This window comes from Bacillus sp. HSf4 (genome assembly GCF_029537375.1).
Taxonomy (GTDB): Bacteria; Bacillota; Bacilli; order Bacillales; family Bacillaceae; genus Bacillus; species Bacillus sonorensis_A.
This window is the reverse complement of sequence record NZ_CP120679.1, coordinates 1492499-1604526: the sequence shown is the minus strand read 5'-3', so window position 1 is coordinate 1604526 and position 112028 is coordinate 1492499. Positions and strand designations below refer to the sequence as shown.

Below are 112028 nucleotides of genomic sequence, written 5' to 3'. Positions count from 1 at the left end.
GAAGGAGGCTCGATTACACCGGCAAGCACAGCCCCGGCTCCGATGTGGCAGTTTTTGCCGACAGTGGCTCGTCCCCCGAGCACGACGTTCATATCGATCATCGTGCCTTCGCCGATCACAGATCCGATATTGATGGAAGCGCCCATCATGATCACGGCATTGTCGCCGATTTCCACTTGATCGCGGATGATCGCGCCGGGCTCGATGCGCGCTTTGATGTTTTTCAAATCAAGCATCGGAATCGCTGAATTGCGGCGGTCGTTTTCGACGACATGGTCTTCGATTTTGCTTTTGTTCGCTTCAAGCGCAGCTTGAATCTCGTCCCATTCTCCGAAAACAACGCCCGTGTTTCCCGTAATAAAAGTTTGTGCGGAAGCACCGAAATCGATTCCTTCAAGATCGCCTTTCACATACACTTTGACAGGTGTTGATTTCTTACTATTTTGAATAAATGAGATAATCTCATTTGCATCCATCATTTTCATTATGTAAGTCCTCCTTCTTTTTTTCTCTCATTACTGTATCAAAGGAAAGGTGTAAAAACAAGAAAAAAAGGAACCGGCGGCTCCGTTTCCTTTTTGCCTCTTATCAAGCCGGCACCTCGCACTTTTTTGCAAATTCCCTGCCGAAATCCAGCAGCTGATTTTCTTCTTCGCCCTCCGGGTTCATCTCGATTTTGACAGACGGAATCACGATTTCTCCGCCAAGCTCCTTGATTTTTTCTTCAAGGATGTCGACCGCCCCGCAAAAATGTTCGTAGGATGTATCACCCGACCCGAACACGGCAAACGTCTTGCCGCTGAAGTCCAGGCCTTCCATATCTTCATATATATCCAAAAACTCATCTGGGAGCTCTCCGTCCCCCCAAGTATAGGCGCCGAAAATCATATGCTCATAGTCATTAAAAAGCGCCGCGTCAATATCCATTGCTTCATGGCGGTCAACATCGGCCTTTCCTTCCAAAAGGCCTTTCTCAATTAAATCCGCCATCGCTTCCGTGTTTCCGGACATGCTTGCATAAACAAGTAAAACTTTCCCCATGGTGATGATTCCTCCTAAACACAATGTAAGTTCAGTGAGCTGCTTGAGGCTCCTCATACGGTCTGACAAATTTGCATTCATAGAGTCCCGCGCAAAAGAAATTTTCCTTCTGATTGGCCACTCTGAAGCCGTGCCCTTTAATGGTGTCAAACCATTTCAGCTCTTTTTCAAAAAAGTCAAGCTGATAGATTCTTGAGAATCCGTCCCGATCCTGGGCTGATGTGACATAAATGATCCCGTTGTCCTCCGATACATCAAGAAAGGTTTCTTCTTTATCATCGATGTCCGGTCTGATGCGTATCTCCTCATGTGTGTGGATATTGAGCATGTCGACAGCTCCATGCTTTCCTTTTTTTGATCCCATCGCACAAACCAGCCATTTTCCGCCGATGGCGATCATGGATGCAGTCATCCGCTCCGCTTCCTTTTTCACTAGAAAAGCGGTGTCTTGATTGAAATCATAGGCCCATACACCGCCGTGAAGCTCATGGATTCTCGTGCCGATGAACAGACGGTTTTCATGGAGACAAAGCGAACGGATCACCGGCGGATTATACAATTCTGAAAACGGCTTGACGATCTTCCAGGACACTCCGAAATCATCGGATATGTAGATGCAATGTTTGCCGTGAGCACACACAAATCCGTCATTCCGCCCTGTAATGGACCATATCGTTGCGTTTGTCGGAAAACTCGACAAAGACCATGTCAGCCCCTGGTCAGACGATCTGATAATAGTGCCGGATTCCCCAACACCAAACAAATAATCGCCGATATAGGTGATCGAACAGATTTTGCGTTTCAAAGGAAAAAGCTTTTTCCAGCCGTGTTCAAAAGAATAATGAAAAATCCCTTCCCGTTTAATGGCGACAAAATAGCCCGAATGTTTTGCGGATGCGACGGCTGTAGCCCCTTTATGAAACATGTGGCTCAGCCTGCCGCTTTTGATGTTCCGCCCATCTGATAAAGCCTGCTGCAAATTCTCTGCAGCACTCTTTGTCTTCAGCTGTTTCAGGGGCCAGCTCACATTTTAAGGTTTCGGCAAAAAGGTCGGCTCCCGTCTGTTCAAGCATGCTGTAAAATGTGTTTACCGCCTCGCAGAACTGCGGATATGCATAGTCCCCTGAACCAAAGCAGGCCGCTTTTTTCCCTTTTAAGTCCATGGCTGAGACCTCTTCATAAAACGCTTCGGCCTCATAAGGAAGATCACCGTCCCCCCATGTGTATGAGCCGATTAAAATGTAATCAAATTCAGGCAGTGAATCGATGTCGACATCATCCATCTCCTGACAGGAGACGTCAAGGGAATGCTCTGTGAACACATCCCGGATGATCATCGCGATATCTTCTGTATTGCCAGACATACTGGCGAATGCAATCAATGCTTTAGACAACTGAACCACCTCAGAGTAATTGATAATGATTTTCATTATTATATAGATACACTTTAAATGATAATGATTATCAATGTCAACAAAAGATATCAAAAAGGCAGCCTTCCTTAAGGAAGCACTGCCTTTTTGATGGTTTATTCCATTGATGAACAAGCTTTGACAACCTCTAAAAACGCCTGAACTTGTTTAAGCTGAAATGCCGGTTCATATCCCAACAGCCACGTATCCCTTCCGATAGCCTGTCCCTTCGAGTCAAGCAATGGCATTTTATGAACATGGCTTCCGCTGCCAACAAGTGTTACGGAAGGAAGGATCGCATAGCCGATTCCGTGAAAAGCCATTTGTTTACAGGTTTCAATTTGATCGACAATGATCGTCTGCTTCGGTGATGTTTTAAATTTTTGATGCCACCAATGCTGAATTTCCTGGTAGTAGGTGCTGTCGCTTTTAAACTGAATAAAGGGCCGCTCGGTTTTGGCGATATCCTCAATGTTTTGGATTTCCGTGTCAACGAGGTACAATTCGTCTCTCATCACATAATGCTTCGGTCCTTTCCACTCGGGATTCCCTCTGATAATCCCGATGTGAACGTGGTCTTCATAAAGGCTTTTCAGCATTTCGCTGCTCCAGCCTGTGATAAGCGAAATTTTAACGTTCGGATATTGTTTGACATACGTTTTTAAGACTTTGGGAAGCCAGTGCTGGCCGATAATAGAAGCGGCTGCCAGCTTCAGTGTGCCATGAATTTCCCCTTCCAGCTCATCAATATTTTCCTTGACCTTTTCCTGTTCCAGTGTCACGTCTCTGGCAAACTGGATGATTTTTTCTCCTGCGCTTGTGACGGTGAGGCCTTTTTGCGATCTTAAAAAGATTTTCGTCCCCCATGACTTCTCGATCGTCTGCAGCCGCTGTGAGAGAGCAGGCTGGGAAACAAACAAACGTTCAGCCGCCTTTCTCATGTTTAATTCCTCCGCCAGTACGACAAGCATATAAAGTTCCTGAAGCTGCATTGACACTCCTCTTTTCAATAAGTTTTTCTTATCATTCATTTTACGCAAATGGCTGTTTCTTCATCAAGCAGGAAAAAACACTTTGGAAATATTTGCGGGGGAAATGGTGGGGAGTGAAAAAAACCTTGCAAATGAAAAATAGGCTGCTTTTCGCGCCTATTTATTAAATGTCCGAAGGTGTTTGTTCAACTGTTTTAAAACGACCCGCCGCGTAAATATGCCTTCAAAAACCTGATCCTCATTTTCAACACAAACAAACGCATGGTTGATCACCAATCCGAACCCTTTTAAGATCGGATCATCTGTCTTCAGGCGGGGAATGTCTGTCAGCATCACATCTTCGACATGCATTTGATCAAGCTTTTCAAATTCGATTCTTTCGAGTCCAAAAATTTTATCCATGATCATGTTGGTCCCGATTAATCCATGGAGACGGAAAGACGCATCAAGTACAGGGATGGCTGTATAACCGGTTTTCGTCAGAACGAGGAGGGCGTGTTCCAGGTTGTTTCCGACTTGAACATGGGCTACTTTATCAGCATCAATCATATATTGACCCACTGTCGCTTCAAGAAGCTCATCTGATTGCAAACTAATCATGATTTTTCGACTCCCTTTCAACTGTAATCCATCAACGCATGTTTTCCCTATACTACTATAATATAAACATTATCAGTTTTTGTCGAAAACTTTCCTTTTTTCAAAGATCAGTTTCCCACTTAAAAACGCGCTATGAAACAAAAAAGATACTCAGATGAGTATCAATTGATATAATTTGGCCTAATTGTCAGACCGGACACGGTCATATAAGGTTACCAGCTGTTTATATGTGTGGCTATCCACGTTTTTTGTACCCGTCTCTATATCATTGATCTCACTGCTTAACAGCTCTACGGCGTATTCATGGTTCAACAGTACGTTCAGCAACAGTTTTCTCTCTTCTTCTGAAAAGCGTTCCATTCTTAACCAGCCCCCTAATTGATTTAGCTAGAGTCAGAAGCTATATCTTCTCTCTAGTTTCTATAGGGCTAGAATATGAAATAAAAATTTAATCGTCAACCGCACATTTCGACATCTGTGCGATTTTCTTGCAAACAATTATTTTGTATATCGGTTTGCATAACTGGAAGCTGTATAGGAGTCGGGTTTGATTTTGGCGCAGATCCCCATCGAGGTGATCCGCCCTGTCATTTCCTGAATTAAATCCTTCGTCATCCCTTTTTTTCCGATATCCAAATGAACTTCAAGGGTCAAATCTGCTCCCTCGTCTGTAAACGGAAGAAGCAGATCCGTGATTTCGGTGAAATAGTCATTCAGAAGATATGCGGCAATTTCCTGACTGTAAGCCGTTTCCAGCGATATTTTCTCTCTGAGGCTATGTATCGGTCTTTTCACAATGGTGTTTTTTAAACAGCCCCATGCACCTTTGCCTTTGCGGTGCAAATGAATGGCAGTGATGAACTTCGTATAGTCCTGATGGATCTGAGAGTCCGTTCCGACCGACAGCAGATAGATTGAGCGCGGGTCATGAAGAATGAACGTCTTGAGCTTTTCGATCACTTCAGGAAAAGTCATTTGATCTTCAGAAAGATTGTAAAAAAGAAAAGAATCCGCCATTGGAATGCCCCTTTTCAATTATGATCTGAACCGAAGATGAACGTTAAAGCCTGCTACCCTTTTTTCGTCGGTATATTTTTCAAGCTGAATCCGCAGCTGTCACATTTGTATATGAGATTTTGATTGGACTGTGCTGTCAGGACCTGATCCATATGCTGCACGCTGTGGCAATGCGGACAAATAACGCCTGGAAATTTCATTCATATCCTCCTTATGCTTGAAGCAGTTCGAAGATCTCGATTGAAATCATATCGATATTGTCGAACGGAAACGTTGTAGGCTTATCTCCTTGTTGGTAAACTGTCAGCTCAAACGTTTGGTTTTTTTCAAAGTATTTTACACTGCATATTTTTTCCCCGTTTACTTCGAAATAGCGCTGCGTCGGTTCGCCGGCAGCCTCCGCAGTCTCTTGAAGGCTCTGCAGTCTCGTGATGATACCCATTAATTGTGACATTCTAAAAAAGACTCCTTTCAAAAAAACAACTTCAGGATCAACAAGTATTAATTATAATACAAGTTCTACACGCATCATACCACAAAGTATCAGGCGATGGCATTTTTCCTTTTCCTATCAGAAAAAGAAAACCGCTTTTTATAGTTTGAGTTTTCCTTTGAATGTCATACATAAAAAAATTTTGCAGACGAATCAGGCAGCATATTTCCGTTTTCGGGTGTCATCATTTATTTATTGACCATGCGGGTTGTTTTATTCCAAACCCAGAATTTTTCGCGCAAATAAAAAACTTGGCGGGGGCAGCGCCAAGTTTTTTAAATCTTGATCTGATAGAGGGGTTGGGGAACAGAGAGGTTTATCTCTCTATGGTTAAATGATAATGATTATCACTATCATTGTCAACTGTTTTCTGCAAATTTTTTTAAAAATGTGAAAGTCCAGCACTCCTCACGCGGACTCTCAAGCACAGAGTGCAAAAAAAGCGGCTCTCTCGGCCGCTTTTTAAATTAAACCATCCTGTTCATATAAATAGGAGTAAGGCAGATCAATAAACAGATACAGCTCTTCATCCATCGGATAGGAAAACGTTCTGATCATTTCTCCCGTTTCGATGTCGCTGTACAAATCACTGAAAAACCCTTTCCTCATCGTCCGCATTCTCATAATGTTCTCAAGAAAATACGGACGCCAGCTCCAGTTCTTGCCGATGTACTCCGGCTGAAACAGCCATGTTCCATCACGTTTATACACGTTTTTTGTCAGCTGAAAGCCGTCTTCATTGCACATGTAGATTCTGAAGCTGCAGTCGGTCAGCTCTTTTCCAAGGTGCAAGAGAAAGTCATCATCTGTTTGACTCGTTTTTTTCAACGATGTCACAAGCTGATGCACCCTTTTATAAAATTGTTCCGAGTGGTCATACAACACTTCGAGCTTCTTTTTCTCATGGGCGATGAATTGATGAAATTCAGCCTGAAGCCGGTCCTTCAATAAATCCCGTTCAACAAACTGCGGCCTCGGCAACTGTAAATACTGCCCCTGAAAATAGCGGCCTCCGTTTCGCCATGCGTACTGAAGCTGAAAGTTCGCTTCGATATCTTCGTACAGCAAGGCTGCGCCGATTTTTCTCGCTAAGAGCGATATGCTGTAAAGTACATATTCATAGGAAGGCGAAGGCGAGGACATCTTGAGCGGCTGAAGGTCAATCTTTAACAAATCCGGGGAAAGCAGGGCGATTCTGTCGAGATTGCTGCTTTCTTTTCCGATGTTGTCAACAGCGACTTTAATGCCGTATGTACGGTAATACGTCAGCAAATGGTGCAGCTGCTCAATATCCCCTTCAAAATGCTGCTCCGTGATTTCAATGACGAAGCGGTTCAGTTCGAGCCCTTTATCGCGATACTCCATCAAAAGCTCGAGGAACGATTCTCCGTGATCCATCATCAGCACATTGGCGTCTTGATTGATAAAGATCAAAAGGTCCGGGTCGCTGTCTAAAAAATGGTCAAGCGCCTGGCGGATCACTCTGAAATCAACCTCTGTTTTATATTCTTCAGGAATTGATGGATCAGAGAAAAAAGGCCCGAGGCTCTGAACATCGGATTCAACCTCGATTCGCCCCAGCACTTCATAGCCGATGACCTTCTGCTCTTCAGCGCTGAAGATTGGCTGATAATAAGGAATGACATTTTCAATGTTTGTTAAAATGTCGAGTGGATCCAACATGGCATATCACCTGCTTCTCATCTTTGTATGATTATACCATACCGCATCACACCTTGACATCGTTAAAACGGACGGGGGTTGAGCCATTGACCGCCGTCCATTGTCACACACTCTCCGTTTATATATGCGGCATGTTCGGACAGCAAAAATGATGCAAGCCCCGCGATTTCCTCAGGCGTTCCCAGCCTTCCAAGCGGAACGCTTTTGATCGTTGAAAGCGCCGCTTCTTCTGATTCAAACAGTTTTTCCGCACCGCCCGTCCTTTCAATCGGCCCCGGAGCGATCGCATTAACCCTGATCCCGTAGGTTCTCCCCCATTCGACGGCAAGCGTTCTTGTCAATGAGAGGACACCCGCTTTGGCCGCAGCGGAATGTACGACACCCGCCCCGGCTCCCCATGCATAGGTCGCCACCATGTTTAAAATCTGGCCTTCTTTTTTATGTTTCATCCAATATCTCCCGACCGCCTGACTGCAATAGAATGTCCCGTTCAACACGATGTCAATGACAGCCTTCCAGCCGTTGACGGACAGCTTTTCTGCCGGACAAATAAAATTGCCGGCCGCATTGTTCACGAGAGCATCTATCGTCCCAAAGCGGGCCGCCGTTTCATCAATCATGTGTTCCACATGTTCAACCGACCTGACATCCATCTGACATATCGCTACCTGCCCGGCGAATGTTTCGATCTCTTCTTTGGCCGCCAGAAGCGTTTCTTTTGTTCTCCCGGTAATCATCACATTCCAGCCCTGTTCGGCCTGCTTTCTGGCAATTGCTTTCCCCATTCCGCTTGATCCGCCGGTCACGATCACAACTTTTCTGTCCATTTTCCATCCCCCTTTTTCGTGAATGAGCATTCATTCAATAGACAGTTTACCATATCCGTTAAAAAAAATTAACAAAACTCGCAGATTGTCCTGATTTCCTTGGACGGATGATATAATGTAAGGATTCCTAAAAAAGGTTGGTTGATCATGAAAAAGCTTTCCAGAAGACAATTTTTAAAAGGGGTGTTGGGTCTTGCCGCGGCTGGTGTTTCAACAGCGGCGGGAGGCTACGGGTATGCCCGCTACCTTGAACCGCACAGCTTAGAAACAAATTTCATTCCGATCAGACATGCCCTTATCCCTAAAGGATTTGACAAATTTCGGATCGTCCAGTTCAGCGACACCCATTTGAGCGAGTACTTTACTGCAGACGAGCTTTTACATATCGTCGGACAAGTGAATCACCTCTCGCCTGATTTGATCGTATTCAGCGGAGATCTCATTGATAAACCTCATCTTTACAAAGATCATAACCGGGTTGTTTCAGCCTTGAAAAAGCTTAGCGCCCCTTACGGAAAGATTGCCATCTACGGCAACCATGATCATGGGGGCTACGGAACAAAAGTCTATCAGACGCTTATGGCTTCAGCCGGATTTAACGTGTTTCGAAACCGTTTTATGAACCTTGAGCTGATCGACGGCAGCAGGATTGAACTGGCTTCTCTCGACGACTTAATGCTCGGCCGTCCCAACTATGAAGCCGTCCTCTCCAACCTCAGCGAAAAGGCCTTTTCGATTTTGCTGGTCCATGAACCGGATGCCGCGTTAACGGCACAGAATTATCCCGTCAACCTGCAAATCTCGGGACACACCCACGGAGGCCAGGTTCAGCTCCCGATATTCGGCCCTCTGATCACCCCTCCGTACGGTGAAATTTATACGGAAGGAATGTACGAGCTGAACGGGATGAAAATTTACGTCAATCGCGGCATCGGGACAACAAGGCTGCCGCTCCGTTTTTTGTCGAAACCTGAAATCACCGTATTTCAATTGGAATCAAGATAAATCGCTCCGGTCTTTTGGCTCAAAAAAGGAAACATTTGCATACATTAAGACAAATAGAAAAAACGCCCGCTCCTTTTCACCTCATTCCAAACTCAGGAAAACGAAACTTCCACAGCCTCTTTCCGTCTAATATAAAGCAGCGGAAAAGGCTCCTTTTTCGTTTTAAAAAGGAGATGTTCATAAGACATTGCTGATGTATCAAGTAAAGCCGGGAGAAACATGGGAAAGCATCGCCCGCGATTTTAGAACGTCGCGCACGGCGCTGGTTCAGGCAAATCCAGGTTTGAACGGCGGCCCGCTTTATGCTGGTCAGACCATCGTGATCCCGGGAATCAGAAATCCGGACACAATCCCTTACCGGATTGTCGTGTCGCTTAGCGCCAAAACCCTGCAGTTGTTTGATCGGGGACGATTGATCAAAACCTATCCGGTTGCAGTCGGTAAAATCCTCTCACAGACGCCGAGAGGCGAATTCTATATTGTCAATCGGCAGCCGAACCCGGGCGGGCCGTTCGGTGCCTATTGGTTAAGCCTGTCAAAAATACACTACGGCATCCACGGAACGAATAACCCTGCCTCAATTGGCAAAGCTGTTTCAAAGGGATGTATCCGCATGCACAACCGGGATGTTCTGGAACTAGCTTCGATCGTGCCAAACGGAACCCGAGTGTCCATTACGCCATAAACAGTACATTCCAGACAAAACAAATTTGAACAATATACCGTATTATATTAAGATATAGTAGGACCTTTAGGGTAAGGAGCGTATATATGGATCTTTTTAAAAATCGTAACTTCGTCCGACTTTTTTTCGCAGCTTTCGCTTCTCAAATGGGAACGACAGTTGGAAATATGGCTTTCGCTTTTTTCTTGCTCGACCGGTTCAGCAGCCAGCCGGCTTATACGACGATCGCCGAGCTCATGTACTCGTTGCCGACGGTCTTTGTGTTCTTTATCGTCGGTGTGGTCGCTGACCGTTTTGACCGCAAGAAAGTGGCCGAAAACTGTGATTGGATCAGGGCGGGACTGACCGTCGTTCTCTTTTTTGTTTTATATCTGAAAATCATACCGCTTGTGTTTTTCGTTCTGTTTATCAGAAGCGCGGTGACAAAATTTTTCTATCCTGCCGAAGCAAGCTTGGTTCAGGCGATATTAAGAAAGGACCAATATGCCAAAGCGGCCGGGCTCAATCAAATGCTGTTCAGCCTGTTTCTCTTATTCGGCGTAGGACTGGGAGCTTTTATGTATAAGACGATCGGCCTGCATGGAGCGATCGCTCTCGATTTTATCAGCTTTATCATTTCAGCCCTTTTAATCCGTTCCTGTGATATTTCCCTCGAAGCGAGGAAACCAAACGGTGAAAAAGGCTGGAAAAACGTCACGGTCAAAAATTCATTGCACGATTTTAAAGAAGGGATCGTGTACATTTTAAAAAACAAATTGCTCGCTTCCCTCGTATTCGGATATTTTGCGTTTGGACTTGTAAGCGGCGGACTGAGTGTTCTGCCGATGTTTAAAATGAAGTATGAACTGTCCCCCGACAGTTACGAGTGGCACACATCGCTCTTTACAGTCGTTCTCGGCATCGGACTTTTGACAGGGATCGCCGTCGGCGCTCTGCTTGAAAAAAAAGTGAAGCCGGAATACCTGATGTCCGTACCGATCTTTATTGCAGGAGTGTTTATCATTCTGCTCGGGTTTACGGACCAATTGCCTGTATATTATGCGGCTGCTTTTTTGGCCGGGATTTGTCTCGGCCCAGTCAATACCGCTCTTGGAGGCTGGATTCCTAAAATCGTCCATCCAAGGCTGATGGGAAGGGTCAGCGGCTGGACGGATCCGCTCACAATGCTCGCCCAATCCTCGGCGCTCGGGATGATCGCTGTTTTATTTCCAGCATTTATTGCCAAGGTTGATTATATATATTACGGTTTGGCGGGAGTTATTCTGGTGACCGCCCTGTATTACTTTATCGCCTTGCCTAAATTCAGCGCCCAGACGGCTGAAATCGACGTCCAAGCGGAATTGAGAAGACAAAAAAATACAAAAGCGAAAATAAACTCTGTTTTATAAAGGTGAAAACGCGCGATTGATTAAAAATTCGCGCGTTTTTTCTATGATATATTTGCATTTTCTCTTCTATTTCGTATAATTTAGACATAAGCCTTACATCCTTAGGAGGTGGTAAGGAAAGAATGAATAGGAGAGAAAAAATGGACGACCATAATCATACGAAAGACATAAAACCAACGATCGAGAACCTGTCAAAAGCGATTTATACAGTGAATCGCCACGCGAAGACCGCGACTAATCCCAAATACCTGTATCTCCTGAAAAAGAAAGCTTTGCAAAAGCTCGTCAATGAAGGAAAGGGTAAAAAGATAGGACTTCATTTTTCAAAAAATCCAAGATTCAGCCAGCAGCAGTCAGATGTGCTCATTTCTCTTGGAGACTACTTTTTTCACATGCCTCCAACTAAAGAAGACTTCGTCAACCTTCCGCACTTAGGTACATTAAATCATACGTATCGGAACCCTAAAGCTCATATGTCTTTGAATATAGCCAAGCAGCTTCTGCAAAACTACACGGGGCTGAAAGAAAAGCCGCTTGTCACAAACAAAAAGCGCCCTTCTCAAAAACCCGTATTCAAAAAGCTTGGTGAAAGCTATTTCTGATCAGACAAAATAAAAAAAGCCTCATAAAGGGGCTTTTTTTATTTTTGGAAAATATACTTGTCCAGCTTTTCAATCAGTTCGTTAAGCTCAGGTTTGCTGATTTGTTCGTCCGCGCCGACCCTTTCCCCTTTATGGCGAAGGTCATCTGTAATCAGCGAAGAGAAAATCAATATCGGCAGATCAGAGCTTAACGGGTTGTCTTTCAGGAGCTTTGTCAGGCGATGCCCGTCCATCTGCGGCATCTCGATGTCTGTGATCATCAGGTCGACTTTTTCGCGAAGAGCGGTGCCGTCTTCCATCAGCTGAAGCATGTGGTCATACGCATCTTTTCCATTTTCAAACGAATCGATGTTATTGTAGCCCGCTTCATTCAGCTTTTCGACCAGAAGGCGGAGCAGCAGAGGAGAATCTTCAACGATGACAAGCTTTTTGTCGGTGCGCCTCTCGTCAAACTTCTCATTTTTCATCTGAAAAGGATCGATGCCTGATGCCGATTCAAGATCAAAAATAATTTTTTCGTAGTCAGGCAGGAATATCATTAGGCCGTTAAGCTTAATGATCCCGGTCATATGCCTTTCCATCCCTTGATTCAAAGCTGTCGGCTTTTCAATCTCCTCCCATGACACCCGGTGGATCTGTGAAACCGGGCCTGTATGGAACACGATTTTCCGCTTATTGAATTCAGTGACAATGTATTTCTCCTGGTTTTTTTCTTCTCCATGCTCCACTCCAAAGAAAGAGAAAAGATCAATAACGGGAAGAATCTCCCCGCGCAGCGTGATCATTCCTTCCATATGCTGATGGGAATGAGGCACTTTCGTAATCTCGACCGGCTGAATAATTTCTCTGACCTTCATTACATTTATGCCGAAAATGTTGTGACCAACTTCGAACTTTACGATTTCTAATTCATTGGTTCCGGAACTTAATAAAATTTCCTGGTTTAAAGACACTGATATCCCTCTCTATCCTAGATGATATTGTATCTTTTATATCGGCGTCTTTCATGAAAAGTTGATGTTCTAAATCAAGCTTTTACTTTTACAAATCGGTGAATGATCAGTCCGATGACAGCCAGTATCATCAGCGATCCGAAGGCCATCCTGCTCGCGACATTTCCCATGTCTTTAAACACCAGTGTGATCGATCCGTAAAGGACCGGTCCGAAGATGGAAGAAATTTTTCCTGACAAAGCGAACAAGCCGAAAAACTCGCCTCTTTTATGCTCCGGTGTCAGTTCAATAATCAGTGTCCTTGACGCGACCCATGTTCCGCCAAGCGCGATTCCAAACAGGCTGCCCGCCACCCAAAACAATGCGGCTGATGTCGTAAACACAGCGATCGCAAGCGCGGTAATCAAAATGAGGGCCACAATGCTGACCGCTCTTTTGGCCCCGACCCGCTTTGTTACATAGCCGAGAATGAATGAACCGATGATGCTTGATAAGGTGGAGACAAGATAAAGGATAAGAAACTGCCCTTTCGTAAAACCGATAATGGCTGTTGAATAGACCGACATCATCGCCACCGTCGTCGAGATGGAATCATTGAGAAAAAAGTATGCGATCATAAATAAGAAAACCGGGCGGTACAAACGAATATCCTTAAACGTCTCGGCAATTTCCTTGTATCCGCTGAAAAACGATTTCTTCTCTATTGCCTCGGGTTTTCTGCGCTCTTTTGTGAAGATAAGGTAAGGAAGGGAAAAGATCAGAAACAACAGGGCGGACGGGATGAATGCTTTATGAAAATCATGATTACCAACCAGCAAATAGACGGTTAAACCGGCCAATGTGCCGATATACCCGACCGCAATGCCAAATCCGGAGAGCAGCGGGATTTCATCTTTTGTTCCTAAATCAGGCAAAATCGTATCGTAAAACACAAGGCTTGAATGATAGAAAAACTTTGCTGTCACAAATAAAACGACAACGAGAATCAATGATAAAGGAAGGCCGTAAACCTTTTGCTGAAAAGAAGCGCCCGCAAAAACCCCCATTAAAATGGTGCAAGCCACACAGATCATCGTAAACAGGCCGATATATCTCTTTTTCCTTCCTGTACGGTCGATCAAAACCCCGAATAATGGCGTAAAAATGACGAGCAAAAAACTTGCCGCAGCATTTGAGTATGAAATAAATGTGCTGGCCACCTGGTTCATAACATCGCTATCACCGACCGCCTCCTGTAAATAATAAGGAAAAAAGATCGTCACGATATTTGACGAAAAAATCGTATTGGCAAAATCGTATAAAGCCCAGGAAATGATCGGCAATGTCAAAAACAACTTGATTCCATTTCTCTGCGCCCGCTTTAAAGCTTGTTCCTGTTCCGGCTGAATATCCATATGGATGTGCCTCCTCATGTTTTTTGCACAAGACAGCACGCATTCAAGCTGAAAGCGTGCTGTCTTTGTCATCCGTTAATTTTTTACGACGATGGTACCGGCTAAGAGATCATGAAGCGCCTGCCGCTTCTCTGTGAAAAACGCCAAAATATAGCCGATCATTAATATCGGAGATAAGAAGCTTCTGGCAAAAAATCGTCCGGCTGCACGGCCGAATGAGATTCTTCCGCCCTCAGCTTCCGCTTCCATAACCTGAATGCCCATGATTTTCTTGCCCAGCGTCGCCTGCCATTTGGATGATTCCATCAGTGTGAAATACAGAAAATAAACGATAAATGAGAGGGCTGCCATAATCCCCGCGACTTTAAAAACCGAGGACAAAACAGTGAAGAATTCCTGGTTTGTGACCTTCTCGGGATCTCTTTCAATAATGCTCATGAATTCAACATCCCCCATGAACAATTGAATAGAAATCACAAGGGTGACGATATACATCGGAATACCAAGAATGATACTATCGATAAAAGAAGCCAAAAAACGCGAACCGATTCCGGCCAAGTTGCTCCCGGCTGCAGGAGCTGTTTCATGTTTGCTTAATTCCAAGGTATTTCCTCCTAACATCTGACTTCTATATACTACTAAGACATGCCGAATGTTATCAATATGAAATGCGCTTTTTTAAACTTAAATTAATGTACAGATCACAAGCTTTTCATTGACTTTCAGGTTTATCGTGTTACAATGGTCAAGGATTTTAGAAGAAAGGTGTTAACGATGGGAACGATTGTGCTGATCAAAAATCATGAATTGACCGTTTTAGAGGACGTAAGCAAAGCTGATTTTGAAGAAATGGAAAAGAACGTTTCAGATAGTGATCGCGTTTACATATCTTGGAAAGAACATCTTGATTCAGATTATGGATATTGAGCTGATCTTTCGATAAGGCAATCTGTGGGATTGTCTTATTTTTCTATTCAAAGAAAAGCCGGCAGCCTGTCTGCATGTCATTCCAGCCGGCCGCATATACTGGTTTTAGAATCAAAAAATTGATTGATTAAAAGATGACAATTCATCTGATGATGGTAAAATAAGATAAACCATAACATTTCTAAGGTGATGAAAACATGGAACATTTGCTTAATCCGAATGTGAAAGAAATTGAAATTTCAGGAATCCGCAAATTCTCAAATCTTGTCTCTCAGTATGAAAATGTAATCTCTTTAACAATCGGCCAGCCTGACTTTTTCACGCCTCATCATGTCAAACAAGCTGCCAAAAAAGCGATAGATGAAAATCATACAGCTTATACCCACAATGCAGGGTATCCGGAGCTGAGACAGGCAGTCCAGCTGTACATGAAAAAAAAGGCCGATTTAAATTATGATGCAGAAAGCGAGATCATTGTCACAACGGGAGCCAGCCAGGCGATTGACGCCGCTTTTCGGACGATTTTATCACCCGGTGACGAAGTGATTCTTCCAGGTCCCGTATATCCCGGATATGAACCGATCATCAAACTGTGCGGTGCATCGCCTTTAATCATCGATACGACGTCTCACGGCTTTAAGCTGACAGCAAAATTAATCGAAGAAGCCCTGACGCCAAAAACAAAGTGTGTCGTTCTCCCTTATCCGTCAAATCCGACGGGAATGACGCTTTCAGAGGACGAACTGAAGGAAATCGCTTCTCTTTTAAAAGGGCGAAATGTGTTTGTTCTTTCTGACGAAATATACAGCGAACTGACCTTTGACAGACCACACCATTCAATCGCATCCGTTTTAAGGGATCAGACGATTGTCATCGGCGGACTGTCCAAGTCCCACAGTATGACCGGCTGGCGAATCGGTTTCCTATTCGCTCCAAAGGAAATCGCCAAACATATTTTAAAAGTTCATCAGTACAACGTATCATGCGCTTCTTCCATCTCCCAAAAAGCGGCTTTGGAAGCCGTCACCAATGGGGTTGATGATGCGCTGATCATGAGAGAGCAATATAAAAAGCGGCTTGATTACGTATACGACAGGCTCGTGACAATGGGACTCGACGTCATTAAACCGTCGGGGGCATTCTACATCTTCCCTTCTATTAAATCGTTTGGAATGTCTTCCTTTGAATTTTGCACTCGCGCTTTAGAGGAAGAGGGACTGGCGATTGTTCCGGGCAGCTCGTTTTCTGAATATGGGGAAGGCTATGTGAGGATCTCTTACGCATATTCTCCCGATACACTGAGGGAGGGACTGGACCGGCTGGAGACGTTTGTGTTCAATAAGAGGCAGTCGGTTCAAACCACATAAACAACGGCTTTTACGCCGTTGTTTTTTATTTTATTTCGGAAAGGAAATGACAAATGTTGTGCCTTTTTCCATTTTGCTGTCCACCTCGATTGTTCCATTGTGATTTTCGATGATGTTAAAGGTGACCATCAAACCGAGACCCGTTCCTTTTTCTTTCGTCGTTAAAAAAGGCTCGCCGATTCGTTCGAGGACGTGTTCCGGTATTCCTTCTCCTTCATCTTGAACCTCGACTGTGACAGACTCATCCGTTTCCTTGACGCTCAAATGAACAGTGCCTCCATCAGGCATTGATTCGACAGCGTTTTTAATCAGGTTGATAAACACTTGTTTTAGTTGGTTCGGGTCCCCTTTGATATGAATTTTGTCATTTGGCAGATTGGTATGAATCATAATGCCGTTCAAATTGGCCTGTGTTTCTAGAAGAGCCGTGACTTCGCGAATCAGCCTGATCAGATCAAGCTGTTCACTCAGAGCGTTCTGCTGCGGCTTGGCGAGCATCAAAAGCTCGCTTAAAATCAATTCGATTCTGCTTAATTCGGAAAAAATAATATCAAAATAATGTTCATTTTCTTCCATCGTCGGCTTCATCAGCTGCAAAAACCCTTTAATGGCCGTCAGCGGATTGCGGATTTCGTGGGCGATTCCGGCTGCGAGCTGACCGGCAATCGACAGCTTTTCCGAACGCACCATCAGCTCTTCCGTCTGCTTGCGCTCCGAAATATCCCTCAAAATGACCTGTACAGCTGTCTCTCCGAAAAATGTCGTCGGAATGCAGACCATTTCCGTATAGATGAGCCGCTTTTCAAATGTGTACCACGTTTGTTTGATGATTTCTGAATCAGACTTGCGGTCGGTGATCCGTTTCAGCCTGGCTTTCACATTTTCATGATCACAATGATGGAGATGTTCATAAATATCCTTGCCGATGAGGTCTTCATATGTTTTCGCCTCAAACAGACGAATCCCTGATTCATTCATAAAAACCCATCTTCCGTTATGAATGACGGCGATGGTGTCGATAGAATTTTGAATCAGGAGCTGGTAGCGTTCTCTGCTTTTTTGCAAAATCGTCTGGAATTTTTTTCGCGAAGAAATATCAATAAGCAGCAGAAGTTCGGCTTTTTGGTTTTGATAGATGGTCGGCGCTGATTTCACCTCAAGATGGATTTGTGTGCCGTCCAGCTTTTTCCACGTCTGCTCAATCATCCCGACTTCAAGCCCCTGCTGCATTCTTTTAATGCGGTTCTTGACGATGTCATGGTATTCTTTCTCAATAAAATCATAGGAATACTTTCCGATAATTTGCTGTTTATGCTCTGCCCCGAGCAGGGTGACCATGGCATCATTCACATAAACGATTTCCCCTTGAACGCTGATACACAGAGGATTTGGCAAGCCTTCCACCATCGCTTTAAATTCCTCATTCGCCGGCGGCTCGGCCGCTTTTTTCAAATCGCTTTCCTCTTTTTTCGAGCTGCTCTTCTTAGAGGGACGGTCTTCAAAAACTTTCATTTTGAGTACAATTTCCCGTTCTTTTTCTCCAACATGGGTCGTAACAAAATCAATCGATGCCTCGACCCAGATCATTGTGTAATCCTTTTTCACAAATCTGAAGGTGCATGGCAGCAAATGATGTTCATTGTAAAAATAGCTTTCTACCAGAAAAAGATCGTCTTCGTGCAAATAGTCCTTCAAATACGTACCGATCAGCTCACTCTGCTGATAGCTCAACAGTTCTTTGCAGTTTGCAGATATGTATATAAAGCGGCCGTTTGCTGAAAGGACTGCCTGTAAATTCATATGAGGTTTATATTGCTCAAAACGCTTTGTTTTCTGTTCCATCATATCCCTCCTTTATACCCTATTCATCACCAGCATTCTTTAAAACGATTTTGTTTAAAAAGATTCGCTAAAATGCGAGGAATCTCCTTCAAAACATCTAGCATTCGTCAAATTTTGATAACAAAAAAAGAACGCGGAAAAAACCCGTGTTCTTTTTTGTCTAATCCTTGTTATATTTTTTTTGCAACTCGACGTAGGCTTTGACGATTTTGGCTGAGATGTTTTTGTTGATTCCTGTTTTATCGTTGATGACGGATGGAACGACAACGCTGAACGCGATTTCCGGTTTTTCTGAAGGATAGTAGCCCGCAAAGGTTAAGTTGTAGGTATCATTTCCCCACCAGCTTCTATTTGTGCCGTAATATTTCGTTTCAGCAGTTCCGGTTTTGCCCGATACGTCAAGCGAACCGAATGTCCCGGCGGCAGTTCCCGTCTGGGTTACTCTTTTTAATCCCCGCTTGACGATTTCGATGTCACTTTTCGAGTTGTTGATTTGATTCAGCACATTGGCGGATCGTTCCTCAATGACAGGTCCAAGCTTTTCGCTCTCAGGCTGGCGGATGCTTTTCACGACCCTTGGCTGAACCCTGTACCCGCCATTTGCAATCGCAGACATATATTGAGCGAGCTGCAAAGGTGTATACGTATCATATTGTCCGATGGCTTCATTGAGGATCAGCCCTCCGACTAAATCCGGGGTCGTCTGCATTCCGGCCGACTCCTGCGGTAGATCTATGCCTGTTTTCACGCCCAGCCCGAACTGGCTGTAGTAATTTCTCATTTTATTCAAGTCTTCCTGATCCGCCGGAAGGGCGCCATGCGGTTTATAGGTAACACCTGCAATATACATCGCAACATGGAACATATATACGTTCGAACTTTTTTCAAGAGCCCTGACTTCATCGGTCCAGCCAATGCTGTTCCCTCTGTAGGATCCTGTTTCAACACCGCCTGCAAAGTATAACTTTGTGTCTAAATAGTGTTGCCCGTGCGGCATGCCGCTTTGGTATCCGGCAAGCACTGTCGCGCCTTTGACCGCCGACCCCATTTCATACTGGGTCGTAAACGTACCGATGGCGTAATCGGTTATTTTGCCGTCGACGATCCGTTTGCCGGCCATTGACAGAATGTCTCCGTTATTCGGGTCCATCATGACGACGAACGCCCTGTCAAGCATGTAATTTGAACCGCGGAATGTGTTGAGTTCATCTTCAATGATCTTTTCGACTTTCTTTTGCAGCTCCATGTCAAAGGTCAACTGCAGGTCGTAGCCGCGCCTTCCTTCATCAATTGTTTCCTGGCTGATGACTTCGCCTGAGCGGTTTTCCGTATATTGAACCTTTGCTTTTTTCGGATTTAAATATTCTTCATATTGATACTCGAGGTAGCTTTTTCCGACTCTGTCATTCCGGGCATATCCCCTTGTCAGGTAGAAGTCCTCCCTATCCTTGATGAGTCCTTGTTCAGGCGTTGTGACGCCTCCGAAAATAGAGTAAAGCGTCTTTTCATAAGGGTATTTGCGGGTCCAGTCCATGATGACATCGACCCCTGGCAGCTCTTCCAAATGCTCGGATACCCGGGAGACTTCCTCATAGGTCAAATCGTTGGCAGGCAGCTGTTTTGAATCTTTTTCATCCAGCAGCTTCGCATCGTCTTTCGAAGCGGTTTTCGGATTCATGGCTTTAACGATTTGCGGCTCATAGGCATAGCCGCCGGAAAATCTTCTGAAAATAGCGGCGACTTCAAGCTCCTCTTTATCCCTTTCGAGCGCTTTAATCTCTTCTTCTGGAACACGGTCGACCTGAAGCTTGTATGTTTTGTCAGACTTCAAGGTTTTTTCTCCGTCTTTCAAGAGAGCAGCCGCCTTTTTCGGATGTTTGGCAAGCCAGTAATCTTTCAAATCTCTTTCTTTCAGAAATGATGTATCGATATTGATCAATTCTGCAAGCTTTTTGGCTGTTTTGATTTTGTCTTCCGTCTTGGTGCTCGTCATCACCGTATATGTGATCGCGGGTACGCTTTGGTTGTCGACAACCACCCGCCCGTATCTGTCATACATTTTGCCCCGCGGTGCAGGATAAGACGCGATTTTGGCTTCTGTTTTTGAAGCCTGCTGCTCATACTCTTCTCCTTTGACGATTTGCACGAGGCCCAGCTTGACAATCAGTGCCGCGAACAGGGTGAACACCGCAAAGAAATACAGGTTGATCCGCCACATCCGTGATCGTCTGCTTTTTTTCACTTCAGCCGGATCATGTCGAGATTCTGTCACTGAAACATTCTCTCCTCTCACAATATTCAATTTTCACATTAATTAACCGATCATATTGTAACACTTTTGTAATGGTTGTTACAATCTAAAGTTATATAAAAAGCTGTCAATCTCTTTTTATATTAAAATTTAACTAACATATTTAAAATTTGGTACGTTTATGACAAGACGTGTAAAATAGAGGTTTGGTTACACCTTGATAGCAAAGGTTTTTTATTTTTTTATGTCAAAATTAACAACAATCGCTTGTCAAAGGAAATTACTGGTTCAATTATTTCAAAAAAGCCGTGTTATGATGCTAGTGTACGAAACAAAATACAACATTTAGGAGGAAAACAGTTTATGAAAAAAGCTTTTCTTTTATCAGCAGTTGCCGCTGCATCGATCTTTACTTTCAGCGGTGTTCAACAAGCAGACGCCAAGGAACAGCAGCCAATTCAAGTGAAAGCCTTCTATTCTAATATAAAAATTTCTAATCTTGCAGATCAATTGAATGTTCAAAATCTGAACAAGCTTTCTCAAGCTGATCAGGAAAAAATTCAATCTCTGCTTCAATCATATATGAAACAAGCAGGTCAGCAGTCTAAGGCTTCTGCGCCAAAAGCAGATCAACCTAAAGCTTCTGCGCCAAAGGCATCTCAGCCTAAAACGTCAAAACCTGAAAACACTCAAACTCAAAAACAGGAAGCTTCAAAACCTGCTGCTTCAAAAGAGCAGACAACTGAGAAAAAGGAAAACTCAACTCAAGCTTCTTCTTCAGTGAGCGCATACGAAAAAGAAGTCGTTGAGCTGACAAATGCCGAAAGAAAGAAACAAGGGCTAAAACCGCTGACATTGGACGAAAACTTGAGCAAAGTAGCCCGCGCAAAATCTCAAGATATGAAAGACAACAATTACTTTGATCACAACAGCCCGACTTACGGTTCTCCGTTTGATATGATGAAGAAATTCGGCATCACATACCGTACAGCCGGTGAAAACATCGCGAAAGGTCAAAGAACACCTCAAGAAGTTGTCAAAGCTTGGATGAACAGTGAAGGTCACAGAAAGAACATTATGAATCCTAACTTTACACATATCGGTGTAGGTTATGTGAAAGACGGCAACTACTGGACTCAGCAGTTCATCGGAAAATAAGCTTGATCAAAAAAACCACTTGCATTCATTGAAATGCAAGTGGTTTTTTGTTTACCGGTATTCGGTCCAAAGCTTGTATAAGCTTTGGGTGCCGCTGTTTTCTTCACCTTTTTCCGCAAGCGTGTCATACAAGGTTTTGGCGAGTTCAAGGCCCGGCATTTTTTCACCCATCAGCTCCGCTTCCTCAAGGGCGATCCCCATATCTTTAATGAAATGCTTGACATAAAAGCCCGGTTCGAAATCGCCTTTCAGCATTCTTGGCGCGAGATTGGACAGCGACCAGCTTCCCGCAGCTCCGGTTGTAATGCTTTTTAAAACATTCTCCGGATCAAGCCCCGATTTTTTCGCGTAAGCCATGGCTTCAGCAACACCGATCATTCCGGCGGCAATCGCAATCTGATTACACATTTTTGTATGCTGTCCGCTTCCTGCCGGCCCTTGATATTGAATATTTTCTCCCATGATTGAAAAGATCGGCAAGCACTCTTCGAACGCTTCGCGTTCACCGCCGACCATAATCGCAAGCGTGCCGTTGCGGGCGCCGATGTCTCCGCCGGAAACCGGGGCGTCCAAAGCATACAGCCCTTTCTCTTTGGCGGCCGCTGCAATTGTTTTGGCAAGAGACGGATTCGAAGTCGTCATATCAATGAGGTATGAGCCTTTCTTTGCGTTATCAATAATGCCCCCGCTGCCAAAATAGACCTCTTCAACATCTTTCGGGTAACCGACCATCGTGATGATCACATCTGCCGCTTGTGCCAGCTCTTTGACAGATGCTTTCCATTCCGCTCCTTTTTCGACCAGGTTGTCCGCCTTCTGTTTCGTTCTCGTAAAGACGGCTGTCGGATAGCCTTCAGCCAAAAGATGTGCGGCCATGCTGTTTCCCATGACGCCAAGCCCGATAAATCCGATTGTTTTTTTCATGCTGTTTTCCCCCTTATATCGCTTTTACCATTCCGCCGTCGATCAGTAGTGTTTGTCCCGTCATGTATGTATTGCACTCTGATAAAAGAAAGCTTGCATATTGTGCAAAGTCTTCAGGCTTCCCGTAGGCGCCGAGCGGTATTTGTTTTTCGAAAGATTCTTTCACATGCTCTTCGGAAAGGCCTGTCTGTTCGGCTTTTTGCCTGTCAAGTTCTGCCACGCGGTCGGTCGCGATCCTTCCCGGAGCCAGCGTGTTAATCAAAATACGGTGCTCGGCCAGCTCTTCAGCGAGAGACTTCGTAAGACCCACGATCCCCATCCGAAACGTATTGGAAAGCAATAGACCGGGGATCGGCTGTTTGACTGATGATGAAGCGATATTGATGATCCGTCCGCCATCCTTTTTTAAATATGGAAGAGCTTCACGGATCAAGCGGATATAGCTGAGCAGGTGAAGTTCAAACGATGATGTCCAATCATCATCGGTAAGCTCCAGCAGGCTGCCGCCTTTAGGTCCGCCGACATTGTTGACAAGCATGTCCACCGTTCCGTGCACTTCGGCCGTCTTGTGCACAAGCGCCTTGATCTCTTCTCCGTTGGCAAGGTCGCATACTTCATAAGTGACCGCGGCGCCCGAAAGGCCTCTCAGCTCTTCTGCTGTCCTTTGCAACACTTCTTCATTTCGACCGGACAGCATAATATTGGCGCCTTCCCGGCAAAGAGCGAAAGCGATCGCTTTTCCGAGACCTTTGCTGCTTGCGGCGACAAGCGCGGTTTTGCCTTTCATCTTTAAATCCATGCGGGCATCAACTCCTTTCTTTTTTCTAGTTTAACACGAAAATTAGGATCTCACAGCTTAAATAAAGCCCCCTCTGGCTCTTGAGGGGGCTTTGTCGCTATACTTTAAATTTTTCAATCGCTTCCAATAAATCTCTGTTCGCACTGCTGAGTGCTTCAGTTGATTTGGCGATCGATTCAAGCGTCGTCAGCTGCTCGTTGGTAGAGGCGCTGACCTCCTCTGCCGCCGCGGCGGATTGCTGGGAAATGGCGGAAATGCTTTGGATCGAATCCGTCATTTTTTGCTGCTCACCGCTCATATCTGAGATCTCTGAGTAAATGTGATCAATCGATTTGACGAGCGCCTGCATTTCCGCCGTAATCTTGCTGAGCGCTTCTCCCGTCTCATGGATCATGTCATTTTGCTCTTCGTTCAGCTTGCTTGCTTCCGTCATGGCGGAAACGGCATCCTTTGTTTCAAGCTGAATCTGTTTGACCGTTTCACTGATATGCTGTGAAGAGGATGCCGATTGCTCAGCGAGCTTTCTAACCTCTTCCGCGACGACGGCAAAGCCGCGTCCGCTTTCTCCGGCCCGGGCCGCTTCAATGCTGGCGTTCAAGGCAAGAAGATTGGTCTGATCCGAGATGGCCGAAATCGCCGTGACGACATCTTCAATATTCTTCGTTTTTTCTTCAAGCTGCTGAAGCATTTGTTCCACTTTTTTCGTTTCCGTATTTGCTTCGTTTGATTTCGCCAAAAGCTGTCCGAGCGCGTCAATTCCTTTATAGCTTGCATCTTCGGATGTTCTGGAAAGCTTTTGAATGCTGTCGGCATGGTGTTCGATTTCTTTAATTTTCACAGACAGCCGCTCGGATTTTTCATTGACGTTTTCTACTTCTGCAGCCTGTTCTGTCGCACCGGTTGCAACTTCATCAATCGCTTTGGCGATCTGCTCGCTCGCAAATACCGTTTCTTCAGATACGGAACTCAATTGATCCGTTGTTTCCGATACTTTACCGGATGACGACCTGACCTTCAAGATCATCTCTTTCATGTGCTCGACCATTTTGTTAAAGTCTTTTGTCAGCGTGCCGACTTCATCTTTCGACTTAACCGCCGTCTGCACAGTCAAATCTCCGTCAGAGACCGCTTTTGTTTGGGCGATCAGGCGTTTGATCGGTCCCGTGATGGTTTTGGCCAGGAAGTAGCTCAGAACAATCGCAACCACCAAGGCTAAACCTGAGATGATGAGCACAATTTTGTTCATTTCCTGAGCGACCCAGAGCAGTTTATCGGTTTGGAACTGCGTGCCGACTTTCCAGCCTGTGCCGTCGATCGTTTGATAGGCGATGACATTGTCTTTGCCAAGCTTGATCCCGTCTTTTGCGGAAGGAATGTCTTTGTACATCTTATCTTTTGACATATCTTTGCCTTGTTTTGACGGGTGAGCCAGCATGGTTCCATTTTGGTCGATCAAAAAGGCGTAGCCGTCATAAGGGACCTTTTGATCATTGATGATTTCGTTTAATGCTTTTAGCGAAATGTCAAAGCTGATGACGCCTTTTACTTTGCCGTTGACAACGATGGCTTTTGCTGCGGCTACCGTCATGTCTCCTGATACGACATCTTGATACGGTTCAGTCCAAACGACTTGATCCGGTGTTTTTTCCGCTAATGTATACCACGGGCGGGTTGTCGGATCAAAATCTTTATCAAATGATGTTTCCGGATATATAAAGATTTCTTTTTGCTCTGTCCCGATATATGCAAAGTTGACATGCTCGTTTTTATCCTTTATCTGCTTTAATTCATCGAGAACAAGATTTTTTAATTCCTTACCGTTTACCCCGACAAATGACTGGCTCATTTGGCCGTCACTCATACGGGATAAGGCGATTTCGTAGTTCTTTAGTTGAAGCTCGATGTTTCCTTTAATCGCGTTGAGAAGACTAGAAGTGGAGTCCTTCGCTTCTTCTTGAAGCATGGATTTCAAAATGAACGTGGTTGACAATTGGAGAACGATCACCGTCACAATCAGGATGACAGCAACGAATCCAGCAATTTTAATGTGCAGTTTTTTAAACATGCGAATCCCTCCCTTACACACACTTTCATACTTTTTTTATCGGCTTGGATTATTGATTGTTTAAGACAGGGGTCAAAACGCTATATAATGAAGGAAATAAGCAAAGGAGTGATGGGGGATCCATAAACAATTTTACGTTAATAACGGTACTTCTTTTCAGCAGGTTGAAATCCGCAATTATCGGCCTGAGGATATTCCTGCGCTGATGTCTTTGCAGAGAGAATGCTTTCCCGCACCTTTTCCCGCAGACCTTTTATGGAATAAAAAACAGCTTCGCTCCCATATTGATATTTTTCCGGAAGGAGCTGTATGCGCTGTTGCAGAAGGCCGCCTTATCGGCTCCATGACAGGGCTTATCATCGACTTTGACCCGAGCCGACCGCATCACAACTGGGATGAGGTGACAGACAGCGGATACATCCGCACACACCAAAACAATGGGAACTCGCTTTATGTCGTTGATATTTCCGTCTCTCCAGATCATCGGAAGCTTGGAATCGGGAAATGGCTGATGCAGACGATGTATGAATTGACGGTTGATAAAGGGCTTGAGCGGCTGTTGGGAGGCGGACGCATACCACACTACCACAAGTCTGCCGAGCAGCTGTCTCCGGAACAATATGTGCAGGCGGTGTTGCGGGGAGAAAAACGCGATCCCGTCCTTTCATTTCTTCTTCAATGCGGCCGTTCGCCTCTTTGCGTAATCCCGGACTATCTTGAAGATGAAGAATCGCTTCATTACGGCGTGTTAATGGAGTGGAAAAATCCTTTTTTTAAATCATAAACTGGGAAACTCCTGATTTTCAGGAGTTTCCCGGTTTGATTTTCTCATTTTATGCTCTGTCATGTGAAATATTCGATTTTCGCTTCAGGAAAATGCTTGTCGATATAAGTTTCGAGCGCAGTGCGCAGTTCGGCTTCTTCATCCTGTTGATAAATATATTTTCCAATTCCATATCTTCCCCATTTATAGCGGCGTTTTTCTTCGTCAAGTTCGAGCTTTGTTTTCGGGTAATTCTTTTCAATGACACGTTTGGCCGGCTTGGTGAATCTGTGCTGAATCATTTCAAATGTGATGTCATGTCTGACATGCCGGGGCAGAGCATAATCCAGCTTTTCAAGCAAGGCTCTGTATCCTTCCTGCCAGCCGTCATGAATGTAGATGGGCGCTATGATAAATCCGAGCGGGTAGCCCGCCTCCGCCACCTTTACCGCGGCTTCGATCCGTTGATCCAAAGGAGATGTACCGGGTTCAAAGTGTTTAATCACATAGTCGGCATTGACGCTAAACCTGAACCTCGTTTTGCCATTATGTTCTGCATCAAGCAAATGGTCGACATGATGAAATTTTGTGACAAAGCGCAGTTTGCCGAGATCAGACCTCCCAAAATGTTCAATTGCATGTTTTAGTGTATGTGTCAGATGATCGATTCCGACGATATCAGATGTGCAAGAAGCTTCAAACCGAGTCTCATCCGGTGCCCGTTCCTGCATGTACTGATCAGCTTGATCAAGAATCTCTTCAACATTGACATATGTTCTGATATAAGGCTTGCTTCCCATCGTCGTCTGCAGGTAGCAGTAGTGGCAGTGACCCATGCATCCAGTCGCAAAGGGGATGGCATATTCTGCGGACGGTTTTGATGAATCGAATTTCAGCGTCTTTCTGACGCCGATGACAAGGGTTGACTTTGCGTTCCGGTATTTTTGCAGGTGGCCTTCTCCCGGGATATTCCTCACCTGATTATGGGAAGTGGTTTCTCTAATCTCCAGGCCCATATTAGCAAATTTGTCTTTCAGTTTTCGGCCGAGGGGATATTCCAACGCTCTCGGTTCAATGTAGACAAGCTGGGGGACAAACGGTTTAACCATTAAAAAGAGACACATCCTTTTTGTCGTTTCCCATACTTTTTGCATGAACGATGTACGATATACGGGGAAATGCTAGGCCTCGTCAAACAATTCACGATAAAGCCGCTCCGCCTCTTCATATGAGGAAAAAACGGCGTCATCCTCGGCGAACGCGTGGTATGTATCAAACAGAAACAGCGCCAGTTCGCCTTCATGGAGCGGATGCTCGACAACCTCCGCTTCTTTAATATGGGCAACATTTGCAGCATGCGGATTGCGATAAATGACATATACTTGATCCCCTGCCTTGACCTGTTGTTTTGACATACAAAAAGCCTCCATTTTATCAGATGTTAACTTGTAGTATCCCCGTCAAAACAAGCCTCATTCTGTGCAATACAAAAAGCCCGGACGGAATATACCGCCCGGGCTTGCAGGTTTGATTTATGAGAGAGTGAAGGTTTCTTTAACGAATTGAACAACTTCCTCTGTCGTACTCATTGACAAAATCTTCTCTTTAAATGACTCTGTCTCTTTTTTAGAAAGCTTGCTGATTTGCGTTCTCGCCGGAAGGATGGATGTTGCGCTCATTGAGAACTCATCAAGGCCAAGGCCGAGAAGGATCGGGATCGCAATTTCATCGCCGGCCATCTCACCGCACATGCCAACCCATTTGCCTTCTTTATGAGCCGCTTCAATCACAAGCGTAATCAGGCGAAGAATCGCAGGGTTGTATGGCTGATAAAGGTAAGATACCTGTTCATTCATCCGGTCTGCGGCCATTGTGTATTGAATCAGGTCGTTCGTTCCGATGCTGAAGAAGTCGACTTCTTTCGCAAATTGATCAGCGATTACCGCTGTAGCCGGAATTTCAACCATCATTCCGACTTCAATGTCGTCGGATACTTTCTGGCCTTCAGATTGCAGCTTTTCTTTTTCTTCTATTAGAATCGCTTTAGCTTGTCTAAATTCATTGACCGTCGCAATCATCGGGAACATAATTTTCAGGTTTCCATATGTACTTGCCCGAAGTAACGCGCGCAGCTGCGTTCTGAAAATCTCTTGCTCATCCAGGCAAAGACGGATGGCTCTGTATCCTAAGAAAGGATTCATTTCTTTCGGCAGTTCAAGATATGGAAGCTCTTTGTCTCCTCCGATATCAAGGGTACGGACGACAACGGATTTGCCTTCCATACGCTCAAGCACCGTTTTATAGGCGTCAAACTGCTCCTCTTCAGTTGGAAGCTGGTCTCTGCCCATGTAAAGAAACTCTGTACGGTAAAGTCCGACGGCTTCGCCTCCATTTTCAAGGACGCCTTTCACATCATCAGGTGTGCCGATATTTGCGGCAAGTTCAACATGGTGTCCGTCATTTGTGACAGTTGGTTCGTTGACAAGCTTGGCCCATTCCGCTTTTTGCTCCAAAAACTTTTGGTGCTTTTCTTCGTATTGGCTGATGACGTCTTGAGCAGGATCAACGATCACATCGCCGTTGATGCCGTCTACGATCACCGTTACGCCGTTTTGAATTTCCTTCGTCGCCGCTTTTGTTCCGACAACCGCAGGAATTTCCAATGAGCGAGCCATGATGGCTGAATGGGAAGTCCGTCCGCCGATATCCGTTGTAAACCCTTTAACAAACTGACGGTTTAACTGCGCTGTGTCAGATGGAGTCAAGTCTCCGGCAACGATAATGACTTCTTCGGAAATCAGGCTCGGGTTTGGAATGTCAACACCGAGAAGATGTCCTGTGACCCGCTTTGTGACATCGCGGATGTCTGCAGCGCGTTCTTTCATATATTCATTGTCCATTGACTCAAACATCGTGACAAACATGTCAGCCGTTTCTTTCAAAGCAAACTCCGCATTGACGGAATCTGATTTGATTTTGTCTTTGATCGGGTTTAACAATTCAGGATCGCTTAATACTAAAAGATGTGCTGAAAAGATTTCAGCTTTATCTTCGCCAAGCTCTTTCAAAGCGTGGTTTTTAATGGTTTCCAGCTCTTTTTTCGACTGCTCGACGGCTTCTTCAAAACGATTTACTTCCGCCTCAGAATCAGAGATGTTTTTCTTTTCAACCGTGAGATCAGGCTCCTCAAGCCGATATGCTTTTGCGATCGCAATACCGGCTGAAGCTCCTATTCCTTTCAATTCAAGCATTACTCGCCGAGTCCTTCGCTTTTCATTGTATCTTCCAGTGCAGAAAGAGCATCATTTTCGTCAGCGCCTGAAGCAGAAATCGTAATTTCAGCACCTTTAGCAATACCAAGTGACATAACACCCATAATAGATTTAAGGTTTACGGTTTTTCCGTTATATTCCAAATTGATATCTGCATCATATTTGCTCGCAGTTTGTACAAGAACTGTCGCTGGACGCGCGTGGATACCAGAGTCTGCAGTTACTTTAAACGTTTTTTGTGCCATTTTTATCAATCTCCTTTTAATTTAAAGCTTTAATACATTCACAATATTATATCATACAGCCGTACATGTCATCTGACAAGTACGGCCATTTTGTGAATTTATTTTTCGATGCGGACGATTTCGTCCTGCTTCAGGCTGACATTTCCTTCCGCCACTAAGCTTACAGCAGCGCCTTCTTCAAGGTTTGTGAAAACGACTGGCGTCATCAAGGAAGGCACCTGATCCTTCACTTTGTCAATATCGACTTCGAGCAGCTTCTGGCCCGGTTCAACGCGGTCTCCTTCTGAAACAAACGATGTGAACCCTTCGCCTTTCAAGCTGACGGTATCAATTCCAAAGTGGATCAGAATCTCTCTACCGCCGTCAGATTGCAGGCCGATCGCATGCTTTGTCGGGAAGACGTTGAGCACTTTTCCTCTTACAGGAGAAACGACCGTGCCTTTTGAAGGAAGAATCGCGAAGCCGTCGCCCATCATTTTTCCTGAGAATACCTGGTCAGGTACATCAGTAATCGGATGAAGCTCTCCTGCCAGCGGTGAAACAAAGACTTCCTCACCCGCTTCATTTTGAAGAGGTTCGACCATGACTTCTTCAATCTGCTGCTCGACTTCCTCAGCGGCTTCCGGAGCTTTTTCAGGGCGCGGCGTACGTCCTGACATGATATCCTGCATTTGTGATTTTAAGGTGTCTGATCTCGGTCCGAAGATCGCCTGAATGTTATTGCCGACTTCAAGTACGCCTGATGCGCCAAGTTTTTTCAAGCGCTCCTTGTCAACTTTCTTCTGGTCGTTGACTGTCACGCGAAGTCTTGTGATACATGCATCAAGGTGCTTGATGTTTTCTTGATCTCCCATGGCTTCAAGAATTTCATACGGCAGATCGCCGGCTGCTTCTTTGCCTTGTTCAGGAGCTTCTGCAGCCTCATCCTCGCGGCCCGGCGTTTTCAAATTGAATTTGCGGATCGCAAATCTGAATCCGAAGTAGTAGACCACAGCCAGCACGAGACCGACAGGGATCACAAGCCACCATGCCGTGCGGTTTGGCAGAATACCGAACAGGAAGTAGTCGATCAAACCGCCTGAGAACGTCATTCCGATCTTGACATTCAGAATGTCCATCATCATGAATGACAATCCGGCGAATACACAGTGAATCGCAAACAGGATAGGTGCAACGAACAAGAATGAGAATTCGATCGGTTCAGTAATCCCTGTTAAGAAAGATGTCAGCGCGGCTGAACCCATAATACCGGCGACAAGCTTTTTGTTTTGCGGCTTTGCTTCATGATAAATCGCCAGCGCTGCGGCAGGAAGACCGAACATCATAAACGGATATTTACCCGTCATAAATGTTCCGGCAGTCAACTGAACGCCGTCTTTAATCTGCGCCATGAAAATTCGCTGGTCACCGCGGACAAGTTCTCCAGCTTTGTTTGTGTAGCTGAAAAATTCGTACCAGAATGGCGAGTAGAAAATATGGTGCAGACCAAACGGTATCAGCGAGCGTTCGATAATACCGAAGACCAAAGCGGCCAGCGCTTCGTTGGCAGCAAGCAGGTTTGTCGAAAAGCTGTTCAACGCCCCTTGAATCGGCGGCCAGATCACCAGCATGATCAATCCGAGGATCAGGGCGCTGATGGATGTAATAATCGGAACAAACCGTTTTCCGGCAAAGAATCCTAAGTATTGCGGAAGTTCGATTTTAAAGAATCGATTGTACATGGCAGCGGCGAGGACACCGACGATAATACCGCCGAATACCCCGGTCGCCAATGTCGGAATCCCGAGCACTGTCGTATATTGCGGATGGTTCTCGGCGAAAAATTGCGCTCTTTCAACTGCATCGCTCGGAATTGAGCCGTTTTGAGTCAGCACCGCGCTCATCGTCACATTCATGACGAGGTAGCCGATGATAGCGGCGATTCCAGCGACACCGTCACCGTTGGCAAGGCCGATTGCAACACCGACTGCGAACAAGAGAGCCAGGTTGCTGAAGACAACATCCCCTGAGCTTTCCATCACTTTCGCAACCATTTGAACGCCGCCATTCGTTAGAAACGGCGCGACCTTAATCATTTGCGGGTTTTGCATGGCATTACCCAAGGCGAGCAGAATTCCTGCCGCCGGCAAGATTGCTACTGGAAGCATCAGCGCCCGTCCGATTTTCTGCAGGACGCCAAATAGCGATTTAAACATTGTTTTTACCCCCTCTAAGGATAGTTTGACCTTACAGCAAAAATTCATGACAACTTCGTTCAGGTAGGCCTCTTTTTTTCAAGATAAACCGTTTACATTTCGTTTCTAGAACGACAAAAAAGGCATGGTGAAAGCGGGTACACAAAGAAACAAAAGACAGCGTCTTCATTTCTTCCCTTTTTTCACTCATGCCTGATCGAATCAGTAACACGTTATAAAGGCGTTATGAAATTTTATTTGTTAAACGGTACAAATGCAATGTCAAATAAACAGCTTCTGCCTCATGAACAGGTTTCTTGAGCGATTGCTGCAAGATCTTGATCATCTTCCAAGCAGTATTGTAACATAGCGGATATTCGGTTTTCAACAACAACATTAATTTTTCCGGTTCTTGAATGGGTTCGTCCCGTTTGATCCTGTCAATCGTAAACCGCAGATGGCGGATCAAACGCAAGTAGTTTACGCTTTCTCTGTTCACCTTCATCTGAAACGAGTCTTCAATGACCTGGACGAGCCGGGAGATCAGCTGTGAGTGTTGATTGACTTCAGACAGCGGCCGATTCGTCATCGCGCTGTGAATATGAAGCGCGATAAAACCGATTTCACCTTCAGGAAGCTCGACGCCCAGTTGTTCGTTGATCATCTTGATGGCTTCATTGGCCACTTCGTATTCCTTCGGATAAAGCGATTCCGTCTCAAGCAGGAACGGATTTTTCATATCAAATCCCTGTTCAAGGCGCTTGACGGCAAACGCGATATGATCTGTGAGAGCGACATGGATATGCTCGTTCAGCGGCTGGCCGATTTTCTGCGCGATATGGTAGATGACGTCACTTGCGATATCAACCATTTTTTCATCGACATATGTGAGGAGCTTTTTATACTGGGATTGTTCTTTATCATTTTCCAAGACAAACATCTTTTCATAGTTCTCATGTTCGATAAGATCTCCGCGCTTTTTGCCAAATCCGATCCCTTTTCCAATCAGGACCGCCTCTCTGTAATCCTCGTGGAGTGCGATTAAAACGTTGTTGTTGAGTACCTTTTCAACGGTAAAGGATCTTTTCACGATCCTCAGCTCCTTTTTGTCATCAATCTCTCATATCGTACAAAACTCACGAAAGGGCGTCAATTTATTTTGACGTTTTTGAAAGAAAAATGTCGAAAATGATTGTCTATTTTTTATACTGTCGATCTTTCGATCAGTTTGTAGGAGATAACCTGCTTTTCAGGACCTGCTCCGCTGATTCTTTTTTGCAGGAGGCGGAAGGCGTGTCTGCCCATCTCTTTTATCTTGATTTCGATCGTTGAAATACCGAGTACTTGGCTGATCGGCTGATTATCACAGCTTAATATCGCGAGCTTTCCGGGAACATCAACACTGTGATGCCGAGCTTCAAGATAGAGGCCTGCCGACACCTGGTCATTGGCGACAAACACCGCCGTCGGTTTCTCCTTCATCCCTCTCCACCTCGAAAACAGTTTCTGCCCATCGGTGATCGTCAAGGACCGTTCAAACACCCACTCATCGCGATAGGCTTCCCCGATGGATGAGAGCGCTTCTTGATAAGCCGTCAGACGGAAGTGGCTGTTGACCCCATTTTTCCTTGCCAAGCCGATCGCAATTTTTCTGTGCCCTTTTTCAATCAGAAAATCCAAACCGCGGCGGAACGCTTCCTGATGGGGGATGCTGACCGTTGAAAAATGCTCTTCCTTTGAATCCTGGCAAAGGATGAAAGGCCCTGTCTCGCGCCAGTTCAAGAGCTCCTCATCAGACATTGCTTTTGAGCAAAAAATCAAGCCGTCCACCTGCCGCTGCTTCAGCTGCTCCAATGCAAAAATTTCTTTTTCCACTTGGTAATTTGTCTGGTACAGCGCAAAGTGGACCCCGGCTTGGGCCGCCTCTTCGGCAATTCCTTCAATTAATTCGCTGAAATACGGCAGGCTGATCGTCGGCAAGACAACCCCGATCATATTGGAAAAGCCTTTCGACAAGTGAACGGCGTGCATATTCCGCGCATATTCAAGCCGCTCAATCGTCTCAAGAACTTTTTTCCGCTTCTCTTCCTTAACATAGGGATGGCCGTTGAGAACCCTTGAAACAGTCGTGATTGACACACCCGCCGCTTTAGCTATTTCTCTGATATTCGCCATTGGTTTCCCTTCTTTCATTTCACTCTTGATATGGAAAGCGTTTCATACTTTAGAATGAAAACAACATCGGTTCTGATCACGTTTTCATTTTCGAAAGGAGAAGAAAAATGGGTATCTTGATTCTGTTCCTCTTATGTATCGTTATCATATTGTCTTCAAAAGCGGCGATGGCACCGCTCAAAGAAAAGCATAAGGTCAAACCATTCCGCAGTTTTGACGATTTTTTCTTTTCAAAGGACTGACATCATCGGCGGAACAGGCATCGATTTAAAGGAAAAGAGCCTGCAGGCTTTTTTCCTGCTGCCACCCGCCACATTCCTAACACCGTCGGCCTTCATCAACATATGTTTGATTCAAATTTTAAAGCCTTGCGATCCGTCCCAAATACCTCAAAGCCCTAATAAAGCGGACAGTTTTTTAGCTGATCGATTCGTTGACCCAACGGTTAAGTACACATTTTCAATTCCGTCTATGCTTTTCGCCTTTTCGATCGATTCAGTCAACAATGCCTTTCCAAGGCTATATCCGCGCTTTTCTTGTGTCACATCATCGCCGCGATCGTTGCTCTATGCCTCAATTTCATCTTTGTTTCTTTGACTAATGTGACAACCCCCGCAAGCCTCGATATTGTTTCGCAGATTGATGCTTCTCTTCTTGATCACTTGGTGCAAATGCTTCCGGTTTTTTTGCAGCGCTTCAAGCCGTAGATCAGCGTCCTGAGCATTAAATTGTCTGATTTCCAACGTTTTCTCCTCGCTATGTTTTTTACACCTCTTGACCTGTTTGCTGAAAAAGAGCAGGTGATGCTCCTTTGATCACCTGCTGAACAAACCACATTGAATTTACTAAACCTTAAGAAATCACGGTCAGCTGTTTCGGATAACATGTCAAAGCTTCCGCGCCGTCCTCAGTGACAAGGACATCGTCTTCAATTCGAACGCCGCCGATTTCCGGGATATAGATGCCGGGCTCAATCGTATAAACCATTCCTTTTTTCAATCGTTCATCATTGTTATGGCTCATGGACGGGTATTCGTGCGCGGAAATTCCCAGCCCGTGGCCGAGGCGGTGCGGGAAGTATTCCCCATAGCCTGCTTGTTCGATCATGCCCCGCGCTTTTAAATCAAGATCGCCGATCCTCACACCCGGTTTGCTCATTTCCAGAGCCGCCGTTTCCGCCTGGAGAACCGTGTCATATATTTCTTTCTGGCGGCTGCTTGCCTCTTTATAGACGAGCGTCCGCGTAATGTCAGAGCAGTACCCGTCCGTGATCACACCGAGATCGAAGAGGACGAAATCGCCTGCTTTCAGCGTCCTGGTTCCGGGATTTCCGTGCGGCTGCCCCGATTTTTCGCCAAACAGGACCATCGTTGAAAAAGACATGCCTTGAATCCCTTTTTTCTTCAGTTCGTATTCAATCGTGGCGACAACCTCGATTTCTGAAATGCCTTCCTGCAAAGCAGCAGCGCCCGCTTCCACTCCGTAGTCGGCAAGCTTTGCCGCTTCGCGGAGAATGCGGATTTCATGTTCATCCTTTACAACCCGAAGCTCGTTCAGCTTCTGTTCTGCAGAAACGAGCTCTGCTCCATTTGTAACAGCCTTCAGCATTTCAGCGCGGGAAAGGGAGAGCGTTTCTTTTTCAACCGCTACTTTGGATAGCTTGAGATTTCTTTTTTTGAGGGCTTCCGCGATCAGATCCCAAGGATTTTCATGGTCCTCATAACCGATGATGTCGTGCGGCCAGCCCGCCGCTTTGGCCTGATTTTTCTCCATCAGCGGGCAGACAAAAAACGGCTCCCCTGTTTGAAATGCGAAAACACCCATCAGCCGTTCGTGAGGCTCTGTGTAAAAGCGAGTCAAATAAAAAACATTTTCTTTTGAATGAATAAAAGCTGACGAAATATCATTTTCCTGCAGCCAGGCAGAAATTTGTTCAATTCTTTCCACGTTAAGTCCACTCCTAATCACAGTTTCCGTTCATATCCTATGTAAAGCACCAACTATATTGTATCAGTTTTTCCCGGCTTCTGCTAAAGCTCAAAGCGAAATCGGTTGAAGATCAAAACAAAACGGCTGCCTTTTCAGCATGACAGCCGTTTTGCCTGCTTACGATTTTAGGAGGCGGAGTCCGTTTAAGATGACGAGCAGTGTGCTGCCTTCATGCCCGATAACGCCGAGCGGCAAGTCGAGAATTTGCAGGAAGTTGCTGCAAATCAACAAACAGATCACAGCCAATGAAAAAATGACATTTTGTTTGATGATCCTGTTCATTTTCCTGGAGAGGCGAATCATGTTCGTCAAACCTGTCAAATCGTTTTTCATGAGCACGACATCAGCCGTTTCCAAGGCCACGTCTGTTCCTTCTCCCATTGCCACACCGACATCGGCGGCGGCAAGAGCCGGCGCATCATTGATCCCGTCCCCCACCATGACAACCGTTCCATACGTATGTTTAAGCTTTTGCGCTTCTTCCACTTTGCTGTCAGGCAGGCATTCAGAAACGACGAATTTGAGTCCGGCTTCCCGGGCGATCGCCGCTGCCGTTTCCGGCTGATCACCGGTCAGCATCGCGGTCTGAATACCGAGCGCGTTCAGATCGCCGATTACCGCTTTCGCTTCCGGCCTGATTTGATCCTTTAATGCAAAGCAGCCGGCCAAGCGGTCTCCTTTTTTCAAATAAACAATCGTTTTCCCCTGTTCAGCAAGCTTTTGAACCGAATCTCCAAGGCATTGGTCAGCTTCTTTGTCACCGGCAAATCCCGCTTTACCAATCAGCCATGTCTCCCCGCGGTATTGGGCCCTGACGCCAAAACCTGACGTCTCTTCTATCGATACATGTTCCGCCGCGCGAATTCCTTTAGCTTCGGCATATGCGACAATCGCTTTGGCTAGCGGATGATCCGACTGTTTTTCAATAGCGGCTGCCGCTTCGAGACACTCGCTTTCATCCATGCCTTCAACTAAAAGCATGTCTTCTACAGCGGGCTTCCCCTTTGTGATCGTTCCCGTTTTATCAAAGGCGACGATTTTGCTGTTGCCGAGCTTTTCAAGGAAAACGCCGCCTTTGACTAGCAGTCCGTTCCTTGCTCCATTTGATATCAGTGATAAAGCAGCCGGCATGATTGAAGCGACAAGAGCGCAAGGAGAAGCAACCACCATAAACACCATCGCCCTGTAAAACGTCTCGCTCCAGCCCCACCCCAGCACATAATGAGGTAGAAAAAGGAGAAGGCCGACAGCCAGCAAGACGCCTTTCACATACAGGTTTTCAAAACGGTCAATAAACGCTTGGGAAGGGGAAACACTGTTTTGCGCAGATTCAACCAGCTTGATGATTTTTTTGAAAAGCGAATCTTCATTCGCCTTGGAAACGCGAACAGTCAACGATCCGCTCAAATTAACCGTTCCGGCAAATACGGCGTCACCGGAGACTTTTTCCACGGGTATTGATTCACCGGTGAGAGCAGACTCATCAATGCTTGTTTTCCCTGATTCAATTTCACCGTCGGCGGCGATTCGTTCCCCCGGCTTGACCATGATCAAGTCGCCGGAGGCAAGCTCAGCCGCCGCCACTTTTCGGGCGCCCCCTTCTCCCAGCAAAACAGCTTCCTCAGGCTCCAATTTCATTAAAGACGTCAAGTCCCGTTTGCTTTTATTTAACGTATAAGTTTCAAGAGCGCCGCTCAACGAAAAGATAAAAATCAAAATGGCGCCTTCAGCCCAGTAGCCGATGATCGCCGATCCGATCGCAGCAAAGATCATCAGAAGCTCGACATTCAGCGTCTTCTCCAGAAGCGTTTCTTGAATTCCCTCTTTTGCTTTGGCAAAGCCCCCGATACAAAAAGCTGCCAAAAACAAGCTGACGGACAATGTCTCATTACCGGACGACAGCCAGCCGGCTATGATCAGCACGCCTGCCAACAGCGCAGCGGCCAGTTCGCCATGCTGTCTCCAATTGTCTAAATGTAACATATGATATTTTGGCTGTGATTGATTGCGGATATCTAATTGCATCTTCAAATCCCCCTAATTGAGAATGTAATTCATCGTCAATTTCCTTTTAAAACAGAAATTGCTGCCATACGGCAGCAAGATCATCAGTGTTTTTCGCTTATATAAAAGATTTTTCGGTCTTCTTAGGTTCATTATAGCACGGCAGCACCACTTTTCAAGTAATAATTATTATAATTTTCTTTTGATATTAATTATCATTTACATTCATCCATAAAAAAAGCTGAAAAATTCGATTTCAGCTTTTTTTCCTTGCCCATTTCTTCATTTGTTCAACCGTAATCGGCCCGACGATCGATTTTTCCAGCTCTCCTTTTTCATTGATGAAAAACGTCGATGGAATCGTCATCACATTGTAGGCTTTCATCATCTCGCCTTTCGCGTCAAATATAATCGGAAATGAAAGCTTATTCGCTTTGATAAATCGCTTGACCGTCTGCTCGTTTTTTTCTGCATTCAGCAAATTAACGGTGATCAATTTCACATCAGGCTGTTTTTCTTCATAATAGGACTGAAAACGGGGAAGCTCCTCCCGGCACGGAGGGCACCAGGTCGTCCAAAAATGAATGATCGTCTTCTGGCCTTCAGCAGGGATGATCACACGCTGGCCTTCCATCGTTTTCATATGCATCACCGCAGGTGCAGCGTTTTGCGCGTAAGCAGTCGGCGGCAACAGACCTGTCCAGAGCAAAAAAATCAATGACATGCAAAAGGCGGCTATTCTTTTCATTTTATCCCCCCTTCTTTTTGATTTTAGCTTCCCCGAAAGAGCGGAAACTATGAAGGGGATCAGCGGCTTTCAATTCTCGGCGATCCCGTTTTCGTCGTTAATAACAAGGTGACACCGAGCTCTTTGCATATCGTCACATAATGCAGAGATGTCAGCAAAATCATGCCTGTGTTCATCGCCAGAATGATGCCCGTCATCTGCAAACTCTCCATTGAACCGAGCATATACATCATCAAAAACGATATTGCACTGGCCCAAACATTATGATAAAAAGCATCCTTGACAAGCCCCATCCCGATTAAACAGGCCTGAAAAGGCATGACGAAAAAATGAAACAAAAAATACGGCCAAAGCAATTTCAGATAGAAGGCGGCATTTGCCGTATCAAAAAACAGGCGGGTCAAAGGCTCTGCAAAATGATACATCACCAGCACCGCCGGGATCCCGTAAAGGAGCGTGATGAAGATCGACTGTTTGATCCGTTTGATGACACGGTCAATTTGTCCATAGGCATAGCTTTCAGAAATGCTCGGGATCATGACAACCATAAGCGAATGGGCGATAAAAGCGGGGAAAAATCCGATCGTCATGGCAACCCCTGACAGCACACCGAACTGCTCAATCGCCGCTGTTCTCGAAACGCCGGCGGCGAGCAGCGTCCCTTTGACCAAAAAAGGTTCGACGGCATTTGTAACAGCATGAAAAACACGCAGCCCTGTCGTCGGAATCGAAACGGTAAGCAGCCGTTTTAACACATCATTCCGACGCAAATGGACATGCTGTCCTTTAGCGGCAGCCCGTCTCACCAAAATAAACTGGGAATATAAATACACAAAGACAACGACTTCACTGGCGAACAGAACAAACAGCGAGATCAATACCGATGTATCCAGATCAAAGGAATACCACTGAAAAAATAAAAACAAGCCGATCAGCTGCAAGATTTTTTTCAATGCATTTGCCGTTGCGATTTTCCCCATTTGCTGGACACCCATGAAATATCCCCGGGCAACAGATGTAAATGCAACCGTCGGGATCATACCGATGACGATGCCCCTGATTAACGGGTGATACGAATCGAATATCGGAATAAAGGGCAAAATGATAACCGCAGCCGCCGTAGAAAAGACCGTGCAGACCGCGGTCAGCCTCAAGGCATGTTTCAGCATGCTTTCATGCAGCTTTTGATTGGACTCCGCAATAAACTTTGATATTGAAACTGGCAGCTCGAGGCTTGCGATGACGACGACCAAAAATATCGAAGGCAGCACACTCATATAGAGCCCCATGCCATGCTCGCCAAGCTCCCGTGCAAGAATCATATTGATGACAAACTCAAGACATTCTGCAAAAAAAGCTGCTAGCGAAAGAAGAACGATTCCTTTTACAAAACGGTTCATGAGGTCTCTCCTTGTCTTAGGCTGGTTATATCCCATTCATATGAGACAAGTCTAAAAATTATTTCTTTTCATTCGCTGAAAAAGGTGATAGTGTTAAAGATAGAGTATGGAGAAATAAAAAAGCCAAGGCTTGGGGAAGCCTTGACTCAGATTAAACTGCAAAGACATGATTGCCGATGCGTTCGATGACTTTTCTCGTTTTAATCCAGTCATCCGTAGCGGACTCGGGATTATAAAAATATAACGCGTCTGTTTCTTTTTTATGTTCATCAACCGCCTCTTCGACAGCTTTAATTGATTGGCGGTCCGGTTTTTTCCTGATGCTTCCATTAAGAACAGGCTCAAATGCGTTTTTTTGGTAGATGACACTTTTGACGCTGTCGGGAAATCTGTCGTCTTCGACACGGTTCAGGACGACATTGGCCACCGCCACTTTCCCTTCAAACGGTTCGCCTTTCGCTTCTGCATGAACGAGTCTTGACAGCAGCCTTTTCTCTGCACCCGTCAATTCCGGTGCTTCCTCTTCTTCTATATCCTCAGCGTCAGGCTGCGGCATGATTTCGATGAAGCTTTTTTCATCTGTCAAATGAGTGAAAGACGAGTACTCTTCTGGACTCAAGCTTTCCAACACCCGCTCCTTCGCCTGTTTTTCTTTTTTCGAAAACGGCAGGGCGGCCTGAGCATGCTCGATTTTTGCCGCAGGCAGCATGCAGATGATAAAAGCAGCTAACGCAGCTAACTTTGCTTTCATTTCAATCCTCCTTGCCATATCCTCTTCGACAAACATATGTCTTACAGTAACAAGACAAAACATCGATTTCATTGTTAAATTTTTACCATGCTTTCCATCAAACCGTTCCACTGGCATATAATTGTATAGAGCGCGCTGTTTTTTCCGGAAAAAGGCAAAAAACCCAGCAATACATGGATTGCACAGCAAATAAAAAAGCTTTCTCAAAAGTAATGAGAAAGCCTTTTTAGCTTCTGGGTTCTTCCGTATATTGAAAAACAATGTCTCCCCCGTGCTGGGCGATGCCCCGAAAATATTTAAAATCTTCCTGTTTTGTTAAGATGGCTCTAAAAGAAAGAAAATCATCTTTGTTCACGCGAACTTCGTGAATCCTCCCCGACCGCAGCTGTTCGATCAAGTCAATGGCATTTTCATCTGTCAACTGGCCTCTCTCCTTCTTTTCTGAAATCACCTTTAACTAATTAACTATACCACTAAGCAGCAGCATGTACAACAATAGTGCTGTTACTTCCCATATCGCTTTACTTCTAAAAGAAAATATTGCAAAATACTTTCAATGGGTTAATTCACTTTAAAGGAGAGGAAGTCATTTGAAGATTGCAAAAGTCGGGAACGTCATCGAATTTAAAAACGGACTCACCGGAATCGTGGAAAAAGTAAACGAAAATTCGGTTATCGTCGATGTCACGATTATGGAAAATTACAGAGACTTGGAATTGGACTCCTTAACCGTCGTCAACCATAAAAACTATAAAATTATTAAAGACTCCTTTCATTGATCATCCATTCTTCAGCAGATTCCACGCAGGTTTAAAAAATTCCACAAAGTTCTTCCATAAGGAAAAACCGCCCGAACATCCGGCGGTTTTTTCCCTGCTTCTCCTACATTGTGCCGCGTTTCACATCAGCGCGAAGAAGTTTGATATTGCTCAGAATGTCTTTTGCAGCATCACACAGTGCCGTAATGGTTTTCGCTTTTTGATTTGACAGCTGAAAAACAATGTCTTGAAAAAGCAGCTCCGTTTCTTCCAGAATCGAGACGGCGGCCGTATTGTAAAGGTTGATGTTGTGGAAGTGAACCTGTTCAAACACCGCATTGTCAATGTACGGTTTGAACTTATGTATAAAAACAGGCAGGAAGGAAATTAAATTGCCGACCGCTTTACGGACTCCTTCTATCGTCCCCGCCATTTCATCCAGCGGCTTCACCACATGGTCAATCGCACTTTTTATTTTCTCATCCCAATCAGAAAACATCCCGACTAATTTCGCCGGAACGGCCAAGCCTAAAAATAGATTCGCCGTCCCCTTTACGGCAGCCGACGCAGCCTCCAGGGCAAATTCCACCGCCAGCAATGCATCAAATAGGATGTTTACAACAGGAACGAGGCTTGCGTTCAAAGAGCCCGCCATCGTCGCCGCTGAGCTATTCACATGGCGGTCTTTCAATTTCAGGCGATCTTTTAAATAGTCGGACTCCTCAAATTGAGATTGAACAGATGCCGGAATCGATGTCTTTTGCTGCATGGGCGCTTTTCGGTTTTTAATATCTTGCGCTGCGCCGCGGTCGCTCGTTTGAAAGCCTTCCCCCGCCGTCTGAACCTGGCGGATAAATGTCTTGACCTGTTTTTTCAAGCCCTTTTCATTCTTTCCGACAATGACAAAATGACTGTAGATTTCATCCGCAACAGCATCGGCAAATCCCATTGCAGGGTTGACGAATATATCGGATATCTCCTGTCTGATCATGTTTGTCAGCGCATTGGTCAGACTGTCAATATCATGCTTAAGACCGTTCAAATATCCCCTAATCTCACCTGTCATACTTTCCACACTGATATTTGTTTGAAAAACATATTCAAACAGTTCAGCCGGAGGCGAGTTCAATAGCACATTTAACGAACGGCACTTTTCTTCAGCCGTATCCAGCAATGCAATTAAACCGTCGATCAAATATTTTAAGAGATTGCCCGCTTGCGATATTCCGATAAATAACGGATTGCCAAAGGCGCTTTCAAACATGTCGGTAAACGTTTCACGAAGATCGGCTAAACGTTTTGGTTTCAGCTTTTTTTCGTGTTCGACGATATCATTGGAATGATCCAGGTACTCTGAAACATATCCCAACCGCCTAAGCACATCGCTTTCCAATGCAGCTGCCAGCAGGTCAAGATTTTCTTTATTGATCTCAATCTTGTTGGAACCGATGTTTCCGTATAGAGGCTCCCCCGTCCAAATGCTTGTCACGATATGATCGCCAGCAGAAACATAAATTCGGCCGTGGCCCGGTTCTCCTTTTTCACCGATTTCGACCGATTGGCCTTCCTCTGTATTTTCCCCCATTCTATAGCCCATGTGGTTGGACATAAAGGCGGAAACGAGCGGAACGCCATTATCAATTTCGATCACTTTTCCCGGAATCCGGTCCCCTAGCAGCACGCCTTCTTCCGCCAATGTCAGCGGATCATACTTACTGAAATAGTTTGTGATATTAGGATAGTCTTGGTCCCGGTCCACTTCCCCTTCCGGCAGGATCGACGGATTAATCGTCACAGCCTTCACATCGGGATGCTCCACCGCCACCGCATTCGCCAATCCCCCGCCAAGCGAGTTTCCGCAGACTGAGTTTAGTTTATCACCGTATTTGGCTTTCATCTTGTCGTAGTAGTCGCGGGCAGCTTTGACTTGTTCCGGTGTTACATCACCGGCCATCTGCGCGTCGGTGAGAATGTCCTGTATGCCGTTTGTTTTTCCCGCGTCCGTTCCTTGGTAGACGACTGTGTATTCGCCTGTTTCTATGTTTTTGACCGTTATCACATCAAGGCCGGTTGGGTCTTCATATATTTTATTTACCACTAAATACTTATAGCCATTGACCTTAAATGTATCTGTTTCATGCGGATTTTTATAGGAATGAAATCCTGCGATTTCTACTAAATTTTTATCTTCACTGAGTGTTTTATTATTTTTTTCTTCATTAGCCATTATGAAATAGTGCTCCTAATCTTTCATAATATAAGTCGGGTCGGACCTTTCAAGAGTATTTTCCTGTGAATTCGAACCCGCTTTTTTGTTAATCGTATTGTCATGTAAAAAGACACTGTATTGCCCTGGTGCGAGCCCCTCCATATTTTCCAAGTCTTTTACAATTTGATCGAAAATAGATTTGTCTGGTTCTGTATTAGGTTTTTCCATGAATAAATGTATAGTGACATAAAACGATTCCGGGTCTGTCTTAGAATGCTTGATCTCGCGTTTCCATTCTTCTTTACTTTTATTTGGATTTTTTAAATATTTCAAATAAACCTTATCTAAACTATCATCAAAAGTTGTTATATAATAATAAATCGTATGAAACCCTGATGCCATTACATTATTAACGGCTTCTTGCCTCATGCCGACAACAGGCTCTTGCTTCGCAGTCTTCGCCAGGTAATCATCAAGCTTCCCTAGTTCTTGATCAAAAACCATTGCATAAATACCACTATTAATTGCACTTTCAACTTGACCTTCCTGTGACCATACTTTATCCGTCAATACCTCCTCAGCCTTTACATCAATCGGAACAACCGCATATGTATGAAAATGCGGCTCACCCTCTGATTCAACAAATACAGAAGCCGCATTAAGCGCTCCAACAATATGATGTACTTTCACTTTCGTCTTATATTTGTCCAGGAAAAATGTCTTGACGGCTTTTTCAATTTCCTCACGATGTGCTTCGGCGATTTTAGTCGTTTCTTCTCCACCGTCCAGTTCATAGCCTTGCCCCGTATAATCTTGTACACTGATTAAATTTTGGTTATACTCCGCTTGGCTGTTAGCCTCTGTTTTTTCACCGTTTTTGTCATGATTTCCCACATCCAAGTTCATGCATCCTCCCAGAAGTATTGGGATACCAATACTGAGCGTTATGATTTTTTTGTATTTCATCATTCATCCTCCTCTGATGAGGTTTGTGTTTCTCAAAATCATCTTATATGTCCTTTGAAACCTCAATACCGAGGCCGGACGCCTTCTTCCGCCAATGTCAGCGGATCATACTTACTGAAATAGTTTGTGATATTGGGATAGTCTTGGTCCCGGTCCACTTCCCCTTCCGGCAGGATCGACGGATTTATCGTCACAGCCTTCACATCGGGATGCTCCACCGCCACCACATTCGCCAATCCCCCGCCAAGCGAGTTTCCGCAGACTGAGGTTAGTTTATCACCGTATTTGACTTTCATCTTGTCGTAGTAGTCGCGGGCGGCCTTCACTTGTTCCGGTGTTATATCACCGGCCATCTGCGCATCGGTGAGAATGTCCTGGATGCCGTTTGTTTTCCCCGCGTCCGTTCCTTGGTAGACGACTGTGTATTCGCCTGTTTCTATGTTTTTGACCGTTATCACATCAAAGCCGGTTGGGTCGTTATATTTGATATCCTTAACCTTATATATAACGTTATTTATATAAATTTCCCTTCCAATATCTTGGTGTTTGTAGGCATGATATCCCGCTAATTCAACCAAGTCCTTATCATTAACATGACTATTATTTCCATTTGATGATGAAACCATCTGAATCTCCTTACTTATCTTTGATAATCTCCTCAGAATCAAGACTATTATCTTTTGATCCCCTCGCAGTCTGTTTACCGATCATATTGTCATGTAAAAGCACACTATAAATCCCAAGTGGCAAACCGTCCATTTTTTTTATGTCCTTTGATATTTGTTCAATGATTGATGGATCAGGCTCTACGTTTTTGTTTTCCAGGAACAATTGAATGGTAATATCAATACTCTTTTCATTCATTTTCTGATTTATTAAGATCTTTTCCCATTCTTTTTTGCTTCGATCAGGTTTTTCTAAATACATTTCACTAAGATTGATACCACTAAATACACCGGGAGACATCGATATATAGTAGTATGGTGTACTATATCCGCTCCCCCCTACATTTTCCACAGCTTCCTTTGTTAATCCAACCAGATTATGTTTTGCAGAAAACTCTTTCAAATACTGATCTAGAACTTTAAACTCCTTATCATATACCATTGCGTAAATTCCTGTTCTAATAGCATCTTCAACTTGACCTTCTTCAGACCAAACTTTATCGATTTTCACTTCTTGCTTCTCCACATCTATCGGAACAACCGCATATGTATGAAAATGCGGCTCACCCTCTGATTCAACAAATACAGAAGCCGCATTAAGCGCTCCAACAATATGATGTACTTTTACTTTCGTCTTATATTTGTCCAGGAAAAATGTCTTGACGGCTTTTTCAATTTCCTCACGATGCGCTTCGGCGATTTTAGTCGTTTCTTCTCCACCGTCCAGTTCATAGCCTTGCCCTGTATAATCTTGTACACTGATTAAATTTTGGTTATACTCCGCTTGGCTGTTAGCCTCTGTTTTTTCACCGTTTTTGTCATGATTTCCCACATCCAAGTTTATGCATCCTCCCAGAAGTATTGGGATACCAATACTGAGCGTTATGATTTTTTTGTATTTCATCATTCAGCCTCCTCTGATGAGGTCTGTGTTTCTCAAAATCATCTTATACGTCCTTTGAAACCTCAATTCCGAGGCCGGACGCTTCTCAATCCCGATCGAAGAAAATTTTCCCATTGATCAGGAATCGCTTTATTATAAATCAAGAGACATCCCATTTGAATCATTTGATGCGTATTTTAAGGTAGGGATAAAGTAAATGAGACATTAGAACTAACAGAACACCTCTTGATCGAAATAATCGAAGACTTCGGAATTAGGTATATATATTCATTTTTTGTTAAACACCTGTACATTCAGAAGTCTAAATGACATGGATCAAGATGAGGAATTACAGAATAAGAACAGCCCGTTTATTCGAATCGGGCTGTTCTTTGGTTTTTCTGCCTGATCAAACTTTCTATGGTTGTTCAGGCGATAACCTTTGATCAGGACGGTGTCTCAGGAGATGCCTTGTGGTAAGACAATAAAAAAGACCCGGCTCAGTCTGAGCGGGCGATGTTTCCCTTTTTTAAATTACCAGTCCGGCTCCTCATGTTCAAAACCATAAAATCCTTTGATGATCACGTCCCCGCACCCGGACACTTTAGTGATCTCTAAATAATGATTTCTGTACGGTGTTCCCGCTACTTTGTCGGCAGCACTTAAGTTGAGTTGATTGCCAGTGAATTCTTTCTCGCTTAACGTATACTGATTCCCGCTTAATGAAATTCTCTGTAACTTGAAGTTGAGCGTGCATCCTTCCGCATTGAATATCGTAAATTTGTAATAAAGCCAGGTTGGGTAATAATTTGGATTCGTATCATCAGACATAAAAAAGCCTTTGTTTTCCTCTGTCATTGTAAAGCTCTCTTTTTTCTCGTCTTTTGTGATCTTTGCCAGTGCCTGTTGTACGTTCAAAGTTAACGCTAATAAAAGTGTCAGCACAGTGCAAGCCAATAATTTTTTCATCAGCACCCCTCCCGATTTTACCATATTATAACCCAGATTGAATAAAAAGGAAATTAAGTTTTAATTCTTGTCGCTATGATTTCACAATCAATTATTGGATCAAAAGATTGCCGGAAGTGTGCAACTCTATGTTTGAACAAGAAATTTCCAATCGATCGGCGCAAATAAATGGTCTAAAAAAGAGATTTTAGGACATTTATGTGACTCGGCCGTCAATAATATTGAAAGGTCTATCAAAATTCAATATGAAAAATCGGTATATGTTATTCAAATGTATCATCAAGACCAAGGGTCATGGTTCAGAATGATATACCACTCGATGAAATCGTAAGTCTTTTCCAATCGCTCAACAAGCAAATTGTTCATATCATCAAAACGATTTCTGACGAAAAGCTGTCAACCCTTTGTGACATAGGGAATAATCAGCATAAAACATTACATCATATTTACAAACAAATCTTAAGGAATCAGGTAAAGAACATGACAAAGGGTGAGAATCGCGCAAAATACAGCCGAGGCTGCTGGTAAGCCGAAGGAAAAGCTCAAAATCGATGAAGGATGAACCGAAAAGTCCATTGAGGAAAATGAAAGTGTCTTGATAAGCCTTTAACTACATTAAAAAGCATTCCCCTGTAATGAGGAATGCTTTTTTATCTTGTTTAAAATCAATAACAAAATAACCTATTTCAATATTTTTTTATTGTAAAACGATAAATGATGTGATAAATTCAATATTGAAAAAAATAAGTGAGGTGCTTCATATGAAACAAGGATCAACACTCTTTTTAAAGATAGCTGTTATTCTTATTGGAATCCCGGTTCTTGCTTTGTGCATTTTTTTTGTGCCGGAAATAGCAAACTTTACAGCGGAATTGTATCCAGATATTTCCTATCTGAAATATCTCGTTTATATCGATTTGTATTTAGCGGCGGTCCCTTTTTACTTTGCTCTGTATCAAGCCTTTAAACTTTTAAGCTATATTGACCAGAATAAAGCTTTCTCGGAATTATCCGTCAGGGCTTTAAAGAATATAAAATCCTGTGCAATCACCATCAGTATTTTATTTGCGGCAGGCATGCCACTCTTCTATCTCATCGCGGAGAGGGACGATGCTCCAGGTATCATACTAATCGGATTGGTCCTTATTTTTGCTTCAATGGTTATCGCAGTCTTTGCCGCTGTTCTCCAAAGGCTATTGCAAGAAGCGATCGATATAAAATCAGAAAATGATTTAACAGTCTGAGGTGAAAACAATGGCAATTATAATCAATATCGATGTGATGCTGGCTAAAAGGAAAATGAGCGTCACGGAACTTTCTGAGAGGGTCGGAATCACGATGGCGAACCTTTCAATATTGAAAAATGGAAAGGCAAAAGCGATTCGATTGTCAACTTTAGAGGCGATTTGTAAAGCTTTAGAATGTCAACCCGGAGATATTTTGGAATACCGAAGCGAGGAAGACACCCAGGATGAATAAGAATGAGAAAGTTATTTAGCGATGATCCTACGCATATGACCGTAAGGCTATTGACAACTATTCTGAGGCCTTTTTCAGAAAAAAACTTTGGAGGCACAAATCATGAGAGCACTAAAACAGCTCGTTCTTTTTGGTTGGGAACAGGCCCTATCATGTTTGTTTCCTGTCGTTATTTTTGCCTCTTTGGCGATGACCAAAATTATCCCTCTTCCCTTCCTGCCGCGGTATGACTGGCTGCTCATCATCTGCCTTCTCATGCAGTGGCAGATGGTGCGTTCCGGTCTTGAAACACGGGATGAATTAAAAATGATCACATTGTTCCATCTTATTGGCCTTAATCTTGAACTTTTCAAGGTACATATGGGCTCCTGGTCTTATCCCGAGGAAGGATTCTCCAAATTTTTCGGAGTGCCTTTGTATAGCGGCTTCATGTACGCAAGTGTTGCCAGTTATCTTTGCCAGGCCTGGAGGCGCCTTAAGGTTGAGCTGATTAAGTGGCCGCCGTTTTTGGCAGTTGTCCCTCTTGCCGCTGCGATTTACTTGAATTTTTTCACCCACCATTTTTGGATTGACATCCGCTTTTGGTTATCCGGACTTGTCATGATCGTCTTTTGGCAGTCATGGGTCACATACGAGGTGAATGGAACTCGTTACCGTATGCCGCTCGCCCTTTCCTTTGTGCTCATCGGATTTTTCATATGGGTAGCCGAAAATATCGCAACGTTTTTTGGGGCTTGGGAATATCCAAACCAAACCGAAGCATGGAGTCTCGTTCATCTAGGAAAGGTGAGTTCATGGCTCTTATTGGTGATTGTCAGCTTTCTTATCGTTGCGACGTTAAAACAGGTGAAGGGGAAAAACTCCACCAAGATAGATACTAGTCCAATCTTATAACTGTTAATAACCTTATTTCAAAAAAATCGGCCTACTCCGTTTCATAAATGGCGTTGACTTGATTGGTCTAATGTGTCGCATTTGTATAGCGGAGGTTAAGAACGAATACGAAACAATAGAATGCGAAAACAGGATTAAATCAGGTGTTTTATGATGGTACCCATTTGTGTATAATTAGAAGAATATTCTGGTATTTATTATTTCTGCGGGGTGGGATAGTGATGGAAAAACACGAATATGAGTGGGTCAAACAAACGAGACAGATTTTACTAGACCAGTGTAAAGAATTGAAGGAAAATGATTTCAGAAAAGAGTTGGGATTTGGTTTTCAAAGTATAAGAGATTCTTTAGTTCATGTGGCGGGTTGTTATCATGCTTGGCTGGGTTCCTTTGTGCTTTCAAAAACAGCTACACCACTATTAACAAAGGAAGCAATCAATGATATGCAGATAGAGGATATTCAACGTTATTTTCAACAGGCGAATATATATGTAGACACTGTATTTGAACAATTCACTGATAAATTTGATGAAATGATCGAAAAAGAGCCTTCTTGGAAAGCAGGCAGCGGGGTTGTAAGAAAAACGCCGCAGCAATTACTAATCCACTCTATCACGCATGAATTTCATCATAAGGGGCAAATTGTAGCCATGTTGCGGTTGCTTGGCTATACTCCTAATAATACAGACATTTTAGGGCTGCCTGAAAAGTAATTTGCTGTACATAAATAAGAGATCATGAGTTATTAAACTAACGGGCAGACGGCTTTCCGGTTACGTCTAAGCCGCTGTATAAACGAAAGGAATTGCTGGCCGGCCTTAAAAAAAAGACGTGCAATTACGCACGTCTAGGTCACAAACTTAGCAATCTCCTTATCGGTTATCCGTTAATAGGTCACACTGCTGTCACTCTCTATCGATCACTCGTCCAATTTTCCGACCAATTCCGCCTGCATCGAACTTGAAATCTTAAATGTATTACATGATTTCTCGGAAGCGAAGTCATTCACAATAGACGACATCATTCTTTACAAGTCGGATATAGATATAGTTAGATCTAGGTTGAATGAAGTTATGAAAGAGAAAGGAATCCAAAGCCAGAAGGAATTGGCTGAGTTAGTTGGTACTACCGAGGCCACGAAAAGCAGATTGAAAACGAATACAGACATGAAATCACGACACTATTCATTATTAGCAAGGGGTAAAATGTGCCAATCGAAGAATTATTTCATGTCGAGGAAATAGAAGAGGGAAAATAAAAGTGGAGATGACTGGCGGAGAGTTTGTTGCCTTGAAGGTGATCGCGCAAATATGGCGAATACTTGGATTGCCCGATCCAAGAGGTCGTACAGTTGAACGCGTAGAAGATAATGCTGAACAATTAATCTCAAATAAAAAAGCCCTTCTCATTATAGTTGGGCTTTTAGTGCTATTTTTTCTTAGCAAAACGGAATCGCGATATTTCTAAATTAAGATGCGAACCTTTCTGCGACTTTAAAAGAAGTGTTATCTGTTTGAACATATGTGGAACTAACCACACTTACTGTCCCCAATAATAAAACAGCGCAAATCAAAAATTTAGCTTTCATTTACATAACCACTCCTTTGAATTTGTCTTCTTGCGTCACATGCAATACGGTAAAAATCACATGCATCACGAATCTTTTCTTCAGTTTGCAAAACTTGCGCAGTGATGATTCCGTAATCTTCCACATCTGCATACAAACCGTTTTCTTTGAAGAACTTAAAAGATTCCCTAACTAAATCCAGATCATTAATCAAGTAAAGCCCTTTTAACATTTCGAGCTTTGCAAGGTCATATGAATTACAAATTTTTCCGGCAGATTCTTTTCCTTCACAATAAAGGTCATGGGCTGTTACCAACTCAGATTGCTTTGCTCTAACATGTGCAAGGTTAAAAAAGGCTTTTGGTAAAAAACTATGATTAACCTCTCTATACACTTCAAGGGCTTTTTGGAGATGATCGGAAGCTTTTTCAAGTTCTTCAAGTTGATTGTAACATATTCCAAGATTCAAATGCGATGAGCCAATTAAATGAACAGAGTCCAAAATTACTGATTCAGTTAATGCTTGGTTTAAGCTTGGTAAAGCTTTTTCAGGAAGCATTTGATCTCGATGATTTCCAGCAAGAATGAATTGACATTGAACTCTGCGTTCTCCATAAGTATCGTACTTTTTATAAATGTTATAAGCGCGGCTCGCATAATTCATCGAAAAAAATGTCTGTTTCATATGGTAATACACTTCTGATACCTTGAAATAAAATTCAGCTTTCTCTAGCTCATCACACTCAAAAGAATCAAGTTGTTTTTCGGCATTCCTATAGAAATTCAACGCGAGTATCAGTTCTTTTTGTCTGAAATGATACATTCCTGCGAAGAATTGATAATAATATTCCAACATTCCCTCAAGGTTGTTTTGATCACGAATTTTTTTGAACTCCCCAAATCGTCTAGCTAAATTACCGCCGGAATCAGAATACATATAATCAAATTGAAGATTGTGTCGAAATAACAATAAGTTATAATAGACAACTACGTCTTGGTTCTGTTCCATTTGCTCTAATTCTCTTTTAACTTCTTTCCTGGTATCCTCCGCTTGGCCCGGCCAATTGTTTTTCAAAGCCGTATACCAAAAGTTCATTTTCGTCGCAACCAGATCATAAGGAATGACATCCATAAGCCCTCTCCCTTTCTTCATTAAATTTTCAGAAAGTTAAAAGCGTCTCTTTATCTTAATAGTAATAATTCTACAAAATAACCCTGTTTTTCACAACCATATATTGTTAACACACCTATAAAACATCTAATATGTAAACAAATAGAGTAGGTTATGTTTTTAGTCCTGATCAATAAGATTCATTTTCATGGACTGCAAGGATTTAAGAAGATCGAGGTTATCGATTAGCACACGAAATAAGAAGTTTTCCCGCCGTCGATACCTTAACATACCCACATCAACTTCCGGCGGCTCATACGCTTTAATTTCATGGGAAAATCGTTTATAGTAGGAGGCAATGAAAAGGTATCTTTTTTCGATGGATGACGGTACTATAAATTGATCGCTTTTTCCTCCCGTTAATGAGAATTTGAATGATTGATCCAAAAACAAAAAAAGCCGATGACACACCTTTTCGTTCACAACGAATGAGCCTCCACTATTGTTCTGCGTATATTCGTAAAAAGCCACGTTATCGCTCTCCTTCCGTTTATTTATAAGACCTAGCAATCGTTTGCATACGCTCACTCTTGCAGATGTTATTAATCGCGATAAATCTTTTATTAAAAAATATCCGCGCGAATGTATATGAGCGCTATTATTTAATTGAGTATAGATAATGCGTATAGTAAATGAGTATAGTTCGTCTGTCGTTTGAGCAAGGGACGGGTTCACCTCATGAACCCCCGGCTTCATTTTCGAATGCTTTCGGTATCGGAAGCAGCACGTACAGGTTCGAAATTGTCCGCTCTCTTTACTCCTTCTTTCGCGAATATCGATCAAGCCGACTTCCTTTAACTTCCGTAAAGCCTCCCGGACCGTATTCTCCGAACAGAAACATTCGGACGCCAACGTCTTGATTGAAGGAAACGACTGCTTGCTGTGATTGTCCGCGTGCATCGACAACATCGTATAAACGAGCTTTTGCGCACTCTTGTCGAGAATCTTGACGTCAGATAGTACGCTGCTCGCTACTTGTGCGAATTTGTGCTCGCGTAAATCCAAAACGCCTCGCTCTTCGTTCAAGACAAAGCTCCCTTATCGAACACCTTCGCGATGACGTACCCTTTCGATTCGAGAAGTTCAATTAGTTTAACCGCATTCTTCTTCCCGGTTCCCTGATCGCCACCCATATTGTGTGCTTCAGATAAAAATCTAGTAAGATGTACGAACAAAATCTCGTCTTCAGATTCGTTTCTACCTTCGTACATAACAGTCACCTCCTGAATTAGTTCCACAGACGAACCTGTGATCTTGGAAATCAATCGGTCGTTTTTCGTTTGTCATGCGTTTATCACCCCGCAATATCTTTCGTTATAACTTCCGGAAAATCCGTGTAATCCGAAAAGTATAATGGCTGTTTGCTTCCGCCGCATCCGTTCATATCGACCACCTCTCGGAGCATGATCGAATTTTGCGATTTCCCTTGCCACACATCGTAAGGCAGATACGCAACCCGTCGATTCTCTAAATCCACTATCGCAAGTATGTCGTAATCAGCTTTCGTATAAGGCCGACTCGCACCGTTTGATTTTCGATTATCTATTTTCATTCGGTAGCCGTCGTGCTCCATATTCGTTTTGACCTGAATCTTCGTAAATACTCCGCCCACATCCGTAACGATATCGTAATGGACCCACGGTATGTCCGGATTAAGGCTAACGATTTCCTTCCTCGCTAGGTCTGCGCGAACAATACTCTCCGCTGCATATCCGCAAAAATTACGTTTACTAACGGCACCCATCCGACCACCTCCTCATGAGATAATACCCGCGACTTTTTAAAACCGCACAATAAGTTCGAAATTTTTTCGCCTTCACTTATAACTGCGCAACAACTTTCCGAAATGGACACCGTTTTTAAAATTTCGCTGTCATAAATAGTTGCGAAGTCACTTTCGGATTGGCACACGTTTTAGACAAAAAAATAGACGCACTCAATCGTACGTCTACGTCACACTAGCATTAAATTTCGCTTATATTTATAGATAAAAAACGTCACAGTGACGTCACACCGGCATCACACTCCGATCACACAACGTCACACTTCGCTATTTTCACGGGTCACACTCCGCCACACTTAAATCACCGATTATCAATCGTCTCCGGATACAAATCATGATTCATCATCCGGTACTCAGCCATTTTCTCATACTTCGTGCCCGGTTTGCCATAGTTTGTATACGGGTCGATGGAGATTCCGCCCCTCGGGGTGAATTTGCCCCAGACTTCGATGTAGCGTGGGTCCATCAGTTCAATTAAATCGTTCATGATGATGTTCATGCAGTCTTCGTGAAAATCGCCGTGGTTGCGGAAGCTGAAGAGATATAGTTTCAAAGACTTGCTTTCTACCATTTTTTTATCCGGAATATAGCTGATGTAAATGGTCGCAAAATCGGGTTGCCCTGTTTTCGGACACAGGGATGTGAATTCGGGACAATTGAATTTGACGAAGTAGTCTCTGTTTTCGTGTTTATTTGGAAATGACTCGAGCACTTCCGGAGAGTAGTCGAACAAATAATTGGTCCCTTGATTGCCGAGAAGGGTTACGCCTTCCAGTTCTGATTCTTTTCTTGTCGTCATGTTTCATCTTCCTTTCTTTACACGCCGCGTTTATTTCCCCAGATGAGGGTGTGAAGCTGCGGAAGGACGCGGACGCGGTTTAGTTCAGGGTCTCGCGTGACCGCTTCTACCAGCTCTTCATACTTTTGCAGCAGTTTTTCAACAAGCCGGCTCTGATCCTCGGTCTGAACGTCATCATTTCCGACCTGGAGAAAAAACGGGATCTCTGGATAACGATGGTGGACTTTTTTGGCAAATTGCAGGTCGTCCGCCGTGAAAATGACGACCTTCAGACTTGCCGCGGCCAATCTGCCGTGGTCTTTCAGTTTGCCGATGATATGGTCAAGCTTGTTAAAGTCGGTGTTCATGTTTGAGCTTGGCGGTTTCGGTGAGATGGTCAAATCATCGATATCCGTAAACCAGTCTTGATAAAATGTGCCTTGGGTTTCAAGCGCCGTCCGGATATCGTGTTCTTTCAAAAGGGAGATCAGGGCATCCAGCTGTTTTAAAAGCGCCGGGTTTCCGCCCGAAATCGTCACATGCGAAAAGGCGTTTCCGCCGATTTCTTTCAGCTTTTCGTATACGTCTTCCGCCGTCATCCATTGAATATCTTTTTTGGCCGAACCGTCCCATGTGAAGGCCGAGTCACACCAGCTGCATGAATAATCACAGCCGGCGGTTCTCACAAACATCGTTTTTTGGCCGATGACCATGCCTTCCCCCTGAACAGTCGGACCGAAAATTTCCAATACCGGAATCGGCTTAGCCATGTTGACCACCTGATGTTGGACGGTAGACGACATAGCTTGTCGGGGTTTCCCTGACAAACACCTGAACACAATGCGGGCGGTTTTCAAGCTCCCGTAAATAAGCCTCGACTTTTTCATAAATCGTTTTTGCGACAACTTCAGTCGACGGAATTTGTTCAGGGCTGTCACCGGAAAATTCGTTGTGATCATTTAAAAGCGTATGATCATATTCCCCATGGATCAGTTTTTTAATCGTGCTGAAATTGACGAGAAAACCGGATTCATTTAAGACATCTCCGGCAATCGTGATGTTGATCGTATACGTATGGCCGTGGACCCTGCTGCATGCGCCCGCATCATCCCTCGGAATGAAATGAGCGGCCGACATTTGCATATCTTTATTGAGTTCAAATGCGTACGGGTGGTTTGCTTGCGGGTAGATTTGCGTCAGCATGTTAAGCTCTCTCCCTTTTCATTTTCATGTATTCGTTGTAGCCGTTCGCGCGCAGTTTGCAAGCCGGACATTCGCCGCAGCCGTCGGCGATGATTCCGTTGTAGCAAGTCAGCGTCTCATGTTTGACGAAGTCAAGGGCATCCAGCTCATCTGCCAGCTCCCATGTTTCCGCTTTATTCAGCCACATGAGCGGCGTGTGGATGACAAACGGGCGCTCCATCGCCAGGTTGACGGTGACATTGCATGATTTAATGAACGCGTCACGACAATCGGGATAGCCGCTGAAATCCGTTTCGCATACACCGGTCACGATGTGGCGGGCGCCGACTTGGTAGGCAAGGATGGAAGCAAACGATAAAAACACGAGGTTGCGTCCGGGAACAAATGTGGACGGAAGCTCGCCTTCTTTTGCTTCAATGTCGATGTCATCCCTTGTTAAAGCATTTGGCGCCAGCTGATTCAAAAGCGCCATATCCAACAGATGATGTTTGACACCCAGCTTTTCAGAAATGCTTTTCGCCACTTCTATTTCCTGCTTGTGCCGCTGGTTATAATGAAAGGTGACCGTTTCCACCTCTTCAAATTGTTGCAACGCCCATAAAAGGCATGTGGTGCTGTCCTGACCGCCGCTGAAGACAACGATCGCTTTTTCCTTTTTCATGGTTCCTCCTTCTCCGCTTTCGCCAATGTATTCAAAAGAAGAGATTCGATCTTAAGCCAACGAAAAAACACCTTTCTTTTGTAGGAAAGGTGTTCTAGCAAAAAAACAATAAAAAAGGCCATACCCCAAGGATACAGCTTTCCTTAGTTTTTTATAGAGGGTTTCGCTAGAACCTCTCCCGCGGTTTCAAGAGCGGATTTTGTTCAATTTTCCTTCGCCATCTTATCACAAATCCGGGCGCTCGCCAAGCCCCGGACATTGACGTTTAGCGTTTTGGCACTTTTTTGACGATCAGAAAGAAAATAAAGACAAGGCTGAGCTGGCCGAAGAGCGGATAAATGGTGGAAATCAATTTTCCGTAGCCGATCTGCCCGGTTAAGTAAATCGTCAAGAGAATGAATATGAAGATGTAAACACTTTTTATATGAAGAAATTCATTGATCTGCTTTTCCAGACCGTATAGATTGCCGATGACCGATGTGAACACTTCGCCGAAAATGATAAACAGGTAGATGATATGGACAGAATGCTGGACAATATAGACGACCTGCGCCATCGGAATCTCATATAAAAGAACATCAGGCAATGTTGAAAGTGATAAAAAGCTGGCGATTAAGACAAGTGTGAGCAGCGTCCCTCCGATAAACGCCCCTTTTTTAATCAGCTCTTCCGATTTTAATTCAGAGGCGATCGGCACAAGAACAGCCTGTGCGAGCGACAAATTGAAAGCGCCATATGACACGGCCGACAAGATCCACTCCGTATGACCCGACGTCGACGGCAAAGTATTGACGCTTGGCCCGCCGAAGATAAACGAATCAAACAGAACGATCAATGAAAACAGCAGCAATAAAGGAACGACGACGATATTGACGCCGAAAATCCCCTTTACACCCGTCATCATCACGAACAGGCTTAAGGCGATCGTCACGAGCATCCCCGCCTGATTGGAAAGTCCGAGCTGTTCTTTGAAAAGCGCTCCCGCTCCCGACAGCATCACGGACGTCACGCCAAGCAGTACCATCAGCATGAAGGCGTTGACGAATTTTCCGAGCGTTTCGCCGAACAAATATTTGTTCAGCTCCTGATAAGATTTCGCTTTAATTCTGATGGAGATCAGCATGATTTTCGCGCCGAGAAAAGTAAACATCAGCCCGCTGATCAAAATCCCGGCCAAACCTGTCCAGCCGAACCTTAAAAAAAATTCAACGATCTCTCTTCCCGTCGCGAATCCGGCTCCGACGACAGTTCCGACGTATACAAATGCCAGCTGAAAAGCTGATCCTTGTGATTGGCTCATAACTCTCCCCCGTAAACGAATTCCCTTGCTTCATCATATGAGGCACGTCCCTTAAAAAGAAGGACAACTTCACGAGGCAGGAACAAAAAGGAAAAAGCATGATACTTGAAAGTCAAAGATGGTCAAGGTATACTATAGTCAAAGATGGTCAAATGAAGCGACCATTTTTTCAAACACCATTGGTCAAAAAAGGTCAAATTATATTGAAAGGGGTTTTGGCAAATGCGTTGTCAACATTGTCAAACAAATGAAGCGACGATTCGCCTAAACATGCAAATAAACCATACAAAAAAACAAATGGATTTATGTGAAAACTGCTATAAAGAGCTGACTCAGCCTTCCATGTATTCCGGAAACCACTTTTTTGGAGGAGGGTCTTTCTTCAGTCAGCCTGCACAACAACAGCAGCAAACCGCTCGCACAAAAGGGCTGCTCGATGAACTGGCGGTCAATGTAACGAATGCCGCCCGAACTGGGCTGGTTGACCCTGTGATCGGCCGCGAAGATGAAGTGGCCCGAGTGATCGAAATTTTAAACCGGAGAAACAAAAACAATCCGGTGTTAATCGGTGAACCAGGCGTCGGTAAAACAGCCGTTGCAGAAGGACTTGCCTTAAAAATCGCTGAAGGCAATGTGCCAAACAAGCTGAAAAACAAAGAGCTCTATCTGCTTGATGTCGCCTCCCTTGTGGCGAACACGGGAATCAGGGGACAATTTGAAGAAAGAATGAAGCAGCTGATGAAAGAGCTGAAAGAACGAAAAAATGCCGTTCTTTTCATTGACGAAATCCATCTCTTAGTCGGCGCTGGCTCTGCGGAAGGATCTATGGACGCGGGCAACATTCTGAAACCTGCGCTTGCCAGAGGCGAACTGCAAATCATCGGTGCGACGACTCTGAAAGAGTATCGTCAAATTGAGAAGGATGCCGCTCTGGAACGACGCTTCCAGCCGATCATGGTGCATGAGCCGACCATTGAACAGGCGACAGCCATTTTGAACGGCCTGAAGGAGAAATATGAAGCATACCACGGCGTTTCCTATACAGATGAAGCTATTAAAGCATGTGTCGTTCTGTCCAGCCGCTACATTCAGGACCGCCACCTTCCCGACAAGGCAATCGACCTGCTCGATGAAGCCGGTTCAAAGGCAAACCTTACAATCGATACGGTCAGCGGTGAAGAAGCGGAAAAACGCCTAAAAGAAATCGAAGCGGAAAAACAAAAGGCGCTTCAGGATGAACACTATGAGCTGGCGGCAAAGCTCCGCGATGAAGAAGAAGCATTGCACGCTAAGCTGGAAGAAAAAACAGCAGCAAAACAGGCCATCGTCGGAGCCGAAGACATCCAGGCGATCATCGAACAAAAAACAGGCATTCCGGTCGGCAAACTGCAGCATGACGACCAGAAAAAAATGAAAGAGCTTGAAGCCAATCTCGCAAGCCGTGTTATCGGACAGGAAGAGGCTGTGAAAAAAGTGGCAAAAGCCGTGCGAAGAAGCAGAGCCGGTCTAAAATCAAAAAACAGGCCTGTCGGTTCCTTCCTGTTTGTCGGTCCGACAGGAGTAGGTAAAACAGAGCTTTCCAAAAGGCTTGCCGAAGAGCTGTTCGGCACGAAAGATTCCATCATCCGCCTCGACATGAGCGAATATATGGAAAAACACGCCGTATCCAAGCTCATCGGTTCTCCTCCGGGATATGTCGGTCATGATGAAGCCGGACAGTTGACAGAAAAAGTCCGGAGAAACCCGTACAGCATCGTCCTGCTCGATGAAATTGAAAAAGCTCACCCTGATGTACAGCACATGTTCCTGCAGATCATGGAAGACGGACGGCTGACGGACAGCCAGGGACGGACGGTCAGCTTTAAAGACACCGTCATCATCATGACAAGCAATGCCGGCGTTTCCGAAAAACGGACAACAGTCGGTTTCAACAGAGAAGAACAGCTGCTGGGTGAACAATCATTGATCGATTCGTTAAGCAGCTACTTCAAACCTGAATTCCTGAACAGGTTTGACAGTATTGTCGAATTCAAGCCTCTTGAAAAAGAAGATCTTGTCAAAATCGTCGACCTGCTTCTGAAGGAGCTTGAAGAAACATTAAGCGATCAGGAGCTGACACTTACGGTTTCAGACGAAGCAAAAGAAAAAATCGCCGAAATCGGATGTCACCCTGCATTTGGTGCGCGTCCTTTAAGAAGAACGATTCAGACAGTAGTCGAAGATCAAATGACCGACCTGCTGCTTGAAGAAGAAAATATTTCCGGTTTTCACGTTACAGCGGAAAACGGCGATATTGCGGTGCAATCCGTATAACACATGCGGCTTCCATGTTGGAAGCCGCTTTTTATAATACATAAGACTCCACTAAATTAAAAATTTTTCCATCTATTCATCCTAAAGTCCCGTTTCAGCTTGATTTCTCAACAATTTCTGAAACGCTCTAAAGTTCCGATCGACCGGCACCGATATTAACGATAGAAAAGTTAGTTAAAAGGAATTGGTGAAAAAAATGGACAAAACATCGTTAATTGGAATCATTTTAGCTATCATCGGAGTAGGTGTCGGCATGGTGATGAAAGGTGTCAGCCCGTCCGTTCTGGTCAACCCGGCGGCATGGCTGATCATACTTGTCGGGACAATCGCCGCGGTTACCATCGCTTTTCCAATGCGCGAATTAAAAAGGGTTCCCAAGCTCTTCGGCATCTTGTTTAAAGAAAGAAAGTCGATCGAAATCAACGAGCTGATCCCCATGTTTTCTGAATGGGCGCAAATCGCCAGACGCGAAGGCCTTCTCGCATTGGAAGCGAACCTGAATGAAATCGATGATCAATTTTTGAAAAACGGCATGAGCATGGCGGTAGACGGACAGAGCGCTGATTTCATCAGGGACGTTCTGACCGAGGAAGTGGAAGCAATGGAAGAACGGCATCAGGTCGGGGCGGGCATTTTTACCCAGGCAGGCACATATGCACCGACATTGGGCGTTTTGGGAGCCGTTGTCGGGCTGATAGCCGCGCTTGCGGACATGAGCAACACTGAAGCGCTGGGACACGCGATCAGCGCAGCCTTTGTCGCCACCCTTCTCGGGATTTTTACAGGCTATGTGTTATGGCATCCTTTTGCCAATAAATTAAAACGGAAATCCAAACAGGAAGTGAAAGTCCGCGAAGTGATGATCGAAGGAATTCTTTCCATATTGGAAGGACAGGCTCCAAAAGTCATCGAACAAAAGCTTCTCATGTATGTCTCTCCTAGCGAGCGCTCCAGCATCGTGATTCCTGAGGGAGACAAAGGGGAAACGAATAATGGCTAGAAAAAAGAAGCATAAAGACCATGAAGAACATGTAGATGAGTCCTGGCTCATCCCCTATGCCGACTTGCTCACACTTCTCTTGGCCCTTTTCATCGTACTGTTTGCCATGAGCTCGATCGACGCCAAAAAGTTCGAAATGCTGTCCAAATCGTTCAATGCCGTGTTTACAGGCGGTACAGGAATGATGGATTATTCGAGCTTCACAGAGCCGAAAACAAGCACAACCGAGGAAGGGAAAAGCCCTGATGAGCCGAAAGATATAGCGAAAATCCAAAAAGAAAAGGACAGGCAGTCGCTGAAAAAAATTCAGGACCATATCAACCAGTTCATCAAAAAGAAAAACCTTGAAAAACAGGTGAACACAAAGCTGACAGACGAAGGGCTTCTTCTCTCAATCGAGGACAATATTTTCTTCGATTCAGGGAAAGCCGAGATTCGCCCGCAGGATGTCCAGCTTGCCAAGGAAGTGTCCGACCTTCTCGTGCTCAATCCGCCGCGCAATATCGTCATCAGCGGACATACGGATAACGTGCCGATTAAAAATTCTCAATTTAAATCAAACTGGCATTTAAGCGTCATGCGCGCTGTCAACTTCATGAGCCTCTTGATCGAAAATCCAAAGCTCGATCCGAAGATATTCAGCGCTAAAGGCTACGGAGAATATAAACCGATCGCTCCAAATGACACGGAGGAAGGAAGAAGAAAAAACAGGCGTGTTGAAATTCTGATCCTGCCGATCGATGTCAAAAATGTAAATAACGAAAAATAAGGAAGCTGCGATTGGGCAGCTTCCTTATTCTTTGTTTTGATAAAAGTGCTTTGCGTTCAGACCTACTTTTTTCAGCATGTCGATACAGGCTTCCTTTTCTTCAGCGCTCAGGACACTGATCATTTGATGCAGTTCTTCGGCATGTCCGGGAAAAATCTGCTCAAGGAGCTTGATGCCTTTGTCGGTGATTTGCGCATAAGTGACCCTTCGATCGGTTGTACAGGCTCTTCTTGCGATCAGCTGCTTTTGCTCCAGCTTGTCAACCACATATGTAATGCTCCCGCTCGCCAGAAGAATCTTATCCCCTATTTGCTGCAGGGGCTGATCCCCTTTGTGATAGAGAAGCTCTAATACAGCAAATTCTGTCGGATTCAGACCATGCTTATGAATATGTTTATTCATATGATCATTAATTGATCTGTACGCTCGTGATAATACAATGAATAATTTCAATGACTGTTCCTGTTCTCTATTGCTCATATCTCTCATCTCCAAAGAAACAACTACAGGAAAACATTAATAAACTATGAGGAAAATGTCAACTGTTAACATTCAAACCATGTTATGATGATAGCAAATGAACCTCAAATAGATATTTTCGGAAATTCCCCGGTATTGTGTCCTATTTTCAATGTATTGGTTATCTTTTCTATAAATCGGCTCTTACTAGTGATATAATACCTCTATTCCTGTATCGATTGGGAGAGAGTAAAACATGCGCAATTTAAAAAAGATATGGAAGAAAATCAGGCTGTATTTAATCCTTGTTTTGATTCCGGCCTTTATTATAAGCTTTTTTATATACGAACAAGAGCGTGAAAACATTACTGATAAACACCGCCAGACGGCAACGCTTATGCTGAATATCCATCGAAACCAGATCAATTATTTGATCGGTGAAACCGAAGCAAGGCTCAGTTCCCTGGCAACGGCTCTCAACCATCCTGTCGACGAAAAACATATCAAACATATCCTGACGGAAACATACAAAAAAGAGCCGCGCTTTTCAGCATTGTATCTATTAAATGAAAACGGCGATGTCATGGTCAGTACGATGCCCGTAAAAGAAAAGAAGCCGGTGTCGTACAAGGACATTCTCCAAAAGGCGAAAAGCTCCAAGAAATCCGTGATTACCGATGACGCAAGCATCATGACGGACAAGCTGGAATTGAATATTTTCACTCCGGTCTTTAATGACAAAGGGAAGACGACAAACTTTTTATTAGCCTCGATTCGCATCGATTATTTGAAAAACATTATGAATGTGCTAAGCCCCGAGCTTTATATCAAAATTTTGAATCAGAAAAACCAGGTCCTTTTCACAGCCGGGCACTCGCCCCCTGAAAAGCCGGAAGGCGGTACTGTCGATGCTTTTTTGGACCAGATCGACTGGAAGCTTGAAGTCTATCCTGAACCCGTCCAGCTAAACGAAATTGTTTACAGCCTTCTATTGTCCTTTTTAAGCATCTTTATACTGCTCAATATTTTATTCGTGCTGCTCCAATATGTATTGCTTAAAAGGCGGACGAAGCAGGAACGCGCCCAGAATGAAGCGCAAAAGCTTGAATTGATCGGCACACTGGCGGCGAGCACCGCTCATGAAATCAGAAATCCGCTGACCGGAATCAGCGGGTTCATCCAGCTGCTTCAGAAAAAATATCAATCTGCTGAAGATCAAATGTATTTCTCGATCATCGATCAGGAAATCCGGCGGATCAATCAGATCGTCAGTGAGTTTCTGGTGCTTGGGAAGCCGACTGCCGAGCAGTGGCAGTTAAACACCTTGAATGAAATGATTGACGAAATTATGCCGATCATTCATTCTGAAGCCAACCTGTATAATGTTGAGGTGGAATTCAAAGATCTTGCGGAAGGCCCGTCTTTCGTTTTTTGTAAGAAGGACCATATTAAGCAGGTCGTTTTAAATGTCGCTAAAAACGCATTGGAATCAATGAAAAACGGCGGGAAATTGCTGATCAAAATGGATCAGGATCAACAGGCTGCGAAAATTGTGGTGAAAGATGTTGGAGAAGGCATTCCGAAAGAAATGATGGAGAAGATTTTCCAGCCTTTTGTCACGTCTAAAGATAAAGGCACAGGGCTCGGCCTTGTCGTGTGCAAGCGAATCATCTCCATGTATGGGGGAACGATACATATCGAGAGCGAACGGCATAAAGGAACAACCGTCACAATCACACTTCCGACATCAAAAGATCAAAATGGCTGATATGCTTACCGCTCACGAAAAGAGCTTCCGTTAACGGCAGCTCTTTTTCATGGACTTGGATCATGCCGTATATTTTTCAAGGATCAGACAGCTGATGCCGTCTAAAACATGGGGCAATGGCTTGTCTGATGAATAATGATCATTCATTGTCATTTTTTGATATTGATAGATCAACTGGTCTAATTCCTGACTCTGTTTAATTGTCTCATCCCCTGTATATCCGTAGACTTCAGCAGCTTCGACCATCATTTGCCGCTTTTCATTGATGGAGGCCAACAGCGCTTCTTTCTCTAAATACCTTTGCATACGCTTCACCCCTTACCGCGTTAAAGTTTCGAGATTCATCCAGATTTTGCGTACTTGAGCATTATTACAGATTATACTTATTTTGTAAACCTATTTTCCGAAAAAATATTTTGAAATCAAGTATAATAGATTTGTTGAATCATTCCCTTGAATGAAATATGGTAAACACCGAAATGTTTTTTCCTTTTAAAGGAGGTCTTTTGATGAAAAAACCTATTTCAAAACTAACGGCTTTCTTCGCTGTAAAAGAAGCGCGCTCCGGTCTGATCCTGTTTTTCAGCGCCTTTAAAGCGTGGAGAAAAGGAGAATATCCGCTTTTTCCTAAAAGAACGATTTTTCTGGCCGCTTTGGCTTTCATTTATGTGCTGTCACCGATTGATTTGATTCCGGACATTATCGCAGGGGCTGGCTGGCTTGATGATGCGGCTGTTCTTGCCTTTCTTTTCAGACAAATCGCCAAAGAACTGGCTGAATTTGACGCCCTGCACGAGAAAGGAGGCGGCGCAAAATGATTGATGGTCTTAATCATCTGTTATTTTCAGTCTCCGACCTAAAGGCGTCCATTGCTTTCTATGAAAATGTGTTTGATGCAAAATGGCTCGTCAAAGGCGAGAAAACCGCGTACTTTGATCTAAACGGCATCTGGCTCGCTCTGAACGAGGAAAAGGATATTAAACGGACTGAAATCCGCGACTCATACACACACATTGCCTTTTCGATCAAAGAGGAAGATCTCGATCATTGGGAGACGAAATTAAAAGATTTGGGCGTGAATGTGTTAAAAGGGAGAAAACGCCATCAGGGTGATAAAGATTCGATTTATTTTTCCGATCCGGACGGACACAAATTCGAGCTCCACACCGGCTCTGTCTTCGACAGACTCGAATACTATCAAACAGAAAAGCCTCACCTTTCATTTCATGAGGGCCATATTCAAGCGCTATACGATAAAAACAAATAAAAACAGCGCCCTAAGCGGCGCTGTTTTTATGACTGTTTAACCTGTTCTCTTTCATAGATCGGCACCCAGCCCTCGGTCGTCACAAATATCCTGACGGCTACGACTTTCCTGTCTTCTTGAAGCGTGAAGTAATGGCGGGTGTTTTCCGGAACAGAGATCAAATCGCCGGGGCTCAATAAACAATCGAAAAATACGCCGTCTTTTCCTTCAATCGCAAAGATGCCGTGGCCGTTGACGATAAACCTGACCTCATCATCTGTGTGGTGATGCTCCTGTTTAAAGTTTTTCAGAAGTTCATCCAGTTTTGGATTTTCATCAGAGAGCGAGATGACATCTTGCGCCTTATAGCCGCGCCGCTCGGAAATGTCTTTGATCTCACTTTGAAAACTATTTAAAATCTCCTGTTTTTCCGCGTCTGTTAAATCGTATTTTTCCCTTAAACCTGCAGACAGTTTCGTGATATCCCATTGTTCGTAAATCACACCCTGCTGATCGAGGTACTTTTTCACCTCTTCACTGTTTTCGATCATCGTGTTTTGCTCATCATGGATACGGATTGTTGCCATGTGCGTTTCTCCTCCTTTTTCAAACATACGCATGTCTGAAAGCTTTTAATTTTAAATGCCAGCTGAACAAAAATTCATAAGCTTCAAGAAACCGCTTTGCTTCAAATGCCGTTTTCCCCCAGACGGTAATGCCGTGGTTCCTGATCAAGACGGCGCCGGAATCGCCTGTCAGGTGAGCGGCAAAATCAGCCGCCAAGTCCGGAATATGGGCGGTATTTTCGATAATCGGAATGGTGACTGCGGCGTTTTCCTCCCATATCCCGAGCGCTTTAATGATTTCCTGCCCTTTAAAAGTGATTTGCTGCTCTTTTGCATAAAGTTCTGAAATCACGTTATTGTCGACGGTATGAACATGAAGACAGCTGCCTGCGTTTGTTTTTTGATAGACATACGCATGGAGCAGCGTTTCCGCCGACGGCTTCAGGGAGTGGCCGCTTTCTGCAGGATTGCCTTCTTGATCCACCAGCAAAAAATCCTCGTCCGTCTCTTTTCGTTTGTCTTTTCCGCTGGCCGTCACCAAAAAGCGAAGCGGAGCCTCCGCTACTTTGATTGAAAGGTTGCCGCTTGTCGCCGGAAACCAGTCTCTTGCCGCGAGCTCCCTTTTTACTTCGGCAAGCTCCTGCCTGCGCTGTTCTCTAACAGCCATTCCTTCACCTCCCGGGTTTCTTCTAGGGCGCGCTTCACATCGTGAAAATCCTGAAACGCGATATGGTTCAAATGCAGAGCCTCACATTCCTTCAGCAAATAATCACGGGCCATGCACAAATCAGAACGCTTTGCAGCCTCAACATCCGTGACGGAATCCCCGATCATCACGAGAAAGTCATCTTCCCCTTTCAGCCTTCGAATGATGGAAGGCTTGCAGCAGCCGCATTCGTTTTCGCACTTATCATCACACAGATGCGGCCAATCAATCGCGATGCTCTCGCCAGTAAAATCCGCCTTGTTGCAATAGATGCGCTCCCTTTCCACGATCCCTTCAAGCAAAGGATAGACGAAGAAATCCATGCCTCCGCTGACGACGTAAAAGGGAATCCCGCACTCATCAAGGAATGCAACAAACTCCTTAAAACCGGCGCGGATCTCCGCTTGCTCGAGTACAAATGCCGTCATCTCTTCCCTGAGGCTGCTCTCCAGAAGGGCAAACATGCCGCCGACTCCCTCTTGGATCGATATTTCCTTGGAGAGAACACCGTCTTTTAAGGCAATCCATTCGTTTGGAGCGAATTGTTTCATGATGCTGATGATGTTGTCGTTCGTTGTAATCGTCCCGTCAAAATCGCAGATGATCAGCGGCTTTCTCATACGGGAATCTCCACTTTCCCCCATTTATCCAAAGCGAGCTTTAAATCGCGGGACCGTTTTGCTTTTTCTTCGACAGGTTCGCCTTGAAGAACGGCTTCTATGATCGCTCTAAACGCCCTGCCCCCGCCTGTTGCTCCGTTTGGATGGCCGTGAATTCCGCCGCCCGCATTGATGATGTGGTCAATACCGAAGTCTTTCATCAAAAGCGGAACCATGCCTGGGTGTATGCCGGCCGACGGCACGGCAAATGACGGCTGAAAAACATCCTCTTTCGTGCATTCATCATGAATGGCGAGCGCTTCCCGCTTTTCGAGCGCGACGCTTCCGTACGGGGAAGGAAACAGGCTGAAATCCGCCCCCAGATAACGGGTCAGCTTTCCCAGCAAAAGCGAATGGGAAAAACCGTAATACGGCGAAGAAGCCAATGCGCCGCTGACGGCCGGATGAGCCATGATCGCAAGCGGAATTTCGTCGTCTTCGGCCAGGCTTTGGAGGACGTCCAGCCCATAGGCAAACACATTGAACAGCAAAACGTCGGCCCCAAGCTCAGCGGCCTTTTTCGCTTTGTCTTTCAGCTCCATCGTCCTTCCTGTCAGATTGACGGCGTAAAGCGTTTTGTGTCCGGTTTCTTCATAGGTGCTTTGCAGCACTTTTTTCCCTTCGGTGATCCGCTTTTCAAAAGGAGCGTTCCCGGTTTCAAACAAAATCTCATCATCCTTGATCAAATCGACACCGCCGAGCGCCTGCTGCCTCAGCTGCTCCTTCAAATCTTCCATATCGCGGCCGATGACGCCTTTGAAAATGCTCATCAGAAGCGGCCTTTCAAATTCGCCGATCTTTTTGCGGATGCCGTAGATCCCGAATTTCGGTCCCGGCAGCGATTGCTTAAAGTCGTTTGAAAACGAAAGATCCGTCAATTTGATTTTCCCGTCAAGCGACAGCTTGCCAAAAACGGTCGTCAAGACAGCCGGAATATCCCTCGTAAAATTGGCTTCCGGATAGGCGATCGTGACCACCGCCTGTTTCTCCCCGCGGGCGCCTTCCGTTTCTTCAACGCGGACGACGCGTCCTTTGTGCTTTTTTAATTGTTCCTGTTTCAGCTGCGGCAAATCCGTCCAGGATCCCACCGTCAGGCCGAGCGCAATTTGCTCCGCCCGTATTTTTGGATCGCCTCCGGGATCTGTCAGGACATATGTTGCCAAAAGTTCACTCATGCTCTTTAGCTCCTTCCTGTTTCCCATGCATACAAAAAAACCTCTTTTTGCGGCTGTGCTAAAAAGAGGTTTCGTTTCTCACTTCGAATCCTTATCTCTCAGCGCCAGCTGCAAGAATTAGCACCGTGCTTAAAAAGTCGGTTGCCGGGCTTCATCGGGCTCGTCCCTCCACCTGCTCTTGATAAGAATATTGATTTTTATAAATTATTTTGAATTATCCCACCGTTTTCCTTAGTTGTCAATGAGGGACTGCCGATTTTTTGAAAATGTTCAGCCTGGCGATCCTGCTTGCCGCTTCACGCAAGCGTTCCTCACTTGTAAGAAGACCGACTCGTACATAGCCTTCACCATGCGGACCGAATCCGATGCCCGGCGCTGTCGCGACATTAGCCTTCTCCAGCAGCAAATCCGAAAATTCTTCAGATGTAAAGCCTTCGGGGACGGGCATCCAGGCAAAAAAGGAGCCTTCCGGAAACGGGGCGTCCCAGCCGATATCCCGGACAGCCTTGATCCAGACGTTCCGCCGTTTTTCATATCGTTCATTTTGCACGTTCACACAGCTTTGATCTGCGAGAAGCGCGACGGCGGCAGCATCCTGCACCGCTTTAAAAAGGCTGACATACATATGGTCCTGGTAGAGATTCAGCGCTTCGATCACAGAGGCGTTTCCGACCGCAAATCCGACTCTCCATCCCGCCATATTGTAGGTTTTGGACAGCGTATAAATTTCGATCCCGGCTTCCTTAGCGCCGTCTGTTTGCAGAAAGCTCACCGGCTTTTGGCCGTCATAGCCGATCGCCCCGTAGGCAAAATCATGAACGACACAAATGCCGTGCGCTTTGGCAAACCCGACGGTTTCTGCAAAAAACGCCGGTGTGGCCTGAGCTCCGGTCGGGTTGTTCGGATAGTTCAAATACATCAGCTTCGCTTTTTCTTTTAGCTCAGAGGGAATGTCGCTGTAGTCGGGCAGAAAATGATTGTCCGCGGTAAGCGGCATCGTTTCCATCTTCGCTTTGGCCAGCTCAACACCCGACCAGTAATCCGGATATCCCGGGTCGGGAACGAGCACGGTATCCCCCGGATTTAACAGGCATTGCGGCAGCTCTACAAGGCCCGCTTTTCCGCCGAACAATACGGCAACTTCCCGCTCAGGATCAAGGGAAACACCATACTCCCTTTGATAAAATTCGGCTGCCGCCTCTTTCAGCTTGCGGCTCCCGCGAAAGGAAGAATAGCGATGATTTTCAGGATGATGCACGGCTTTTGCCATCGCTTCAACAATATGATCCGGTGTCGGCTGATCAGGGTTTCCCTGGCCGAGATTGATGACATCATGACCCGCTGCCATCTTTTCATTCACCTTTTTGACCAGTGATGCAAAAAATTGTTCCGGAAGCTGTTTCAGCACATCAGAAAACTCAAATTTCATTTTTTTCACCCGCTTTGAAAAATTCTTGAAATGATAGTCCATCATCATATATTGTTAAAGGTAAATTGTAAAGCAAAAAATGAGGTGAATAAGAGTGAAGCGGACGATTTCCTGCCTGCAATTCGATATCGCATACGGCAATCCTTCGGAAAATCTCAAAAAAGCGGAGCGGCTGATCGAAGCGGAAAGCCGGCATGCGGATATCCTCGTTCTCCCCGAGCTTTGGACGACAGGCTATGATTTAAAAAAACTCGATGAAATCGGCGACGATGAAGGCGAACAAACGAAAGCATGGCTCAGGAAAACGGCAAAGGCCAACCTTGTCCATATTGTGTGCGGATCAGTCGCCGTCAAGAAAAAGGACGGCGTATACAATACGATGTATATCGCGGACAGACACGGGCAATTGATCAAAGAATACAGCAAAGTCCACCTTTTTCAGCTGATGGATGAGCATCTCTATTTATCCGCCGGTTCCGCCGACGGCGGCTTTGAGATTGAAGGCACACCTGCCGCCGGTGTCATCTGCTATGACATCCGTTTTCCGGAATGGATCAGAAAACACACCTCAAAAGGAGCGGGCATCCTCTTCGTGGCGGCGGAATGGCCCCGGCCGAGGCTTGATCATTGGCGGAGCCTTCTAATCGCGAGAGCTATTGAAAACCAATGTTTTGTCGCCGCCTGCAACTGTTCGGGGAAAAATCCGGAAAACGAATTTGCCGGCCACAGCATGATCATCGATCCGCTCGGACGGGTTCTTGCAGAAGCAGGACACGAAGAAACGGTCATCAGCGCCGAAATCGATCTTAAGGACATCGAAAAAACGAGAGGGCACATTCCGGTTTTTGAAGACATCCGCAAAGATTTATATTAAAAAGTATTGACAAATAATCAATGATACTGGTAACATGTTCAGCAACTGACCGAACTGAAATTTCAAAATTTTATATTGATTTCTCTTATCGAGAGTTGGGTGAAGGACTGGCCTTATGATCCCAACAGCAACCGACCGTAATACCATTGTGAAATGGGGCGCGAGCATTTTGCGCCGCTAGGGCACGGTGCTAATTCCATCAGATTTGCATTCTGAGAGATAAGAGAGGCGTGCGCGACGATCAGCCTCTTTCTCTCGATGAGAAAGAGGCTTTTTATTTTGTTAACGACTTTGAGGGGGAATTTTAAAATGACCGTAACGAAAACCGCAACCTACGAAATCCTGACAGAAAGCTCTGCGGCCGCGCTCGCCGTCCGGCTCGGACTTTTTTCAAGCAAAAGCACTTTGACATGCCGGGAAATCGGCGACGGCAACCTGAACCTCGTCTTCCGCGTGTATGATCAGGAGCAAAAGAAAGGCTTGATCATCAAGCAGGCCGTTCCGTATGCGAAAGTCGTCGGCGAAAGCTGGCCGCTGTCATTGGACAGGGCGAGAATTGAAAGCAGCGCACTGATCCGGCAGGCTGAGCACGCACCACACCTTGTGCCCAAAGTGTATTACTCGGATACAGAGCTGGCCGTCACCGTGCTGGAGGATCTGTCCCATTTGACAATCGCCAGAAAAGGACTGATCGAAGGGTACGATTATCCGCATTTGTCAGAGGATATCGGTGAATTTCTCGGAAAAACGCTGTTTTACTCGTCTGACTATGCATTGGATCCAAAAGTAAAAGAGCGTTTGTGCAAGCAGTTTATCAATCCTGATTTATGCGACATTACAGAAAACCTTGTTTTCACAGATCCATTCTTCGACAATGAAACAAATGATTTTGAGGAAGAGCTGCGCGGTGAAGCGGAGAAGTTATGGGGCAATGGTGCCTTGAAGCTTGAAGCGGCAAAGCTGAAAAAGCGTTTTATAACCTCGTCGGAAACGCTCATTCACGGCGATTTGCATACCGGAAGCATTTTTGCCGGTGATGCCGAAACGAAAGTCATCGATCCTGAATTTGCATGTTACGGTCCGATCGGTTTTGATATCGGCCAGTTTATCGCCAATCTGTTTTTAAATGCTTTGGCCCGCGAAGAAAACAGACGCGGCCCGCTGTACAGCCATGTTGAAACCGTATGGAACACATTCAGCCGCACATTCAGCGAAGCATGGGAAAAAGACAGCCTTGATCAGTACAAACACGCGCCCGGACGACTGGAAGCAACACTGAAACAAGCGCTGGAGGACGCCGCCGGCTTCGCCGGCTGCGAACTGATACGCCGGACGATCGGGCTTGCCCATGTCGCCGATCTGGATACGATCGCCCCATTTGACAGACAGATCCGGCAAAAAACGCTCGCATTGAGAACAGGCGCGGCATTAATTGAAAAACGCAGCAGTTTCCGGACGCCTAAAGATATCATTGAAGCGTTTCAGAGCTTGCTTTAGGGAGTGACTAACATGCCAGAACAATTTGCAGTTCCCCGCTCTGTGGAGTGGACAGAAACATCGGTAAAAATTTTAAATCAGCAAAAGCTGCCCGAGAAAACGGAATATCTCAATTTGACGACACAGGAAGACATCTATGATGCGATCCGGTCGCTGAAGGTGCGGGGAGCTCCGGCCATCGGCATCACAGCGGCGTTCGGGCTTGCGCTTTGCGCCCAACAAATCGAAACGGCGGATGTTTCCGAATTCCAAAGAAAGCTTGCCGAAATCAAAAATGTGTTAAACGGCGCGAGACCAACAGCCGTCAATTTATCATGGGCCTTAAACAGGCTGATGAAAAGCGCTGAAGGCGCCCGGTCTGTGAATGAAGCAAAAACCGATCTCATCCATGAAGCGATTCAGATTCAGATTGAAGATGAGGAAACATGCCGGCTGATCGGGCAAAATGCTTTGCAGCTGTTTAAATCCGGTGACAATATCATGACGATCTGCAACGCCGGATCGATCGCGACAAGCAGATACGGAACGGCTCTTGCCCCGTTTTATCTGGCCAAAACAAAAGATCTTGACCTTCATATTTACGCCTGTGAGACGAGGCCCGTCTTACAGGGCGCGCGCCTGACGGCATGGGAACTCATGCAGGGCGGGATCGACGTCACGCTGATCACCGACAGCATGGCCGCACATACGATGAAAGAAAAAAACATTTCTGCTGTCATTGTCGGAGCAGACCGGATCGCAAAAAACGGAGACACAGCCAATAAAATCGGAACCTATGGGCTGGCGATACTCGCCAATGCCTTTCAAATTCCGTTTTTCGTTGCCGCTCCCCTGTCAACTTTTGATATTTCGATTTCGTGCGGAGACGCCATTCCGATTGAGGAACGCGATCCAGATGAAGTCAGACAGATCGCAGGGACACGGATCGCGCCGCAGGAGGTGCCTGTGTTCAATCCGGCTTTCGATATCACTCCGAATCATCTGATCTCGGGGATCATTACAGAAAAAGGGATCATCACAGGCCATTATACAGAAGAAATCGAAGCGCTTTTTTCCGCTAAAGCTAACGTGTAGGCAGCTTTAGCGGATTTTGATGAATTTCATAATGTCTTTTTTTTGTTCTTTTGTCAGGACATGCAGTTTGACGAACAATTCGGTGTAGCCGACAATTTTTTGCGGGCGGTTTGTTTTCATTGATTCGTCCTCCTTTTTTACCAAGACCAACATTTTTAGCTTAATAAAATTATATGTCGCCGACAAAAAAAAGCAACGGCGCGCTTGCATTATTTTCCTTTATAAGGAATGTTCTCGAGCTCAAGCAACACCGCTTTTTTATCTGTTTCATTTCCCGCATACCCTGTCAGCGTCTTGTTTTTTCCAATGACGCGGTGGCAGGGAATCAAAATCGGCAGCGCGTTTTTTTTGTTTGCTTGGCCGATTGCCCGGACGGCTTTCGGATTTCCGATGGCACAGGCAATATCGTGGTAGCTTCGTGCTTCACCGTAAGGAATGGACTCCAGCGCTTTCCACACTTTTTTCTGAAAAACCGTCCCCTCCTGATCGATCGGCAGTGAAAAGGTTTGGCGCTCGCCCCGGAAATATTCTTCAAGCTGACGCTTCGCATCCAGCAATAGCGGCGTTTTTTTGGGCATGAGCTCTGCATCTTTTTCCCGCAGATTCTCCAATTCCTCCTGATTCAAAAGCACATGTGTAATGCGGCCGTTCTCCTCGACGATATATGCTTGTCCAAAGGGCGAACTGAACTCAATATAAAAACTCACGATGTTATAAAGCCTCCTCCTCATGCTGTTGTCTGATCGGAAGTGTCAGGTGAAAGGTCGTGCCTTTTCCCTCCTCACTTTCGACCTCAATTTTTCCTTTGTGTTCTTCAATAATTTTATAGCTGACCATCAGGCCAAGTCCAGTGCCCCGTTCTTTTGTTGTATAAAAAGGCTCGCCAAGCCGCTTCAATTTGTCTTCCGTCATGCCGATCCCTTCGTCGGCAAGCGATATGAGGATATGATCGTTCCCCTTCGGCTTGATCGACACATAGACATTGCCGCCGTCCGGCATTACTTCGATCGCATTTTTCAAAATGTTGATAAAAACCTGTTTCAGCTGATTCGGCTCGCAGTAAATCAGCGGAATTCGGCCGTCACAGGTGAGGTGCATCTGCACATTGTCCAAGTTGGCCTGCGCATGCAGAAGATCCATTGTATCCTGCATAATTTTGACGACATTTTTTTCTTCGTACATGATCGCCTGCGGCTTTGCCAGAATCAAAAATTCCGTAATAATTGATTCAATCCGCTTTAATTCAGAGGTGATCACATTAAAATAGAGCGAGTGATCCTCTTTGATGCTGCCTTTCAGCAATTGGATAAACCCTTTTAAAGCCGTCATTGGATTGCGGATTTCGTGGGCGATTCCTGCCGCAAGCTCTCCCACCACATGAAGCGTATCCGATTTGCGCAGCCGTTCTTCCAGCTCCCTCCGTTCAGTCACATCTCTGAGCATTGCCAAATTCATGTTTTGGATAATGTTGCGCTTAAATGAAAACTCCAAAATTCGTTTTTGATCGGTTAACAGAAACGGAATATCATTGTCCATTTCCTCAAAGGAGATCGCTGCTGCGGGAGAGGCTGCATTTTCTATTCTGTAGGCGGAAATGACGTCAAGAAGGCTCGCTGTTTTCAGCTCGTCAAGGGGGAGGCCGAGGATCTTTCCGGCCAGGGGATTCGCGTCAATAATCTCATACTGATTATTGAAAAGGACAATCCCGTCCATTGAACCGTTGAATACTTTTCTGAATTTGAGCTCGCTTTCCCGCAATTCTTTCTCCATCCGCTTCCGGTCGCTCACATTTCTTAGGATGGTGAGGTGCTGGCTGTTAAACATGATGCGCTTCGCCGTAAACTCGAGTTCCTTATATTGTCCGTTGCCCATGCGAAACAGAAGCTCTTCCCGGATTTCTCCTTTTTCACTGTACCGTTTCATAATGGAATGATAGCGCTTATCATTTTTATCAACAAAATCGGTCATTTTTTTGTTGATCAGCTCATCCATCGGCACTTCAAAGATCTTGCATGCCGACTGATTCGCCTTGACGACCCGCCCGTCAGTGCCCATAAGGACAATGGCGTCCATCGCATTTTCAAACACTTCCCTAAACCGTTCTTCACTTTTGAACAACTGTTTTTCCATCGAGCGTTTTTCGGTAATGTCCCTCATAATCGACATATAAAAGCCGTTTAAAATATTCGATGTGATCGTCAGTTCAAACAGCCTGTTTTCCCCTGATCTGAGCCGGACCGGCAGCTCTCCTTTTGCTTTTCCTTTGCGAAAAAGGGCGCTCCAGATTTTCTCGAGCCTGCCGCTGTTTTCCGTGGAGACGAACTGTGAGAGCCGCAATTTGGAAAGCTCGTCTTTTTTGATCTCAAAGCTTTGGCAGAAAGAATGGTTGGCATCGATAAAACAGCCTTGTTTATCAAAAATGACGATCCCTTCGACCGCCCTGTGAAATAAATCTTTAAATAGCTTTTCATTGATCGTGCGTTCACGTTCAAGGATCTTTTTTGAGGAAATGTCCCTCATGACTACAAAAAAACAGTCTTCACCGATTCCTTTACTGGCAGTAAACTCTATGTATTTGACGGAGCCGTTATCAAGTCTGATCGCGACCTCTTTTTTCGCATATCCCCGCTCCAAAAAACGGCTGATGTTCTGATTTAATTCATCAGGCGGTACAGCGTGAACAAAATCGAGCGCCGGGCGGTTCAGCAAATTCTTTTTTTTGCTTTGCAGGATGTTGCAGGCCGCATCGTTCGCCTGAACGATGTTCATCTGCCGATCTAAAATAAAAATGGCGTCAAGCGTTCCGTTAAACAACAGCTCATACTGGTGCAAATCCGCTTTTAACTTTTCGTTTTCTTTTCGAAATTTCTCCAGCTGTTTTTTCAGATTCAAGGATTCTTCCAAATCAAGAGTCTCCTCCATTAGCTACACTCCTTCCCTGAACACCTATCCTCCATTAATTCTACAAACCGGCACATCTTCCTTCATATGTTTCAAACTTTTACAAGCTTTCCACCCGTTTTACAGAAAGATGACGATCAAAAAGTTCCTTACTTTTTAATGACATCGTCCTAACAATGAGGCTTAATACATAGAGAACAACCGGCTTTCTATTTTAGAATTGAATAAGCGGGGCAATACTTGTAGAAGGCGTTGTCAGCGCGCTTTTTTAGACTCGCAAAAAAAGCTTAAAAAAGGGTGATGTTATGACGAATTCACGTGACAGTTATTTTGATAATGCAAAATTCCTTTTGATTTTCCTTGTCGTATTCGGACATATAATCCGCTCTTATATCAATGATAATGATGTGTTTCTTCATATATATAAATTTATTTACACGTTTCATATGCCGGCTTTTATCCTCATATCCGGCTACTTTGCAAAAGGGTTCAATCGGCCCGGATATGTCAAAAAAATCGCTTGGAAATTGATTGTCCCTTATTTGATTTTTCAAGGCATTTATACGGTTTTCTATTCTTTTATCGATGATCAAAGCCTGTCTGCCGCAAATCCGTTTGAACCGCAGTGGTCGCTTTGGTTTTTATTGAGCTTGTTTTTTTGGAACCTTCTGCTGTTTCCTTTCACAAAAATTCCGGCAAAATGGGCGTTTGCCGCAAGCTTTCTGATCTCCGTTCTTGTCGGATATGTCGATATTGTCAGCAACACGCTCAGCCTGTCGCGGACATTTGTCTTCTTCCCGGTCTTTTTGGCGGGCTATTATTTACAAAAAGACCATTTTAAAATGCTGACAGGCTGGAGAGGCAAACAAGCTGCTCTCATCGTGTTGACGGCAACGTTTGTTTTCTATTTTTTCGCTGATTTTGATTATTCATGGCTGTTCGGCTCCAAACCGTATTCAGAATTCGGCGCTGTCGGGATGAAGAGCGGACTGAACCGCGTGGCGCTGCTTGTATTAACATTTGCCTCGACATTTGCCTTTCTGGCGCTTGTCCCTGAAAGGCGGTACTTCTTCACCCTTTGGGGAACGCGGACATTTTACGTTTACCTGCTGCACGGCTTCATCATCAAAACATTCAGAAATACCGGTGCAGAAGAATGGCTGGCCGACTATCAGAGCCTGACCGTTTTGATAATCGCAACCGCCATCTTGACCTTCTGCTTATCGAGCGGCTTTGTGAAAACGCTGGCTCAGCCGGTCATCGAATTGAGAATGACGAATTTAATGCGCTGGCTTAAAAAAGACGGCGGATATAAAGCTTATATCAAATAAACGAAACTCCCCTCCTAACAATCCGCGGAGGGGAGCTTTTTTAATCCTTTTGGCGCTGTTCCTTTTGAGCGTCAGCTTTATCGTCCTTCTTTTTTTTATTATGTTCGGTGACATCTATCCATTTATAGGCGTTGATATCGCCGAGTTCACCGGAAAACTCTTCCTGAAGCACTTCTTTGTTCATCGGTTTTTTATGATTTTGCCGCTCCCCGCTTTTCAGATGCTTCTTCACTGCCGCGACTCTCCCTGCTTGCCGTTTTTCGAATTGCGGTTGGCGCCTCTGTCCCCGTTTTCGGCATCAAACTGTGTGATGTATTGATGGTCATGCATGCTTTCTGCAGGTGTCTTATTGTTAAGAGCGGCTTCATTTCTGGCAACTTTTCTCTTCATCATGACATTCCTTTCTTTTGTCTTCTCATTCGATATCCTTTCCTAAAACAGACAGACCACACATCCATTTACCGGAAAAAAATAAACGCCGATAAACGGCGCTTATTTTTTGAAGACATTTTTGACTTTATTGACGACGTATGAACTGCCCCCGCGGTCTGAAACATCCTGGATCATCATCGTAATTAACAGGTCTTTATTTTTATAGTCATAGGCTGTAAACCAGCCGTTTTCTTTGCCTTTTTCGTCTTTTTTCGTTTTCAGCTCCGCAGTTCCGGTTTTCCCTGCGATTGAAAGACCTTTTACAACCGGTTTATATGCTGAGCCGCGCGGATCTTCAACAACGCCTCTGAGACCTTTTGTAATCGTCTCTGCTCCGTCTGCCGGGACAACGTTTTTGTGCCAGATTTCCTTCTCATCTCCATCCTTTTTGATGAGGTAAGGCTTGATCAAATCCCCGTTATTTAAAAACGGCGTATAGCTTGCGGCGAGGTGTATCGGAGACATGAGCATCTGTCCCTGGCCATAGCCGGAATCGGCCAGAAGGATCTCGGAATCGATTCCTTCGTTTGATATCGAGGAAGCTTTTGTCGGGAACTCATAATCAAGCTTTTCTTCAAAGCCGAATGATTTCAATCCTTCGGTAAATTTGTCGCTTCCGGTATCAAGAGCGGTCTGCGCGAAGTAGATGTTGTCTGAAGTGATCAGCGCGTTTTCCAGGTTGACTTCGCTCAATTGATCGGACACCCTTGTCACTTTATAGCCGCCCCATGACGAATCTTTCTGCCATTCTTTCCCGACGATTTTTTTCGCCTCATCCGTTTTAATCGCTCCGTTTTTCAGGCCGATGGATGCGGTTATCGGTTTGATGGTTGACCCTGGTGCATACGTCTTATTATATTTGGAAGTGAATGGCGCCTCTTTGTCTTTGTTCAGCTTTTCCCATTCTCCCTTTTTCCAGCCGAACAAAAATCCATTCGGGTCATAGGAAGGCGCGCTGACAAGCGCCAATGTTTCCCCGGTCTGCGGATTCAGCGCCACCGCTGCACCGGAATCGTCCTTTAATTGGCTGTACAGCTCTTCCTGCTTTTTGATATCAATCGTTGTATGGATATCCGTTCCATCCTTGGAATCCTTTGAAGCGACCGTTGCACCTGATTCAGGTATCGAAATCGTCCAGCCGATTTCCCCTCTCAGCTGCTTTTCATAGACATGTTCGAGACCGACGATTCCAATCATCGAATGTTCACTGTAGTTTTCTTTATCCTGCTTTAATTCCTCTTCGGTAATCGGCCTTATGTACCCTGTTAGATGAGCGGCTTTTTCCCCATAAGGATAATACCTGGATTGAGTGTCCTGCTTCAATACACCCGGTAAAGAGGTCGCTTTTTTCAGCAGGTCGGTATTGTCTGGCTTTACTTTTTTGAGAGGGACAAATGAATCATCTTTCACCCAGCTTGCAGAAAGCTGTTTTTCAATGTCTTTCATTTCCATATCAAGCATTTTTGCAAGCTTTTTCAAGACCGCTTCTTTATCTTCTCCAAGCTGTCCGGGAACGACGCCGATTTCAGGCACTGTCGTGTTTGTGGCGAGCGCTTTTCCATTTCGGTCGTAAATGCTGCCCCGCACCGGTGCTTTTGCGGTAATCCGGACGGTTTCTCCTTCTTTCAGCTGAGAAAAAATAAACGACGGGTTCCAGTTGATCTTCCATGATGTTTTGCCGTCTTTTTCTTCCTTTACAAGCTTTGCTTTTCCTTCAAAAGAAACTGGTCCGGCCAAAGTATTCATACTGACTTTATAGGGAATCGTTTCCGAATCTTTTTTGTCTTCATCTTTTTCATCTTCATCAACTGTTGAAACCTTCAAATCAGAAACTCCGATCTGTTCGTAAATCGACTGATTCCGTTTGATGAACTCATCTTTGGAAATTGATTTTTGTGCTTTAGTCGACAGCTGATCATACATCTGTTCAAAATTTTGCTTGTTCCATTTGTTTACATATTGATCCATGCTTTCTTTTGCCGTCGGTTCGTTTGAACAAGCTCCGGCGAGCAATAGAAATCCGGCGGCGATAAACAAATGGACGATTCGCTTTTTCATCGTGTTTCCCCCTTTTTTTCAAGTCCGCCATTTAAGCATTATATCATACATATATATACAGTGACCGACTTTACGATCATAAAAAAAGACAGCCGCTTAAGACTGTCTTTTCTATCCGATGATAATTCTTTCTTTCGGATAATGGTAATTCGCTTCAATTTCTTTTCTTCCGATTAAATAAAGAAGCGTCACAATGCCGATGCGTCCGATAAACATCAAAATGATGATGACGCTTTTGCCGATAGTGCTCAAATCAGGTGTAATGCCAAGCGATAATCCGGTTGTTCCGAATGCTGAACATACTTCAAACAAGAGTTCAAGATACGTATGATTCTCCGTCGCCGACAGAATGAGTGTGGAACAGAAAACGAGGATGACTGCCATCAGCGTCACAATCAATGATTTCATTAAATCAAACTGATGCAATTCCCTCTTAAAAATCTTTACCGACTTATTCCCCCTGGCAAAATGGAACAACGCCAGCAAATTTAAAGCAAAGGTTGTCGTGCGGATGCCTCCGCCGACTGAGCTTGGCGAAGCGCCGATAAACATGAGCAGGCACATAAACAATATCGTCGTATCCTGAAACTGGCTGATGTCTATTGTAGCGAGACCGCCGCTTCGTGTCGTCGTCGATTGAAACAGCGAGTAAAATAACATTTCATGCCACGATTTTCCTGCAAATGCAAAGCGCGCTTCCATTACAAATATGGCAATCGTTCCTCCAACAACCAAAAGAAAAAATGTCACCGAGGTCAATTTTGTAAACAGGCTGAAGGAAAATGTCCGTTCTTTGCTCAACAGAAAATCCTTCACTTCGATCAGGACGGGAAATCCGATCGCACCCAGGATCAGCAGCATGATAACGATAAACTGGACAAAATAGTCGTGCTGAAACGGGATCAGCGAATTGCCTGTAATATCAAATCCAGCGTTGGTTGTCGCGCTGACACTGGTAAAAAATCCTTGTATATAGGCTTCACCGGCAGAGTCAAAATACTTGAGAAAATAAGTGCCGAGTATCAGTCCGCCAAAACATTCGATGATCAGGATCAACCCGAGTACATGCTTCATCATCTTGACAAGCCCCGATAAATTCGTCTGGTTTTGATCGGTCATGATCAGGCGCCGCTCTTTTAAGCCGATCCGCTTTCCAAATATCAGCCAGACAAAAGTCCCCAGCGTCATAATCCCGATACCGCCAAACTGCAAAACGAACGCCAAAATCCATATCCCCGCCGTGCTGAATGTATCAGCGGTATCGACCACCGTCAAGCCTGTCACACTCACAGCGCTGACCGCGGTGAAAAGCGCGTCGATAAAAGACCATTCCACATCCTTTTGGTGTGCAACGGGAAGACTCAGCAAAATAACCGATACTGTAACCGCCAAAAAATAATAGAGCGCAATCAGCTGTACTGGCGACAGCACGCGCAAAAGTTTCCTTAGTAAAACCTTCATAATCGTTCCTTCTTTTCTCGATTCACTAGTCAGTGTATGTGATCGCTTGTGTATAACGTGTACCATTTTAAAGGAAACATGGTCCAATGTACAGACGGATTTGTTTTTTTGAATTTAAAAAACAGCCCCCATTAAAAGGGGGGCTGTAAGACCTATATTATTTGGCTTCCAAACGACGAATTCTTTCATGTAAATCAGGGTGTGTGGAAAACAGTGATGTATGCTTTTTCCCGTTGATTTTTAATGTAGCGACAGAAGCCTGTTCTTCTTTGATTCTCGATGTATACTGCTCAAGGGAACGCAGGGCATGGATCATCTTGTCCTTTCCGGCAAGGTCTGCTCCGCCTCTGTCTGCATGATATTCGCGGTGCCGCGAATATGCGAAAACGACAAGGCTGCCGAGAATCGAGAAGACAATTTGGAAAATGATGACTGCGATAAAGTGAACGATCGGTGCAAGCTCTTCGCGGACGAACCGAGAAACCGCCCAAGCGGCGATCCGCGCAAAGAAGACGACAAACGTGTTGACGATTCCTTGCAGCAGGGTCATCGTCACCATATCGCCGTTTGCGATATGCGCGACTTCATGGGCAAGCACGCCTTCAACAGCAGCATCGTCCATTTCCTGAAGTAAGCCGGTTGATACGGCGACAAGCGAGCGGTTTTTAGACGGCCCTGTCGCAAATGCATTCACTTCACGGGAATTGTAAATCCCGACTTCAGGCATTTTGGTCAATCCAGCGGCGCGAGCCAGTTTGTGAACACGGTCCACCAATTGCTGCTCTTCATACGAGAGCGTTTGTTTCTCAGGATTGAGCACCTGAACGCCCATCGCCATTTTCGCCATCCACTTGGACATTAGAAGCGACATAAAGGAACCGACAAAACCGACAACCGCACTAAATACGAGAAGCGCGACAATATCAATGCCGCCGCCGGCGGTGAAATACGTTCCGACACCTGTTAATGACCCGATAATGGACAAGACGATTCCGATCGTCGTAATGACCAGAATGTTCGATAAAAGAAAAAGAAGGATTCTTTTTGCCATAATAACCTCCATGTTATAATAAGATCAAATGAACTTGTATAATAAAATTATAAGACATTCATTTGAAAATGCAAGTGATAAGCCGTAAGATAATGTTTATAATATTGTCTATTTTATTTTTAATACATACATAATGAGGTGTAATATGAAACCTTTTAGATTGACTCGACTGGAAATGGCCAAACTGATGCATGCATTAAAAGGACAGCTCGATGTCAGCCCGCTGACCATTTTATTGAAATCAGCCGATATGGCGATGAAAGAAGCCGAAAGCGAGCTCGACATCCCCGAGTTCATCACCCGCTATGAACGGAAAAAGCAAAAAACAGAGCATGGGCTTTCCACAAATGAAATCGTGGAGCTCGGCAACTTGTGTGAGCTGACTTCTTTAAAATCGACAGCCATCCAAAACTGGATCAAACGGGACATCAAAGATTTGATGGGTCATCCTGAGCTCGGGAAAAAGTATTCGATCGACCAAGCCGTTATCCTTCTTATTGTACGAGACTTAAAATCAGTTTATGACTTTGAAACGATTCGTCCAATTTTAAAAACGGTGTTCAATACGATAACGGATCGTTCCGACGATGTTGTCAGCCCCCTTCGCTTTTATGAAGGCTATGGGCGGGTGCTTGAACAGGTCAACCGGATCAAAGATTATACGCTGAAAGAATCGGCTCTGGAAACGACCGTCATGCAGCAGACAGAGCATCTCCGGAACTTTTATCAAGACCTTCCCGACGCCGAGTGGAAAAAAGCCAAAGACATCACAGCGGTCACCGTGCTTTCCGTTCTTGCCTCTCATATTCAGGCAACGGCGCAAATCATGATCGATAACGTTTTCAGCAAATATGACATGAAATGAGTTTTAAGACATGCCTGGCTTCATGAAAGCCAGGCGTTTTTATCGTACGCAACAATTGCCAGCATAAAAAACATCTGTCCATTTCAAACTAAACAAGCAGTACATTAGAAAAAGGAGTTGAAACTTCATGGTAAGAACCAACAAACTGGTTGTTCCCGGGGCAGAGCAGGTCTTAGACCAATTCAAAAATGAAATTGCTCAAGAATTTGGCGTCCAGCTCGGATCGGATTCAGCCGCTCGCTCGAATGGATCTGTAGGCGGGGAAATGACAAAACGTCTCGTACAGCAGGCACAATCTCAGCTAAATGGACAAACTGACAACAAATAAATCACCTTTCAAATTATTCGCCGGGACCGCTCGGCGGATATTCTTGATCTATATGTTCAGACGGTTTTTTTTCCTTTTGATAAGGCATTTTCTCTCCGTTTTCAGTCTGAGAATCGCTTTTTGTCCCGTCCTCTGTCTGCTGGCTGTTTTTGTCATTTTCATTATTTTCTTGAGGGTTTTGATGGTTTGGGGTATTTGTCTCCTCTTCTTGCTTGGTGTCCTGATCAGATTCCGTCTGATCTTGATTTGAAGATTGATCGCCGTTTTGGCCTTCTTCGGTTTCGGTATCTTTATGATCGTCAGACTGATCTTCTTCTTTTACAGCTTTTTCTTTTTCATTTTCCTCTCTGTTTTCATCTTGATGATCTTGTTTGTCTTCCTGTTGATCATCGGTTGTTTCATCATCCAATTCATTTTCATGCTTGCGGATATAGCGTCCTGTTGATATCCCTTCTTTTTGCGCTTTGGCGCGCGTATCCAAGTCTGATTCGACCGCTTGCATCTTGTAGCTCTGTTTCTCGTACTTTTTTGTTACATCTGCAATCTCGCTTTTGACCGTCGCTTTATATGTATCATCGTCATTATTTTCATAAACGGTTGCAATCAATACTTCTTTAGAATGTTTGACATAGCCGTGCTGATTGCTGCTTTCAACGATTTCGCTGATAACGACTTTAATATCTGAATTTTCCCAATTTTCTATACTGTCTAACAAGTCTTTTCCATCCTGATTCAACGGGACCAAATCAACAACTTCACAGTTTTTGTTGAGCGTCAGCTCGAAGCTGGGATTGATGTCTATCGTCATATAGGCATATGCCTTGTTGTGCAAAGCATCAGGGATGATCATAAACGCGATCAGCATGATCGCGGCAATTGAAAACACGCCTGCTTTCAGCGGACGAAGCGAGAGCAGATCAAAAAAGCCAGCGCGCCTTCTCACCATTCTCGTCTCCTCGGGAAAGGCGATCTCCTGACCGATTTCATAATCTTCCTCTGATTTTTTCGCTTTTAAAAATTGTCCGTCAGGGGTAAGCAATGTGACGAATTTTTTATTTTTTTCAACGATAATCCCTCTTCTCATGAGTTGAGCACCCCTTTTAGATAATCCTTAAGGTAAACGTAATCGCCCGTGATGATGATGACCATGGCGATGATATACTTGCGGTTTCTTTCTACTGTTTTTCTGCTTACAGCCACGAGCTTTTCAAGCTGTTTCACAGGAAGCTGCTTCTTTTGAAACAGCATCTCCTTCAATTCTTCGTGCTCGACGAGCGTATAAGCCACTTTGATGGCGTTTTGCCTGGCGTCAGTATGTTTAGGAGAATGCTCCAGCAAGTCGGAAAAAGACAGGCCGAAGCTTTTTAATCTTTCTTTAAAATGAAGGATTTCCTCCCGCCTTTGCTCCTGTTCAAGGAGGCGGTTGAATGCATGAATGGAGAGCTCAGCTTCAATCATGCTTTGCGAGGATTCCTGTTCTTCTCCTTCTTGTAATTCCATGTTGATGTTTTGTGCATTTCTTGCTTCTTTTCTTATATAGTCAATGACTTTGCGCTTAATAATCAGCTCTGCAAATGCAAGCAGAGAATTTCCTTTTTCGGAAGAATATTTTTCAATGGCTTCATTAAAAGCAATCAAGCCGATGCTGAATTCGTCATCTTTTTCATCAATATATCGTTTGCACACAGATGAAACCGTTTTAGCCACAAAAGGCTTATATTGTTCAATAAGCTCGTTTTGCAACTGCTGATTTCCTTTTTGTATGCTGATTACAGACTCTTCTAATGTGGGTTTCTTTTTTCCTGTCTTAAACAAAAGGCTAAGCACTGGTTTCACCTCAGTTCCTCCCTATACTACTCATTAATGATAGCTAATTTGATAGGGATTCGCAAAGGAGAAAACAAGGAATTCATTTCTTATTTTTCAATTATGACATCGATTGTTTTATTCTTCTAGAACAATTCGTTGTTTCTTTGACGATTAAGGGGGTTTTCCCCTTCTTTTTGTAACATCTCTGTTATTAAAATGAAATGTTGTTTCGTTTCATATCGACTTCAATCTCCGCATTTTCAACCCCAGATGACGAAAAACACCGGCGGTTGCCGGCGTTTCTTGTCAGGCTGCTGTCGCTATTCCTGCGCAGCCTTTTGTTCTTGTTTTTTCGGATTTGACAAAAACCATCCTCCAAGGGCAATAGCGAGCAGCACCGCCCAGAAGATGAACTTCCATGTGCCTGAATGAATAAAATGCTCAGATACGATATGGATCTGCGGATGTGCCAGCGTGTAAAGCATCAGTTTAACACCGACCCAGCCGACAATGACGAAGGCCGCCGTTTCCAGGCTCGGACGTTTCTTTAACAAATTCACAAAAGCACTTGCAGCAAAACGCATGATAATGAGACCTATGACACCTCCGGCCAAAATGACGAGAAATTGTCCGCCGTCAAGCCCCCCGATCTCAGGCATGTTTGTAGCGGGAAGTGTTACCGCCAGCGCCACGGCAGCTAAAATGGAGTCTACGGCAAAGGCGATGTCGGCCAGCTCGACTTTGATAACGGTCGGCCAAAAACCGCCTCTCTTTGTTTCCTTCGCTTTCTCATCTTTTTTCAGTACGTGCGTTTTTAAAATGTGATGAATTGAAATGTAGAGCAGGTAGATGGCTCCGAGCGCTTGTACCTGCCAGACGTTGACGAGGAAAGAGATCGCAAACAAAGCGCCGAACCTCAACACAAACGCGCCGGCCAATCCGTAAAAGAGCGCTTTTTTTCTTTGTTTCTCAGGCAAGTGTTTAACCATGACCGCCATGACGAGCGCATTGTCCGCAGCCAAAATGCCTTCCAGCCCGACTAAAATGAGAAGAACCCAACCATATTCAAGTAACAATGCTGCATCCATTTTTTAATTCCTCCTATGTGATTGTCTCTTTCTCTTATTCCCGCTAATGCAGCAGGGTATTTTCTGAAAGCAAAAAAGACCTCTGCCAACATTAGGCAAAGGTCTTGCTAGACATGGTTATCGTCGATTAAAACATGCCAACAAAGCCGATGGAGAACATCCATGAATTGACGACTTTGTTTCCGGATGCAACATCCGGACGCTACTCCCCTTTGGGATAAAAGAAAATATTGAATTATAAGATAATATTAACCTGACGCAGATCAGCTGTCAATCCTTATTTTTGTTTAAAAAAGCCGAAACGCTTTCCGTTTTCATCTTGCTTCGTCTGTTTTTCACGACAAGATAAAGAACAAACAAGACGACAATTCCAATCCCGATCGGAAGAAGGTACTTGTCCAGTATGCCGCCGACAGCACTCCAATTATCCCCGAGAGAAAAGCCTAAGTAGACGTAAACAAACGTAATCGGTGTTATGGCAATAAAGGTATAAAAGGAAAAGACCCAGACATTCATCTTTGCCATCCCGCAAGGAATCGAAATCAGCGTTCTGATTCCCGGAATAAAGCGGCCGCTGAACGCAACAAAACCGCCATGCTTTTCAAAAAAGCGATCCGATTTTTCAAGCGCTTCAGGCTTGATCAAAAAATATTTGCCGTACCGCTCCAAAAACGGCCTTCCTCCGTATCGGCCCAACCAATAAAGTGTCAGCGGACCGACAACACCGCCCAAAGAACCCGCAGCGACGACTCCGAAAAGTGACATATCACCTTGATACACCCAGTAGCCCGCAAGCGGAAGAACGATTTCGGCAGGCACGAACTCAATACAAAGCGCCAGAAAAATGCCGAAATACGAGAGGCTTTTAAACGCCTCTGCCATTGATAAAATCAGCTCTTCGATATCCACCACAACCTTTAACGATTGATTATTTCAAGTTCTCAAGAACTCACAAACTTGATTTTAACACATTTCACGATCATTGCAGAGAAAAATGCGAAAAGCCTTCCCCCGTCCTCATCCGGCAGGATATCATTGGACATTGGCGAATATCATGATATGTAGTATAATGCACAAATTATACCGCTTATTTTTAAGAAATACCGCTTTTTCATGACAACGGTAATCTGAATGGAAACTCTACATCTAAAATCAAAAGGCGGAGAAAAAAGTGACAGAAGTTATCGGTGAATATAATGGATGGCTGATTATTTTATCTTATATCACTGCTGTTTTGGCAGCTTACACGGCTCTTGACCTTTCAGAACGGGTCGTGCACACAAAAGGATGGAAAAACAAAGGCTGGCTGTTTGCCGGCTCTTTGACGATGGGGCTCGGCATATGGTCTATGCATTTTCTCGGCATGATGTCATTTCAAACATCGGAAGAAATGACATACGATCTCGTTTTTGTCTTGCTATCGATCATTGCCGCCTTTGGCGGATCACTCATTTCATTTTATGTCGTAAACGGACGCAATCTTTCCAACCTGAGGCTATTCGCCGGTTCGATTGCAATGGGCTGCGCCATCGCCTCCATGCACTTTGTCGGGATGGAAGCGATGGAAAACATGGCGATCGTTTACGACCCCGTTCTTTACGGGGCATCTTTCGCGATTGCCATTTCAGCATCCTATGTTGCCTTGAAGCTTTCATTTACACTTTCGAAAAAAACACGCTCTTTCCGGCTGTTGGCCGTGAAAATCGGAAGCGCGCTGTTAATGGGAGCCGCCATTTCAGGAATGCATTATACAGGAATGGCGGCAGCGACATTGTATAAAAGCGCCGGCCGGCATGCCGGCCACCCCGGACTGGACACGGTCGAGCTCGGCATTGCAATCGTGCTGATTACCCTTATGCTGCAAGGCCTCATGATCTTCGGAGCATTTACAGACAAACGACTGCTGATCGAGAGCGAAAAAGTAAAAGACAACGAAGAGCGGTTTCAGTCTCTTATCGAGCACAATATTGATCCGATCTATGTGTTCTCCCTTGACGGGGACATGCTTTCCGCAAACTCTTCAGGTCATCGTCTGCTGAAAAAAATGGGGATTGAGTCAAATGATTTTTCAACCGTTTTTCATCTGAAGGAACACAAAAAACTTCTCGACTGGTTCCTTCAAGTTCAAAACGAAAAACAAGCGATCAACCGCGATATCCAAATCACGGCAGCAGACCAATCGTTCGATTTGAACCTGACGTTGATACCCGTTTATGTCAGACAGAAGCTTGACAGCATATATGTGATCTCCAAAGATATGACAAAGCAGCGTGAAGCCGAACGGGAAATTCATAGAATGGCACATTATGACGCGTTGACGGATTTGCCGAACAGAAGATATGCAGTCCAGCATTTGACCAAAGTCCTTCATCAACAGACGTCAGGCACGGCCGTGCTGTTTTTGGACCTGAACCGTTTCAAAGGTTTTAACGATGAACTCGGACATAACATCGGGGATCTGCTGTTGGCGGAAGCAGCCAAACGGCTGGCGGAATGTGTGCCTGCCGAAGGGTTTATTGCCCGTTTAGGCGGTGATGAATTTATCATCATCACCCCGGTCCAAGAGGCTGAACAACTGTCCCGGCAGTTAATCAGACGGTTTGAAGCCCCGTTTTACATTCAAAAACACAGCTTGAAAACATCCGTGAGCATCGGCATCGCGATTTCGCCGACGGATGGAACAGACGGCGAAGAGCTGATGAGAAAAGCCGACATCGCGATGTATGCCGCCAAAGATGAAAATCGAAGCAGATACCAGCACTTTTCCCCTTCGCTCAACAAAGAGAGCGGGCCGCCGTTCAAGATGGAAACCTAATCAAGAAAAAAAGCCGCATTCAGGTGTAATCCTGAATGCTTTTTTTCTCTAACTGAATCCATAAGTTGCTATTCATGAAACAATCTGCACAGAGGCATCACTAAAAGAAAAGGAGTTGAACCGAACCGATGCATACAATGTGGAAAGGCTCAATCAGCTTCGGCCTTGTCAACATCCCGATCAAACTGTTTGCAGCAACCGAAGACAAGGACGTGAAACTGCGGTCACTTCATAAAGAATGCCGCACCCCCATCCAATATGAAAAGAAATGTCCGAACTGCCACGAAGAAGTTTCTCCTGACGAGATTGTCAAAGGGTATGAATATGTAAAAGGCAAGTATGTCGTTTTAACAGATGAGGAACTGAAACAGCTTAAAGAGGAACAGGAAGACAAGTCGGTTGAGATTGTTGACTTTGTCCAGCTGAAGGAGATCGATCCGATCTATTTCAACCGCTCCTACTTCGTCGGGCCTGGAGATAACGGTGTAAAAGCATACACCCTGCTTCGGGAAGCGCTCAGAAAAACAGAAAAAATCGGGATTGCCCATATGACGATTCGATCAAAAAAACAGCTTGCCATTCTCCGTGTATATGAAAACTGCATTTTGATGGAATCGATCCATTACCCGGATGAAGTCCGCAATGTTGCACATGTCCCCGGCGTGCCGGAGCAAACAGAAGTCAACGAAAAAGAGCTGCAGACAGCCATTTCATTGATAGACGAACTGACAACGTCTTTTGCACCTGAACAGTATGAGGATACGTACAGACGAGCCGTGCTGGACAAAATCAAAGAAAAGATCGAGCAAAACGAGGGTGTCACACCTGCTGCAGCCGCTGCACCGCGCGAGGATGTCATCGATCTGGTCAGCGCCCTCCAGGCAAGCATCGAGCGAACGAAAGCTCCGCAAAAACAGGAAAAGGCCAAAACCAAAACCGCTGAAGCAAAGGGAACGGAAGAGAAAAAGCGAAAAACGTCGCGAAAAAAGGCGTCAGAGGCAAAGTAAAAGATGGGAAACACAATGCAGCCCGTTCTCACATCATCTCCCCCTTCCGGCGGCAATTGGCGCTATGAGGTCAAATATGACGGATACCGGGCGCTTTTAAGCGTCTCCGAGGCCGGGATCTCCCTGATCAGCAGAAACGGCCAGCCTTTGGACAGCATGTTTCCGGAAATCACGGCAAATATCAAAGAAAAGCTGGCTTCACTTGAAGAGCATCTGCCCCTCACCCTTGACGGTGAAATCGCATCTTTGACAAACCGTTACCGCTCAAATTTTGAATATGTGCAAAAACGGGGACTGACAAAAAAAGCCGATTTAATCGAGGAAGCGGCCGAAAACAAACCGTGCCAATTTCTCGCCTTTGATCTGCTTGAATACAGAGGGAAAACAATCACTTCACTGCCGTATCAAGAGCGGAAGCAAAAGCTGTATGAGCTGCTTGAAGATCTCGCTTTTCCCCTGGTTCCAGACCCGGCAGCAAAAGAACGAATTCAATATATTCCTGAAACAGAAGATTTTCATTCTCTCTGGGATTCAGTCAAAAAGCTTGACGGTGAAGGAGTCGTTGCGAAGAAAAAAGACAGTCGCTGGATGGCAAATAAAAAAACGGCCGAATGGCTTAAAATCAAAAATTACAAAAAAGCCGCCGTATTTATGACAGGCTACAATATGGCCAACGGATATGTGACGATAGCTGTTGTCGACAAAGGCCGGATTAAAGAAATGGGCTCGGTCTCCCACGGACTGGGAGAACAGGAAAGAAGCGCGCTTCTCGCTGTTGTACAGGAACACGGAACCCCTGTAAGGACAGGCGAATACACGATTGCTCCTTCCATTTGCATGACCGTCAATTACTTGACGATCCACTACGGAACATTGCGGGAGGTATCGTTCGCATCATTTGAATTTGATATAGCGTGGCAGGACTGCACATACACACGACTGCTTTTGCATTCGAGAAACGTCCACCCTGATTTGCAGCTCACCAGCCTTGATAAGATCATTTTTCCGCAAAGCCAAAAAACAAAAGCGGATTTCATCAGCTATTTGAATGAAATCGGCGATTTTCTGCTCCCTTTTTTAAAAAACCGGGCGCTCACCGTCATCCGCTTTCCCCACGGCTCCAGCGGAGAATCATTTTTTCAGAAGAATAAGCCTGATTATGCTCCCGACTTTATTTCTTCGATAAAGGATGATGAGCACGACCATATCATTTGTGAGGATTATTCTGTTTTATTGTGGCTTGCCAATCAGCTTGCATTGGAATTTCATATCCCGTTTCAAACGGCTGATACAGCCCGGCCGACCGAAATTGTTTTCGATCTCGATCCGCCATCGCCATCGGAATTTCCGTTGGCCGTGCGCGCGGCAACAGAACTCCGCCGTTTGTTTGAACAGCTTGGCCTCACCTCTTTTCCCAAGCTGTCGGGAAATAAAGGGATACAGCTCTATATTCCGATTTCAAAAAACGCGTTTACCTACGAAGAAACCCGGATTTTTACAAGCTTTGCCGCTACCTATTGCGTCTCGCTTTTTCCGGATCTGTTCACAACAGAGCGGCTCATTAAAAACAGAGGCGGAAAACTTTATATCGACTATGTGCAGCATGCTCCAGGGAAAACGATCATCTGCCCGTATTCGACGAGAGGCAATGCGCTTGGCACAGTAGCCGCACCGCTTTTTTGGGATGAAGTGGGGCCGAATCTGTCCCCTGCCGATTTTACAATGGAGGCTGTCGTGAAGCGAACGAAAGAAATCGGCTGCCCTTTCGAACGCTTTTTCAGACAGCCTCAGGATGAACAGTTTAAAGCCATTCTCGGCCATTTAAAAGAAAACGGCCGTCCGGAATGATCCGTGGTTTTAGCGGAATAATAGGTGCTGACTGTGAATGCCTGCTTTTTTCAGAAGCGCCATCAGCTGCTCCTGCTCCTCTTTTGTCAAGCCTGAAAAAGCCCGTGCGATTCTCATCGAATGGATGGGATAAATCTCATCGAGATAAGCCTTGCCCTTTTCCGTCAAATTCGCGTAAACAGACCGTTTATCTTTTGGGTCTTGCTCTCGTTTGATGAAACCGTTTTTTTCTAATTTGTCGATCACATACGTCACATTGCCGCTTACAAGGAGCAGTCTGGAGCCGATTTGCTGCAGCTTTTGGGCTCCCCTTGTATACAAAAGCTCCAATACAGCAAATTCCGTAGGATTAAAGCCATGTTCTTTGCTGTCCCTAATACTATGTTCAGACACGCTTTTAAAAGCTCTGGCAAAAACCTTGTACAATGACATAGCACGGTGAACTTCTTCCTCATTAAACGAAAGTCTCATATCATCTACCTCTTATACTATTTTCTTAATGAACCCAGGAAAATGAAAACCCTTACAAAGTTGAAAAACAAAGGTCATTATTTTCCTATATTCTATATGTATATATTTTCGTTATACGAAAGAAAATTCCTTCTTATTTTTTGAAGATATTAAAAAAGAAGCCCGCATTTTTCAGGAACGGCCTACTTTGAAAACGGGCGGGCTTTATTTTTTCGAAAAAAATAAAAATATTCGTTTCTCAGCTCTGTAATCGTCATCCCCTGTAAATGATCCTGTTTGTATACCCCAAGCGAAATCAATTTTTTCGAATAGTGGTTTCTTTCTTTTTCCAATGCGTTTTTTAGTAATTTGCTCATGGCTTCTCCTTTCGTTTTCATGTATCCTTATGATCAGAATACGCCACATTTGTTAACCTTAAATTAAGATTGCGTAAAAATTGAATGACACCTCCTCTTTTTTAGGAGGATTTTTGATGAAGGCCGTTTTGCACTGCTCTCAGGAGCGGAAAGGCGTTATGACCGGCAAGCTTCATTAATGCCTCGAACAGTTCATCCCTTTTGTTGTCTAAAGCGACGATTTCTTTAGCAAGTGAGACAGCCTGGTGTTCCTTCATTGATCAATTCCTCCTCATCATCTCTGTATCCACAGCATACAAGAGATATCTTCCCGCTGCACTTCTTCTGTAAACTTTTCTTCCGCATTTTTTCAAAAAAAATAATATGTATGTTAGATTTTCTTACAGATGTCAGGTTTTTTCCCGCGTTTTCATATATAATACAAAAAAAGTCATCTTAGGGGTGGGAAAATGACAGTCGAAGACCTTTCTTATAAAGATAAAAAAGTGATATCAATCGGCATCGTCAGCGAGCTCACAGGCTTGTCGGTCAGGCAGATCCGCTATTATGAAGAGCGGAAGCTGATCTACCCGCAGCGTTCCTCAAGAGGCACGCGGAAATACTCCTTTGCGGATGTAGAACGGCTGATGGATATTGCCAATAAACGCGAGGACGGCGTTCAGACGGCGGAAATCCTCAAGGATATGCGCAAAAAAGAACAGAGCTTAAAAAACGATCAGCAGCTGAGAAAAAAGATGCTCCAGGGACAGCTTAACGCTCATTTTAAATACAGAAACCGTTAAAAAAACGAATCATCCCCGTCGAATGATTCGCCTCACTGCTACCGATCGGTATGTCCGATAAAATCAATCATGATGCCCTTGTCGGGATCGTCGCGAATACGAAACGCGATCGCTCCGGGCTCTCCGCTTGGTTTCGCCTTGTAGGCGGCATGGAAGACGTGGATGCTCGCTTCATATATTTGAAAATCATCCTCGTCAAGCCCGGCTATCCCCCATTTCTGTTTTTCGTTCAGGATTGTTTCCGGGGAAGGAAGAGCCCCTTCTACGTAGAGCCGTTTCATGCCGGACAGGTCGTTCTCCAGTATGGCCTCCAGCATGTTTTCCACGGCAACAAGCCGCCGGTCTTTCCCCTCATCCTCATGCTGGCACCCGGCCATCACCGCAAAAGCCAAACATATCACAACAGCAGCCATTCTCTGCATACCCCAACCTCCCTGTTCTCTCGCCTAAAATATATAAACTTTCAGGGCGTCTGGCAAGAAAAAACCCTCCTTTATCAGGAGGGCTGTTTTTATAATGCATGAATAAATGCAGTTGCAATTCCAAAGTAGATCAACAGAGACAAGATGTCATTCAAGGTTGTAATCAGCGGTCCGGAAGCGATGGCCGGGTCGACATTGCATTTGTGAAGAATAATCGGGACGATTGTACCGGCCATCGTTCCGATGATCAGCGTCGCCAAAAGCGAAGTGCCCACGACAAACCCGAGCAAAAGATTACCCTGCCACACAATCGCGATTCCCGTAATCACGACAGCGCAGACAAGACCGATGATGATGCCGACTCTGAGTTCGCGGAAAATCAGACGAAAAATCGTTTTTTTGTTGAGCTCTTCTTTTGAAAGGCCTCTGATGACAACGGCTAAAGACTGGGTCCCTGTGTTTCCCGTCATTCCGGCGATCATCGGCATAAAGAAGGCCAATGCGACAACCTGTTGAAGCGTATCTTCAAAATAGCTCATGATGCTTCCGGAGATCAAGCCGATAAACAACAGCAGAATCAGCCAAGGGAGCCGCCGGTATGCGGCTACATATGACTTTGTATCAAATGTGATCGCCTTACCTGAAGCAGCGAATTTTTCATAGTCTTCATTCGCTTCCTGGATGACGATGTCGATGATGTCATCGACCGTGACGATTCCGACAAGCTTATGGTTTTTTTCGACAACGGGTATCGCCAGAAAATCATAGCGTTCAATCAGCCTGGCGACCTCTTCCTGATCTTGCAGGGCCTCTGCGGAAATAACCCTTGTGAACATGAGATCCTGAACTTTTTCATCAGGTTCGGCTAAAATCAAATCGCGGTAGGATAAAACGCCGACGAGCTGTTTGTCATCATTGATCACATATAGATAGTTGATCGATTCGGCGATTTCGGCAAAGCTTTTCAGCTTGACGACAGCTTCTTTGACCGTGTAATGCTGCGGAATCCACACATAGCGGTTTGTCATGATTCTTCCCGCAGTTTCCGGCGGATAGTTCATCAGCACGCGGACCGCTTCTGATTCTTCCGCTTCCATGCTCGAAAGAAGCTGATCTTTCAGCTTCGGATCCATTTCCTCCAGAAGCGCGGCAAGATCATCATTATCCATCTTGTTCATGACATGGATCGCTTTCTCTTTGCCGACCTTGTTCAACACAGCAAGCTGCTCTTCTTTGTCGAGTTCACCCATCAAATCGGTGATGTCTTCAACTGTTAAAAAAGACAGATAGCGTCCGCGGTGCTTTTCAGGCAACTCCTTGAACAAAATCGCCATATCATATGGCTGCAATTCTTCCAAAACACTTTGAAATTCCTTGCGTTTTCCGTCTCTGAGTAAAATAATAATTCGTAAAATCAATTCATCATATGTCATGTTTTGTACCATGGCAACCTGTACCTCCTTTTCAGGAGATCCTTATATCACCATAGCAAAAGGGGTGATAGGCAGGGATCTCCTCATGTCGATCAGCATTATGTCTTTCTTCTTGTTTTTCAAATGTTTAAACCGCCTCGAATGGGGAGAATCCATACTCACACCTCCTTGTATCATGGAGGAAAGGTTTACTTTCCTCAAAAAATAAAAAAACACCTATTTCATTAAAATGAAGGTGTTAAAAGCCATACAAAATAAAACCCTAACGCCTCCCAATCGTAGAGCTTTAGCACTGTATGGCATAGGCAAAAGTGCCAGCTGCGTTAAAAATCACCTTATGTCGATGATTCTTGTTGACCCATTGGCGTCTTTGGACATTTTTGGGCAGCAGCGTATCTCCATACAGGAGCCTCACCTAACGAAGAGCTATATTTACCAGACACACTGAGATTACAGAAAAAAAGGAGAGCTGTCAATAAGAAAAACAATTTTTCCTACCTTCTTATATGCGTGGATTCCCTTTTTCGTCACAAACAAACCGGTTTTCGTCAAGTGCGGCGTTTCTCCCGCTATTTTTCACTGTCATTTGGTATGTCTTCCTCTGACAAGAAATGATAGTTCTCATGCAACAAAAGCGCATATTCCCCGTCATACTTCGGATGGGGGACATATTCCGCCTGCTCGATTGACAATTCTCCTCTTTGATGGGCTTCTTTCTCTTTCACATCTGTCACCTCCTTTTTCATAGGATGCCTTTTTCCGGAAATAATATGAGGCTTCATTTATCTAGTCAGTTCCTCTCTTTTTTCTCATTAAATTGGTTCTTTTCACTCATAACTCTGTCAGCTTATTCTATTATTCGACTTTTATCACCTATTCTCAATATTTTTAGATTTTTCTTAAAATTCATACAAATGAACCTTTTTTTAACAGAACAATTGTTTTACAATATTACCACACACCTTGTAACCCATCTAAAGCAGCACAAAACAGGGAGGGCTTTGAAATGCAAATGCGATTAATTCCTTATGTCACTGATGCAAAGCTGATGGACGCGAATGAACGGCCGGAAGGAATCGATGCGATTAAGGCGCCGGAGCTGTGGTCACAAGGTTTTAAAGGAAAAGATGTCACTGTCGCAGTGCTTGATACAGGCTGTGACACGTCCCATCCTGATTTAGCGGATCGAATTATCGGAGGCAAAAACTTTACTGATGATGACAACGGAAAAGAAGATCTGTTTCTTGATTATAACGGACATGGTACACATGTTGCGGGTACAATTGCGGCAAACGGCGGGATTTCGGGTGTCGCCCCTGAGGCCAACCTTTTAATTATCAAGGTTCTTGGCGGTGAAGACGGCAGCGGTGCTTATGAATGGATTATTAACGGCATCAACTACGCCGTGGAGCAAAAAGCCGACATCATTTCCATGTCGCTCGGCGGACCGGCCGATGTTCCCGAATTGAAAGAAGCCGTGGAGAATGCGGTGAAAAGCGGTGTTCTAGTCGTCTGTGCAGCCGGAAATGAAGGAGATGGAAATGATCGCACAGAGGAATACTCTTACCCGGCGGCATACAATGAAGTCATCGCTGTCGGCTCCGTTTCATTGACGCGTGAATCATCCGAGTTTTCAAACGCCAATAAAGAAATTGATCTCGTCGCACCCGGGGAGAAAATCCTCTCCACATTGCCGAACCAAAAGTACGGGAAGCTGACGGGCACTTCGATGGCAACCCCTCACGTCAGCGGGGCGCTTGCTCTTATTAAATCACTGGAAGAGGACGCATTTAAGCGGAAATTGACAGAGCCTGAAGTATATGCTCAACTGATCCGCCGGACCCTGCCGCTCGATTACTCAAAAGCCCTGATCGGCAACGGCTTTTTATATTTATCGGCACCCGAGGTTTTAGCCGAAAAAGCTGGCGAAGCAAAGCTTCTTTCCCTTTAAACCTGAGGCCGTCGACATTGTCGGCGGCTTTTTTGTTGTGCGGCTTCATCAAATCTTTTTAATAGTAAGAATTCAAAAATTATTTTGACTAAAAGAACATGACGGTATATAATCTACTAAACAATTTCATCGCCGGGAGCATGGTAATCTAATTCAAGGTTAGATTTTAAAAGGGAAGATTGGTGAAAAGCCAACGCGGTCCCGCCACTGTAAATGAGGAGGTTGTTTCGTAAAACCCACTGTTTCTATACGGGAAGGGTGAAATAACTGTTGATTCATGAGCCAGGAGACCTGCCTGTTCTAACGCACCACATACCTACGGTCGATAGGAGGTGTTCGAGTTGACGTAACAATTGGCTACGTTTATTTCTCGTTCGCAAAAATGCTGTTTTAGGCATTCACCTTCAATTGTCCGGAGAGTGAGTGTCTTTTTTTATTGAACATAATAAGGAGGAAACGTTAAATGACAAATGTAAAGACAAGCAGCTTAGGATTTCCAAGAATCGGCTTGAACAGGGAATGGAAAAAATCGCTTGAGGCTTATTGGAAAGGAAAAACGGATCGCGAGACCTTTCTCAAGGAAATGGACGAACAATTTTTAGGGGCGCTCAAAACCCAGCTTGACCAGCAAATCGATATCATACCGGTTTCCGACTTTACGTTCTATGATCATGTTCTTGACACAGCGGTGATGTTCAACTGGATCCCTGAAAGGTTCAAGAATGTAAACGATCCGCTGGATACTTACTTCGCAATGGCGCGGGGTACGAAAGATGCCGTCTCATGCGAAATGACAAAGTGGTTCAACACCAACTATCACTATATCGTGCCTGAATACGAGAAAAACGCGCAATACCGCTTGACGAAAAATAAGCCGCTTGACGATTACAAGAGAGCAAAAGCGGCATTTGGTGTAGAAACCAAGCCCGTTATTGTCGGCCTCTATACTTTCGTGTCGCTGGCAAAAGGCTATGACAAGCAGGAGATAAAAGATATTTACGATCAAATGATCCCGCTTTACATCCAGCTTCTGAAAGAGCTTGAGCAGGAAGGCGTCAAATGGGTGCAAATCGATGAGCCTGCCCTCGTGACGGCATCACCGGCCGAAGCGGCTGCCGCAAAAGAAATCTATGAGAAAATAAAAGAAAACGTGTCAGGATTGAATGTGCTGCTGCAGACATACTTTGATTCAGTTGACGCCTATGAAGAGCTTGTTTCATTCCCAGTTGACGGAATCGGCCTTGATTTCGTCCATGACAAAGGCAAGAACCTTGAGCATTTAAAAACGCACGGCTTCCCGAAAGACAAGGTGCTTGCCGCAGGAATTTTGGACGGCCGAAACATTTGGAAAGCCAATCTTGAAGAGCGGCTCGACTGGACGACAGAGCTTTTGAGCGGCCTTGGGGTACGCGAAGTTTGGCTTCAGCCTTCAAACAGCCTGCTTCATGTTCCTGTGGCCAAACACCCTGATGAACAGCTTGCCAATGATTTAATAAACGGGTTATCTTTCGCCAAGGAAAAGCTTGTCGAACTCACACTGCTAAAGGAAGGCTTAATTTCCGGGAAAGCGGCCGTACAGAGCCAAATCACTGAAGCGAACGAACACCTGCAAGCTCTGAAGCAATTCGGCGCTGCCACCAACACCGCATTCGCCGAAGAAAGAGACCGGCTGACAGAGGATGACTTTAAGCGTCCGACGGCTTTTGAAGAAAGGCTTCGGATACAAAATGAATCCCTTGGCCTTCCCCTTCTTCCGACGACAACGATCGGAAGCTTCCCGCAAACCGCTGAAGTGCGCAGCGCCCGGCAAAAATGGCGCAAGCAGGAATGGTCAAATGAACAATACGAATCATTTATCGAAGAGGAAACGAAGAAATGGATTGACATCCAGGAAGAGATCGGACTTGATGTCCTTGTCCACGGTGAATTCGAACGGACGGACATGGTGGAATATTTCGGTGAAAAGCTCGGCGGATTTGCATTCACGAAATACGCCTGGGTTCAGTCTTACGGCTCCCGCTGCGTCCGTCCGCCTGTGATTTATGGGGATGTCGAGTTTAAAGAGCCGATGACGGTAAAAGAAACGGTTTATGCGCAGTCTCTGACTTCTAAAAAAGTAAAGGGCATGCTGACAGGTCCTGTCACGATTTTAAACTGGTCTTTTGCCCGCTATGATCTGCCGAGAAAAGAAATCGCCTTCCAAATCGCGCACGCTCTACGCAAAGAGGTCGAAGCGCTTGAAAAAGCCGGAATCCAAATCATCCAGGTTGACGAACCTGCATTAAGGGAAGGCCTGCCGCTTAAAGAACGCGATTGGAATGAATATCTGACGTGGGCTGCCGAAGCTTTCAGACTGTCCACTTCATCTGTTCAAGACACAACACAGATCCATACACATATGTGCTACAGCAACTTTGAGGATATCGTCGATACGATCGAAGACCTGGATGCAGATGTGATTACGATTGAACACAGCAGAAGCCACGGCGGATTCCTTGAATATCTTGAAAAACACCCTTATTTAAAAGGACTCGGACTCGGCGTTTATGATATTCACAGCCCGCGCGTCCCTCCTACCGATGAAATGCTGACAATTATCGAAGATGCCTTGAAAGTTTGTCCAGCTGATCGTTTCTGGGTCAACCCTGACTGCGGATTAAAAACACGGCAGCCTGAAGAAACGATCGCTGCTTTGAAGAATATGGTGGAAGCCGCAAAACAGGCAAGGGATAAGCTGGCTCAGACTGTTTAAATTCACAATACGTTCAAAAAACAGAACCATCCGGTGATTCGGATGGTTCTTTCTCTTGTCCGCCGCCCGTCATAGTTCAAAAGAATCATTGCACAAGGTCTGTTCAGCAGGAAAATATTATGACTTTTGATTCATTCGTACGATTTTCTTCCGGATGCTTTTCTTTTAACATATGGATAGTAGATGATGGAAGGGAAGGAAAATATGTAGTGATCGACGATGGAAAAGCCCTGGAACGGGAATTATACAAAAAAACATGTTATGAAGACATTCATTCTCTTCAACATTATGTAAAAGAGTTGAATGCTGCCATAGGCGAGCTGAGGCATGAAAGCTCCGCTATTTTAAAAGCTCATCAAATGTACATAAACGGCTGGCGGGGCCAGGCGCGGAAAATGTATGACGCTCTTTTGGACGACCTTGACCGCGCGGAATTCCGTGTATACGACAAGCTGAGATTCGTCAAACAGCATGCGGCTGAGGAGATGGAACGGCTTCAGCTGGAAGCCGAGGAACTGATATGAGCATTCGGCTGAATGTCCATGATTTGCATGCCCTTTCCCGTCAATTTCGCCATTCACACCAGAAAATCAGTGATCTGATGCTTCTTTTGCATCGTCACCTTCATGTCCTGCTCTCAAGTGTGTCAGCAGCAAAGATTAGCGAAATCGATCAGGCCCAATCCGAAATGGAACATGAACTCAAAGGATTTTTACATACGCTTGATGACCTGGAGCATTTGCTCCGGCACACCGAAATCCGTATGAAAAAAACGGATCAAATGCTTGCCGCCCGGCTTTTTCAGAGCGGCGGCCATCTCGCCGGCTATCCGCACATCATGTCTTTTTTGGCCGCCTCCAAACATTCGGCTGACAACTTCAAGATGACAGCTTCGCTAACGTGTGAACCTCTGATTTTACTGAAACAATTGAAAGAAAACGGCCTGTCGGGCCTGTTTACGGGAAAACGGACTGCATCATATGTTCAATTTGATGACCGGGGAAAACGGCAGCTGTGGTCGGTTCGGCGCCTGTTAAGCCGCAAAATCGCAAGGAATCTTTGCCTTTTGGCCTATCAGCAGGCAGCAAAAGGCCCGCTTTCATATACGGGTTCTGCATTTTCCAGAAAAGCGGCCGAGGCGGACGCATCCGACCTCAACACCGTTTGTCTTCACGGAAGCCAAAAAATTTCCGCCTCTGCCCTAGCCGGGTTCAGCGAACAAGCAAAACAGGAACGGAATGAAGACGAGCTTGCTTCTATAAAAGCCTGATCTTTGAGATCAGGCTTTTATATGTATCTACCAATACACATTCTCTTTGATTCTATGCTCCCCGTCGCCTTCTTTGATGATGACCGCGCTTCCTTGTTCGGGAATGGCGATAACCGCAAGCGCCGTATCATGGACATAGCTTGAGTTCCATAATTCATGAAGGGGGCGCTCTTTCAAAATATTCAAAAGCATTAAGATGAACACAGAATGGCTGACCAATAAAACGTTTCCTTCCCGGTGTTTTGCGCGAATCTGCTCAAACGCCCGCTTTACCCGTGTTTCAAAGACTTGAAAACTCTCCCCGCCGCTTGGAATATACCGTTCAGATGCTTGAAAGTAGGATTCCAGCATGCCGGGATCTTGCTGTTTGATTTCGTCATACGTTTTTCCTTCCCAAGAACCCAGGCTGATTTCTCTAAAGATGTCGTCCTCAATAAACGGGATGGTGCGGTCCCCGAGTATCGCCCTTGCCGAATCGACTGCGCGCCCGCTGGTGCTCACATATGCCGCTTGAAATGGAATACTTTTCAGCTTCTCTCCGAGCGCTTTCGCATTGGCTAAACCCAAGGGTGTCAAATTAGAATTCGCCCAACCCTGCATTCTCTTTTCGATATTCCACTCCGTCTGCCCGTGTCTTGCCATATATAAAGTTAGCAAACAATCCTCTCCCATTTTTTTGATTCTCGCGTCCATTGTATGCCAACAACACGTCCAAAGCAAATATACAGAATATTCAAAACAACGTTTATTTTGCCGGGAGCATCAGCTATAATAGAAAGGCAAGACAACCAAGGAGGATACAGACATGAATCACGAAGCATTCTTACAGCGCGCAATCGATCTTGCAGTCGAAAGCGTAGAATCCGGAACAGGGGGGCCTTTCGGCGCTGTGATTGTCAAGGATGGCAACATCATCGCCGAAGGAAAAAACAATGTAACAACGAGCAATGATCCAACCGCACACGCGGAAGTAACGGCCATACGCCTGGCCTGTGAAGCAATTGGCGATTACCAGCTACACGACTGCGTTCTTTATACAAGCTGTGAACCGTGTCCAATGTGTTTAGGGGCGATATACTGGGCGAGGCCGAAAGAAGTGTATTTTGCCGCCAGGCATTCAGATGCCGCACAAGCCGGCTTTGACGATACGTTTATTTATGATGAAATCATGAAAAACCGGGCCGACCGGAAAATTCCTTTTTATCAAATGGAGCTTCACGCTAAACTTGAGCCTTTTCAGACGTGGGAAAACACGGATGATAAAATAGAATATTAATGTAAGGAGCTTTCCATTTTGGAAAGCTCCTTACCATTTAATCCGCTCATTCCTTATACCAGTCAAGCGCTTGATCTTCCGGTTCAAAATCAAGGCTTTCCGCTTTTCCATCCTTTTGTATCTCAAGCCTTACGGTTTTGCCTTGCAGTTTTTCGGGAGCCTCAGCTACATCTCTTTCAAAGTCGGACACTTTCTGATATGTTTTCTCCCCCGCTTCAGTCTTGATTGTGATATCGTGATCAGACTCGCTGACAAGCGTTGCAATGATGTGCTGTCCGCCGTCAGCCTCGCGTTCATAGACGCCGTTTTGATCCGCTTTTGCCTGAGGCATCAGCTCCGCCTCTTCGGCCTCCTGTGTCTTGCCGTCCACTTCGACCTTGACAAGCTTCCCGATTAAATCATCGTGTGCCTCTTCACTTTTAAACTGCCTGCTTTTTGGAATGATCAATTCCCGGTCTTTGATTTTCAAGGTTATCTGGTCATCTTCTGCTAGAATAAGCTTTCCTATCAAATCAAAATCGGCTTCTGACCGTCTGTTTTGGTCATGGGAATACTTTCTTAAGTCACCCTGTTTTCGGTTCGCTGTTTCAGCGGATTTATGGTTGCCGTCATCCTCTTGTGCTCCGCCTCCGCAGCCTGCGGCAAGCGCGATGACGATCAGCCCGCCGAGCACAATTGCTTTTTTGATATGCTTCATATGCTGCTCCTTTCAATCTTGTTTTACTTTCATCCTCTAAAAAAGAAAGCAAACACTCCTGTTTGCTTTCCAGCTAAACGCCCGATTTATTTTACTTCAAGGCTGACATCTATATTTCCTCTCATCGCTTTTGAATACGGGCAAAAATCGTGTGCGGCCTTGACGAGCTCCTCGGCTTTCTCCTTTTCAAGACCTTTGGCTGCGACGATCAGCTGGACGCCGAGCTTAAAGCCGCCGTCACTTTCATCTTTCATCAGGCTGACGCGGCCTTCCACTTCAGAGTCAAAGTCAATGCCCTGCTCTTTGGCGACATGTTCTAAAGCGCCGCCGAAGCATGCCGCATACCCCGCCGCAAACAGCTGTTCAGGATTTGTTCCCGATTCGCCTTCCTTTTTTTCATTCGGCATGACAATGTTGTAATCGAGAACACCATCATCTGATTGGACATGTCCAGATCGTCCGCCTTTTGCCGTTACTTTCGCTGTGAATAATGTCGTCATGATTCTTTCCTCCTTACGTTTTCCCTTACTCTTTATATTTCACAAAATCCGCTTTTTAAACATGCCGACAGCCTTTTTTAGTGAAATAATAGGAAAAGGACGAAAAATTTTATACAATGAAATGGAACAAAGAAAGAGTTGGTGAACCGATGACAAATGAATTCGAACATATGAAGCTTGAGAGGCAGCTCTGTTTCCTCCTGTATGCCGGCTCGCGCGAGATGACAAAACTGTACAAGCCGCTTTTGGACGAGCTGAAGATTACATATCCCCAATACCTTGCACTTCTTTTACTGTGGGAGCATGGTCAATTGAGCGTGAAAAAAATGGGTAAGCTCCTTTATCTCGATTCAGGCACGCTGACTCCGATGCTGAAACGAATGGAGCAGAGCGGCCTGCTGACAAGGGAGCGCTCCCATAAGGATGAACGCTCTGTGATCGTAAAGCTGACGGCAGACGGCAGAGCCCTCCGTGAGAAAGCAAGCTGCATTCCCGCTGACATGCTAAAACAGACCAAATTGACGGCTGAAGAGCTCAACGATTTAAAACATGCGCTTCAATCGCTCCTCGCCACATTGACGAAAGAAAATTAAGGCGCCTTCAAATATGAAGGCGCCCTTTTTTATGAAATGACCGCAAGACTCACTTCTATATTTCCGGAAATCGCTTTTGAGTACGGGCAGACTGTGTGTGCTTCGTGAACAAGTGTTTCCAATTCGGCTTTGTCAATATCCGCGCTCTTCACTTGCAGTGCGACGCCGAGCCGATATCCTCCGTCTGCTTCATCTTTCAGAAGGCTGACATTTGCCGTTACTTCTGTTTCGATGTGCAGGCGCTTCTTCTTAGCGGTTAATTGCAGCGCGCTGTCAAAGCATGCCGCATATCCGGCGGCAAACAGCTGTTCAGGATTGGTCGCTTTTTCTTGTTCTTTCGCTTTTATCGTGCCCGGCATGGCGAGCTCCAGCGCCAATGCGCCGTCAGAAGAGGTCACTTGTCCGCCTCTTCCTCCTTTGGCGGTTGCTTGAGCGGTAAACATCGGTTTCGTCATATTCATTCTCCTTTATTTTCGATTTTGCACAATTTAATTTTACAAAATACAATTGAATTGTGCAATAAAAAAACATCCCGCCCCTTTAGATGAGGCAGGATGTCCATATGTTAAATGCGGATCTGTCCATTTCCTTTCAGGATATATTTTGAGGATGTCAGCGCCTCAAGACCCATCGGGCCTCTTGCGTGGAGCTTTTGCGTGCTGATGCCGATTTCCGCGCCGTACCCGAATTCAAACCCGTCGGTAAACCTTGTCGACGCATTGTGGTAAACCGCCGCTGCGTCAACAGACGTTAAGAAAAAGCGGGCATTTTCCTCATTTTCGGTCAATATCGCTTCTGAATGCCGTGTTCCATAGCGGTGGATATGGCGGATCGCTTCATCGAGGCTGCGGACGGTTTTGATGCTTACGACAGGCGCCAAAAACTCCGTCTCCCAGTCAAGCTCGCCGGCGGGCACAGCCGAAGGAAGCAGCTCACATACCGTCTGGTCCCCTCTGATTTCAACACCTGCTTCCGCAAGCTTTTGCAGCAGGGCCTTCGATTTTTCCTCCGGCCAGTCTTCATGAATGAGCACTGTTTCAATCGCATTGCAGACGGACGGGCGCTGTGTCTTCGCGTTAATGACTACCCGCTCCGCCATATCAGCTTGCGCCGATTCATCGATAAAGATGTGGCAGTTGCCGGCCCCTGTTTCAAGTACAGGTACCGTCGATTCCCGGACAACCATATCGATGAGGTTTTTTCCGCCTCTTGGAATCAGCACACCGAGATATTCGTTTAATGTAAACAGCTGCTTTGCCGTTTCCTTGCGCGTATCTTCGATCAGCTGGACGGCTTCCTTTGGAAGCGCAGACGCTTCCAAAGCCTCCCGAATCACACGGACTAAAGCTTGATTGCTATTCAGCGCAGAGGAGCTTCCGCGGAGTACGCAAGCATTGCCCGTTTTCAGGCAAAGTGTTGCGGCATCAGCCGTGACATTGGGCCGCGCCTCATAAATCATCCCGACAACGCCGAGGGGCACGCGGATTTTCTCGATCAAGAGCCCGTTGTCTTTGCGGATTGTTTCAAGATTGTCCCCGATCGGATCATTCAGCGTCATGAGAAGGGTAATCGCGTCCGCGATGTCGCCGAGCCTTTTTGCATCAAGAGAAAGCCGGTCCAACAGCGCAGGTGAGAACCCTTTTTCTTTTCCGAGTGCAATGTCTTTCTCGTTTTCCGCCAAAATATATTCCTGATTGGAGCGAATCGCTTCCGCAATCAGTGAAAGCGCCTTGTTTTTCTCTTCCGTCGTCCGATGAACGAGCTCTTCGGCCGCTTTTTTCGCCTTTTTCGCTTTTTCGATCACTTCATTCATTTCGTTTCATCCCCTTATTCTTTTATGCTAATCCAATCATCTCGATGGATGACCTCAATCCCTTTATCATAATGAAATTCATCGCTTCGTTTTCCTTTTATTCGCAAGAGTTCTTCCGCTGAGTACAGCGTCTGGCCCTTGCCGGCTAACCCATTCGGGCCGTACACTTCTACGACCGCACCCTTTGAAAAATCTCCGTATACTTTGGTGACGCCAGCCGGGAGCAGGCTGCTTCCATTTTCCGTCATCGCCAGTTCCGCCCCTTCATCAATCAAGATTTTTCCTGAAACAGGTGAATGAAAGGCGATCCACTGTCTATGATTATTGACCGAAGACAGGTCTGATTGGCCGATATAGGTTCCGTCGCCATTCCCCTTTAAAATCTCTATAAGCTTTTCTTCACCGGCTCCTGTGCCGATAAATACATTGACACCGAGAGAAAGAGCGGTTTTTGCAGCTAAAAGCTTTGATTTCATTCCGCCCGTTCCGACTTTCGAACCGATCGATGTGGCATAGCTTAAAAGGTCTTCTGTAATGTCGGCGATATAATCAAAGCGGCGGGCATCAGGATGTTCGGCCGGATTTGCCTCATAAAGGCCGTTGATGTCCGTTAAAATGATTAATTTGTCAGCATGGATCAAACCGCTCACTAAGGCGGAGAGCATATCGTTATCACCAAATGTCAATTCTTCCACGGAAACGGAATCATTTTCATTAATAATCGGCACAAGCCCTCGCTCAATCAACTCCGTGATCGTCGCATATGCATTGCGGTAACGTTCCCTTTTGGCAAAATCATTTCGCGTCAACAAGATCTGTGCCGGCAGCAAATCATGCGCTGCAAACTGCTGAATATATTGCTGCATTAACAGGCTTTGCCCGACGGCTGCTGCGGCCTGCTTCCCCTTTATAGTAACCGGCCTTGCTGGATAGCCGAGCTGAAAAAAGCCGGCGGCGACAGCGCCGGAAGAAATAAAAATCACTTCGTGGCCTTCTTTTTTCAAAGCGGTAATCGCCCGAACATGGTCATGGACTTTCGCCTCATCTATCCCGCCTTTTGAGTCCGTTAATGAACTGCTTCCGATTTTGATGACAATCCGTTGTTTTTTCACGTTTCTTCCCTCCGAGATGATCCAGGCGGAAGCCAATAAAAAAAGCCCCTTTCGTCTTTAGAGAAAAGGACGAAAAGAGCTTTTTCCGCGGTACCACCTTCATTGAATGCGCAAAAAACTGCACATTCCGCTTTCCCCTGTAACGCAGGGTTTGCGCCTAGGTTTTTCCCCTAAGACTCCGAGGCAGGTTCGGCAGGTTTCATGTGGTGAAATGTTTCAGCATGTCATTTCACTCTCTTTCACAGAAAGGTCTGCTTACTGGTCCTCTTCAACGCTCGCTGATTTTTTATTATTATGCCCAGTAAAAATGCCGCTGTCAAGAGCTTTCTCACCGGCGATTTTTAATTAAAAACGATGGTCTTATTTCCATGAACGATAACCCGGTCTTCCAGATGCCATTTGACCGCTCTGGCAAGAACGCTTCTTTCAATCGTCCGGCCGATGTTTTTCAAAGCCTCCACATTATCTCTGTGGTCAACGCGTTCAATACCCTGTTCGATGATCGGGCCTTCGTCCAATTCGTTTGTGACGTAGTGGGATGTGGCTCCGATCAGCTTGACCCCTCTTTCATATGCGCGCTTATACGGATTGGCGCCGATAAAAGCAGGCAGGAATGAATGGTGGATATTGATGATTTTATTCGGATGCGCCGAAACAAACTCAGGGGTTAAAATCTGCATGTAACGGGCAAGGACGATGACATCTGCGCGATATTCTTCAAGCCATTTCAGCTGCTGTTTTTCGACTTCTTGGCGGATGTCTTTGTTTGCTTTCATATAAAGAAACGGAATATTCAGCGATTCAACGATCTCTCTGGCATCCTCATGGTTGCTGATCACCGCGGCGATCTCCGCCATCAAATTGCCGCTCTGCCATTCCCACAACAGCTCATGGAGACAGTGCAGCTCTTTGGACACGAAGATGACGACCCGTTTTAATTCGCTTGCGGGTGTGATGCTCCATGTCATTTGGAAAGACGCTGCGACAGATGCGAATGTTTCTTTCATCCGGTCGATTTTTTCGCGGATTCCCGCAGCTTCAAATTCGATTCTGAGAAAGAAACGGCCGCCTTCCGGATCTGTCGTATACTGGCTCGATTCAATAATATTGGCGCCGTTGTCATATAAAAATGCGGAAACGGCCGCGACAATGCCCGGCTGATCCGGACAGCTGACGAGCAGGCGCGCTTTCTCGTTATTGATTTCCTGATAATGCTCTAACTGTTGTTTCATATATGCTTTCATTTTGATTAAAACCCTCTTTGTCTTGTAATTCGTAAACTATCTCTTCATTATACTTGAGTTGATTGAAAAATCAATTTGTGTACGCCTATTTTATAACCGGGGACAGTTTTTAGCTGATCAGCTTTAATCCGACGGCTGCCCCCAATATAAGCGCGATAAAAAAGATGCGTTTGGCGTCTTTCGGTTCTCCGTAGAAAAGGATGCCGGAAAGCGTTCCGCCAACGGTGCCGATTCCGGTCCAAACCGCATAAGCCGTTCCCATCGGCAACGTCTCCATGGCAAGAGAAAGCAGGCAAAATGAGGAGGCAAACCCGGCAATCAACAGAAAGATCCATTTAAGCTGTTTATCTTGATGAAACTGGTTCATCATCGTCACACCGAGCATTTCCAAGACGCCGGCGGCGACTAAATAGATCCATGCCATCACGAAGCCTCTCCTTTCTCTTCATTAGTCACAAGCTTCAGCCCGATCACACCGCACAGCAAAACACCGATCAGTACAAGCTTGACGATGTCGGCCGGTTCATGAAACAAGATGATCTCGCACAGCACCGTTCCCGCTGTGCCAAGTCCGGTAAATACCGCATAAACGGTGCCGACCGCAAGCTTTTCACCGGCCTTAATCAAAATATAGAAGCTCGCAACGACGGCCGCCGCCGTCCCTGTCCATTCAATCGCTGTATCGGCATGCTTCAGCCCGATCACCCAGCAAATTTCAAACATGGCCGCCAGCACAACACTGCCCCATCTCATATTCGTTCCCTCCAATCATCATTTAGCAAACGAAAAAGCCCGGGTTATCGATGAAAACGATACTCCCGGGCTTTTTTCCCTCCGTGTGCATATGAACGAAGTCATATGTGTTTTCTCTCGGACCAGACCACATGCCGATGTGCGGAACCCTAGAAAACTTTTGGCGATATCATATTTTACTATCTAGCATCATACCAAACGCATCATCCAAAATCAACTTTCATGCTTTCGGAATTCTTTCAGCAATGCCTGAATATGCGCCTGATGATAGCGGTTATGATCCGACAGATGCCAAATCCCCCAGCGGATCGTGGCAGCGCCTGTTTCATATGGAACCTTTTTCTGCAAGTCTGTTTCCGAAAACCTTTTAACGGTATGTTTCAATAATTCCAGCACCTCATCATACTGCTCGAGCAAAGCAGATAGCTGGACACCTTTTACGTCGGGCAACCGGCCGTTTTCATCTGTCATCGGTCCGTAGCGATCTTCAAGCTCCCTTGGAAACGCCTCTTCTCTCAATCTGTAAACCCAGCGGATGTCGACATTGATTAAATGATAGATCAGCTGGGCGATGCTGTTTTGATCGCCGCGTTCCCCTTTATATTCCAGTTCCTCCTGGCTGATGCCGGAGACGATCGATTTCAGCCGTTCAATATTTTCGTTGGCGGCAGAGAACAGAATTCCGGTGACAGGCGCCATCTGTTCATTTGTGTGTAAATCTTTTATAAATGTCATTCTGTCACTCCTATTGGTTTTCGTACTGAGAAAATCCGGCCCTTTAAATGAGTGGTATGTTTATGGAGCCGTTTTTTTGAAACCCTTTGCTTCAAAGACGGAAAGCAAAATCAGGCCGAGATAAGGAATATACGCTTCCGCCAGCATCGCTCCCGGTGAATTCCATTCAAGCCACTGGAACAAAACATGTACGCCCGCGATCAATGGGGGCAGTGCCGCCAGAAATTTCACTTTCATCCAAAAAGAGAGCAGGGCGATGACGATGAAGGCAACCGCCATGACCAGCCAGCGCCCAGAACCGTCAATCGTGAGAACCGGAGCGCCCCAGAAGCGGTCGAGCAAGATGATAGCCAAGATGGAAGAAAACATGAAAATGGAATAAATCGATATGTACACGGCCGTTCTTTTCTTTCCTTTAAATGCCGAAATGCGTCCGAGAACAGGTGTCATGATGATCCCGAGCAAAATGTAAAGCGGATAGCCTATCAGCGCATATGGCGAATAGTTGAGACTGCTGTTTACAGCATCATTGAAAATAAACAGGGAGATCGCCCCGAGCAAAATGAAAAACACCAGCCGTGCGTTCTCCCTCGGTTTTGTCGAAAGCTCTTTTGCGACCTCCTGTGCATATGCTTTCGGAGAGTCCCCGAAAATTTGCCGCACGCTTTTTCCTTCTTTTTCGCCTTCTGCTGCGTGAACTGTTAGTTCATCCATAATGCCTTTAATTTCTCTATCACTTTTTCTTTTAGATACCAAATACAGTCTCATATCATCTAAAACTTCCTGCATGCCTTTTGACAACACTTTTTTTCACTTCCCCTCAACCTTTTTGTCCAGCAATGCGTCTACGCTCTCAGACAGCGTTTTCCATTTCGTGATAAATGATTGGAGCTCCTCTTCTCCTTGAGGTGTAAGCGTGTAATATTTTCGCTTCGGCCCGCTCGCCGATGCTTTCAGCTCGGTTTTGACCCAATTCTCCTTTTGCATCCGCAAAAGAATCGGATAGATGCTCCCTTCGCTTATATCTGAAAAACCGTATGACGACAAAACCTTTGTCATTTCATAGCCGTAGATTTCCCCTTTCGAGATGACAGCAAGCAGACATCC

121 protein-coding genes, 3 pseudogenes, 6 riboswitches and 1 other annotated feature (2 of these 131 running past the window's edge) are annotated in these 112028 nt (G+C 45.1%); of the genes and pseudogenes, 38 read left to right on the top strand and 86 right to left on the bottom strand.

The genetic code is table 11. The features are described from left to right. The 12 genes from dapD to fadH all read right to left on the bottom strand — a co-directional run. On the bottom strand, window positions 1-485 hold the 5' portion of the coding sequence (dapD, locus tag P3X63_RS08210) for a 2,3,4,5-tetrahydropyridine-2,6-dicarboxylate N-acetyltransferase (RefSeq protein ID WP_026586773.1). Its footprint begins 226 nt before the window's first position; 485 of the gene's 711 nt are visible here — the first part of the coding sequence; the start codon lies at window positions 483-485; its stop codon lies off the left edge, out of view. Window positions 486-588: 103 nt separating this feature from the next. Further along, window positions 589-1041 carry a flavodoxin gene (locus P3X63_RS08205; RefSeq protein ID WP_026586772.1) on the bottom strand — a complete coding sequence of 151 codons (453 nt, stop codon included), beginning with the start codon at window positions 1039-1041 and terminating at the stop codon, window positions 589-591. A 31-nt stretch (window positions 1042-1072) separates the two neighbouring features. Beyond that, on the bottom strand, window positions 1073-1966 hold the full coding sequence (locus tag P3X63_RS08200; protein ID WP_077736904.1) for a WD40/YVTN/BNR-like repeat-containing protein: 894 nt from the start codon (window positions 1964-1966) through the stop codon (window positions 1073-1075). Next, the gene (locus tag P3X63_RS08195; protein WP_026586770.1) at window positions 1956-2435 is read right to left on the bottom strand and encodes a flavodoxin; all 480 of its coding nucleotides are present in this window, start codon (window positions 2433-2435) and stop codon (window positions 1956-1958) included. Before P3X63_RS08195 ends, P3X63_RS08200 begins: the two co-directional genes overlap by 11 nt. Before the next feature lie 134 nt (window positions 2436-2569). Then, window positions 2570-3445 carry a transcriptional regulator CcpC gene (locus P3X63_RS08190; RefSeq protein ID WP_026586769.1) on the bottom strand — a complete coding sequence of 292 codons (876 nt, stop codon included), beginning with the start codon at window positions 3443-3445 and terminating at the stop codon, window positions 2570-2572. 156 nt (window positions 3446-3601) lie between these two features. Next, on the bottom strand, window positions 3602-4045 hold the full coding sequence (gene cbpB, locus P3X63_RS08185) for a cyclic-di-AMP-binding protein CbpB (RefSeq protein WP_026586768.1): 444 nt from the start codon (window positions 4043-4045) through the stop codon (window positions 3602-3604). A 180-nt stretch (window positions 4046-4225) separates the two neighbouring features. After that, complete coding sequence (gene abbA, locus P3X63_RS08180) at window positions 4226-4405, bottom strand: antirepressor AbbA (RefSeq protein ID WP_026586767.1); 180 nt, start codon at window positions 4403-4405, stop codon at window positions 4226-4228. 138 nt (window positions 4406-4543) lie between these two features. Continuing rightward, entirely contained in the window at window positions 4544-5062 is a 519-nt protein-coding gene (locus P3X63_RS08175) for a ribonuclease H-like YkuK family protein (RefSeq protein WP_026586766.1), read from the bottom strand. A 53-nt stretch (window positions 5063-5115) separates the two neighbouring features. Continuing rightward, the gene (locus P3X63_RS08170) at window positions 5116-5262 is read right to left on the bottom strand and encodes a hypothetical protein (protein WP_179115733.1); all 147 of its coding nucleotides are present in this window, start codon (window positions 5260-5262) and stop codon (window positions 5116-5118) included. Between the two features lie 11 nt (window positions 5263-5273). Beyond that, entirely contained in the window at window positions 5274-5516 is a 243-nt protein-coding gene (locus P3X63_RS08165; RefSeq protein WP_026586765.1) for a YkuJ family protein, read from the bottom strand. 501 nt (window positions 5517-6017) lie between these two features. Beyond that, entirely contained in the window at window positions 6018-7238 is a 1221-nt protein-coding gene (locus P3X63_RS08160) for an EAL domain-containing protein (protein ID WP_277692722.1), read from the bottom strand. A gap of 62 nt (window positions 7239-7300) precedes the next feature. Next, on the bottom strand, window positions 7301-8065 hold the full coding sequence (gene fadH / locus P3X63_RS08155; RefSeq protein WP_077736906.1) for a 2,4-dienoyl-CoA reductase: 765 nt from the start codon (window positions 8063-8065) through the stop codon (window positions 7301-7303). A 147-nt stretch (window positions 8066-8212) separates the two neighbouring features. Here fadH and P3X63_RS08150 point away from each other — a divergent pair, with 147 nt between their 5' ends. The 4 genes from P3X63_RS08150 to P3X63_RS08135 all read left to right on the top strand — a co-directional run bounded on the left by P3X63_RS08150 (window position 8213) and on the right by P3X63_RS08135 (window position 11745). Further along, window positions 8213-9070 (top strand): metallophosphoesterase, encoded by an 858-nt coding sequence (locus P3X63_RS08150; RefSeq protein ID WP_026586762.1) that lies wholly within the window; start codon window positions 8213-8215, stop codon window positions 9068-9070. Between the two features lie 187 nt (window positions 9071-9257). Further along, a complete protein-coding gene (locus P3X63_RS08145; RefSeq protein ID WP_026586761.1) occupies window positions 9258-9755 on the top strand; it encodes a L,D-transpeptidase family protein in 498 nt (165 codons plus the stop codon). An 86-nt stretch (window positions 9756-9841) separates the two neighbouring features. Then, a complete protein-coding gene (locus P3X63_RS08140) occupies window positions 9842-11143 on the top strand; it encodes an MFS transporter (RefSeq protein ID WP_026586760.1) in 1302 nt (433 codons plus the stop codon). 140 nt (window positions 11144-11283) lie between these two features. Next, on the top strand, window positions 11284-11745 hold the full coding sequence (locus P3X63_RS08135) for a YkyB family protein (RefSeq protein ID WP_026586759.1): 462 nt from the start codon (window positions 11284-11286) through the stop codon (window positions 11743-11745). 38 nt (window positions 11746-11783) lie between these two features. On the opposite strand, the gene P3X63_RS08130 is transcribed toward P3X63_RS08135, so the two are convergent. The 3 genes from P3X63_RS08130 to P3X63_RS08120 form a co-directional block, all read right to left on the bottom strand. After that, window positions 11784-12698: a chemotaxis protein gene (locus P3X63_RS08130; protein ID WP_026586758.1), complete on the bottom strand. Its 915-nt coding sequence runs from the start codon at window positions 12696-12698 to the stop codon at window positions 11784-11786. 74 nt (window positions 12699-12772) lie between these two features. Then, entirely contained in the window at window positions 12773-14092 is a 1320-nt protein-coding gene (locus P3X63_RS08125) for an MFS transporter (protein ID WP_277692721.1), read from the bottom strand. Window positions 14093-14167: 75 nt separating this feature from the next. Further along, on the bottom strand, window positions 14168-14695 hold the full coding sequence (locus P3X63_RS08120; protein WP_277692720.1) for an RDD family protein: 528 nt from the start codon (window positions 14693-14695) through the stop codon (window positions 14168-14170). A gap of 171 nt (window positions 14696-14866) precedes the next feature. Between P3X63_RS08120 and P3X63_RS08115 the strand changes: the two genes are divergently transcribed. Beyond that, window positions 14867-15019, top strand: a complete 153-nt coding sequence (locus P3X63_RS08115) for a hypothetical protein (protein ID WP_201278494.1) — start codon at window positions 14867-14869, stop codon at window positions 15017-15019. Window positions 15020-15216: 197 nt separating this feature from the next. Continuing rightward, window positions 15217-16436, top strand: a pseudogene (locus P3X63_RS08110) (aminotransferase A). Here P3X63_RS08110 and P3X63_RS08105 read toward each other — a convergent pair. Continuing rightward, window positions 16417-18228, bottom strand: a complete 1812-nt coding sequence (locus tag P3X63_RS08105; protein WP_026586754.1) for a PAS domain-containing protein — start codon at window positions 18226-18228, stop codon at window positions 16417-16419. The pseudogene P3X63_RS08110 and the gene P3X63_RS08105 sit on opposite strands and share 20 nt — an antisense overlap. Window positions 18229-18388: 160 nt before the next feature. Next, window positions 18389-20500: a peptidoglycan D,D-transpeptidase FtsI family protein gene (locus P3X63_RS08100; RefSeq protein ID WP_026586753.1), complete on the bottom strand. Its 2112-nt coding sequence runs from the start codon at window positions 20498-20500 to the stop codon at window positions 18389-18391. Window positions 20501-20842: 342 nt separating this feature from the next. Between P3X63_RS08100 and P3X63_RS08095 the strand changes: the two genes are divergently transcribed. Next, window positions 20843-21637 (top strand): CAP domain-containing protein, encoded by a 795-nt coding sequence (locus P3X63_RS08095; protein ID WP_026586752.1) that lies wholly within the window; start codon window positions 20843-20845, stop codon window positions 21635-21637. A gap of 51 nt (window positions 21638-21688) precedes the next feature. Here the strand turns inward: P3X63_RS08095 and P3X63_RS08090 are convergent, their stop codons facing one another. The 4 genes and pseudogenes from P3X63_RS08090 to P3X63_RS22845 all read right to left on the bottom strand — a co-directional run. Beyond that, window positions 21689-22561 carry an NAD(P)-dependent oxidoreductase gene (locus P3X63_RS08090; RefSeq protein ID WP_077736909.1) on the bottom strand — a complete coding sequence of 291 codons (873 nt, stop codon included), beginning with the start codon at window positions 22559-22561 and terminating at the stop codon, window positions 21689-21691. A 13-nt stretch (window positions 22562-22574) separates the two neighbouring features. After that, on the bottom strand, window positions 22575-23360 hold the full coding sequence (locus P3X63_RS08085; RefSeq protein WP_077736910.1) for an SDR family oxidoreductase: 786 nt from the start codon (window positions 23358-23360) through the stop codon (window positions 22575-22577). A 97-nt stretch (window positions 23361-23457) separates the two neighbouring features. Further along, the gene (locus tag P3X63_RS22850) at window positions 23458-24384 is read right to left on the bottom strand and encodes a methyl-accepting chemotaxis protein (protein ID WP_409446670.1); all 927 of its coding nucleotides are present in this window, start codon (window positions 24382-24384) and stop codon (window positions 23458-23460) included. 15 nt (window positions 24385-24399) lie between these two features. After that, window positions 24400-25323 (bottom strand): annotated as a pseudogene (locus P3X63_RS22845) (HAMP domain-containing protein); the annotation flags it as partial. Window positions 25324-25630: 307 nt separating this feature from the next. On the opposite strand from P3X63_RS22845, the gene P3X63_RS08075 reads away from it, so the two are divergent. After that, window positions 25631-26209 (top strand): GNAT family N-acetyltransferase, encoded by a 579-nt coding sequence (locus P3X63_RS08075; RefSeq protein ID WP_077736912.1) that lies wholly within the window; start codon window positions 25631-25633, stop codon window positions 26207-26209. A gap of 59 nt (window positions 26210-26268) precedes the next feature. Here P3X63_RS08075 and splB read toward each other — a convergent pair whose 3' ends face one another. The 7 genes from splB to P3X63_RS08040 form a co-directional block, all read right to left on the bottom strand. Next, a complete protein-coding gene (splB, locus tag P3X63_RS08070) occupies window positions 26269-27297 on the bottom strand; it encodes a spore photoproduct lyase (protein ID WP_026586747.1) in 1029 nt (342 codons plus the stop codon). Window positions 27298-27369: 72 nt separating this feature from the next. Further along, on the bottom strand, window positions 27370-27603 hold the full coding sequence (locus P3X63_RS08065) for a transcriptional regulator SplA domain-containing protein (protein WP_026586746.1): 234 nt from the start codon (window positions 27601-27603) through the stop codon (window positions 27370-27372). A 117-nt stretch (window positions 27604-27720) separates the two neighbouring features. Continuing rightward, the gene (ptsP, locus tag P3X63_RS08060; RefSeq protein ID WP_026586745.1) at window positions 27721-29439 is read right to left on the bottom strand and encodes a phosphoenolpyruvate--protein phosphotransferase; all 1719 of its coding nucleotides are present in this window, start codon (window positions 29437-29439) and stop codon (window positions 27721-27723) included. Then, complete coding sequence (locus tag P3X63_RS08055) at window positions 29439-29705, bottom strand: phosphocarrier protein HPr (protein WP_026586744.1); 267 nt, start codon at window positions 29703-29705, stop codon at window positions 29439-29441. The genes ptsP and P3X63_RS08055 overlap by 1 nt, the downstream gene beginning before the upstream one ends. Window positions 29706-29803: 98 nt before the next feature. Continuing rightward, a complete protein-coding gene (ptsG, locus tag P3X63_RS08050) occupies window positions 29804-31900 on the bottom strand; it encodes a glucose-specific PTS transporter subunit IIBC (RefSeq protein ID WP_277692719.1) in 2097 nt (698 codons plus the stop codon). Between the two features lie 223 nt (window positions 31901-32123). Then, a complete protein-coding gene (gene glcT / locus P3X63_RS08045) occupies window positions 32124-32969 on the bottom strand; it encodes a glucose PTS transporter transcription antiterminator GlcT (protein ID WP_026586742.1) in 846 nt (281 codons plus the stop codon). Window positions 32970-33082: 113 nt separating this feature from the next. Further along, window positions 33083-34054, bottom strand: coding sequence for a LacI family DNA-binding transcriptional regulator (locus tag P3X63_RS08040; RefSeq protein WP_077736914.1), 972 nt, complete (start codon window positions 34052-34054; stop codon window positions 33083-33085). A 107-nt stretch (window positions 34055-34161) separates the two neighbouring features. Between P3X63_RS08040 and P3X63_RS08035 the strand changes: the two genes are divergently transcribed. Then, window positions 34162-34296, top strand: a complete 135-nt coding sequence (locus P3X63_RS08035) for a hypothetical protein (RefSeq protein ID WP_277692718.1) — start codon at window positions 34162-34164, stop codon at window positions 34294-34296. A 147-nt stretch (window positions 34297-34443) separates the two neighbouring features. Here the strand turns inward: P3X63_RS08035 and P3X63_RS08030 are convergent, their stop codons facing one another. The 7 genes from P3X63_RS08030 to P3X63_RS08000 form a co-directional block, all read right to left on the bottom strand. Further along, a complete protein-coding gene (locus P3X63_RS08030) occupies window positions 34444-34599 on the bottom strand; it encodes a GNAT family N-acetyltransferase (protein ID WP_277692717.1) in 156 nt (51 codons plus the stop codon). Between the two features lie 307 nt (window positions 34600-34906). Next, complete coding sequence (locus P3X63_RS08025; RefSeq protein ID WP_077736915.1) at window positions 34907-36001, bottom strand: M24 family metallopeptidase; 1095 nt, start codon at window positions 35999-36001, stop codon at window positions 34907-34909. Between the two features lie 159 nt (window positions 36002-36160). After that, complete coding sequence (locus P3X63_RS08020; RefSeq protein WP_077736916.1) at window positions 36161-38068, bottom strand: heavy metal translocating P-type ATPase; 1908 nt, start codon at window positions 38066-38068, stop codon at window positions 36161-36163. A 235-nt stretch (window positions 38069-38303) separates the two neighbouring features. Next, entirely contained in the window at window positions 38304-38795 is a 492-nt protein-coding gene (gene stoA, locus P3X63_RS08015; RefSeq protein WP_277692716.1) for an endospore biogenesis thiol-disulfide oxidoreductase StoA, read from the bottom strand. 59 nt (window positions 38796-38854) lie between these two features. Next, window positions 38855-40195 carry a polysaccharide biosynthesis protein gene (locus P3X63_RS08010; protein ID WP_026586737.1) on the bottom strand — a complete coding sequence of 447 codons (1341 nt, stop codon included), beginning with the start codon at window positions 40193-40195 and terminating at the stop codon, window positions 38855-38857. A 151-nt stretch (window positions 40196-40346) separates the two neighbouring features. Then, window positions 40347-40946 carry a cell wall hydrolase gene (locus P3X63_RS08005; protein WP_026586736.1) on the bottom strand — a complete coding sequence of 200 codons (600 nt, stop codon included), beginning with the start codon at window positions 40944-40946 and terminating at the stop codon, window positions 40347-40349. Window positions 40947-41172: 226 nt separating this feature from the next. After that, window positions 41173-41367: a hypothetical protein gene (locus P3X63_RS08000; RefSeq protein ID WP_077736918.1), complete on the bottom strand. Its 195-nt coding sequence runs from the start codon at window positions 41365-41367 to the stop codon at window positions 41173-41175. Between the two features lie 169 nt (window positions 41368-41536). On the opposite strand from P3X63_RS08000, the gene P3X63_RS07995 reads away from it, so the two are divergent. Further along, window positions 41537-41725: a YkvS family protein gene (locus P3X63_RS07995; RefSeq protein WP_026586734.1), complete on the top strand. Its 189-nt coding sequence runs from the start codon at window positions 41537-41539 to the stop codon at window positions 41723-41725. A gap of 103 nt (window positions 41726-41828) precedes the next feature. Here the strand turns inward: P3X63_RS07995 and P3X63_RS07990 are convergent, their stop codons facing one another. From P3X63_RS07990 to P3X63_RS07970, 5 genes are all read right to left on the bottom strand, one after another. Next, window positions 41829-43931, bottom strand: a complete 2103-nt coding sequence (locus P3X63_RS07990; protein ID WP_026586733.1) for an SA1320 family protein — start codon at window positions 43929-43931, stop codon at window positions 41829-41831. Window positions 43932-43946: 15 nt separating this feature from the next. Then, on the bottom strand, window positions 43947-44882 hold the full coding sequence (locus P3X63_RS07985; RefSeq protein ID WP_277692715.1) for a DUF1672 family protein: 936 nt from the start codon (window positions 44880-44882) through the stop codon (window positions 43947-43949). A 59-nt stretch (window positions 44883-44941) separates the two neighbouring features. After that, window positions 44942-45505, bottom strand: coding sequence for a Tle-like phospholipase domain-containing protein (locus P3X63_RS07980; RefSeq protein WP_277692714.1), 564 nt, complete (start codon window positions 45503-45505; stop codon window positions 44942-44944). Between the two features lie 10 nt (window positions 45506-45515). Continuing rightward, window positions 45516-46451: a DUF1672 family protein gene (locus P3X63_RS07975; RefSeq protein WP_277692713.1), complete on the bottom strand. Its 936-nt coding sequence runs from the start codon at window positions 46449-46451 to the stop codon at window positions 45516-45518. A 510-nt stretch (window positions 46452-46961) separates the two neighbouring features. Further along, entirely contained in the window at window positions 46962-47396 is a 435-nt protein-coding gene (locus P3X63_RS07970) for a hypothetical protein (protein ID WP_026586731.1), read from the bottom strand. A 761-nt stretch (window positions 47397-48157) separates the two neighbouring features. Between P3X63_RS07970 and P3X63_RS07965 the strand changes: the two genes are divergently transcribed. The 6 genes from P3X63_RS07965 (at window position 48158) to P3X63_RS07940 (ending at window position 51236) form a co-directional block, all read left to right on the top strand. Continuing rightward, window positions 48158-48640, top strand: a complete 483-nt coding sequence (locus tag P3X63_RS07965; protein ID WP_026586730.1) for a DUF2975 domain-containing protein — start codon at window positions 48158-48160, stop codon at window positions 48638-48640. A 10-nt stretch (window positions 48641-48650) separates the two neighbouring features. Next, window positions 48651-48875 carry a helix-turn-helix domain-containing protein gene (locus tag P3X63_RS07960; RefSeq protein WP_077736925.1) on the top strand — a complete coding sequence of 75 codons (225 nt, stop codon included), beginning with the start codon at window positions 48651-48653 and terminating at the stop codon, window positions 48873-48875. Between the two features lie 102 nt (window positions 48876-48977). Continuing rightward, a complete protein-coding gene (locus P3X63_RS07955) occupies window positions 48978-49769 on the top strand; it encodes a DUF817 domain-containing protein (protein ID WP_277692905.1) in 792 nt (263 codons plus the stop codon). A gap of 221 nt (window positions 49770-49990) precedes the next feature. Next, window positions 49991-50482, top strand: a complete 492-nt coding sequence (locus P3X63_RS07950; RefSeq protein ID WP_277692712.1) for a DinB family protein — start codon at window positions 49991-49993, stop codon at window positions 50480-50482. A gap of 360 nt (window positions 50483-50842) precedes the next feature. Next, complete coding sequence (locus P3X63_RS07945; RefSeq protein WP_236251226.1) at window positions 50843-51013, top strand: XRE family transcriptional regulator; 171 nt, start codon at window positions 50843-50845, stop codon at window positions 51011-51013. Window positions 51014-51029: 16 nt separating this feature from the next. After that, window positions 51030-51236: a hypothetical protein gene (locus P3X63_RS07940; protein ID WP_077736927.1), complete on the top strand. Its 207-nt coding sequence runs from the start codon at window positions 51030-51032 to the stop codon at window positions 51234-51236. A gap of 110 nt (window positions 51237-51346) precedes the next feature. On the opposite strand, the gene P3X63_RS07935 is transcribed toward P3X63_RS07940, so the two are convergent. The 10 genes and pseudogenes from P3X63_RS07935 to P3X63_RS07895 all read right to left on the bottom strand — a co-directional run bounded on the left by P3X63_RS07935 (window position 51347) and on the right by P3X63_RS07895 (window position 58232). Beyond that, entirely contained in the window at window positions 51347-52468 is a 1122-nt protein-coding gene (locus tag P3X63_RS07935) for a Rap family tetratricopeptide repeat protein (protein WP_026586726.1), read from the bottom strand. Between the two features lie 159 nt (window positions 52469-52627). Further along, entirely contained in the window at window positions 52628-52978 is a 351-nt protein-coding gene (locus P3X63_RS07930) for a DUF7296 family protein (RefSeq protein ID WP_277692711.1), read from the bottom strand. Window positions 52979-53296: 318 nt separating this feature from the next. Beyond that, window positions 53297-53512 (bottom strand): annotated as a pseudogene (locus P3X63_RS22840) (helix-turn-helix domain-containing protein); the annotation flags it as partial. 17 nt (window positions 53513-53529) lie between these two features. Continuing rightward, window positions 53530-53718 carry a hypothetical protein gene (locus P3X63_RS07925; RefSeq protein ID WP_077736929.1) on the bottom strand — a complete coding sequence of 63 codons (189 nt, stop codon included), beginning with the start codon at window positions 53716-53718 and terminating at the stop codon, window positions 53530-53532. An 83-nt stretch (window positions 53719-53801) separates the two neighbouring features. Then, window positions 53802-54251 (bottom strand): group I intron-associated PD-(D/E)XK endonuclease, encoded by a 450-nt coding sequence (locus P3X63_RS07920; protein ID WP_077736930.1) that lies wholly within the window; start codon window positions 54249-54251, stop codon window positions 53802-53804. A 340-nt stretch (window positions 54252-54591) separates the two neighbouring features. Further along, window positions 54592-55089, bottom strand: coding sequence for a preQ(1) synthase (gene queF, locus P3X63_RS07915; RefSeq protein ID WP_026586724.1), 498 nt, complete (start codon window positions 55087-55089; stop codon window positions 54592-54594). A gap of 17 nt (window positions 55090-55106) precedes the next feature. Beyond that, window positions 55107-55838, bottom strand: a complete 732-nt coding sequence (gene queE, locus P3X63_RS07910) for a 7-carboxy-7-deazaguanine synthase QueE (RefSeq protein ID WP_026586723.1) — start codon at window positions 55836-55838, stop codon at window positions 55107-55109. Further along, on the bottom strand, window positions 55831-56271 hold the full coding sequence (gene queD, locus P3X63_RS07905) for a 6-carboxytetrahydropterin synthase QueD (RefSeq protein WP_026586722.1): 441 nt from the start codon (window positions 56269-56271) through the stop codon (window positions 55831-55833). The genes queE and queD overlap by 8 nt, the downstream gene beginning before the upstream one ends. Window position 56272: 1 nt before the next feature. After that, complete coding sequence (gene queC / locus P3X63_RS07900; RefSeq protein ID WP_026586721.1) at window positions 56273-56932, bottom strand: 7-cyano-7-deazaguanine synthase QueC; 660 nt, start codon at window positions 56930-56932, stop codon at window positions 56273-56275. Between the two features lie 137 nt (window positions 56933-57069). Continuing rightward, window positions 57070-57114, bottom strand: a riboswitch (PreQ1 riboswitch). An 83-nt stretch (window positions 57115-57197) separates the two neighbouring features. Then, window positions 57198-58232 carry a YkvI family membrane protein gene (locus P3X63_RS07895; RefSeq protein WP_026586720.1) on the bottom strand — a complete coding sequence of 345 codons (1035 nt, stop codon included), beginning with the start codon at window positions 58230-58232 and terminating at the stop codon, window positions 57198-57200. A 222-nt stretch (window positions 58233-58454) separates the two neighbouring features. Here P3X63_RS07895 and P3X63_RS07890 point away from each other — a divergent pair, with 222 nt between their 5' ends. The 3 genes from P3X63_RS07890 to motB all read left to right on the top strand — a co-directional run bounded on the left by P3X63_RS07890 (window position 58455) and on the right by motB (window position 62314). Continuing rightward, window positions 58455-60545, top strand: a complete 2091-nt coding sequence (locus P3X63_RS07890; protein WP_077736948.1) for an ATP-dependent Clp protease ATP-binding subunit — start codon at window positions 58455-58457, stop codon at window positions 60543-60545. Window positions 60546-60741: 196 nt separating this feature from the next. After that, on the top strand, window positions 60742-61545 hold the full coding sequence (motA, locus tag P3X63_RS07885; RefSeq protein WP_026586718.1) for a flagellar motor stator protein MotA: 804 nt from the start codon (window positions 60742-60744) through the stop codon (window positions 61543-61545). After that, window positions 61538-62314 (top strand): flagellar motor protein MotB, encoded by a 777-nt coding sequence (gene motB, locus P3X63_RS07880; protein ID WP_026586717.1) that lies wholly within the window; start codon window positions 61538-61540, stop codon window positions 62312-62314. Before motA ends, motB begins: the two co-directional genes overlap by 8 nt. Window positions 62315-62338: 24 nt before the next feature. On the opposite strand, the gene mhqR is transcribed toward motB, so the two are convergent. Beyond that, the gene (gene mhqR / locus P3X63_RS07875) at window positions 62339-62794 is read right to left on the bottom strand and encodes a MarR family transcriptional regulator MhqR (protein ID WP_026586716.1); all 456 of its coding nucleotides are present in this window, start codon (window positions 62792-62794) and stop codon (window positions 62339-62341) included. A 235-nt stretch (window positions 62795-63029) separates the two neighbouring features. Between mhqR and P3X63_RS07870 the strand changes: the two genes are divergently transcribed. Beyond that, window positions 63030-64541: a sporulation kinase KinD gene (locus P3X63_RS07870; RefSeq protein ID WP_077736949.1), complete on the top strand. Its 1512-nt coding sequence runs from the start codon at window positions 63030-63032 to the stop codon at window positions 64539-64541. A gap of 60 nt (window positions 64542-64601) precedes the next feature. Here the strand turns inward: P3X63_RS07870 and P3X63_RS07865 are convergent, their stop codons facing one another. Further along, window positions 64602-64847 carry an aspartyl-phosphate phosphatase Spo0E family protein gene (locus P3X63_RS07865; protein ID WP_026586715.1) on the bottom strand — a complete coding sequence of 82 codons (246 nt, stop codon included), beginning with the start codon at window positions 64845-64847 and terminating at the stop codon, window positions 64602-64604. Between the two features lie 203 nt (window positions 64848-65050). On the opposite strand from P3X63_RS07865, the gene P3X63_RS07860 reads away from it, so the two are divergent. Together P3X63_RS07860 and fosB are read left to right on the top strand one after the other, a co-directional pair. After that, window positions 65051-65359 (top strand): YkvA family protein, encoded by a 309-nt coding sequence (locus tag P3X63_RS07860; RefSeq protein WP_236251225.1) that lies wholly within the window; start codon window positions 65051-65053, stop codon window positions 65357-65359. Then, a complete protein-coding gene (fosB, locus tag P3X63_RS07855; RefSeq protein WP_026586713.1) occupies window positions 65356-65808 on the top strand; it encodes a metallothiol transferase FosB in 453 nt (150 codons plus the stop codon). The genes P3X63_RS07860 and fosB overlap by 4 nt, the downstream gene beginning before the upstream one ends. A 26-nt stretch (window positions 65809-65834) precedes the next feature. On the opposite strand, the gene P3X63_RS07850 is transcribed toward fosB, so the two are convergent. The 5 genes from P3X63_RS07850 to P3X63_RS07830 form a co-directional block, all read right to left on the bottom strand. Further along, a complete protein-coding gene (locus P3X63_RS07850; RefSeq protein ID WP_277692710.1) occupies window positions 65835-66374 on the bottom strand; it encodes a 1,2-dihydroxy-3-keto-5-methylthiopentene dioxygenase in 540 nt (179 codons plus the stop codon). Window positions 66375-66393: 19 nt separating this feature from the next. Next, window positions 66394-67020, bottom strand: a complete 627-nt coding sequence (locus P3X63_RS07845; RefSeq protein WP_026586711.1) for a methylthioribulose 1-phosphate dehydratase — start codon at window positions 67018-67020, stop codon at window positions 66394-66396. Further along, window positions 66978-67679, bottom strand: coding sequence for a 2-hydroxy-3-keto-5-methylthiopentenyl-1-phosphate phosphatase (gene mtnX, locus P3X63_RS07840; RefSeq protein ID WP_277692709.1), 702 nt, complete (start codon window positions 67677-67679; stop codon window positions 66978-66980). The genes P3X63_RS07845 and mtnX overlap by 43 nt, the downstream gene beginning before the upstream one ends. Next, window positions 67676-68893, bottom strand: coding sequence for a 2,3-diketo-5-methylthiopentyl-1-phosphate enolase (gene mtnW / locus P3X63_RS07835; RefSeq protein ID WP_081692830.1), 1218 nt, complete (start codon window positions 68891-68893; stop codon window positions 67676-67678). The genes mtnX and mtnW overlap by 4 nt, the downstream gene beginning before the upstream one ends. Window positions 68894-68981: 88 nt before the next feature. After that, a riboswitch (SAM riboswitch) is annotated at window positions 68982-69081 on the bottom strand. Between the two features lie 50 nt (window positions 69082-69131). Beyond that, window positions 69132-70322 carry a pyridoxal phosphate-dependent aminotransferase gene (locus tag P3X63_RS07830; protein ID WP_026586708.1) on the bottom strand — a complete coding sequence of 397 codons (1191 nt, stop codon included), beginning with the start codon at window positions 70320-70322 and terminating at the stop codon, window positions 69132-69134. Window positions 70323-70416: 94 nt separating this feature from the next. On the opposite strand from P3X63_RS07830, the gene P3X63_RS07825 reads away from it, so the two are divergent. The 3 genes from P3X63_RS07825 to mtnA all read left to right on the top strand — a co-directional run bounded on the left by P3X63_RS07825 (window position 70417) and on the right by mtnA (window position 73767). Then, entirely contained in the window at window positions 70417-71196 is a 780-nt protein-coding gene (locus P3X63_RS07825; RefSeq protein WP_277692708.1) for a carbon-nitrogen family hydrolase, read from the top strand. Window positions 71197-71278: 82 nt separating this feature from the next. Further along, window positions 71279-71422: riboswitch (SAM riboswitch) on the top strand. Between the two features lie 83 nt (window positions 71423-71505). Further along, the gene (gene mtnK, locus P3X63_RS07820) at window positions 71506-72693 is read left to right on the top strand and encodes an S-methyl-5-thioribose kinase (protein WP_277692707.1); all 1188 of its coding nucleotides are present in this window, start codon (window positions 71506-71508) and stop codon (window positions 72691-72693) included. 12 nt (window positions 72694-72705) lie between these two features. Next, on the top strand, window positions 72706-73767 hold the full coding sequence (mtnA, locus tag P3X63_RS07815; RefSeq protein ID WP_077736953.1) for an S-methyl-5-thioribose-1-phosphate isomerase: 1062 nt from the start codon (window positions 72706-72708) through the stop codon (window positions 73765-73767). Window positions 73768-73976: 209 nt separating this feature from the next. Here the strand turns inward: mtnA and P3X63_RS07810 are convergent, their stop codons facing one another. After that, window positions 73977-74474: a methylated-DNA--[protein]-cysteine S-methyltransferase gene (locus P3X63_RS07810; protein WP_077736954.1), complete on the bottom strand. Its 498-nt coding sequence runs from the start codon at window positions 74472-74474 to the stop codon at window positions 73977-73979. A 4-nt stretch (window positions 74475-74478) separates the two neighbouring features. Further along, a complete protein-coding gene (locus P3X63_RS07805) occupies window positions 74479-76689 on the bottom strand; it encodes a PAS domain-containing sensor histidine kinase (RefSeq protein WP_026586703.1) in 2211 nt (736 codons plus the stop codon). Window positions 76690-76973: 284 nt separating this feature from the next. Between P3X63_RS07805 and P3X63_RS07800 the strand changes: the two genes are divergently transcribed. Then, window positions 76974-77999 (top strand): acyltransferase family protein, encoded by a 1026-nt coding sequence (locus tag P3X63_RS07800; RefSeq protein ID WP_026586702.1) that lies wholly within the window; start codon window positions 76974-76976, stop codon window positions 77997-77999. A 40-nt stretch (window positions 78000-78039) separates the two neighbouring features. Here P3X63_RS07800 and P3X63_RS07795 read toward each other — a convergent pair whose 3' ends face one another. The 5 genes from P3X63_RS07795 to htpX all read right to left on the bottom strand — a co-directional run bounded on the left by P3X63_RS07795 (window position 78040) and on the right by htpX (window position 83001). Then, on the bottom strand, window positions 78040-78231 hold the full coding sequence (locus P3X63_RS07795) for a hypothetical protein (RefSeq protein ID WP_077736955.1): 192 nt from the start codon (window positions 78229-78231) through the stop codon (window positions 78040-78042). Further along, the gene (locus P3X63_RS07790) at window positions 78228-78392 is read right to left on the bottom strand and encodes a hypothetical protein (protein ID WP_277692706.1); all 165 of its coding nucleotides are present in this window, start codon (window positions 78390-78392) and stop codon (window positions 78228-78230) included. Before P3X63_RS07790 ends, P3X63_RS07795 begins: the two co-directional genes overlap by 4 nt. A 99-nt stretch (window positions 78393-78491) precedes the next feature. Then, complete coding sequence (locus P3X63_RS07785) at window positions 78492-80489, bottom strand: penicillin-binding transpeptidase domain-containing protein (protein WP_026586701.1); 1998 nt, start codon at window positions 80487-80489, stop codon at window positions 78492-78494. Window positions 80490-80600: 111 nt separating this feature from the next. Beyond that, complete coding sequence (locus P3X63_RS07780) at window positions 80601-81950, bottom strand: TrkH family potassium uptake protein (RefSeq protein ID WP_026586700.1); 1350 nt, start codon at window positions 81948-81950, stop codon at window positions 80601-80603. Between the two features lie 157 nt (window positions 81951-82107). Continuing rightward, window positions 82108-83001, bottom strand: coding sequence for a protease HtpX (htpX, locus tag P3X63_RS07775; protein WP_026586699.1), 894 nt, complete (start codon window positions 82999-83001; stop codon window positions 82108-82110). Window positions 83002-83146: 145 nt separating this feature from the next. Here htpX and P3X63_RS07770 point away from each other — a divergent pair, with 145 nt between their 5' ends. Together P3X63_RS07770 and P3X63_RS07765 are read left to right on the top strand one after the other, a co-directional pair. Then, window positions 83147-83866, top strand: coding sequence for a DUF1836 domain-containing protein (locus P3X63_RS07770; RefSeq protein ID WP_026586698.1), 720 nt, complete (start codon window positions 83147-83149; stop codon window positions 83864-83866). A gap of 127 nt (window positions 83867-83993) precedes the next feature. Continuing rightward, on the top strand, window positions 83994-84194 hold the full coding sequence (locus tag P3X63_RS07765; RefSeq protein WP_026586697.1) for an alpha/beta-type small acid-soluble spore protein: 201 nt from the start codon (window positions 83994-83996) through the stop codon (window positions 84192-84194). A gap of 13 nt (window positions 84195-84207) precedes the next feature. Here P3X63_RS07765 and P3X63_RS07760 read toward each other — a convergent pair whose 3' ends face one another. The 4 genes from P3X63_RS07760 to P3X63_RS07745 all read right to left on the bottom strand — a co-directional run bounded on the left by P3X63_RS07760 (window position 84208) and on the right by P3X63_RS07745 (window position 87973). Continuing rightward, a complete protein-coding gene (locus P3X63_RS07760; RefSeq protein ID WP_277692705.1) occupies window positions 84208-85278 on the bottom strand; it encodes an anti-sigma-I factor RsgI family protein in 1071 nt (356 codons plus the stop codon). Continuing rightward, window positions 85275-86030 carry an RNA polymerase sigma factor SigI gene (sigI, locus tag P3X63_RS07755; protein ID WP_026586695.1) on the bottom strand — a complete coding sequence of 252 codons (756 nt, stop codon included), beginning with the start codon at window positions 86028-86030 and terminating at the stop codon, window positions 85275-85277. The genes P3X63_RS07760 and sigI overlap by 4 nt, the downstream gene beginning before the upstream one ends. Window positions 86031-86323: 293 nt before the next feature. Beyond that, window positions 86324-87091 (bottom strand): TerC family protein, encoded by a 768-nt coding sequence (locus P3X63_RS07750; RefSeq protein ID WP_026586694.1) that lies wholly within the window; start codon window positions 87089-87091, stop codon window positions 86324-86326. 270 nt (window positions 87092-87361) lie between these two features. Continuing rightward, complete coding sequence (locus P3X63_RS07745; protein ID WP_277692904.1) at window positions 87362-87973, bottom strand: DedA family protein; 612 nt, start codon at window positions 87971-87973, stop codon at window positions 87362-87364. 289 nt (window positions 87974-88262) lie between these two features. Here P3X63_RS07745 and P3X63_RS07740 point away from each other — a divergent pair, with 289 nt between their 5' ends. The 3 genes from P3X63_RS07740 to P3X63_RS07730 all read left to right on the top strand — a co-directional run bounded on the left by P3X63_RS07740 (window position 88263) and on the right by P3X63_RS07730 (window position 92761). Continuing rightward, window positions 88263-89906, top strand: coding sequence for a diguanylate cyclase domain-containing protein (locus P3X63_RS07740; protein ID WP_277692704.1), 1644 nt, complete (start codon window positions 88263-88265; stop codon window positions 89904-89906). 128 nt (window positions 89907-90034) lie between these two features. Next, a complete protein-coding gene (ku, locus tag P3X63_RS07735) occupies window positions 90035-90913 on the top strand; it encodes a non-homologous end joining protein Ku (RefSeq protein ID WP_026586691.1) in 879 nt (292 codons plus the stop codon). Window positions 90914-90916: 3 nt separating this feature from the next. After that, on the top strand, window positions 90917-92761 hold the full coding sequence (locus tag P3X63_RS07730) for a DNA ligase D (protein ID WP_077736956.1): 1845 nt from the start codon (window positions 90917-90919) through the stop codon (window positions 92759-92761). Window positions 92762-92770: 9 nt separating this feature from the next. Here the strand turns inward: P3X63_RS07730 and P3X63_RS07725 are convergent, their stop codons facing one another. The 3 genes from P3X63_RS07725 to P3X63_RS07715 all read right to left on the bottom strand — a co-directional run bounded on the left by P3X63_RS07725 (window position 92771) and on the right by P3X63_RS07715 (window position 93845). Beyond that, entirely contained in the window at window positions 92771-93232 is a 462-nt protein-coding gene (locus P3X63_RS07725) for a MarR family winged helix-turn-helix transcriptional regulator (protein ID WP_026586689.1), read from the bottom strand. 182 nt (window positions 93233-93414) lie between these two features. After that, entirely contained in the window at window positions 93415-93588 is a 174-nt protein-coding gene (locus P3X63_RS07720; protein ID WP_026586688.1) for a Fur-regulated basic protein FbpA, read from the bottom strand. A 101-nt stretch (window positions 93589-93689) separates the two neighbouring features. Then, the gene (locus P3X63_RS07715) at window positions 93690-93845 is read right to left on the bottom strand and encodes a hypothetical protein (protein WP_179115738.1); all 156 of its coding nucleotides are present in this window, start codon (window positions 93843-93845) and stop codon (window positions 93690-93692) included. Between the two features lie 192 nt (window positions 93846-94037). Here P3X63_RS07715 and P3X63_RS07710 point away from each other — a divergent pair, with 192 nt between their 5' ends. Beyond that, the gene (locus P3X63_RS07710; RefSeq protein ID WP_026586687.1) at window positions 94038-94370 is read left to right on the top strand and encodes a MerR family transcriptional regulator; all 333 of its coding nucleotides are present in this window, start codon (window positions 94038-94040) and stop codon (window positions 94368-94370) included. Window positions 94371-94408: 38 nt separating this feature from the next. On the opposite strand, the gene P3X63_RS07705 is transcribed toward P3X63_RS07710, so the two are convergent. From P3X63_RS07705 to P3X63_RS07695, 3 genes are all read right to left on the bottom strand, one after another. After that, window positions 94409-94792: a hypothetical protein gene (locus tag P3X63_RS07705; RefSeq protein ID WP_026586686.1), complete on the bottom strand. Its 384-nt coding sequence runs from the start codon at window positions 94790-94792 to the stop codon at window positions 94409-94411. 89 nt (window positions 94793-94881) lie between these two features. Beyond that, entirely contained in the window at window positions 94882-96237 is a 1356-nt protein-coding gene (gene mgtE, locus P3X63_RS07700) for a magnesium transporter (RefSeq protein WP_026586685.1), read from the bottom strand. A gap of 252 nt (window positions 96238-96489) precedes the next feature. After that, window positions 96490-96655, bottom strand: a riboswitch (M-box (ykoK) riboswitch). Window positions 96656-96794: 139 nt separating this feature from the next. Next, window positions 96795-96950 (bottom strand): transcriptional regulator SplA domain-containing protein, encoded by a 156-nt coding sequence (locus P3X63_RS07695; protein ID WP_142246129.1) that lies wholly within the window; start codon window positions 96948-96950, stop codon window positions 96795-96797. Window positions 96951-97231: 281 nt separating this feature from the next. On the opposite strand from P3X63_RS07695, the gene P3X63_RS07690 reads away from it, so the two are divergent. The 4 genes from P3X63_RS07690 to P3X63_RS07675 all read left to right on the top strand — a co-directional run bounded on the left by P3X63_RS07690 (window position 97232) and on the right by P3X63_RS07675 (window position 102198). Continuing rightward, entirely contained in the window at window positions 97232-98176 is a 945-nt protein-coding gene (locus P3X63_RS07690; RefSeq protein ID WP_026586684.1) for a S8 family peptidase, read from the top strand. Window positions 98177-98299: 123 nt separating this feature from the next. Next, window positions 98300-98489: riboswitch (cobalamin riboswitch) on the top strand. A 150-nt stretch (window positions 98490-98639) separates the two neighbouring features. Further along, window positions 98640-100928 (top strand): 5-methyltetrahydropteroyltriglutamate--homocysteine S-methyltransferase, encoded by a 2289-nt coding sequence (gene metE / locus P3X63_RS07685; protein ID WP_077736958.1) that lies wholly within the window; start codon window positions 98640-98642, stop codon window positions 100926-100928. Window positions 100929-101137: 209 nt separating this feature from the next. Continuing rightward, a complete protein-coding gene (locus P3X63_RS07680; protein ID WP_277692703.1) occupies window positions 101138-101452 on the top strand; it encodes a DUF5082 domain-containing protein in 315 nt (104 codons plus the stop codon). Next, a complete protein-coding gene (locus P3X63_RS07675) occupies window positions 101449-102198 on the top strand; it encodes a hypothetical protein (protein ID WP_277692702.1) in 750 nt (249 codons plus the stop codon). The genes P3X63_RS07680 and P3X63_RS07675 overlap by 4 nt, the downstream gene beginning before the upstream one ends. Before the next feature lie 27 nt (window positions 102199-102225). Here the strand turns inward: P3X63_RS07675 and P3X63_RS07670 are convergent, their stop codons facing one another. Further along, window positions 102226-102855 (bottom strand): histidine phosphatase family protein, encoded by a 630-nt coding sequence (locus tag P3X63_RS07670; protein WP_277692701.1) that lies wholly within the window; start codon window positions 102853-102855, stop codon window positions 102226-102228. A gap of 148 nt (window positions 102856-103003) precedes the next feature. Here P3X63_RS07670 and guaD point away from each other — a divergent pair, with 148 nt between their 5' ends. Further along, window positions 103004-103474 (top strand): guanine deaminase, encoded by a 471-nt coding sequence (guaD, locus tag P3X63_RS07665; RefSeq protein WP_026586680.1) that lies wholly within the window; start codon window positions 103004-103006, stop codon window positions 103472-103474. Window positions 103475-103520: 46 nt separating this feature from the next. On the opposite strand, the gene P3X63_RS07660 is transcribed toward guaD, so the two are convergent. Both P3X63_RS07660 and ohrB read right to left on the bottom strand, forming a co-directional pair. After that, on the bottom strand, window positions 103521-104171 hold the full coding sequence (locus P3X63_RS07660) for a hypothetical protein (RefSeq protein ID WP_277692700.1): 651 nt from the start codon (window positions 104169-104171) through the stop codon (window positions 103521-103523). An 86-nt stretch (window positions 104172-104257) separates the two neighbouring features. Further along, window positions 104258-104671 carry an organic hydroperoxide resistance protein OhrB gene (gene ohrB, locus P3X63_RS07655; protein ID WP_277692699.1) on the bottom strand — a complete coding sequence of 138 codons (414 nt, stop codon included), beginning with the start codon at window positions 104669-104671 and terminating at the stop codon, window positions 104258-104260. Between the two features lie 149 nt (window positions 104672-104820). Here ohrB and P3X63_RS07650 point away from each other — a divergent pair, with 149 nt between their 5' ends. After that, a complete protein-coding gene (locus tag P3X63_RS07650; RefSeq protein ID WP_026586677.1) occupies window positions 104821-105264 on the top strand; it encodes a MarR family winged helix-turn-helix transcriptional regulator in 444 nt (147 codons plus the stop codon). A 29-nt stretch (window positions 105265-105293) separates the two neighbouring features. Here the strand turns inward: P3X63_RS07650 and P3X63_RS07645 are convergent, their stop codons facing one another. The 9 genes from P3X63_RS07645 to P3X63_RS07605 all read right to left on the bottom strand — a co-directional run. Continuing rightward, window positions 105294-105719 carry an organic hydroperoxide resistance protein gene (locus P3X63_RS07645; RefSeq protein ID WP_277692698.1) on the bottom strand — a complete coding sequence of 142 codons (426 nt, stop codon included), beginning with the start codon at window positions 105717-105719 and terminating at the stop codon, window positions 105294-105296. A 110-nt stretch (window positions 105720-105829) separates the two neighbouring features. Continuing rightward, window positions 105830-107077, bottom strand: a complete 1248-nt coding sequence (locus P3X63_RS07640; protein ID WP_277692697.1) for a glutamate-5-semialdehyde dehydrogenase — start codon at window positions 107075-107077, stop codon at window positions 105830-105832. 14 nt (window positions 107078-107091) lie between these two features. Then, a complete protein-coding gene (gene proB, locus P3X63_RS07635; RefSeq protein WP_026586674.1) occupies window positions 107092-108189 on the bottom strand; it encodes a glutamate 5-kinase in 1098 nt (365 codons plus the stop codon). Between the two features lie 62 nt (window positions 108190-108251). Beyond that, window positions 108252-108470 (bottom strand) — a binding site (T-box leader). 60 nt (window positions 108471-108530) lie between these two features. After that, complete coding sequence (purU, locus tag P3X63_RS07630; RefSeq protein ID WP_077736959.1) at window positions 108531-109433, bottom strand: formyltetrahydrofolate deformylase; 903 nt, start codon at window positions 109431-109433, stop codon at window positions 108531-108533. Between the two features lie 109 nt (window positions 109434-109542). Continuing rightward, window positions 109543-109857 (bottom strand): DMT family transporter, encoded by a 315-nt coding sequence (locus P3X63_RS07625; protein WP_026586672.1) that lies wholly within the window; start codon window positions 109855-109857, stop codon window positions 109543-109545. Then, window positions 109857-110186: a DMT family transporter gene (locus tag P3X63_RS07620; protein ID WP_026586671.1), complete on the bottom strand. Its 330-nt coding sequence runs from the start codon at window positions 110184-110186 to the stop codon at window positions 109857-109859. Before P3X63_RS07620 ends, P3X63_RS07625 begins: the two co-directional genes overlap by 1 nt. 60 nt (window positions 110187-110246) lie before the next feature. Further along, window positions 110247-110350: riboswitch (guanidine-I (ykkC/yxkD leader) on the bottom strand. A 49-nt stretch (window positions 110351-110399) separates the two neighbouring features. After that, the gene (locus tag P3X63_RS07615) at window positions 110400-110921 is read right to left on the bottom strand and encodes a DinB family protein (RefSeq protein WP_277692696.1); all 522 of its coding nucleotides are present in this window, start codon (window positions 110919-110921) and stop codon (window positions 110400-110402) included. Between the two features lie 60 nt (window positions 110922-110981). Then, entirely contained in the window at window positions 110982-111689 is a 708-nt protein-coding gene (locus tag P3X63_RS07610) for an HAAS domain-containing protein (protein WP_277692695.1), read from the bottom strand. A 42-nt stretch (window positions 111690-111731) separates the two neighbouring features. Continuing rightward, window positions 111732-112028 carry the 3' portion of a PadR family transcriptional regulator gene (locus P3X63_RS07605; protein WP_026586668.1) on the bottom strand. It continues 36 nt past the right edge of the window, so only the last 297 of its 333 coding nucleotides appear in the window; its start codon lies off the right edge, out of view — the gene reads right to left on this strand; the stop codon is at window positions 111732-111734.

What these genes read in the sequence shown, in the direction of transcription:
- P3X63_RS08205 (WP_026586772.1), bottom strand. Translation starts at nt 1,041, where the DNA reads ATGGGGAAAGTTTTACTTGTTTATGCAAGCATGTCCGGAAACACGGAA.
- P3X63_RS08200 (WP_077736904.1), bottom strand. Translation starts at nt 1,966, where the DNA reads ATGTTTCATAAAGGGGCTACAGCCGTCGCATCCGCAAAACATTCGGGC.
- P3X63_RS08190 (WP_026586769.1), bottom strand. Translation starts at nt 3,445, where the DNA reads ATGCAGCTTCAGGAACTTTATATGCTTGTCGTACTGGCGGAGGAATTA.
- cbpB (WP_026586768.1), bottom strand. Translation starts at nt 4,045, where the DNA reads ATGATTAGTTTGCAATCAGATGAGCTTCTTGAAGCGACAGTGGGTCAA.
- abbA (WP_026586767.1), bottom strand. Translation starts at nt 4,405, where the DNA reads ATGGAACGCTTTTCAGAAGAAGAGAGAAAACTGTTGCTGAACGTACTG.
- P3X63_RS08175 (WP_026586766.1), bottom strand. Translation starts at nt 5,062, where the DNA reads ATGGCGGATTCTTTTCTTTTTTACAATCTTTCTGAAGATCAAATGACT.
- P3X63_RS08170 (WP_179115733.1), bottom strand. Translation starts at nt 5,262, where the DNA reads ATGAAATTTCCAGGCGTTATTTGTCCGCATTGCCACAGCGTGCAGCAT.
- P3X63_RS08165 (WP_026586765.1), bottom strand. Translation starts at nt 5,516, where the DNA reads ATGTCACAATTAATGGGTATCATCACGAGACTGCAGAGCCTTCAAGAG.
- P3X63_RS08160 (WP_277692722.1), bottom strand. Translation starts at nt 7,238, where the DNA reads ATGTTGGATCCACTCGACATTTTAACAAACATTGAAAATGTCATTCCT.
- fadH (WP_077736906.1), bottom strand. Translation starts at nt 8,065, where the DNA reads ATGGACAGAAAAGTTGTGATCGTGACCGGCGGATCAAGCGGAATGGGG.
- P3X63_RS08150 (WP_026586762.1), top strand. Translation starts at nt 8,213, where the DNA reads ATGAAAAAGCTTTCCAGAAGACAATTTTTAAAAGGGGTGTTGGGTCTT.
- P3X63_RS08140 (WP_026586760.1), top strand. Translation starts at nt 9,842, where the DNA reads ATGGATCTTTTTAAAAATCGTAACTTCGTCCGACTTTTTTTCGCAGCT.
- P3X63_RS08135 (WP_026586759.1), top strand. Translation starts at nt 11,284, where the DNA reads ATGGACGACCATAATCATACGAAAGACATAAAACCAACGATCGAGAAC.
- P3X63_RS08125 (WP_277692721.1), bottom strand. Translation starts at nt 14,092, where the DNA reads ATGGATATTCAGCCGGAACAGGAACAAGCTTTAAAGCGGGCGCAGAGA.
- P3X63_RS08115 (WP_201278494.1), top strand. Translation starts at nt 14,867, where the DNA reads ATGGGAACGATTGTGCTGATCAAAAATCATGAATTGACCGTTTTAGAG.
- P3X63_RS08105 (WP_026586754.1), bottom strand. Translation starts at nt 18,228, where the DNA reads ATGGAACAGAAAACAAAGCGTTTTGAGCAATATAAACCTCATATGAAT.
- P3X63_RS08095 (WP_026586752.1), top strand. Translation starts at nt 20,843, where the DNA reads ATGAAAAAAGCTTTTCTTTTATCAGCAGTTGCCGCTGCATCGATCTTT.
- P3X63_RS08090 (WP_077736909.1), bottom strand. Translation starts at nt 22,561, where the DNA reads ATGAAAAAAACAATCGGATTTATCGGGCTTGGCGTCATGGGAAACAGC.
- P3X63_RS08085 (WP_077736910.1), bottom strand. Translation starts at nt 23,360, where the DNA reads ATGGATTTAAAGATGAAAGGCAAAACCGCGCTTGTCGCCGCAAGCAGC.
- P3X63_RS22850 (WP_409446670.1), bottom strand. Translation starts at nt 24,384, where the DNA reads ATGATCTTGAAGGTCAGGTCGTCATCCGGTAAAGTATCGGAAACAACG.
- P3X63_RS08075 (WP_077736912.1), top strand. Translation starts at nt 25,631, where the DNA reads ATGTCTTTGCAGAGAGAATGCTTTCCCGCACCTTTTCCCGCAGACCTT.
- splB (WP_026586747.1), bottom strand. Translation starts at nt 27,297, where the DNA reads ATGGTTAAACCGTTTGTCCCCCAGCTTGTCTACATTGAACCGAGAGCG.
- P3X63_RS08065 (WP_026586746.1), bottom strand. Translation starts at nt 27,603, where the DNA reads ATGTCAAAACAACAGGTCAAGGCAGGGGATCAAGTATATGTCATTTAT.
- ptsP (WP_026586745.1), bottom strand. Translation starts at nt 29,439, where the DNA reads ATGCTTGAATTGAAAGGAATAGGAGCTTCAGCCGGTATTGCGATCGCA.
- P3X63_RS08055 (WP_026586744.1), bottom strand. Translation starts at nt 29,705, where the DNA reads ATGGCACAAAAAACGTTTAAAGTAACTGCAGACTCTGGTATCCACGCG.
- ptsG (WP_277692719.1), bottom strand. Translation starts at nt 31,900, where the DNA reads ATGTTTAAATCGCTATTTGGCGTCCTGCAGAAAATCGGACGGGCGCTG.
- P3X63_RS08040 (WP_077736914.1), bottom strand. Translation starts at nt 34,054, where the DNA reads ATGGCGAATATCAGAGAAATAGCTAAAGCGGCGGGTGTGTCAATCACG.
- P3X63_RS08035 (WP_277692718.1), top strand. Translation starts at nt 34,162, where the DNA reads ATGGGTATCTTGATTCTGTTCCTCTTATGTATCGTTATCATATTGTCT.
- P3X63_RS08020 (WP_077736916.1), bottom strand. Translation starts at nt 38,068, where the DNA reads ATGCAATTAGATATCCGCAATCAATCACAGCCAAAATATCATATGTTA.
- stoA (WP_277692716.1), bottom strand. Translation starts at nt 38,795, where the DNA reads ATGAAAAGAATAGCCGCCTTTTGCATGTCATTGATTTTTTTGCTCTGG.
- P3X63_RS08010 (WP_026586737.1), bottom strand. Translation starts at nt 40,195, where the DNA reads ATGAACCGTTTTGTAAAAGGAATCGTTCTTCTTTCGCTAGCAGCTTTT.
- P3X63_RS08005 (WP_026586736.1), bottom strand. Translation starts at nt 40,946, where the DNA reads ATGAAAGCAAAGTTAGCTGCGTTAGCTGCTTTTATCATCTGCATGCTG.
- P3X63_RS07990 (WP_026586733.1), bottom strand. Translation starts at nt 43,931, where the DNA reads ATGGCTAATGAAGAAAAAAATAATAAAACACTCAGTGAAGATAAAAAT.
- P3X63_RS07985 (WP_277692715.1), bottom strand. Translation starts at nt 44,882, where the DNA reads ATGATGAAATACAAAAAAATCATAACGCTCAGTATTGGTATCCCAATA.
- P3X63_RS07980 (WP_277692714.1), bottom strand. Translation starts at nt 45,505, where the DNA reads ATGGTTTCATCATCAAATGGAAATAATAGTCATGTTAATGATAAGGAC.
- P3X63_RS07975 (WP_277692713.1), bottom strand. Translation starts at nt 46,451, where the DNA reads ATGATGAAATACAAAAAAATCATAACGCTCAGTATTGGTATCCCAATA.
- P3X63_RS07970 (WP_026586731.1), bottom strand. Translation starts at nt 47,396, where the DNA reads ATGAAAAAATTATTGGCTTGCACTGTGCTGACACTTTTATTAGCGTTA.
- P3X63_RS07965 (WP_026586730.1), top strand. Translation starts at nt 48,158, where the DNA reads ATGAAACAAGGATCAACACTCTTTTTAAAGATAGCTGTTATTCTTATT.
- P3X63_RS07960 (WP_077736925.1), top strand. Translation starts at nt 48,651, where the DNA reads ATGGCAATTATAATCAATATCGATGTGATGCTGGCTAAAAGGAAAATG.
- P3X63_RS07955 (WP_277692905.1), top strand. Translation starts at nt 48,978, where the DNA reads ATGAGAGCACTAAAACAGCTCGTTCTTTTTGGTTGGGAACAGGCCCTA.
- P3X63_RS07950 (WP_277692712.1), top strand. Translation starts at nt 49,991, where the DNA reads ATGGAAAAACACGAATATGAGTGGGTCAAACAAACGAGACAGATTTTA.
- P3X63_RS07945 (WP_236251226.1), top strand. Translation starts at nt 50,843, where the DNA reads ATGAAAGAGAAAGGAATCCAAAGCCAGAAGGAATTGGCTGAGTTAGTT.
- P3X63_RS07935 (WP_026586726.1), bottom strand. Translation starts at nt 52,468, where the DNA reads ATGGATGTCATTCCTTATGATCTGGTTGCGACGAAAATGAACTTTTGG.
- P3X63_RS07925 (WP_077736929.1), bottom strand. Translation starts at nt 53,718, where the DNA reads ATGTACGAAGGTAGAAACGAATCTGAAGACGAGATTTTGTTCGTACAT.
- P3X63_RS07920 (WP_077736930.1), bottom strand. Translation starts at nt 54,251, where the DNA reads ATGGGTGCCGTTAGTAAACGTAATTTTTGCGGATATGCAGCGGAGAGT.
- queF (WP_026586724.1), bottom strand. Translation starts at nt 55,089, where the DNA reads ATGACGACAAGAAAAGAATCAGAACTGGAAGGCGTAACCCTTCTCGGC.
- queE (WP_026586723.1), bottom strand. Translation starts at nt 55,838, where the DNA reads ATGGCTAAGCCGATTCCGGTATTGGAAATTTTCGGTCCGACTGTTCAG.
- queD (WP_026586722.1), bottom strand. Translation starts at nt 56,271, where the DNA reads ATGCTGACGCAAATCTACCCGCAAGCAAACCACCCGTACGCATTTGAA.
- queC (WP_026586721.1), bottom strand. Translation starts at nt 56,932, where the DNA reads ATGAAAAAGGAAAAAGCGATCGTTGTCTTCAGCGGCGGTCAGGACAGC.
- P3X63_RS07895 (WP_026586720.1), bottom strand. Translation starts at nt 58,232, where the DNA reads ATGAGCCAATCACAAGGATCAGCTTTTCAGCTGGCATTTGTATACGTC.
- P3X63_RS07890 (WP_077736948.1), top strand. Translation starts at nt 58,455, where the DNA reads ATGCGTTGTCAACATTGTCAAACAAATGAAGCGACGATTCGCCTAAAC.
- motA (WP_026586718.1), top strand. Translation starts at nt 60,742, where the DNA reads ATGGACAAAACATCGTTAATTGGAATCATTTTAGCTATCATCGGAGTA.
- motB (WP_026586717.1), top strand. Translation starts at nt 61,538, where the DNA reads ATGGCTAGAAAAAAGAAGCATAAAGACCATGAAGAACATGTAGATGAG.
- mhqR (WP_026586716.1), bottom strand. Translation starts at nt 62,794, where the DNA reads ATGAGCAATAGAGAACAGGAACAGTCATTGAAATTATTCATTGTATTA.
- P3X63_RS07870 (WP_077736949.1), top strand. Translation starts at nt 63,030, where the DNA reads ATGCGCAATTTAAAAAAGATATGGAAGAAAATCAGGCTGTATTTAATC.
- P3X63_RS07865 (WP_026586715.1), bottom strand. Translation starts at nt 64,847, where the DNA reads ATGCAAAGGTATTTAGAGAAAGAAGCGCTGTTGGCCTCCATCAATGAA.
- P3X63_RS07860 (WP_236251225.1), top strand. Translation starts at nt 65,051, where the DNA reads ATGAAAAAACCTATTTCAAAACTAACGGCTTTCTTCGCTGTAAAAGAA.
- fosB (WP_026586713.1), top strand. Translation starts at nt 65,356, where the DNA reads ATGATTGATGGTCTTAATCATCTGTTATTTTCAGTCTCCGACCTAAAG.
- P3X63_RS07850 (WP_277692710.1), bottom strand. Translation starts at nt 66,374, where the DNA reads ATGGCAACAATCCGTATCCATGATGAGCAAAACACGATGATCGAAAAC.
- P3X63_RS07845 (WP_026586711.1), bottom strand. Translation starts at nt 67,020, where the DNA reads ATGGCTGTTAGAGAACAGCGCAGGCAGGAGCTTGCCGAAGTAAAAAGG.
- mtnX (WP_277692709.1), bottom strand. Translation starts at nt 67,679, where the DNA reads ATGAGAAAGCCGCTGATCATCTGCGATTTTGACGGGACGATTACAACG.
- mtnW (WP_081692830.1), bottom strand. Translation starts at nt 68,893, where the DNA reads ATGAGTGAACTTTTGGCAACATATGTCCTGACAGATCCCGGAGGCGAT.
- P3X63_RS07830 (WP_026586708.1), bottom strand. Translation starts at nt 70,322, where the DNA reads ATGAAATTTGAGTTTTCTGATGTGCTGAAACAGCTTCCGGAACAATTT.
- mtnK (WP_277692707.1), top strand. Translation starts at nt 71,506, where the DNA reads ATGACCGTAACGAAAACCGCAACCTACGAAATCCTGACAGAAAGCTCT.
- mtnA (WP_077736953.1), top strand. Translation starts at nt 72,706, where the DNA reads ATGCCAGAACAATTTGCAGTTCCCCGCTCTGTGGAGTGGACAGAAACA.
- P3X63_RS07805 (WP_026586703.1), bottom strand. Translation starts at nt 76,689, where the DNA reads ATGGAGGAGACTCTTGATTTGGAAGAATCCTTGAATCTGAAAAAACAG.
- P3X63_RS07800 (WP_026586702.1), top strand. Translation starts at nt 76,974, where the DNA reads ATGACGAATTCACGTGACAGTTATTTTGATAATGCAAAATTCCTTTTG.
- P3X63_RS07790 (WP_277692706.1), bottom strand. Translation starts at nt 78,392, where the DNA reads ATGATGAAGAGAAAAGTTGCCAGAAATGAAGCCGCTCTTAACAATAAG.
- P3X63_RS07785 (WP_026586701.1), bottom strand. Translation starts at nt 80,489, where the DNA reads ATGAAAAAGCGAATCGTCCATTTGTTTATCGCCGCCGGATTTCTATTG.
- P3X63_RS07780 (WP_026586700.1), bottom strand. Translation starts at nt 81,950, where the DNA reads ATGAAGGTTTTACTAAGGAAACTTTTGCGCGTGCTGTCGCCAGTACAG.
- htpX (WP_026586699.1), bottom strand. Translation starts at nt 83,001, where the DNA reads ATGGCAAAAAGAATCCTTCTTTTTCTTTTATCGAACATTCTGGTCATT.
- P3X63_RS07770 (WP_026586698.1), top strand. Translation starts at nt 83,147, where the DNA reads ATGAAACCTTTTAGATTGACTCGACTGGAAATGGCCAAACTGATGCAT.
- P3X63_RS07765 (WP_026586697.1), top strand. Translation starts at nt 83,994, where the DNA reads ATGGTAAGAACCAACAAACTGGTTGTTCCCGGGGCAGAGCAGGTCTTA.
- P3X63_RS07760 (WP_277692705.1), bottom strand. Translation starts at nt 85,278, where the DNA reads ATGAGAAGAGGGATTATCGTTGAAAAAAATAAAAAATTCGTCACATTG.
- P3X63_RS07750 (WP_026586694.1), bottom strand. Translation starts at nt 87,091, where the DNA reads ATGGATGCAGCATTGTTACTTGAATATGGTTGGGTTCTTCTCATTTTA.
- P3X63_RS07745 (WP_277692904.1), bottom strand. Translation starts at nt 87,973, where the DNA reads ATGGCAGAGGCGTTTAAAAGCCTCTCGTATTTCGGCATTTTTCTGGCG.
- ku (WP_026586691.1), top strand. Translation starts at nt 90,035, where the DNA reads ATGCATACAATGTGGAAAGGCTCAATCAGCTTCGGCCTTGTCAACATC.
- P3X63_RS07730 (WP_077736956.1), top strand. Translation starts at nt 90,917, where the DNA reads ATGGGAAACACAATGCAGCCCGTTCTCACATCATCTCCCCCTTCCGGC.
- P3X63_RS07725 (WP_026586689.1), bottom strand. Translation starts at nt 93,232, where the DNA reads ATGAGACTTTCGTTTAATGAGGAAGAAGTTCACCGTGCTATGTCATTG.
- P3X63_RS07720 (WP_026586688.1), bottom strand. Translation starts at nt 93,588, where the DNA reads ATGAGCAAATTACTAAAAAACGCATTGGAAAAAGAAAGAAACCACTAT.
- P3X63_RS07715 (WP_179115738.1), bottom strand. Translation starts at nt 93,845, where the DNA reads ATGAAGGAACACCAGGCTGTCTCACTTGCTAAAGAAATCGTCGCTTTA.
- P3X63_RS07710 (WP_026586687.1), top strand. Translation starts at nt 94,038, where the DNA reads ATGACAGTCGAAGACCTTTCTTATAAAGATAAAAAAGTGATATCAATC.
- P3X63_RS07705 (WP_026586686.1), bottom strand. Translation starts at nt 94,792, where the DNA reads ATGCAGAGAATGGCTGCTGTTGTGATATGTTTGGCTTTTGCGGTGATG.
- mgtE (WP_026586685.1), bottom strand. Translation starts at nt 96,237, where the DNA reads ATGGTACAAAACATGACATATGATGAATTGATTTTACGAATTATTATT.
- P3X63_RS07690 (WP_026586684.1), top strand. Translation starts at nt 97,232, where the DNA reads ATGCAAATGCGATTAATTCCTTATGTCACTGATGCAAAGCTGATGGAC.
- metE (WP_077736958.1), top strand. Translation starts at nt 98,640, where the DNA reads ATGACAAATGTAAAGACAAGCAGCTTAGGATTTCCAAGAATCGGCTTG.
- P3X63_RS07675 (WP_277692702.1), top strand. Translation starts at nt 101,449, where the DNA reads ATGAGCATTCGGCTGAATGTCCATGATTTGCATGCCCTTTCCCGTCAA.
- guaD (WP_026586680.1), top strand. Translation starts at nt 103,004, where the DNA reads ATGAATCACGAAGCATTCTTACAGCGCGCAATCGATCTTGCAGTCGAA.
- P3X63_RS07660 (WP_277692700.1), bottom strand. Translation starts at nt 104,171, where the DNA reads ATGAAGCATATCAAAAAAGCAATTGTGCTCGGCGGGCTGATCGTCATC.
- ohrB (WP_277692699.1), bottom strand. Translation starts at nt 104,671, where the DNA reads ATGACGACATTATTCACAGCGAAAGTAACGGCAAAAGGCGGACGATCT.
- P3X63_RS07650 (WP_026586677.1), top strand. Translation starts at nt 104,821, where the DNA reads ATGACAAATGAATTCGAACATATGAAGCTTGAGAGGCAGCTCTGTTTC.
- P3X63_RS07645 (WP_277692698.1), bottom strand. Translation starts at nt 105,719, where the DNA reads ATGACGAAACCGATGTTTACCGCTCAAGCAACCGCCAAAGGAGGAAGA.
- P3X63_RS07640 (WP_277692697.1), bottom strand. Translation starts at nt 107,077, where the DNA reads ATGAATGAAGTGATCGAAAAAGCGAAAAAGGCGAAAAAAGCGGCCGAA.
- purU (WP_077736959.1), bottom strand. Translation starts at nt 109,433, where the DNA reads ATGAAAGCATATATGAAACAACAGTTAGAGCATTATCAGGAAATCAAT.
- P3X63_RS07625 (WP_026586672.1), bottom strand. Translation starts at nt 109,857, where the DNA reads ATGGCATGGATCTATTTAGTCGCCGCCGGCGTCTTGGAAATGCTCGGT.
- P3X63_RS07620 (WP_026586671.1), bottom strand. Translation starts at nt 110,186, where the DNA reads ATGAGATGGGGCAGTGTTGTGCTGGCGGCCATGTTTGAAATTTGCTGG.
- P3X63_RS07615 (WP_277692696.1), bottom strand. Translation starts at nt 110,921, where the DNA reads ATGACATTTATAAAAGATTTACACACAAATGAACAGATGGCGCCTGTC.
- P3X63_RS07610 (WP_277692695.1), bottom strand. Translation starts at nt 111,689, where the DNA reads ATGAGACTGTATTTGGTATCTAAAAGAAAAAGTGATAGAGAAATTAAA.